The sequence below is a fragment of the Shouchella shacheensis genome, from assembly GCF_001484965.1.
In the GTDB taxonomy this organism is placed as follows: Bacteria; Bacillota; Bacilli; order Bacillales; family Bacillaceae_D; genus Shouchella; species Shouchella shacheensis.
In genome coordinates, this window is record NZ_KQ947393.1 from 55977 (window position 1) to 171319 (window position 115343).

Genomic DNA, 115343 nt, shown 5'->3' on the forward strand with positions numbered 1-115343 from the left:
AAACAACTTTAGCATGTCCTCCCGCTTGCCTGTATATTTGTACCCACGCTCTTTCAACCGAGCGAGCGCTCCTGAAACATCCATCGAGCTCCCTCCTCATTCATATGCTTTTATTTTACATCATTCTTGCCCTGATGACTATCACTTCGCCTGTTTTCTCTGCATCAAGTAGGCACTGACTCGGTTTTTCTTGTTTTTCGCAATCACGAGGGATAGGAGAAGCAGCACAACCGCAATCATCACAATCGTCCCACCTGGAGCGAGATTAAATTGATAAGCACTAATTAGTCCTCCCACCACGGCGATCTCTCCGAACAGGACCGAGTAGTAAAAAAGTTGCTTGAAGCCTTTGGCAAACCGCATGGCCGCCGCTACAGGCAACGTCATAAGCGCAGAGACAAGCAGAATCCCAACAATCCGCATCGAGGCAGCAATCACAAGAGCGACCATCACAATAAAAACGAGGTGAACCAGTCGCTTGTTGATTCCAGAGACAACCGCTTGCTCCTCATCAAAGGATAGAAAGAAAAGCTCTTTATAAAAAAGGATCAGTACAACAGACACAATCACAGTGATCACAGAAATCGTCGTGAAGTCCGTCCGCGTGACAGCAATGACCGAGCCAAACAAATAGTTCATTAAATCATTGTTGAAACCATCGGCAAGTGAGATAAAGATGACGCCGAGCCCGATTCCTGCAGACATAATAATGGGAATCGCGATTTCTTTATAATGCGTATACACCTGCCGCAGCTTCTCCATAAACAGGGCGCCCCCAATGGAAAAGGCCATGCCCATGAACAAAGGATTCACCCCTGTCATGAAGACCGAATACTTGCCGAGCAGTAAACTGAAAGCAATTCCTGAGAGCGTAATATGCGAGAGAGCATCAGCGATGAGCGACATACGGCGCACAACAAGAAAAACACCGAGGACCGGTGCCAGAACGCCAATCATCATACCTGTAAACAGGGCATAACGCAAAAAATCATAGGACAGGAACGCATGAACCATATCAAGCATGCTGACGGGCTCCTTCATGGTCGTGATCATGCTCGTGAGTTAAGAGATGAACATCATGTCCGTAAAAAGCGAGTTTGTCTTTCTTGGCCGCAAATTCCTTAGAGCCTCCGTGAAAGTGAATGTATTTATTTAAACAAGCCACTTCGCTTACATACGTCGTCATTGCCCCTACATCGTGAGTAATCAAAAGCAACGTCTTGCCATGCTCTTCGTTCAACGTCCGAAGCAAGCCGTAAAATTGCTCAACACTTGTTGTATCGACCCCGACTGTCGGTTCATCTAAGATCAGCATTTCTGGATCGCTGACAAGAGCTCTAGCAATAAAAACACGTTGCTGCTGGCCGCCTGAGAGCTCCCCAATGTTTTCGTATAAATAATCCTGCATCCCCACTTGATGGACGGCTTCAATGACTTTTCGCTTATCTTTTTTACGCAAGAAGCGGAACAACCCCAATTTTCCATACAAGCCCATCGAAACGACTTCATAGACGCTTGCCGGAAAGCCACTGCTAAAGCTATTGGCTTTTTGCGACACGTAGCCAATTTTATCCCAGCGCTTAAATTTGCTCACCGGCTCTCCAAATAGCTGAACCTGGCCTGAATCCGGACGCAGGAGACCTAACAGCAATCTGACTAATGTTGATTTGCCCGAACCGTTCGGCCCGACTAAGCCAACGAATGAACCTCGCTCTATTTGTAGAGACACATCTGCTAAAACCACGCGCTTGCCGTATTGAAACTGCACTTGATCGACGTTCGCAAGCACTTGCTTCGTGTGTTCCATTTACGTCTCCCCTCCTCATAAGAATGATTCCGATTTAATCCTTCCCTTATTATAGCGATTTCTGCACAAATGTCTAGGAGGAGCGACCAAAATGGGCAAGGTTTTTTCATGCCTAAGGAGCTGACCTAAAAAGCCGCGCCAAGACAAAAAGCGCAGGCGGGTCGCTGAGAAGTGAGGATTTTGGAAGGCCTGCACCAGAAATCCTAGGTTTGGATTTCGGGGCAGGACTGAAAAATCCCGAGCTACTACCCGCCGCAGCTAGAAACAACGCTAAAAACGCCGACCACGGTCAGCGTTTTTCTCTAATCATTCGGCAAACACAATCGAACTTTCGCTATGCATTTGCGCGTTTTGTTGGATCGTGGTGGCGTAGTCACTTCTTGCATGTCCATGCTCAGACACGTACTCATTGAGCCCGCCCATGCCGCGATGATAAGCCGTTAAAGCGTAATCCCAGTTGCCGTATTCCTCATATAACAGCTCCAAATACTGTACAGACAGCTGAATGGAATACAGAGGATTAAAGAGATGCTCCTTCTTGTACTCCACTCCCGCCAAGTCGGCAATCCACGGAGCCGTATTCGTCATAAATTGGGCAAGCCCATAAGCCCTCCCGTACTCGGTTTCAGGTCCAACCGCTTTGGGGTTAAACTCGTTCCCGCTTTCTACTTTCAGTAGTTCGTAGACAAGATAGGGATCGATCTGCTTTTGCTGGCTTAATTCTCCGAGAAAAAGTCCCCATTCCTTCTTAAAATGACCGTCGCTATGCTCATGCAGTTCCTCCGCAAGATCCATCGATTGGACCCAAGAGTTATAATTGCTTTCCAAGTCTTTTGTTTGTAAGTTGGTCTGCATTAAGTCCCTCTCTAAGTTTTCATACGTCTGCCAACGTTCCTCTTCTTGCTGCGCGATTTGATGTTTAAGCGCACTGTTTTCCACCGATATATAGAGCACGATCACTGCAACTGTTAAAAGGCTCCCGATCAAAAAGCGTTGCTTCATGTAGTCCACTCTCCTTTAGACTCTTATGTCCAAAGGAAAGCATAGGCGAAAAGAAGGTGGCGGACAACTTGGTGCACAACCGAGAGACGCAAATTTCTCGCCATTACCTGCGACTAACATGGGAAAATCGAAGTCAACCTCTCTCGTTCTCCCGTTTTCTCCGTGTTTCGGAGAGGCCCCATCCTGAGAGGCGACATATCAAGCTTTCCAGACTCACTAGTAAATTATAGAAGAACTGGCAATCGGATCGCTACCTTTGTGCCCACTTCGCACTCACTTTCAACATGGAATGAGCCTCCGTGGTCTTCAATGATTTTTTTGCAGAGCGGGATCCCGACGCCTGTTCCTCGCTCCTTTGTCGTAAAAAAAGGTTTCCCCAGGTTACCGAGTACTTCCTCTGGCATTCCCTCGCCATTATCAGAGATTTCAATGACGACTTCGTCCCCCGTGAATTGTGTCTTCACCTTCAAAGTTCTGGAACTGTTTGAGGAGGCGTAGGCTTCAATTGAATTACGAAGCAAGTTCAAGATCACTTGTTTGAACATCGATTCGTTCACATGACAAATGGCCGATGAGTGTTGGATGTCAAATTGAAGCTCCACATTATGCAGCGAGCATTCTGCGCGTATGATTTCAAAAAGAGAGCGAATCAGTAGAACCGGTGACTGCCATTTGCGGTCCATTTTCTTTCTGGAAACAGAAAGAAAGTCTTCGATAATGACATTCATGCGGTTCAATTCAGAGAGAATTGTGCCATAGTACTTTTCAAAGTCATTCGTTAAATGAGAAAGCTGTAAAAATCCTTTGATGACAGAGAGCGGATTGCGCAGCTCATGAGCCACACTTGCAGCAATGTGAGAAACGGCTTCCATTTGATGATGGAAGGTAAGCAAATGCTCGAATTTTTTTTCAAGAGTGAGATCTTCCAGAATGACGTACGTTGAGCGTGATTGATTTTTGACATCTGGGAAGAAATGGAGATGGACGATGATGTCGTCCATCTCAAAAATCCCCTTCTCGACTTTCTTCGTTCGTATCGATTTTGTTAAATACATTTCCATAAAGCTAAACACCGGAATGGATATCGCGAGTTTGCCTACGAATTGGTGCCTAAGGTCATCATCCATTAGTCCAAAAATGGCCAAAAACGGCGTGTTCCAGCCGATCACCTGTTGGTATTCATCCACCTTTATGTAAGGAAGATTGAGCTCTTCGATCAACGCTTGCATCGAGCGCTCTGTATCGATCGTCTCTTTATAATTCGAGAGTTCTTCTACTTTCCCCAATGATAGCTTTGTCTGCTGCCACATATCTTTGTTCCCTTCTGGGGTTGTTTGATTGCACATTGAATGGCTGTTCACTAAAGCTCCTCCTTCTCTATGAAATACGTTCACATAGATATTGTGAGAATTTTTGAAGACTTTCGCGACATATTGTCATTTATTTTCAACTTTTGATCTACAGTTAGGTCTATAGGTAGGTATTCGTTGCTGACTGGTTTTTTCCTTTATTTTGGGCACATTTTAATTAGTTGGCCATATACTGTAGCAATGTTCAACAAAGGGGCGATGACATCTTATGAATTTCATCATGCAGCAGCTCGTGAATCAAAAAATCAATTCTATGACGGAGCCTGAGTTCCTCCAACTTGCGCGTCAGCACGGGTACAGTCTTTCACCGGCACAAGCGAAAAAGGTGCTTTCCATCATTCACTCTGAAAAAGTAGATGTTGGCAACAGGCAGCAGGTCGACGCCATTATTCACCGGTTACAAACAGAGACAGACGCTCACGTGGCAGGCATCGTCCAAGAACTTCTCGGTCAGTTTGAACACCTGCTCAAGTAGGTCGAAAAGCGCAAGCGGGTTGGTCAGGAGCGAGAATTTTGGAAGGCCTGGACCAGAAATCCCGGTTTTGGATTTTGGGCCAGGACTGAAAAATCTCGAGCTTCTACCCGCCGGAGCTGGATCAGGAAAAGCGCAGGCGGGTCGAATAGGAGCGAGGATTTTGGAAGGCCTGACAAACGAAATCCGACTTTAGATTTCGTTGTCAGGGCGAAAATCTCGACGCTTCTCCCCGCCCGAGCTAGCCAAAAAGAAGGCAGGCCCCTTGTGAGCCTGCCTTCTCCTTTATCTTTGAATTGGTTGGCTCTCTTCTCCGCGAAACATGGCAATCTCATGCTTATATGGCGGCTTTTTGTCTTTCTTCTCGACGCCAATGTACGGGGTTTCGAGAATTTTCGGAAGGCCTTCAAAAGCTGAATGGTGCACAATCTGGTTCAACGCTTCAAAGCCGATATGTCCGTGACCGATGTTCTCATGGCGGTCCTTAGCGGCTCCACGTTCGTTTTTGCTGTCATTCACATGAAGGACCTTAAGGCGATCAAGACCAATAATGGAATCAAACTCCTCAAGCACGCCATCCAAATCATTAATAATGTCATAACCAGCATCGTGGGCATGGCATGTATCAAAGCAAACCGACAACCGCTCGTTGTGAGTAACACCGTCCATAATCGTTGCTAACTCTTCAAACGAACGCCCGCATTCTGAGCCTTTGCCAGCCATGGTCTCGAGTGCTACCTGAACGTCACGCTTCTCCGTTAGCACTTCATTCAAACCTTCGATGATTTTTTTGATCCCCGCCTCAGCGCCAGCGCCTACGTGGGCGCCAGGGTGCAACACGATTTGCTTCGCACCAAGGGCCTCGGTCCGTTCAATCTCCGAGCGTAAGAAATCAACACCGAGCGTAAAGGTCGCTGGTTTTTCGGTGTTGGCAATGTTAATAATGTAAGGGGCATGGACAACAATATTTGTAAGCCCGTGCTCCATCATATGGGCGGCGCCTTCTTCAATATTTAAGTCTTCAATCGCTTTACGCCTTGTGTTTTGCGGCGCTCCTGTATAAATCATAAATGTTGATGCCCCGTAAGAAGCCGCTTCCTCACTTGAAGCGAGCAGCATCTTCTTTCCGCTCATTGAGACATGTGAGCCAATTAAAAGTGACATGTTCCACCTCTATTTTTACGTTTTCTATGAACCTACTAATGATTCCATTGGACACTGCGTGAGGCGAGCCCTTCGCGGACTCCCCTCACTCCTCTCTTTTCATTTCCCTTTTCGCGCGGAGGAACGACGGCTTTGTTTGTTACGTTTTTCCTGAGCCGTACGTGCTTTTCTCTTGTACGCTGGCTTGACCTTTTTCGGCTTTGCTTTCGCCTTCCCCCCCGAAGCTTTCGGTGAAGGTGCTTCTGCTTTTTGCTTCGTTTCAGTCGTTTTTTTAGGACGACTTTCTACAATCCCGCCGGCCCCAAGAGGCGCTTTTGCAAGAGGAACCCATTCCCCTTTCTTTAGCTCGACAAAGGAAAAGGTCACGCCGCGTTTCGCGAGTTTCGCACACGCTTCTTGATCACTTTGTTCATACAGGGAGATCGCCAGCCCATCTGCCCCGGCTCTCGCCGTTCGTCCGACGCGGTGAATATAGAAGTCAAGATCAGATGGAAATTCATAATTGATGATATGACTAACCCCTTCAATATCGATACCCCTTGCCGCGAGGTCAGTCGCCACCAAATACTGGACCCCGCCATCATGCACCCGCTTCATCACTTTTTTTCGCTCCCGCGGGGCCAGTCCTCCGTGAAGTCGGTCCACATTGAGACCAGCAGCCGCAAGCGTATCCGCGAGCTCATCCGCTCGCTCCTTCGTGTTCGCAAACACAAGAGCGAGGTAGGGGTTTACATGCTTGGCGATCTCCGTTAACAGGGGCAGCTTTTCACGGTGTCGTACAGGGACGAGCTGATGCGTGATCTTCTCTGCGGCCTGCTTTTCTGGCTGGATATGCACATGGCGGGGGTTGTTCATATACTTTTTCAAAAAAGGCTGTAGTTTCTCTGGAATGGTCGCGGAGAACACAAGCATTTGCAACTTCCCGTTCATAGCACTGGCGATACGGTCAACATCTTCGATAAAGCCCATATCCAACATTTGATCGGCTTCATCAACCACATAGGATGTCGCGGTATGAACAAGCAGCGAAGAATCACCGATGAGGTCTTGAATTCGTCCTGGCGTGCCAATCACAATATGGGGCTGCTTTTTTTTAAGCTTCTCTGAGAACCGCATGCGATCGGTTCCCCCTACAAGCAAGCGCGCGTCCACACCTCCTTCGTAGAAGGCAAGCAGCTTCTTTAACTCTTCAAAAAGCTGCGTCGCAAGCTCTCGGGTTGGCGCAGTGACAATCGCTTGTAACTCCTGGGTCTCAAGCTCAAGATTCTCAACCATTGGAAGAAGAAAAGCGAATGTCTTTCCTGTGCCCGTTTGGGATTGTCCAATCACATCTCGTCGATTTAAAATGGCTGGAATCAATCGTTCCTGGATCTGAGTAGGCTGGCTCAAGCCCTCCTGGCTGAGCGCTTCGATCAATCGATTGTTCAAGCCAAATCGTTTAAAATTTTCTGCCGTCATTGGTTAGTTCCTACTTTCTCACGATTCTGTTTGCAATACTTCATTTTAGCACACGTCGAGGCATGAGTCTATTGCCTTAGGCAACGGTCACTTCCACGAGTGCCTGTGCATATAAATAAAGGAAAGAGGACGGACAAAGGAGGAAATACAGATGCAACATTTTTTAGGTCCCCCAGCAAGTTCGATGCCTGTGCAACAGGCGGCGGTGGGGGCGAGTCGCTTCTTAGGTGGGGGAGGTTTCATGGGGCCCCCAGCTGGAATGGGGATGGGCGCACCTACAGGCATGGGCGCAGTCGGTGCAGGCTTTCCGGCAGCTGGAGCTGCCCCGCAGGCTGCTGGCGGAGCCTTATCCGCGGGAAGGGGCGCTGGTTTGCTTTCACGCCTTCTTGGTGGCGCGACATCTAGATTCGGCTCAGGAGCGCTAGGGTCTGGCGCTGGTCGAGCACTTGGTGGGTTGAACTTTTCGACAATTCTCGATAACACCCAACGAGTGATGGGGCTTACCCAGCAAGTGGCACCAATGGTTCAGCAGTATGGACCATTTATTAAAAACGCCCCTGCCCTTTGGAAAATCATGCGTGGGTCTGGAAATGAGGAGGAAGCTAGTCAAGCGGCCGAACCAAGCCAGGAGACAGAATCATCTAATCAGCTAAAAGAAGCCCCCGAATCGAGCAACTCCAGCCCGCCTACATCCCAGACCGATGAAGCAGGAGAACGTACGAAGGAAGTGAAGCGAACAAAGGTTAAACGACCTTCTAGAACCGGCTCAACGACCAATGGGCAATCAATGCCCAAGCTTTATGTTTAGTCCTTTTTCTTCGAGATTTTTTATTGACAAGTCTCCGCACAAGATAGTATAATTTGAAATTTGCCTTCATTTGTGGTACAATTGACGCTATCACTTGATTGGAGGAATGTCCATGTTTAAAGTTGGTGACCATGTTGTGTACCCCTACCACGGGGCAGGGATCATTCAAGAAATTGAAGAAAAAGATGTACTTGGAGAAACCCACTCCTACTACATTTTGCATTTTCCGCTTGTCGACATTACGTTAATGCTTCCGGAGAATCGAATTGATCAGTCCGGTCTAAGGCAGGTCATTCCATCTTCTGAAATTAACACTGTCGCAAAAGCGCTTCAAAGTGGACCGGACACCCCTCCATCGACGAGTCAATTTTCGCGCGAAACGGAAAACCTGCTTAAAAGCGGCAGTATTATTGATGCGGCTTATCTTGTCTCCTCGCTTCATAAGAAACAAGGCGAGCGCTCGAATGGGCTGCATATTCAGGATAGGCATCACCTGCAAAAAGCGCGTCAAATGCTGGCCAGCGAGCTTGCAATTGTGCAAAATTTTTCAGAAGAGCAAGCGTACGAATTTATTGACACGAATTTGCTCGAAGCAAATTAGGCGATGCACAAAGATTGTCACAGCCTTCAATCTCCTTTACAATAGAATCAGATTGATCAAACGGGCGCCCACTTATGAAAATGAGGTTGAGTCGCCCTGTTTTTTTGCATAGGAGGTCCATAAACATGGATGTTTTAAAAATTTCCCCTAGGGGTTACTGCTACGGCGTCGTGGACGCGATGGTGATGGCGAGACAAGCTGCCCAAAACCTAGACTTGCCGCGTCCGCTGTATATCCTTGGTCAAATTGTACACAACCAGCATGTAACAGATGCTTTTAAAGAAGACGGCATCATTTCACTCGATGGCCCGAACCGTTTAGAGATTCTTCGCGAGGTGACGGAGGGCACCGTGATTTTCACGGCGCACGGCGTTTCACCGGAAGTTCGCAAGCTTGCTAAAGAGAAAGGCCTCACTGTTGTTGATGCCACTTGCCCTGACGTGACACGCACGCACGATCTGATTCGTGAAAAAGCGAACGAAGGCTATCAGTTTATTTACGTTGGCAAGCAAGGACACCCAGAACCAGAGGGAGCGATAGGCGTAGCGCCTGATGCCGTGAACTTAGTAGAAACGCTTGATGACATTGAAACCTTGAAACTCGATGACCGAAAAATCATCATCACCAACCAAACAACGATGAGCCAATGGGACGTCTCGGACATAATGAAGCGCGCGATGGAGCTTTACCCAAAAGCCGAAGTTCATAACGAAATCTGCCTGGCCACACAAGTTCGTCAAGAGGCCGTGGCCGAACAAGCTTCAGAGTGCGACGTGGTGATTGTTGTCGGCGATCCAAAAAGCAACAATTCCAACCGCCTTGCCCAGGTATCCCACCAAATCGGCGGCACTCCTGCTCATCGGATTGGAGATTTGTCGGAACTCGATCTTGACTGGGTCAAAGACGCGAAGAAGGTCGGCGTGACGTCCGGCGCCTCTACCCCGACGCCGATTACAAAAGAAGTCATCACCTTCTTGCAAAACTACGATCCGGCAACAGAGGATACATGGGACACGACGAAAAAAGTTCCGATTGAGAAAATCTTGCCGAAAGTGCGTGTGAAGAAGTAACAGGGGTTAATGTGCTGTCCATGAGGTTATAAAATAACCTTGGGCAGCCTTTTTTTGTGTTGTCATCAGACAGTTAAATGTCACGTTACTATAGATAAACAGAGCTCGAACAGTTACGCAAAACAGCGGGGGTAACCGAATAAAGGTCCCTATCAAGAAATGTTATGCGAATTCTTCAAAATGACATTGTGGCAGTGCATTACAAGTGATATAATCAACCACAAAGAAACAACATTCGTCTCATCCAAAAGTCCAATAATTTCGATCGCCTTTTTGTAAGCGATAACATTTTTTATGCTAGCTGGGTTTAACTAAATAAAGGAGTTGAGGTAAGTGAACCAATTAGGCAAAACTTTTATCCACGAGGACTTTCTCCTGCATCATGAAGCGTCGCGTCGTCTCTATCACGATTACGCAAGAGATATGCCGATTATCGACTATCATTGCCATGTCTCTCCCTATGAAATCGCAAATGATCGCCGTTATAACAACATTTCTGAAGTTTGGCTGCATGGCGATCACTACAAATGGCGCGCGATGCGAGCGTTAGGCATCGATGAAGCTTATATTACGGGAGAGAAAAGCGATCAAGAGAAATTTATAAAATGGGCTGCTGTTGTTCCATATACGATCGGTAACCCTCTTTACGACTGGACGCATCTGGAGTTGAAGCGCTATTTCGATATCGACGAACTGTTGAACGAGCACACGGCTGAGGATATCTGGCATAACGTCAACGAACGCCTACAAAATTCAGCACTCAGCACAAGAGGTATTATCACGCAGTCCAATGTCGAAGCGATCTGTACAACCGATGATCCTGTTGACTCCTTGTCCTCTCACCAAGCACTGGCTAAAGATTCAACCTTCCAGACAGCGGTCTATCCAGCGTTCCGTCCTGATAAAGCGCTTCAACCAACCTCTTCTGACTTTGGCAGCTACATCCAAGAGCTTGCGCTCGTTAGCGACCAGGGAATTGCTACATACGAACAACTGCTGTCTGCCTTAGAGAAACGCGCAACCTTCTTCCATGAAACGGGCTGCCGTTTGTCAGACCACGGACTTGAAACGGTTCCCTTCCAGTCCTGCACGAAGGAGGGAGCATCTGTCATCTTTGAAAAGGCCTTAAAAGGCGAGTTCGTGAGTCCCTTAGAAGAAGAGCAGTATCAAACGTACACCCTTCACTTCTTAGGGGAGATCTACCATCAGCTTGACTGGACGATGCAGTTTCACCTTGGAGCGCTTCGCAATAACAATCGCCGAATGTTTGATTCCGTCGGTTCAGACACAGGGTTTGATTCCATGGGAGATTTACCCATAGCACGTTCTCTCAATGGCTTTTTGAACAGCCTTGAACAAACCAATCAGCTGCCGAAGACGATTATTTATACCGTCAACCCGATCTACAATGAGGTGATCGCTTCAGCCATTGGCAACTTTTCCTCAAATGAAATGCCTGGCAAAGTACAATTTGGCTCTGGTTGGTGGTTCAATGATCAGAAGGATGGGATGATTAAGCAAATGAAGGATCTTGCCAACATTGGCCTGCTTAGCGTATTCGTGGGCATGCTGACGGATTCTAGAAGCTTCATGTCTTATACAAGACACGAGTACTTCCGCCGCATTTTATGTAATCTTGTAGGCAGTTGGGTAGAAGCAGGAGAAGCGCCGGCGGACTATGAATGGCTTGGGAAGATGGTTCAGAACATCAGTTACTATAATGCCGAGCGTTATTTCAATCTCCCCCAATTGTAAACGAACAGGCTAGCAAAAAAGAAGACCCTGGAACTGCTCCATTCCAGGGCCCCTTCAAACTTTCGGAATTCACAGGGAAGGCCGCTCAATCGCTTTATCTGCTTCACGTGCATTCTTTGACGCTTCTTCTCGGTTCTTTTTCATCTCATCAAGCGTCTTCGTCTTTAAGCGCGCTGCTCCCTCGTATGTGTTCGTTGGGATACGTGTTTCTGATGTTTGCCTCTGTTTTGCTTCATGGATACTTTTCGCATATTGTGGCAGCCATCTTTCTTGTGCAATAAGGAGATCATCAACCATCTGCCAAATTTCAGGCGGTGTGCAAACGGCTCCAACAAGAGGATCCATCATAAAGGCCTGACGTAACAATTGTTCATCTCCACTGACAGCCGCTTCCACGGAAAGACGTTGAACGGAGATGCTGGCGTTACAAACCGCCGCACAGCCTAAAGGAAGGTCTCCAACAACTGGGGTGCTAATGCCGTTACGATCCACATAGCCTGGGGCTTCAATAATGGCATCCGTTGGTACATTCGTAATCACATTGCCATTCGGCACATTAAAATGTCCACGGTACACACGACCTGTTTCTAGCGCCTCAATAATGTACGACCCATGTTCCTGTCCTCGCTCGCTTTCTTTGTATGAAAAAGCTGGTTCTTTCATCCAGTTTGGGAAATCTTCTACGAACCAATTGCGCCCCTCAATACAGACCCGAAGATATCCACCTGTTTCTCCGTTAATCCACGTTCCCAAATCAATCCAATCAAGAATTTCTTCTGGGCGTTTTCGGTACCAAGGAACATATTCACTGAGGTGTCCGTTCGATTCCGTACTGTAGTAACCAAAACGACGCAGCATATCGATACGAACTTTCTCTGTTTTGCTGTATTCTGGATGGTTCTCAAAGGCTTCTAGTAACTCACCCGTTAGTTCTTTGCCGTTGTGCTTAATTTGAATGTACCATGTCTGGTGATTAATTCCTGCACAAATAATGTCAACGTCCTTTTGCTCAAGATTGAAGACATCCGCAATTTGGCGATGGCCTCCCTGAACGCCATGGCATAAGCCAATGGTTTTTACGCCGCCATATTTGGTGCAGGCCCATGTCAACATCGCCATCGGGTTGGCGTAATTGAGCAGCAGGCAGTCTGTTTCTGAGACGTCACGGATGTCCTTACAGATTTCAAGCATTTCCTGAATACCCCGCTGGCCGTACATAATGCCGCCAGCGCTTAGCGTATCCCCAACGCATTGATCGACACCGTAGGCGAGCGGAATATTAATATCATGTTCAAATGCCTCCAGTCCGCCAATCCGAACCACTGAGAAAATATAGCGGGCATCGTTTAACGCCTCTCTTCGATCAAGCGTTGACTGAATTTGAATCGACAACCCATTCTCGTTAATATCACGCTGACAGAGTTCCGTCACCATCTCTAAATTCCTTGCATCGATATCTGTAAATGCTACTTCAATGGATGAAAACTCTGAAACAGCTAACAAATCTCTTAATAACCCACGTGTAAACCCAATACTTCCTGCACCGATAAATGCGACTTTAAAGCTCACTTACATCCCTTCCTTCTGCTTTTATCAACTTTCCGAAAAATCGCCCAGGCATCCCCGAGCGATTTCTTTGTATTCTAATGAGCACTTTCGTTCCACGCGAGTTCCTTGCGAATCTGTTCTACACTTGTGTCTCTGCCGATGGCAATGCACTCAATCCCCATCAACGAGGACCAATCATTCAACTGCTCTTTGCTAATCCGGTAAGAAAGCACCGTGTGATGAGCACCACCTGCGTAAATCCAAGACTCAGTAGCTTCAGAAAGTGAGGGAAGTGGTTTCCAGAGGACGCTTGCGACTGGCAAGTTCGGTGTGTCATGCTCACTTTCCACGGCCTCTACTTCATTGACAACAAGCCGAAAACGGTGGCCAAGGTCAATCAACGATGCATTGACAGCAATGCCAGCCTGACCTTTGAACACAAGACGGGCAGGATCTTCTTTCCCGCCCATTGAGAGCGGTTTAACGACGATTCGCGGTTTTGTTGCCGATATCGTTGGGCAGACTTCCAGCATATGCGAGCCGAGAATAAGCTCGTTGTCTGGCTCAAGATGATACGTGTAATCTTCCATGAACGACGTTTCTTTGTTCCCGGCCATGACTTTTAAGACACGGAGGAGGGCTGCCGTTTTCCAGTCCCCTTCCCCAGCAAATCCGTAGCCTTCTGCCATCAATCGTTGGGCAGCGAGCCCCGGAAGCTGACTCATACCGTGCAAGTCTTCAAATGTCGTTGTAAATGCGCGAAAATCGCCTTCTTTGAGAAACGCTTTTAACCCAAGTTCAATTTTGGCCTGCTCTTGAATAGACTCCACCCCGGCATCCGCATCGATATCATAAAGCTCTCGGTATTCTTCCATCAGCTCATTTAACTCGCTACCGGAAATGTCGCGTATGCGCTCAACCAAATCGCCAATTCCAAACCCTGACACCGACCAACCAAACTTCATTTGCGCTTCAACCTTGTCACCTTCCGTTACCGCCACTTCGCGCATATTGTCGCCAAAGCGAGCCACTTTTAGCTGCTTGCTTTCCTGATAAGCACTGACCATCCGCATCCATTTGCCGATTCGCTCCTGGACTGTCGGGTCTTCCCAATAACCAACGATGACTTTTCTGGATATGTTCATTCTTGTAGTCATAAACCCGAATTCCCGATCCCCGTGTGCGGACTGGTTGAGGTTCATAAAATCCATATCGATGTTGCCCCACGGGATGTCGCGATTAAACTGAGTGTGGAGATGAAGCAAAGGTTGGTTTAATTCGAGCAAACCAGAAATCCACATCTTCGCAGGCGAAAACGTGTGCATCCACGTTACAATTCCCGCGCAGTCGGGATCTGCATTCGCCTCTTTGCAAAGTTTGAGGATGCCATCCGGAGATGTCGCCACAGGTTTTTGCACGAGCTCATAATCAAAGTTCCCTTGCTCCTTGAGTCCGCTCACTATTTTAGCGGTGTGCGCCTCCACTTGTTCAATGGTTTCTTCTCCATACAGCGGTTGGCTGCCTGTAATGAACCAGAATTTATACGGTTTTAACGTGAGCATGTTCACTGCCTCCTTGAATAGGTTGTTTTAGGGCACGCAACGTTTTCATGACAATGTTTTCTCCTCGCCCAAAGTAGTCATGAAGACACGAGTATTCCAGATACAGCTGCTCATATTTGATAACGTTTTCAGGAATGGGGATAAACGATTTTTCCTGCACTTTCGCCATATTGTGTGCTGCATCGACAATCGTGGCGTATCCCCCTGCCTCAACGCCAGCGGCAACACTTGCGAACATCGCCGCACCAAGAGCTGGCGTTTGCTTCGACTCTGCCACCTTAATCTCACGGTTTGTGACATCTGCATAGATTTGCATGAGGAGATGGTTCTTTTGCGGAAGGCCGCCACACGCGTAAAGCTCTTCGACGGGCACACCGTTATGATGAAAGGCGTCCACAATTTTCCTTGTGCCAAAAGCAGTGGCTTCGAGCAAGGCACGATAGATTTCCTCAGGCTTTGTTTGCAATGTGTATCCGAGCAAAAGTCCCGACAAATTCGTATCAACAAGCACCGAACGGTTGCCATTCCACCAATCCAGCGCAAGCAGACCGGTCTCTCCTGGACGGTAAGCAGCTGCCTGCTTTTCAAGGAACGCATGGATGGACAACCCTTCGCTTGCCGCTTCTTCATTGACCGAAGCTGGAACGCCATGCTCCATAAACCAAGCAAATATGTCGCCAACTGCTGATTGACCGGCCTCATAGCCGAAGTAACCAGGAATGATGCCATCTTCCACAACGCCGCACATGCCTTCGACGTTCTTTTCTTCTGCTCCAAGAATGGTATGGCAAATCGATGTCCCCATGGCCATCACGAGTTTTCCAGGAGTCACCACGCCCGCTGCAGGGACGGCCGCATGAGCATCCACATTGCCAACCGCTATCGCGGTTCCTGCCTTTAACTCAATTTTGGCTGCCATTTCTGGGGTCAATTCGCCTGCTTTCTCGCCAAGAGATCGGATCTCACCTCGAAGCTTTGTTTCCACGAGCGTCCTCAGCTCTGGATCAAGCGCAGCGAAAAAATCGCCGCTTGGGTACCCCTCCTCTTTATGCCACATCGCCTTATAGCCAGCCGTACAGCTGTTTCGTACAAAAGAGTCCGTCAGCTGGGCAATCACCCAATCGGTCGCTTCCATAAACAAGTCCGTTTGATCATAAATGGCCCGGTCTTCATTAAAAATCTGCCAGATCTTTGAGATCATCCACTCGGAAGAATATTTCCCCCCGTATCGCGATAGGAACGCTTCCCCACGCTCTTGGGCAATACGATTAATCTCTTCCGCTTCATCCTGCGCCGCGTGATGTTTCCAGAGTTTGACCCAGCTGTGCGGCCTTGCGGCAAGGTCTGAATGAAAGCAAAGGGGCGTGCGTGATTCGTCAACCGGCAACATCGTACAAGCAGTAAAATCAATCCCTAGGCCAATGACCTGATCTGCGGTGGTCCCGGATGCTTTGAGGACAGCAGAAATCGAGGTTTCAAGCACCTCCATGTAATCGTGCGGATGCTGCAAGGCCCATTCCGATTCGAGCTTTATGTTCCCAACAGGTAGTTCTTCATCGATCACACCGTGTCGGTAGGGCGTCACATGTTCTGCAATTTCTGCACCATTGTCAAGATCAATGAGGACGGCTCTTCCTGATTCTGTGCCATAGTCCACCCCAATCGTATAACGCTTGGCCATTCTTACCCCTTCCTTTCTTGTCCGTAGTAAGCTTCTGGTCCGTGCTTCCGTAAATAATGACGGTCTAGCAACTCCTGAGAAATCGGTTCTATATGGTTAGACAGTGTAACAGTGTTCGATGCCATCTTAGCGACTTCCTCAAGTACGACGGCATGGTAGACGGCCTCAGACGGAGATTTCCCCCAAGTGAACGGGGCATGCCCGTGAACTAGTACTGCGGGAACAGCCAGCGGATCGATCAAGCGGAACGTCTCCGCAATCACATGACCGGTTTGTTCTTCGTAATCGCCGTTAATTTCCGTTTCCGTTAATGGCCTTGTGCACGGAACTTCCCCGTAAAAATAATCAGCATGCGTCGTCCCCAGAGCTGGAACCCCCCGCCCTGCTTGAGCCCATCCTGTGGCCCAGGTCGAATGCGTATGGACAATGCCTTGAATATGTGGAAAGGTGCGGTAAAGGATGAGATGTGTTTTTAAGTCAGAAGATGGTTTGAGCTCTCCCTCCATCACCTCTCCTTCCATATCGACAACGACCATGTCCTCTGCGTTCATATCGGCGTACTCAACCCCACTTGGTTTGATGACAACCAGTTCTTGGTCCCGATCGATTCCACTGACATTGCCCCATGTAAACGTTACGAGCCCATGCTTCGGCAAAGCGAGATTGGCTTTGTATACTTCCTGTTTCAATGTCTCAAGCATGCTTCTCCCTCCATTGTTTTAATGTTCCATCTTTTATAAAGAATGTTTCATCTTTGCTTCACGATAGCATCGCATGAGCGTAGAACGATCCCTCAAGTGATAGGCGTTCACCAAGCTTTCTTCAATCAGCGCTTGATCGACAGGCACTAATTCCTCGGACCACCCCACTTTTTGCAAAAGCGCCCTAATTTCCCTTGCTTCTGGCAACGACTCCACCAAGGAGCTGAGTTCCTCCGCGTTCTCTTGGTTCACTTGCAGCAATTGCGGCTGAATCGTGCGTTTATAAAAATCAATGATCACTTGCGTTGATAACCCAACTTTCGCGCCGTGAAGCATTTGTTTCTTTTCGTTTTTCAAAGCGTCCATCTCCCAGTAGTGGGAAAGATGATGCTCGGCACCAGAAGCCGGATGGGAGTGGCCGAACAGAGCCATCGCTACACCGGACAAGAGCAAGCTTTCCATCAAAATAGCGATCCCTTCAGCTGACCTCCTTCCAATCGCTTCAGCATTGTCCACTGCCGACCTGAGCGCCTCTTCTGTGAGCTCGGCCACAAGAGGAGAATAGGGTTCTCCTTCTGTGAGATGACCGACTTTCCAATCCATCAACGAAGTGTACTTGCCCAACATATCCCCAAACCCCGCGGCTATGAGCTCGGTAGGAGCTTGCTGCAACACCTCCACATCAGCAAAAAGAGCAACAGGGGCAACCATTTGATAGGTCGTCTTCACCCCTTTGATGACTAAAGGCGCCCCAAGCGAGGTGAAGCCATCGACAGAAGGGGCCGTCGGGATGGAAAGAAACGGACGCTTCACTTTCGCACTGACAAAACGAACCACATCATGAATCGTTCCTGCCCCTACAGCTAGCAGCATTTCGGTCTCACCCTTCACGCTTAGCAAGAGATCAACAAGCGTTGCTTCATCAGCAATAACGTCGCTCTGGGGATTTGGCGTAAGCAAGTGAACCTTCACAATGACGTTGGTTCCCTTACACAAACGTACAACCTCTTCCCCGGCGGCGAGATGAGTATTGACATCTGCCACGAGCAGAACGTCTTTTACACCTCCGCCTTCGATGTAATCAACCGCTTGCTTGAGCGCCCCTTTTTCCACGACGATCGTCTCAAGCGGCAGTGGATAATGTTCGTAATCCGACTGCCCCACTCTTCTTTTTACCTCCTCTAGATTCATAGTTCCCCCCTTAGATCAGCAATACTTTCGAACACGGCATCCGGCTGCCTGCGTTCCGGCACATGAGTAAGTGCTTCCTCCGTCGTATTCCCTGTTAGCACAAGCGCTGTCTTCATCCCTTGCAGACGTCCGAGGGCAATGTCACTTTCCATGCTATCACCGACAATCAGACAGTGCTTTGCTTCCGTTCCCACATAATCAAGCGCTGCCTCTGCCATAAAGCAGGAGGGCTTGCCAACCACAAGCTCCGTTTTTCTTCCAGTCGCTGCTTCAATCGCTCCTATAAACCCAGCGACATCAATGGCTGGCCCTTCCTCATTCGGATACGTTTTATCGCTGTTTGTCGCGATTATGCGCGCATCCGCCGAGGTAGCACGAAAAGCGTTGTTCAGTTCATCATAGGTAATCGCATCGTGCAAAGTCACCACGACAAAGTCTGCCTCTTCTGGCGTCTGGGCGATCGGAATGTCATGGGCACAAATTTCTTCACCCAATCCCTTATTTCCTAGTACCCAGACACTCGCTTTTGGGTAGTGAGCTTTGATAAAGCGAGCCGTCACAGTAGAGGAAAAAATAATCGCCTCCTTTTCTACATAAATGCCGTGGCCTCTTAATCGCTCTAAGCCTTCTGCTCTGGAGAGATTGCCGCGATTGCTCAAGAAGGCCACCTTTTTCCCTGCATTTTGTAATGCCTCGATCGTCTCAACAGCTCCTTTAATCAGTCGATCCCCGTGAAGAACGGTGCCATCGAGATCAATGAGCACGCTTTGAATGTTCTCTAATAAACGCAACTGGCCACCTTCCAATCATTTTTATCTAAATTCCTCACGTCATAATTAAATGAACGGTTCCTTACAATACAGTAAAATCACAATACAAAAGTCTAAAAAGCCGTTCTACAGTTATACTTTAGCACCGCCTCTCCTTAAAACGCTTTCAAAATATTCACCTCTACTCTTTAAAAATGTTTAATATCCTCACTTTCCCTCCTCAGATCTACGTTATGTTGACTTTCCCTCCGATACTGCTTTGGCGTTAACCCGAGATGTTTTTTGAAGGTCGTACTGAAATACTGTTGCGAATTCATGCCAATGTAATGGGGGAGATCCGTGATACTAATGTCCGTTCGTTTGAGGAGCTCTTTCGCTTTTTTCATCCTGTGAGTCACAAGGTACTCATTAATCGATTGTGACATCGATTCTTTAAACACGCGGTGCAAATAGCCTGGATGCAAATGAACGGAATCAGCAATCTCCTTGATACGGACATCACGGTCGTAGTTCTGGTGAATATACTCGATCGCCTTTTTCACATACGCATGATGGTCAGGCTCCTTGTCCCGTTGCTTGGCAAGTTCAGCTACTCGAATCAGCAGCTGGCTCATGAGAAGCTGGACCATAAAATCACTTTCTGTTTCTGCTCGATCAAGTTCCAGAATCAAGGTTTTTAAACAGTGATGAATATCATTAGAATCACGTAGAACCATGTATGGGTTTTGGTCAGCAGTCGTTTGCATGAGCGCCTTATTTTCCTTGCAAATATGAGCAAAAGACGGAAAGGAAGTATTTAATGACTGAAAAATAAATTCAATATTCGCCATGCGACAGCGCTCATCCGTCTGAACAATCAACTTGTGAACCACATAGGAATCAATAAAAATGAACTGGCCTTTTTTTAAACGGTGCACGTCGTCGTCAATTTCAACGGAACAACTTCCAGAAATCACGTACATGATTTCAATCGCTTCGTGTGCGTGAGGAACCATGGAAAACGGACCCCATTCCTTGAAATAGTAAAACCTTACGACCGGCCAGTAGTGGCCATTTTGAAAGTGGTGATCATAGAAACTCATGTCCATTTCCTCCTCTATCTGAGGACATCCTTGTCGTGCCTGTAGTTATCTACTCAACTTTCGGAGTGAAGTCGCTCTCCGCTTGAGCGGTACCTCCCCTCGCTTGAGCGGTATTCTCTTCGCTTGAGCGGTATCTCCCCTCACTTGAGCGGTATTCTCTTCCGCTTGAGCGGTATCTCCCCTCACTTGAGCGGTATTCTCCTCCGCTTGAGCGNTCTCCCCTCACTTGAGCGGTATTCTCCTCCGCTTGAGCGATATCTCCCCTCACTTGAGCGGTATTCTCTTCCGCTTGAGCGGTATCTCCCCTCGCTTGAGCGATATTCTCTCCGCTTGAGCGGTACCTCCCTCACTTGAGCGGTATTCTCTTCCGCTTGAGCAGTAGTACCTCTGCTTTGAAGAATACATACCGACCCTCTTTTTGTCTCCGAAAGTTGAGTTATCTATTAGTGGCTAGCTACGTATAATAACGAGGTTCCCTTCTAAAGCGCTTTGAGAGGATGATGAAAAAATGCTTTTCATAGGCTCTGTTTCCTTAACCTTGAATCAAAATAGAATACGCCTAAAGCCTCTACTTTGTGTAGGCAAAGTAAAAGGGAAGATCCTCTCCTCCCTCACGAATAATACAAACGAAACTCGATATCTTGATTGTAATTGCCAAATTCCCGCCCGAACAGCGTAACACCGCCAACATGTTCTGCATCGTCTTCCACTGCTATACGGAAGATCCATTGCTTCTCTCTGATCAGCACATCCTCAATGGTCACATCTGAAATTTGCTTGCCGTCCATATAGGTGCCCTTCCCATTAATACGCACCATCTTCAATAAACCATACTGATTAACGACTCGTGGCCACCAAGATGGCGTGTATTTCCCTAATCGATCTCCGAAGTCTCCTGGGCTTCGCCACGTTCCAAGCCCCACCTGATTAAGAGAAAAGGAGATATCCGAAGGCCAATTCTCATTTGTAAACGGCGCTTCCGACGATAGCTCCATGGAGATTTCTAATTCGGTCGGGGTTTGACCAGAATGAAGAAAATTCGGCAGTTTGTATTCCACAAACCCCTTATAAAACCATAAAATTTTCGCATTTACTCGTTCGGGGTCAAGAAAATAGCGTGGTTCATCAAATTCACCAATGATCTTTTCCTCTGAGGCGAGACCGCATGTAGGTTCAACAAGAAAATCTGTATAATGCCCAACGGATACAGTCGTTTGGTGGCACTCTCGCTTTACAGTATCCAAAGCAGGAAAGGCAATCTGCACTGCCTCCGCCTGCAACGTACACATCTTCTGAACACCCGCTTTGCCGCGAACGAGTTCTGTTCGAATCAGCCTTGCCTTCTCTAACTTTTGCACATGCTTCGTCATGATGGCGCTGCTCACTTGCTGGGCTTCAGCTAATTCCCGTATATTCATCGGTTTTTCTCCTAGCAACCGCAGCACACTGAGCCGAACTTTGCTTGCTAATGCCTCGTAAACAGGAAGCGATTCTTCCGTTAGGTCTAAATCCATCATCATTGCATCCACCTACTTCATTCTTCTTTCCAATCTAACTCCCTTCAGTATAATGATAAGAGGGATGCACAATCAACATAATTGCTGAATAAACGATCCTACACCCATCTAGTACCCGCTGGATGCGGACAATCCTTCTTGGACAACCTTGCGCGAAACTGCACGAAGCAACCGCAAGACGCGCATGTGTGGCCTGCGATGCAGCGTGAGCAGCTAAAACATTTCGCAATTCTGTCTTGATAGAGAGCATCTGATACTAGCTCGGTCTCGAGCGCTAGTTGATCAGCAACGAGCGCTTCAGTTTCAGTCGAGTCAAACGATTCCTGCGATGGACACTTCTTGCACGTCATGAAACCTCCATCAAAAGTACAGACATAGGAGGCATATTTGCTAATAGCTGGTCCTTCTCAATCCTTCCTTTTTCAAACGATCGCGGTCGTACCTGATCAGGATTGTCGAAGGTATTATGTGCATTCATTTCTTGCGCTGTCAGGATCGTCCCTTTCACGTTTGTCAGAGCTTCCTTGCATCCCCTCAGGTCTATCTGTACATCTTCGCTCTCCGTAGAGGATAGATTGCAGAGCGTGACCTGAATGACATCGTTGCTATTCTTTGAAGCGGAGACATGTACATTCGTTTGCTTTTCCGTGCCTTGAATCTTTAACGCCTCTGCCCCTTGATGAACTTTATACATATCAAACACATGATACGTCGGTGTCTTCATCATTTTGGTGCCTTCTGTCAAAATCACCGATTGCAAAACGTTAACTGTCTGAGCGATGTTAGCCATTTGTACACGATCAGCATGGTGATTGAAAATATTCAATGTCACTCCCGCAACAAGTGCATCACGAATCGTGTTCTGCTGGTAGAGGAAACCAGGGTTCGTTCCCGACTCTACATTATACCATGTCCCCCATTCATCCACAATTAACCCGACTCTCTTTTCCGGGTCGTATTTATCCATAATCGTGCTATGTTTCGTGATCAACTCATCCATTTTTAGTGCCTTTTTCATCGTCGTATCCCATTCTTCTTCTGTGAATTCAAGCGAAGAGCCTTTATTCTCCCAAGTACCCGGTATGGTGTAATAATGCAGGCTCAAGCCGTCCATGTAACGAGCAGCCTCTCGCATCAAGACCTCCGTCCAGTTATAATCATCTACGTTGGGGCCACAGGCAATCTTGTAGATGTTGTTCTCCTCGTAGTTACGCACATAGGTCTGATAGCGTCTATAAAGATCGGCATAGTACTCTGGACGCATATTGCCGCCGCATCCCCAGCTTTCGTTGCCGACTCCGAAGTATGTCAAAGACCAAGGGTCACTTCGACCATTTCTCTTACGCTCCTCTGCCATCGGAGCTTCTCCTGATGCCGTTAGGTACTCAATCCACTCCTGCATCTCGAGCACTTCTCCACTTCCAACGTTTCCATTAATGTATGGTTCAGCGCCAATTAACTCACATAGCTGCATGAATTCATGTGTTCCGAACTCATTCGTATCAACCGTTCCGCCCCAATGAGTGTTGATCATTTTCTTGCGCTCTTCCTTTGGACCAATGCCGTCTTTCCAGTGGTATTCGTCGGCAAAACACCCGCCTGGCCAGCGCAGAACAGGAGTATGCAGCTGCTTGAGTGCCTCCAAAACATCGTTTCGAAGCCCATTTGTATTAGGGATCGGGGAATCTTCCCCTACCCAGATCCCTTCATAGATACAGCGTCCAAGGTGTTCGGCAAAATGACCGTAAATGTTTTTATTGATTGTCTTTTGCTCCTGATTGGTATTAATGACTATTACATTCTTCATAAATTTGCCTCCCTCAGTAAATTACGGTTTATTATGACTCTGCTAAACTTATTATTAATTCGATAGCATTCTCTTTATCCTTGGAACGTGTATGGATGGTCATAATGCCTTCATTGCTTCGTATAATATCGATCTCTTCTAAAATCTCATGTGAGCTAATGTCAATTCCATATAGCTTGTCTTCTAAGTCGTCCTCCAATTTTTTATAAAGAAGACTCTCTGAACTAAATGCATGTTCAAGAGAAGTTTCGGCTGAACTCATGGGTTGAAACACTCCCTGCTCTAACATCACATCAAAATGAAATGGATCAACGATAAACAGGTCAGATTCGTTAGACATTAGAGATAGGACACTTTGGAGATGTTTCCCACTATCATAATTATCTCGCATTTCTATTGGTGAATAAATCAGATCAACCTCAACACGTTCCCACTTTGGAAATAGTGCTAACACTTTATCTTTGAGGGTTTCTGTCTCAATATCTCGAAACTCTCCAAAAATGGTTATACTTAAATCAGTAGGTGGCAAGCTGTCGAAATAAGCTCGTTCATTTCGGGATTCGATAACACTATTTATTAAACCGATTAATAATAAGAAGACGGTTATCCCCGCTGTTATATGAAGCTTATAATAATCCATAACATGATCGAGCTTTTGCTTAAATGAGCTCTTCGGGGAAGATTCTTTTTTTCTAGCTAATTCTTGATTGTCAAGGTAATCTCTTATAACAGAATAAGCTTCTGTTTTTTCATCAATGTCTATCTTACTTTCCTGATCATTGCGGTATCTATGAATCCACTTGAAGTATGCGTTTTCAACTTCCTCTCTTGATGCACTGGTTGATAACTCTAAAATTAAATAAGCTCTTTTTATGTCCAATGAAACCACTCCTCACTCCCTTCTCAGTTTTTCAAAAATTCATTGACATTTAATAAGATCCTCCCTTAAAATTAATTTAATTAATTTTTTAATTATGTTTTAAATAAAAACATTAACTATATAAAAAGTTTACAGGAATTTCTAACCTTACAGCCAAACCGAGAGGGAAGTAATAAACACCCCCTATTCTTTTCTAATCGTCAACCGCAAAATACTTGGGCTTCGGAGGTGATTATTTGGAATCAAATAACTATACTAAACTCATGAGATTCTTAGAATGGGTAGTACGCTTTGCCTACGTGAACGTTTTATGGTTATTCTTTACTTTTCTTGGAGTGATCATATTTGGATTCATGCCCGCTACCTCTGCAATGTTTGCGATTGTAAGAAAATGGTTGCATGGTGAAGATGATTTTCGATTACTCTCCGAGTTTTCGAAGCATTATAAACGTGACTTTATGAAAATCAATGGAATTGGCCTCTTTTTAGGGATTATCGGTTTTATCATTTACGTTGATCTACATTTCTTAAGGTCGATCTCACATTGGACTAGCACCATCTTTCAAGTCGCTTTAGTTGCATTGTCTATTGGTTATTTTGTCATCATCCTTCACATCTTTCCTGTCTTCGTCCATTTCAAGTTATCTTTCTTTCAGTATTTTAAATACTCATTAATGATGGGGGTATTCCAGCCAGTAAGAACATTCCTTTTATCTTTCTGTTGCTTTGGTTTGGCATTATTAACCTTTACCTACCCAGCAGTCATTATTTTTTTCTCCGGTAGTGTTATTACCGCTGTCATAATGGGAACCTTTTTACACGGTTATCAAAAGGTCAATAATAAGCAGAATAAGATTACGAAGAGTCAAAGATACTACTAGTTTCGTTGAAAGATTATCTAGTTAGCGCTATTGGTTGCTCTGTTCCCGTTTTACTCCTTTTCAATAATGAAAATTCTCGGGGCGCTTTGAGGTCGGAGATGTCTACAAACAGCTAATCGATTACTCGTTCTTTTACCATTTGGAGCTTCCCATACCCTCTTTTTAACTGCCCCACTGTTTCTTAAATTTCCTCTGAAACAGTGAAGCTATTACCACATGTCCTTATTCTCCGACCTCCTCATTTGTATTAAGCTGGTTGGGGGATCAATTTCAGGTGCCATTATTCTCAAACTAGTCTACACATTTTAATCAAGCCGATTGTCAGCCTTTTACACCCGTCATCGTAATTCCCTGAATAAATTGCTTTTGAGCAAAGAAAAATGCGATTAGTGTCGGTATAAGCGCTACAACAGAACCCGCCATAATTAGACCCCACTCCGAGGTGTAATACCCTCTAAAAGATGCTAGAACTAATTGTAATGTGAAGTTTTCTGGAGAGTTTAAATAAATTAACGGGCCCATGAAGTCATTGTACCCTGCTAACAACCCTAAAATCACTTGTGTTACGATTGCCGGTTTGGCTAGCGGTACCATGATCTGAACAAAAATACCAAAGTAATTAAGTCCATCAATCTTCGCAGCCTCAATTAGATCATTAGGTATCCCTAAAAAGAATTGTCGTAAAAAGAAGACTACCATGGCTCCGCCAAAAAAGCCGGGAATCATTAATGGTTTAAATGAATCCAACCAACCAAATTCCCTAAATAAAATAAATTGAGGAACCAATGTTACAATACCGGGTAACATCATCGTAGCAATTAACGCAAAAAACAATTTATCACGACCAGGAAATTTCATTTTTGCAAAAGCAAATGCAGCTAATGCACTCGCCGTTATCCCAATGGCCGTTGTCGGTAAAATGATAATCATAGTATTTCTAAACCCAAGCAGCATGTCAGCTTCTGTTAATACCCTTATATAACTATCAAAAGTAATGTCTCTTGGAATAAATTCTGGTGGCATTGTAAATACAGCACCCGGTTCCTTTAAAGAAGTAGATACCATCCATAAAAACGGTACGGACATTATTAAGGCCCCTATAATCAAAAAGGTATAAGAGCCCAGCAGCTTCATAAAATTCTTCCGAGCTTTATTTTTTTTCCACACCATTGATTTTTTAAACAACTCGTCTACCCCCTTTTAATAATGCACCCACCGTTTCCCTAGTTTGAAATTAATGATAGTAATAATTAAAATAATTATCCCCAATACCCAGGCCATCGCTGAAGCATATCCCATCTCCATGTACCTAAAAGCGTTATTGAATAAATAATAAACGACAGTAGTTGTTGAATAATTTGGTCCACCTTCTGTCATAATCATAAAACGCTGAAAATCTTGCAAAGCACCAATTGTTGAAGTTATTAATATAAAAAATGTAGTCGGAGAGATTGACGGAATCGTAATATATCTGAACTTTTTCCAACCATTTGCCCCGTCTATATCCGCAGCTTCATACAATGCTTTATCAACACCCTGAAGCGCAGCAAGGTAAAGAATCATTCCCATACCAAGACCACCCCAGGTTCCTTGTATAATCATTGCTGGCATTGCCCATGTTTCGCTACTTAACCAACCCGGTCCATTTATACCGATATATCCTAGCAAGACATTTAATAGACCAAAATCACCATTAAAAATCCACCTCCAAAGTAACGATAAGGCAACTACTGAACAAACAGTCGGTAAAAAGAATGCCGTTCTGAAAAAAGCTAACCCTTTAACTTTTTGGTTTAAGGCTAACGCAATAACTAAGGAAAGAATCATCCCTAATGGAATGCCTAATGCAGCATAAAAAGTGTTCCATATTGTCTTTCTAAATAATTCATCGCCAAAGAAAAGTTCTTTATAATTTTCTAACCCAGTGAATTCTGGCGGATTATACAAATCAAAATCTGTGAAACTAACATAAATGGAATAAAGCATTGGGGCTAAGGCAAATATTGCAAAACCAATGATTGGTGGCGCAACAAACAAGTAACCCCAGAAATATTCTTTATTCATTTTTCTTTTCTTTATTTTAACCTGTACTGTACGCCCTGCTGTCTTTGGCCTCATGACTTCACCTCTCCTTTACTTGGTATAAGGAAGAAAGTAAATGGGGGATCAATCCCCCACTAATTTGAACATTACTCAAATATTTCTGGGTTACCTTCTTTTAGAAGTTCATCAACTTCTTCTTTTATTTCATTTAAAACTTCCTCAGCTGATCGTTCCCCATTCCAGACATCGCCCAAATTTTGATTCACGTGGTCCAACCATTGATTATTCGGAGTAAGTGTCCAAGGACCAGGTCTTTGATTTTCAGCAGCTTGTAGAAAAGCCTGCGCGTTTGCTGGCCTTTGATCTGGCTGCAGAAATACATCTGTGTCGGACAATGATTTATATGTTGGAATAGCTAACCCAAGCTCAGTTTGGATATCTTGCCCTTCCTCCCCAGCAAGATATTCAATTAATTGAAATGCTTCTTCTGGAAAATTGGAGTCTTTATTAATGGCATACCCTACTGAACCTGACCACCCTGAAGCTTCTCCTGTTTTTCCTGCTGGGAATGGGGCAACATCCCAATCAAAATCAAGCTGACGATAGGTCGGTACCATCCATCTCCCTTGAAAGACCATTGCAACTCTTCCAGTTTCAAACATTTGATCAGCATCCATCGCATCCAATGTTCGAGAATCCGGTGCCACTTGATAATCATTTGTTAAGTCTGACACAAATTGAATCGCTTCCACTGCATCAGGCTCATTCATTATAAATTCAGTATTATCCTCACTTAGCACGTCTCCGCCATTAGACCAAAGGAAAGCTTCCCACCAAAGAGGCCCAATTCCGTATTGATCACCACTGGTGAGTTGTTGTGCTACATCTAACATTTCATCCCATGTCATTGGTATTTCGGGATCTGGATATGGAATTCCCGCTTCATCAAATATCTCTTTATTATAAAACATGACAGAAGGCCCGATATCCTTTGGAAGAGCATATAAATCTCCTTCGCCTAGTACACTTCCATCCCATCTATATCTATCTAAAGCCGAATCCCACATATCCTCTTGGTTAATACTACTGTTATCAACTTTATCTTGTATGTTTAAAAATAAACCAGCTTTCGCCCATGCACCAAAATCTCCATCACTAGCAAAAACTACGTCAGGTGCAGTTCCTCCAGCTAGCATTGTGTTCATTTTCCCTGAATAATCATCTGGGATATGAATGATATTCACTTTAATTCCTTCATTATTCTCTTCGAAATTTTCAACTAACGTTTCGAAAACGGAGAGTTCGTCAGGTAACCCCCACGTCGAAATGCTTATCTCTAAATCCCCATCATCGTTAACCCCACTATCTTCCACTCCTCCACTTTCATTACTACCACAGGCCGCTAGACTACTGCACAAAGTAACTACAAAGAACGACATTAGCGCCTTACTTTTAAGATTGGACATTATTCATGCTCCCCTTCTTGATATGATTTCGATTTGACGTTTTGTTAACCTTAGTACAACAGCAGTACAACAGCTCGTGATCTTTTGTTAAGTAAATGTAATCCATTAGCCCGCTCACTTTTCTTAATTAGGGCTAAATGTGTGGCCTTTGGAAAAGGATCATGTTTCTTTTCGTTTTCCGTTGGTACGTAGGTAGAGTAACCCGTGATAGAGTCAACGATAGGCTAACACTGGCTCATCATTTATTTGAGGACACCAATATAAATTAAGCGCTTTCAATAAATCGATTGATCCCCCTCCTATAGCTTTCTTGTTTCGTAATTTGACTCAAGGAAACAATTAACCAAGCGACACAGCAAATTTCTATTATTAATAAAAAAATTAATAATTCACGTACTAGTTATTTAACCTCATTATATTCATTGTATAGACGAGTGTCAACATTTTTTCTGAATTAAACGAATCGAACTACACGACATATTTTTATAAACATTCTCATTATTTTCTTTTATCCAGCGAAGTACATGCCAGGTAGTGTTCAAAAAATTCTCATCATTATTCCATCGGTCAGTGTCGATTCCGCTCTTCAGTGTGGTTAACCGAGCTGCTTTCCCGGGTGTTCACTGCTTTTAAATCGTCATAAAATGCCAGCCGTTAGGTTTCCTTCAAATTCCTGAACGTCGATATATATATGAATCCGTTCATCGACTTCACCAATCTTAAATTGACGGTCAATCGTTATCGCTGCTTTTCTTGTCTCTTTCACGTACTCCTCTTCCTACCTCTAATCAAATAGTAGCTACTATAGTTAATACTTTAATTTATAATTAACATTTTAATTATACGAAAGGCCATTAGAAGTGTCAAGTCATTTTCACGCTTTTTATAAATAATACGCTTCTGTGTAAATAATAATATTAATACGTTTACATTTATGTTAACCTTGGTTAAAGTAGTTTTTTGGTTGTTGAGTAAGAGTGGTTTCCTTTAATTATAAGCAAACACTTGGATTCTCGAGAGGGGGCTTTATACTTTACACATTCTGAGACTAAATTTGACTACCGGGACAAAAAAAATTTAAGGAGTTTTTTGCACCAAAAAGGTTGCGCTTACATTTAAATTTTGAAAAGAGGGGCTAGTTAAATGAATCCAAAATGCAAGCAATTTTCGTTCTTTATTTTGTTAGCGGTTGCTTTAACCGTGCCAATTGTCGGGTATAGTCAGGGACATGCGAAATCAGGCAATAATGGAAATAAGCCTCATGAAGATGATCAAAGGGAGACACCAAATTTTTCTGAGGCCTCTGTTCACGACCCTTCTATTATCAAGGCCAATGATACGTTTTATGCATTTGGGACTCACATCGAAGCCGCCAAGTCCACAGATTTAATGGAATGGTCGAATTTCACGAATGGTTATACGACCCCTGACAATACGTTATATGGTGATCTATCGGAAAATTTAGCCGAGTCCTTTGAGTGGGCCGGCGAAGATGATGCGGACAGCAGAGGCGGATTTGCCGTATGGGCTCCTGAAGTTATCTGGAACGAGCATTATAAACATAAAGATGGTTCAACTGGTGCTTATATGATGTACTATAGTGCCTCTTCCACGTATATACGTTCCGCGATTGGTTATGCCGTCTCAAAAAACATTGAGGGGCCATACGAATATGTGAATACAATTATGTACTCAGGCTTCTTCGAAGGTGATGCCTATGATGACAATAGTGATGTCAATAAAAATTGGGGAAATACTCACCTTCCAGATCTTATAAAGGAAGGAACGTTAGAGGGAACGAGAGATGACTGGTTTACGGATACCGGTGGGTATAACTATAAGGATTTCACCAATGCCATTGATGCTAACTTGTTTTTTGACGAAGACGGAAAGATGTGGATGACCTACGGTTCTTGGGCAGGAGGAATTTTCATTCTCGAAGTCGCCTCAGCAACAGGAAAGCCGATTTATCCTGGCGAAGACGGGATGACGGATGATGGCAGAGTGATAGATCGTTATTTCGGCACTAAAATTTCAGGCGGATATGGTCGATCAGGGGAAGGTCCTTATGTGCAATATGATGAGGGGTCCGGCTATTATTTCTTGTATGTCACGTATGGGGGCTTGGCATCTGACGGAGGTTATCAAATGAGAACATTCCGTTCAGAGAATCCGGATGGACCATACATTGATGCTGCTGGAGACGAGGCCGTATTGCCGGATTCATTGGATGATGGTTCTGTTAGAAATAGACCAGACGCACGAGAACACGAAAAGCGCGGAAATAAACTGATGGGCAACTTCATATTTGAGCGAAAAGTCGGCGACCCAGGATCAGGCGACGGCTACGGTTATGCAGCCCCAGGTCATAATTCCGTGTACAAAGATCCTGAAACAGGCCAGCAATTTTTAGTTTTCCATACTCGCTTTCCTGGCACTGGAGAGATGCATGAACTCCGTGTCCATCAAATGTTTGAGAACAAACACGGGTGGCACGTCACTGCTCCCTACCGTTATGCCGGAGAAGAACTTGAAAAAGTGAAAAGACAAGACGTCATTGGAGAATACCAATATATTAATCACGGCAATAAAATTACCGATGAGTTGGAGCACGCACAGTACATTTCGTTGAATAAAAACAGTACGATTTCTGGGGATGTCGAGGGAACGTGGAAGCGAACAGGTCACAATCGGGCAGAAATCACGGTCGATGATGAAACCTATGACGGCGTTTTTGTTCGTCAATGGAATCCGGTGTCCGAAAGCTATGTCATGACATTTACTGCCATGTCAAACGATGGAGTGACCGCTTGGGGCAGCAAAATGCTTGATAAAACAGACACAGAAATTGTAGAGGATGTGGGAAATGATTTAAATCTAGGTGATACTGATAATGTCATCTCCAATTTGACGCTTCCTACAGAAGGAACTCGTTACTCAGAAATAACGTGGGAAACTTCAGATGCAGATGTGGTTACCGATAAGGGTGAAATTTCTCGCCCGGACACGGATTCTGAGTCAGCAACTGCCACTGCCACTCTCACTGCCACAGTTACGAAAGGAGATGCCTCGGAGACTCGTCGTTTTGAGATCACTGTTTTACCATTAAGAGAGACTGGGTTAATCGCTCACTACACCTTCAATAATCACTTAGAAGACAGTACAACTAATTTTGCTGCTGGTGTACCTACTGGTGACAGGCTCGATCATTCAGGTGGTGACATCACGTTTGAAGAAGGCCAGCACGGTCATGCAGCGGCATTCCATGGTGATTCAGGTATAAGCTTGCCAGACGGCCTTATCTCAAGTAACTCGTATTCTGTATCTGTATGGTTAAAACCTGAAAAATTAACGCCTTATACGACGTCTTTCTTTGGAGCAAAAGATGAAAACAATTGGGTGAGTCTCCTTCCTTATGGAACTGGGGAAATCGCCAATACGATGGTCTGGTCAGGTAGCTCGACATGGTATGATGCCAATACAGAGATGATGATTCCCCCTGATGAGTGGACCCATCTTGCTTTCACGGTGAATGACGGGAACATTCGTGTCTATGTTGACGGAGAAGAAAAGCATGCCGACTCCGGCTTCCCTGATATTTTTACAACGACCGATGCTAGCTTCGGTTTGGGGGTCAACTATTGGGATGATCCTTATCAAGGATTAATGGATGAATTGCAAGTCTATGAAGGGCTTCTTTCTGCGAAAGAGATTGCGGAAATGGCTGAACGGGAGGAGTAATATAAAGAGATTGCTATAACATAACGATTGAGGAGGGGGTTCTTAAAGGTCTATTTTCACCTATAAGAACCCCCTCCTCTCCTTCCTATTGATTCACCACTTCCCCTTGCAGTACCTGCCCTGCCCGCCGAAAGGCCTTTTGTGAAAAGTGAGTGGTCACCCAAGCACATAGGCTTCCGCCAAAGCAGACGGCAGCTGGTGGGACAAATATGAAAAGAACGAAGGCAACCGTCAAAGCCGCTATCATCAAAAGGGCATATTGCAAGGAGGCGAGTGAGAGAAGCAGTGTGCTTTTTAAGAATTCGGTCAGCCTCGCTTCAAACGAAACCATTGCCGGAAAAAGAAACAAGGCAGTCAATCCGTAGACAAACAGAGCACAGACAATGAGCACTGTCGCAATCATCGCCCACACATGCTCGTAACTTGCGACAACCATCAGGTCAAGTACTAAGATCACCCCAATGACTGTAAACACATAACCGATGAGATTGGCGTTCATGATGGAGTTCTTCCATTCCCGATAAAACGTGCGCACAAGCGGAATGTCCTTCTCTCCGTTATGCCATTCGCGCATAATCGAATACATCGCTTGTGTGGCCGGGAAAAAGCCGACCACGATCCCGCCGAGTAGAGAAAACAAAATCCATAGGCCATTGAGACTCGCAAAGCGTACAATCGAGTCGCATATACGAAGCGCCATTCCTCTTAATCCTTCCGTTTCCACCGGCTCACTTCCTTTCTCCCTTAGCCTTTAATTCCAGAGAAACTGACTCCTTTGACAATTTGCTTTTCAAAAAACAGGAAGGCAATGATCACAGGCAATGAAGCAATCGCATTGACCGTCATCGGCAAAATATACGTTTCCGAATAGTTTGAGTTGAACATTGGAATCCCTACCGGCAGCGTATAAAGCGACTCAGAGATAATCGCGAGAAACGGCCAGAGAAAGTTATTCCACGAAGCAATAAACGTTAAAATTCCGACAGCGGCCAACGCCGATTTAGCCAGAGGCAACACCACATTCCAATAAAGTCGAAAATCATTGCAGCCATCAAGCTTGGCGCTTTCAATCAATTCATCTGGCACGCCGTCGAAAAAGCTTTTTAAGATAATCACGCCCAGCGGTGCGGCAATTCCCGGCAAAATCAGGCCAGCATACGTGTCTAGGAGTCCCATCGACCCGATGATTTCATAAAGAGGAATGATCATCGCCTCTCCAGGGACCATTAAGCCGGCAATAAAGAACAGAAACAACGCTTTCCGGTAGCGGAACCGCATCTTTGAGATCGCAAATGCCGCCATCGAGGTAATGACAAGTGTAAGAAATGTCGTTACCACTCCAATGAAGAAACTGTTCCAGATCCACAAAAAAATGTCGCTGCCGAGAGTAACATCGATATAGTTCGTAAATGTGTAGGGTGGCAAAAACCACTCAATCGGAGATAGAGCCGCTGTCCCCTCCGGTTTCAATGAAACAAAAATCATCCAGACGATCGGAAAGATAAACAGCAACGCCATCACGAAGGAACCGAGCACTTTGACAGGACGAAAGGGGTCACGTTTGTTTTCTAGCAAAGACTGACTCATAGCATTCTTCCTTCCTTTCCGCCTAATCGTAGCTGAATAATGGAGAGGACAAGCAAGACCATGAAGAGCAGATAGGACATCGCAGCCGCGTATCCAAGGTCATAGCGCTGAAATCCCATTTCATAGATATAGAGAATGATCGGTCTTGTAGAGGTGCCTGGCCCTCCGTCCGTAATTAACAAGATTTGCGCAAATACTTTAAAAGATGCCAGCACTTGGAGAAGCAAAATCAAGCGTCCGATTGGCACAAGCTGCGGGAGCGTAATGTTCCAAAACATCTGTCTGCGTGTAGCGCCATCTACCTCGGCGGCCTCGTACAGATCATCAGGAATGTTTTGCAAGGCTGTTAGAAATAAAATCATGTTAAAGCCTACGGTCCACCAGAGGGTAACGCCAATAATACTGACCCAGGCGAGAGAAGGTGTAGCCAACCAAAACGGCTCTGCCTCAAGGCCAAAGGCTTGTATAATGTTGTTCACGACTCCCGTGTAAGGTTGAAGCATAAAAATCGCCACAAATGAAATCACCGACACGGATAAAATGCTCGGGATGAAGAAGGCCCCGCGAAAGAACGTCTGCAGCCGCGTGTTTAAATTGGCCATTAACGCGAGAACTAAAGCGAGCAGCACCATACTCGGGGTCGATAAGAGGACAAATAGCCCTGTGTTTCCAAACGATTCCCAAAAGTTCGGATCGGTTAAGACATTTGCGTAATGGGTCAAACCGACAAAATCCTGCTGTTCAATCAACGTCCAGTTGAAGAAGCTCATTTGCATGCCTTTGATGATCGGGTAAATGGTAAATAAAACATAGACCACAAAGAAAGCGAGAATAAACGGCACAGGGCGCAATTCATTTTTCCAATTTAGCTTTTTTGTGCGTTTCACCTGCACGGGATGAAATTCAACTTCCCTCTGCTTTTTCATACGTTCCCCCTCCTCGTTTATTGTCGGGTCGTCACGGATAGCGCGTTGATCATCTCATCAATGCCTTCTTCCGGTGTCAAGCGATTGCTCATAATTTCATCAAGTGCCCGTACCATATCCGTTTCCGCTGGATTTTGGAAGATCGTCTTATCAGTAAAGACCACATTCTCCGCTGCTTCAGCATAGTCGGATCGGAACGGCTGCTCCTGGAATTCAGGACTATCAACAATGTCGCTTCGCGCAGGAATATGCCCAGCTTTGGCCCACTCTGCTCCCGCATCGCTTACGAATGCCATAAATTCAGCAATCGCCTCCCGACGTTCTTGTGATTGTTCCTCTTTAATCGGCATAATGAGTGAGTGAGAATCGCCCTGCGCTGCGTCAACCTCGAACGACTGCGGAAGAGGAAGTGCAGTGAAATTTAAGCCTTCAGTCTCCTCCCATATTCCTGTTGCCCAAACTCCTGTCATTAGACCAACAGCATTCCCAGCCTGAAACGTTTCGTAGAAATCACCAATATGCATTGGAATGACGTCGCCGTAGAAATCATGAATATACTCTGCTGCCTCAATCGCAATCTCACGATCAAGGGTAATTTCCGGCTCCCTTAAGTCATCGGAGAAGATCGGTGTTCCACCCATTTGAAAATAAACGGTCCACCACCATCTGTAGGCATCCACACCTCCAGTTGAAATCGATAACGGTGTGACATCGGGATTTTCTTCCTTCGCCTTCACAAAAAATTCTTTTAACCCTTCCGGTGTCTCTTCAATCATTGGATGGCCTTCTTCGTCAAGCAATCCTGCTTCCTCAGCCAAATCCGTATTAATATAGAGAATAAAAGGGTGCGTGTCTATTGGAACTGCATAGGAGTCTCCTTCTACTTCTACCGCCTCACGGATATTTTCAGGGAAGTGATTGAAATCGAGTCCTGCCTCTGACGTAATCTCTTCAACCGGCTGCAGAAGTCCCTGATTCACAAGCTCTGGAATAGAGGCGGCATGTGAAATCCCTACATCCGGGCCCCGTTCCGCCGCAACGCTTGTTACAATTTTCGTGTAATATTCATCCCAGTCTTGCAAAACCGTATTCACGTAGACTTCATCTTGGCTATTGTTATAGTCATCAACAATATCTTCCATGTATTCTAAATCCCCACCAGATAGAAAGACCCAGTATTCAAGCTGCATTCGACCATCTGCCGTCGTTTCTTCCGTATTTGTACAGCCCGCGAGCATCATCGCCCCAATTATGAAAACTAGAAAACCTGTTTTTGAATTACGCACCCGATGCATAATTACATCCCCTTTCAAAGGTTTGACGAAAAGGTAACGCTTACAAAGTTGATGAAGAGGGGACTCTCTTCCCCTCTTATTCGCTACTTGCCTTTAGCCGAAGCACATGCCAAGAAGCATTCGAAAGCCTAGCTGTTACTCTTCCATCCTCTAGTTTGGATGTTCCATTTCGATGAGGCTGAACGGACTGCTTTCCTGCGGTATTAACTGCTTTCAGATCGCCATTCTCAAGGACAATGTGCTCAGCAATCCGGTAGCCCTCAAACCCGCGAACGTCGATATGCAAGTCAAGCGCTTCTTCCAGATGACGGTTTAACGCGAAGATGGTCAACTCATCCGCCTCTTCATTGAAAACAACTGCTGAGTCAAGATGTGGCACATCCGTATACTCCTTCGTATCATAGGTCGGTGATTGGATCACAGGCTGAAGGGATGTCCCTCGTCCAAAAACGGATACATGCATGTACGGGAAGAAAATCGTCTGCCGCCAAGCATCTCCGCCATTTTCCGTCATAATCGGAGCGATGACATTGACAAGCTGAGCCATACACGCCATTTTCACCCGATCCGCTCGTCGCAAAAAGCTCATTAACATCGAACCTACGAGGAGAGCATCCTCAAAATTATAGACATCTTCAAGCTGCGGTGGAGCGACACTCCAAGGTTCAAGCTGTCTGTCCGCTTCGTTAGAGTGATACCAGACATTCCACTCGTCAAAGCTTAAATACATTTTCTTTTTGCTGCGCTTTTTCGCCTTGATGTAGTCACATGTGGCAATGACTGTCTCAATAAAGCGATCCATGTCAAGCGTCTTCGCCAGATAACTAGCTGAATCATTAGAACGATTGCCGTAATACTGGTGCAAAGAGATGTAATCCACGTCCTCATACGTGTGATCAAGCGTTGTCGCCTCCCACTGCGGAAACGTCGGCATATTAATATTCGAACTGCCACAAGCGACAAGCTCAATCGTTGGATCCACTAGCCTCATCGCCTTTGCCGTTTCAGAAGCCAAACGTCCGTATTCATCCGCAGTCTTGTGCCCAACCTGCCAAGGACCGTCCATTTCATTGCCAAGACACCACGTCTTGATGGCGTGAGGTGCCGCGTACCCATGCTCTTTTCGCAGATCACTCCAGTAGCTTCCTTCTGGATGGTTGCAGTACTCCAATAAATTGCGTGCTGCATCAATGCCCCTTGTCCCCAAATTCACAGCCATCATGACATCTGTATCTGCCAATTTTGCCCAGTCAACAAATTCGTTCGTACCTACATGATTCGGCTCCAGCACGCGCCAGGCAAGCTCTAACCTCTTCGGGCGATCTTCAAGCGGCCCTACCCCGTCTTCCCAGTTATACGCAGAGACCATGTTTCCACCAGGGTAGCGAACAATGGGCACCTGCAGCTCTTTCACAAGGTCAATGACATCTTGGCGGTATCCTCCCGCTGTCGCCTTAGGGTGACCAGGCTCGTAAATTCCACCATAGACAGCACGGCCCAAATGTTCAATAAACGAGCCATAAATGCGCTCATCCACCTCTGCAATTTTGAATTCTCGGTCAATCGTCATGGTTGCTTTCCTTGCCTCGTTCATGTACTCATCTCCCTGCTACACCTTTTAATAAAGCAATTTCACTTTCATCTAGTTAATAATAACATTAATGATTAATAATATTATTATTTAATTCATTTTATAAAAATAAATAGCAGGTGTCAACCTACTTTTCTCTCTTTTTTGAATAATATAGTTAACCTTTTAGTTAATCCATAGTGTAAAAAATCCATGAGATTACAAAAATCTCATGGACCGTTTGTTTAACAGCACTACACGTTTGCGTCATTAATATCTTTAATTTCCTTCAAATCCAACTTCGGCTTCCGCCTCTCATCCAATAGCCCATTTACCTCTTGTTGAACGTCTGTAATTTGTGTGTAACAGTAGCCAGTGACATAAGGCAACGCTTTAATAGCGTCCGTTATGTTTCTGTATCTCGCAAGGAAATCCTTCTCGTTCTTCACTTGGTTTCCATAGCCCCACCCATCTTTTGTGGTAAAGGCGATTCCGCCATACTCACTAATAAGCACGGGCTGCCCTTTGTATTCATATCCATTCGCAAAAGGGTATTTCTCTTTGTTATGCGGGACCTTGTTGCCAAGGATCGCCTCCTTTTCCTGATAGCGAGCGAGAAACTGCTCAGCAAATTCCTCGTAGTCATGAAGTGTAATAATGTCCGAGATCGTGTGTTCCCAGCCGTCGTTGACAATCACTGGACGGGTATCGTCAAGCGATTTCGTTAAGTGGTAAATGCCTTCTGTAAATGCCTGTTGTTTTTTATCAGTGAGAATGTTGCCAACCCCCCACGACTCGTTGAACGGCACCCACGTCACAATCGACGGATGATTATACAACTGATCGACAACCTTGCCCCATTCTTGTGTAAAATTCTCCACCGCTTCTCTCGAAAACTCGTACGTTGAAGGCATTTCCGCCCACACAAGCAAACCTTTTTTATCGCATAAATGGTAGAAGCGCGCATCCTCAATTTTCTGATGCTTCCGCACCCCGTTAAAACCCATATCCACCATTCGATCGATGTCTTCAACAAGTGCTTCCTCCGAAGGCGGCGTCAGCATTGTGTCCGCCCAGTATCCTTGATCCAAGATCAGCTTTTGATAGATTGGACGGTTGTTGAGCAGCACCTGCCCATCCTTTGTTGAAATCTTCCGTAAGCCGAAGTAAGAATTCACCCGATCGACGAGCGAGTCTTCACGATATAGCTTAAACTCAACATCATAGAGGTTAGGGTGTTCTGGTGACCAATGAGCAACCTTCCATTCGTGAATATTGGCAACAAGATTTACCTCATGCGACATCCGTTCCCTATCAGGGTGAAAGGATACGCGCCGAACCTCTCTGCCTTTGAATGAGATCGTCGTTTCTACACGCCAATTCGAATCAACACCCCCATGAAAAATGTAGTCAAACGAGACCGCATTCCGGTCAAACTGGGGGGTAATCTTTATGTCCTTCAGCCTTTCCTCAGGGACAAACTCAAGCCATACGGTCTGCCAGATGCCTGTCGTCTGCACATACCAACAGCCAAAGTTCTTATCAAGCCAACGCTGCTTTCCTCTTGGTTGGTGACAGCTGTTCGAGTCCTCTACTCGGACAACAAGTTGCTGCGGACCACTTCCTCTCAAATAGAGGCTGATATCAAAAGAGAATGCGACGTTTCCGCCTTGATGTTCACCAACATAGGAACCATTGATCCAAACTTTCGTTACGTAGTCAGATGCCTGGAAATGCAGAAGGACATTTTTACCCGCTTCTTCTTTGGGTACGTCAAACGCCCGCTGGTACCAGACGATGGGGTGAAACTCTTCCACTCCGATGCCACTTGCTTTCGTTTCATACGTAAATGGTACGTTTATTTGCTTTGTCAGCTGCGGGGCCTTTCCCCACTCCTCCTCTTCTCCAAAATCCCCATCATCAAAGTCAAATGCCCACTTTCCGTTTAAATTCATCCAAGACTCACGCACGTACTGAGGGCGCGGGTATTCATTAAGCCTAACCGATGTTGTCATTGTGTTCTCCTTTCCCCTTGTATACTCGAATCCACGAATTGCAAAAATAAAGTTTTAAAACAAAATATTTGTTTGTTATTACTAAGAATACGCTTACATATTCGAACTGTCAATCACTTTTTTTGTTTAATTTCCTATTTTATCATCTAAAAAAGAGCCTGCCAGGCATGGGTACGCCCAGCGAGCTCTTAAAACGGTTTATTTTGAAAATGTGACTTGGAGCTTGATATCCTGTGCATGATCACCGAATTCACGGCCGAATAAGTTAATGCCTCCCTTATGTAACGCATCTTCCTTAATGCCAATTCGTATCGTTACATACTCGTTCACTCCTAAGCCGAGATCACCAACGTTGACACTTGACAAATACACATTGTCCACCATCACCTTCTCCTTCGTCACCTCCCACGTTTTCAGCGTTCCATACTGTGTCATGGTATGCTCCGCCCAATACGTGGAGTTGAGCTTCCCCGGTCGATCGCCAAAATCCCCCGGACTCATCCATGTCCCGATGTCCACACCGTTCATCCAGACTGTTATGTCAGAAGGCCAATTGTGGTCGTAATTCGGCGCTTCCGAACACAATTCCACAGACAAGCGCACCGCCTCCACCCGCTGGCCCTCTGACAAGGAAAGAGGGAACTTATACTCAAAGAACCCTTTCCTCGCCCAAATCAGTTGCGCTTCTGTACGTACCGGCTGATAAAAATGAACCGGTTCATCTTCTGGAATTAAGTGTCCTTTGGCACTAGCCATGCCACAGGTGGGCGAGGCTTGAAAATCAGTAAAATGTCCAATAGGCATCGTCATTTCAAAGACATCTGGCTTTTCTCGCTCCCTTTTCCCACCTGAGAGCGCAATATGGATATCATCGAAGTTCCGTGTACATACCTTCATCGTTCCCCGACTCGCTGGACGTAGTTCTGTAAGAATAAGCCCGGCCTCCTCGAGAATGTTGACATTCGAAGCGGCTGTCGAAACAGGGATTGAAAGAAGGGAGGCCAAATGATGCACGCTATGCTTCTCCTCACTAAGCAATTGAATCATTTCTAAGCGAATCGTCGTCGAGAGCGCGTGCGTAACTTTCCGCAACTTTTCCATCTCTTTGATTGACAAATTGAGCATCTCCACCACTCCATGCTGCTTGATAGCGCAATCATACGTTATTTTCTTATATTAAGCAATTTTTTTGTTTCAATAGAAAGCCCTGCCTCTCAGTGCCCAGCTTACACACAAAAAGGCTTGGCAACGGAAGAGACTAGCCTTGCGCTAGCGAAAACTGGCAAGGCTGTACCATTTTATTCTCTCCGATAACCAAACTATATCATTATAATCTGGGGTCTATTTGTCACCTTTATCCATTAATTCACACTACGATCAATCGGGAATGCCTCACCCGACCATGCTTTAAGCGCTGTCCATTTTCTAAAAGGATGGCTCCAAAATGGGCTTTCCTCCGATAATCCAAGTGGCAAAAAGGCCGTACTACACAAATAGAGACTCCCTGTTGAGATATACCCTTCTCCAATATCTCCCTGAGCTCCAGCAAAACCAATCGTTAACCAACCCTCCTTATCAAACGTGCCTTCTGCTTCTAATGATTTTTGAATGATGGCCGTTAATGCCCCTCTTACTTGGCCAGGTTGGACTGTCTCAGGGAGCTGTTCACGTAACGCCATTTGCGCTAGTACTTGAAAAGCGCCACACCGGTACGCAAGCGAACGCCCCATTGGTGGAAAGGTACCTTCCGGTGAGATCAGGCGTTCTTGGATGCCCGCATAGCGCTTAGCTCTGGTAGTGATTCTATCTTTCATCTGCTCCCATTCTCGATACTTAAATCCAACATGCTCAATCACATCGACAAGCATTGGCTGAATGACAAAGCTATTGTAATAGTCAAAACGATGGTGAGGGCCATCCCCATACACCCCATCCCCAAGGTACCATTGTTCATGCTGTTTTAAGGCATAGTCAATGCGCATTGGATCCCAATCTGTTTCACCCATTTTTAGTAAGGCCGCTTCAATCATCGCTGAAAAAAGCAACCAATTTGAAAAGTAAGGCTTTCGCGTGCGAGTTTGTTTTAATGCCGAAATTACCTGCTGCTTGACTCGGTCTTCCAGCTTCCCCCAAAGTTCGGTTGGCGCCCGCAGGATCGCTTGTGCCAAAAAAGCGGCATCCACAATCGGTTGAAAACCTTCACTGAAATTCATAAAGTCAGAGGACTCAGGATGGGTTCCTGCATCCATCGCCTCCCTTGCTAGCAAGCCGTATTGCCTGCGCAGTTGTTCTTCTTTCTCATCACTTGCCTCTGCCTCAAGCCAAGGGGCCATACCTACGAGCAGTCGTGCCATTGCCTCTAAATGCGTGTATTCCACCCGTCCTGCTCTTGCCTCAATCGGCATCACATGTTTCAATTGTCTCTCACTTAAGGATTGCAACACCGGTTTTGCAAGTTTGTTCAGCAAATGAATCCATGCTGCTCTGTCTTGTTTCCCATTCATACATGTATCCATCGACTCCTCCTCTCGTTCTCAAGCCGATGCTTCCTACATAAAGAAAACATCGGCTACTCCCTACGGCCTGGATCCAGCCGTGTTAGCTTCAGTTGTTTTTGTGTTAGGTGAGGTTGCGAGTCTTTTGATAGGGGTAGCACTATCAGTACAACACGTAACAACTTTTCCCTAACGTCCTTCAATCCATTCCGTACTTTCCTGCTGCGCCTCTTGTAAAGCTTGCTCCGGCGCAACATTTCCTGTTAACGCTCCCTCAATTTTGGACTGTAAAATGTATCGTGGTTGTGATGAAGCCCATGGATAACGAGGAGTAGCAGTACTCATCGCTTCAAGAAGAGGAATCATTAGCTCCGTATCTTGAATACTTTGCCACTGGTTTGCTTCTTCCACCACCGGTGTCACTCCCCACTCTTCCCATAAATATTGTTGGGCAAATTCAGAGGAGCTGAATTTAAGAAACTCCCATGCTAACTCTTTATTATCACTATTTTCTGCAATGGCAATAGGACTTCCGGAGAACATGCCACCTATTCCTTCGTTATCTTTGAAATTTTGCACAACTGGAAATCGGTCTTCTAACCCTTGAGCATAAATAGGCTTTATATTTCCATTCCCTTGATTGAGAGCAATGGCTATATTGTTGCTCGGGGTCATCCACCTTTCATCTCCTTGACCATTGATATAGCTTCTTGGCATATAGGCAGTTAATTCATTCAAAATCTCAAGTGCTTCAATCATTTCCGGGGAATCAAATTCCAACTCCATTTCATCCCAATGGGTTCCCTCCCCCCACTGGCCATCAAGTCCTTCCATCATATTTATTAATGTAAACACGGTGTCATTTGTACCAGTTGCATAAATCCCGTAATTTTCTTCACCCGTGACAGGGTTTTCTCCGGTCATTTGTTTTGCTTTCTCAACCACCTCTTCTATACTCGGATAGTCAGATAACGGTTCAACCCCCCATTGTTCAAAAATTTTCTTATCATATTGAATAAACCGTGCATCTCCAAGTAGAGGAAGCGAATAAATCTCTTGTTGGTCATCTTCAGGTCCGTAAGTCATCCACCCCTCTACCAAATTGTCTGTGTAGACATCTAGGTCGAAGTCATCTTCCTCAATATACTCCTGTAGAGGTTCAACTAGCCCTTGTGCCGCAAAATCAGTTACTCCCGGCATTTGATAAACATCTGCCTCGCTCCCTGCAATCATTGCCTGTGTATTTGCAACATAGTTACTCCATGGCATCACTACGAATTCGACTGTCACACCTGGGTTCTGATTTTCAAACTCCTCCTTCAGTGCATGAAGCCCTTGAGACACTTCACCCGTAATCGGATCCGTTGTATCTTGCATCTGAAAATCTCCAATAAGGGCTACAGTCAAATCACTTTCCTCCGAAGCCTCTTCTGTACTGGCTTCTTCAGGTCCGCAGGCTGCAAGAAGTCCAATGGCTAAAGAAGACATAAGCATCACCGTTAGATTTTTCTTCATCACGATTCTACCTCCTTGGCACTACTCTTTTAATCCGCTTAAGGCAATGCTCTGAATGATGTATCGTTGCAAAAACACGAAAACAATAATAATTGGCAAGACACTCATCGTAGCAAGTGCCATTGTCATCCCTGCAAGCGCCGTTCCATTCTCAAGAGAAAAGCTCGCCAGGAAGAGTGGAATGGTGTGCAGGTGTTCAGAATTTAACACAACAAGCGGCCAGACGAATTCATTCCAATTGCTCATGAACGATAAAATCACAAGCGTCGCTGTAATCGGTCCAGCGAGTGGCAGGTACACTTGGAAGAACGTTCGAAATTCGCTGGCACCATCAATTTGAGCCGCTTCTCTTAAGCTATCTGGAAGCTGATCAAAAAACTGTTTCGAAAGGAATATGCCGAAGCCATAAAGAATGGAAGGCAAGATCACTGGCCATAGTGTATTTAACAACCCGCTTGCATTAAACATTTGATAAAGAGGAATTAAACGTGCTTCAACAGGAATCATCATCGTGGCAAGCACCAGTAGGAAAACAATCTTCTTCCCCTTAAACTGTCCTTTTGAAAATGCATATCCACCTAGAAGAGCCCCAGAGACATGTAAAAATACAGAGGAGACTGTCACGATCGAAGAGTTTAAATACGCTCTGAAAATACGCCCATTTTCAAACGCCAGTTTGTAGTTGAAAATCGATGACTGATCCGGTATTAAGCTGGGCGGAAATGGAACTTGTATATTTGCCAACCGATCAAAGCTGACCGTAACCATCCAGATAAAAGGCGCTACCACAATCAGCCCCGCAAAAGTCAAGAACGCGAATATAAGGACCTGCGTTGCCTTTTGTTTCTTCTTGTGATTGTCAATCATCATCTGTTCACCTCCATTTATATTTTCAAGCGCGTGAGTTTTATATTGAGCATTGTAAACAAAAGAATAATAATGAACAGGAGAACGGTCGCCGTAGAAGCAATTCCAAATTCAAACCCACCAAATCCTCGTTCGTAAATAAAGGCCACCATTGTCTGCAAGGAACGGTTCGGACTTCCGCTAGGACCCCCAAGGACAAACACTTCGTTGAAGCGCTGCAAACCTCCGATCCAGCCCATAATGAACAAGAAAGCAAAGGTCCCGCTCATATTCGGAATCGTAATGTGAAACCATTGCTGCAAGTTGCTCGCTCCGTCAATCTCTGACGCTTCATATAACTCAGGTGAAATAGCCTGCAAATTGGCTAAACAGATAATAATCACAAATCCAATCCAGTGCCAGACCGTAAGCAGGATAACACCCCATTTAGATGTATCCGGATCAGACAGCCAAGGGGAGGTTGGAAGACCTATGGATGTAAGCACATGATTTAATAACCCAACTTCCGGCTGCAATACAAACATAAAAATCATTGCGGCAGCTACAATGGACGTTACGTTCGGCAAGAAAAAAAGTACTTTAAATAAACTCTGACACCGTTTTATGCGATTAATCAGACTAGCCAGGACAAAGCCTAGTGGAATAGCAATGAGAAGTTGGAAAAAGCCAATATAGAAAGTGTTATAAACCGAGTTCCAAAAAGCTCCTGAGCCAATCACTCGCTCATAATTTTGCAACCCTGCCCACGTCTCGATCGTCCCGTTGGAGTTATAGAAACTCAAACGAAACGACTCAAAAACCGGGTAGGCAATAAACAATAGAATCCCTAGTAAGGTCGGAAGCAAAAACAAATACCAGGTGAAGGTCGATTTGATCTGTTTGTTTTTCCGAGTTTGTACTGTCGGTGACGGTTGGACGGGTGTCTCGGTGTTGCCCTTATTTGAGCCTAGCATGGTTTCGCCTCCCATTTTAATGATTGCGCTTACATATTTGCGCACGAACCTCCTTTCTAGGCCAAGTTCCAACATTTAAATGGCATTGTGCTAGTTTAAGTGTAAGCAGCTGAACTTCTATCGTCTTCCATCTCATTGCGCAAACCTAGCTATCATTTATACCTCATTGTGATGATAGCTGCCGACAGGCGATGCTGATGCGTTGCCTACCTCGCTTTGACAATCTAATCGAAAGTCAGCAACCATCCAGCCTGACCATCTTCTATACTTCATTCACTAGCTATGCCTGAATTTGAAATTTCTCTCTCGTCACTTGCCATTTCAAGGGCTCTCCTTCTACATAACGATAAAATTCCTCCAGCATATAAGCTCCCATCCGTCCGCACTCACGTTCTTCACTTCCTGCAAGGTGAGGCGTAAGAATGACATTCGAAAATGAGAATATGTCCGCTCCCTCTTCTGGAGGTTCCGGGTCGGTGACATCCAAAATCGCCGTCACATCCTTGCGCTCTCTAAGGACTTCTAGCATTTCTTCTTCTCTCACAATCCGACCTCTAGACGTATTAATAAAACTCGCATTTCTTTTCATCTTTTGAAAATGCGTTCCTGTAATCATTCCTTCTGTTTCAGCTAGCCAAGGCGCGTGAAGAGAAACGATGTCTGCTCTTTCGAAAATCTCTTCCAATGAAACCAGGGTGACATTTAAGTCTTTCTCGTCTCGTTTCTGAGCAAATGGATCATAAGCAATAACGTTTACGTCAAACATTTTTAATAGTTCACACACGCGCCGGCCAACTGTACTTAGCGAAATGATCCCAACCGTGGTCCCAAAAGCACCGCTAATATCTTGCAGCGGCTTGGAAGGGTAGACCTTTTTCTCCTTGATCTCATGAACGTATTTCCAGCCATTCTTAAGCGAAAATAGGATTTGCGAAAGTGTATACTCGGCTACCGGTATGGCATTCGCTGCGTAGGCACTCGTAAATGTAATCCCCCGTTCCCACGCCGCTTCTGTCGCAATAGTTTTAAGTGAACCCGCTGCATAAAAAACGGCTTTCAAATGAGGCGCTGTTTCTAGGAGGCTCTGATCGATCTTCGGCCCGCCCCACCCTGAAAATATCACTTCTACTTCTTGCAAGATCGATACATTCTCCTGTAATTCCTCATTTGACATCGGCGGCGCGACCAAATTAGAATGTTGATATAGATACTCTCTGACATCGTCGGTGTACACCAATGGAAACGATCCCTGATTCATGACAAATACACTCTTGATCACCTTACTGCCCCTTTCGTCTCTCAAGAAACCGCTTCCACTAAATGGCGCATGTATTCGATGTTTCTTTGCAGCGCTTCATCGGTCAGATAAGTGCCGCTAAAATCTTCAAACCCAAGATAGCCATCATAGCCCACCGCTTGCAAATCAGCAATGAATTGTCGCCAATCGACGATACCGGCATGGACAGGAGACCAACTTGGCTCCCAAAGTTCCGTTCCGTCTTCTATTGTCTTTTCTTTTTGCCAGATGCCGTTCTTTATATGAATATGTGCCAAGTAAGGACCCAATAGTTCCATTCCCATTCGGTAGTTCTCAAACCCTTCATGCACCATATTGCCAGGGTCGAAAATAACTCCGATATGATTCGGGTCGCATGATTCCACCGCGCGATACGTAAGCCCCACACTCGGGATGATCGTCTTATGATGCGTTTCAACCAACCCTTTTACACCGTACGCTCTGGCTAATTCTTGGACCTCCTTTAAATACTCAATCATACCCTCAAATAATACATTGTAAGAGACCGAGCGATCATAAGAGGGAAAGGCAAGACGGATGTGCGAAGCTCCCATTTCCTTTGCAATTTTCATCATTTGTTCTGTGCCTTGAAGGTCTCCAATGGTTAAATACGGATTGATGCTGAGCGTTTCTACCCCGTGTCGTTCCGTCATTTTCTGAAGACCTTCTCGCTGTTCTTTTGAATCGTTTGGATCAATCGTACACAGATTGTTTCCCCAAAAAGAAGGTTGTTCTTTTTGAAGTTCCGAAGAGGTTTCCTTGCATCTCCACTCGACTCCGTCATACCCGTACGCTTTCAATTTGGGAATCAATTCTTCCGGCGTTAAATCCGGAGTCATCACGGTAAATACGGAAAATTTCATTAGAGCATCACCCTTTCCTTTTTTAAAGTACAAACGTCATCTATTGATCCAAGGTTTTAGACAGGATAGTTTTATTATAATGAAAACACCACCAAAAAATCTTACTAATCCTTGCATTCAACTCTCAATTTCGGAAATAAATTCAGAAAAGAAAGCAAAATTCGGACTCGTCTTAACCTCCAAATAAAGAGTTTTCCTGTTTTTACAAATGAATGGAAAATCTCCCAACCCTTAGATTATGATGATACTGAGGTTGGATACGGGTCATTTTTCAAAACAGAATTGGCATGCGAGATTAAGCAATTAATAAACGCCCACATTTTCTAATTCTATAAATAAAGAGGCCAGAAACATATGCCTGACCTCCATGAAAACGATTCCTGTGTACTTATCGACCCTTACCCGACTTTTTCTTTTCCAATTTTCTTTTTAGGCTTCCATATTTCCGCTATTTCTTCAAGTGACTTATTTTTTGTTTCAGGAACGATTGTCATCACAAACGTGAAGCAGATCACGTTGATGACTGCGAACATCCAAAAGGTGAAGGCGCCACCCATGTTGTTGATCAGCATCGGGGTAAACTGACCAATTGCCCAGTTTGCACCCCACAGGAACATGGTGGCGATCCCAACTGCTTTTGCACGCAGGTGGTTTGGGAAAATTTCCGGAATCATGATCCATGGAATTGGTCCCATGGAGACACAGAAGGCAGCGGTGAATCCGGCAACGAAGATGACAAGCAACGGGCCGCTGTTGGCTGGCTCAAAATAGAATACGCTTCCAATCAAGACCATGAAAATGGCCATAAAGCTTGAACCGACCGCCATCAATTTCTTTCTTCCCAACTTATCAATTAACAAGAGCGCTAGAATCGTGAAGACTACTTGCACACTGCCGATGATGCTGGTTGCCAGAAACTCGGTATTGTTTTCAAATCCGACACGCCGAAATATATCCGGCCCATAATAGGTAACCGCGTTCATCCCGATTACCTGGTTGAACAAGGCGAGGAAGATCCCGACCCCCAATGCCATGCGTAAGCCTGGTTTCAGCAAATCCCTTGCAGAAGTGCTTTGTGCTGTTTCCAATGAAACTTTTATCTCCTGTGTTTCCTTTTTAGCAATTTTTTCTCCGTTGATTCGTTTGAGTATTTGGTAAGCCTCTGATTCTCTGCCTTTTTTGATTAGATATCTCGGGCTTTCCGGTATAAAAAATAACAGGATTAAAAAGATAACTCCCGGAATTGTTCCATAACCCAGCATCCAGCGCCAGCCTTCTTCTAGCCCCCATGCATAGCTTCCGCTGTTGGCCACGCCATAGTTGATATAGAAGGTGGCGCATATACCAAAGATGGTGAATAATTGATAAAGGGATCCAAGTCTGCCCCGGATGGCCGGTGGCGCACATTCACTGATGTATGTGACAGACAATGCGGAAGCAAAGCCGATTCCGAATCCGCCGATGATTCTTGCCCAGACAAGCATCGTAATACTCGTGGCAAATGCAGATCCAAGTGCAGAAATAATGAACAGGATCGCTGCGACCACCATGATGTTCTTTCGTCCATACCGATCACTTAGGAACCCAGAAATGGCAACCCCTATGACACCTCCGATCATGACACAAGATATGACCCAGCCTTCCATTGCTGGGCTTAAATCATATAAATCCTGTAAATAACCGATTGCTCCGGATATGACAGCCGTATCAAACCCATATAGTAACCCGGCCATACCTGCAGACACAGCGATTAAAATCACATACCAAGTCGATTGTTTCTCTAACATGTCAATCCTCCCTCTTTTTGATGCAACAAAGAAAGCGCATACTTTCTAATCAGGAATTGCTCGAAAGCACCACCTGCTACTAAATAAACCCCTTTAATTCGGGCTGTACCTAAAATTTATCATGGTAACTCAGGTATGATAGTGCTTTTTCCTTCACTTTCTTGTAAACTTCTGGACTATCTTGGCAAGGAGGTGTTTTCGATATAAAAAACAACGACCCGTGGGATCGCTGTTCGCTTTACTTCTAGTTTTTGCTTCTATAATCGCGCGGGCTGAGCCCGGTCTCTTTTTTGAAAACCCGACTGAAGTAATTCGGATCCTTATAACCAATGTTTAGTGCGATTTCCTTCACCGAAATCATGCCATCCAAGAGAAGTTCCTTCGCCTTTTCAAGCCGGATATTGGTTAAATATTCGATAAAGGTGACCTGAAACTGGTCTTTAAATAACTTGCTTAAATAATAAGAGCTGATTCCGATTCGCCCGGCCACGTCTTCCAAAGTGATGGGTTTGTGATAATGGATTTCCATGTACCCTTTTGCCTGCACAAGCATGCCCTTAATCCCACTTGTCCGCCATTCCCCTATCTTCTCAATAATAACGAGAAGATGTGTTTTGGCTGCCTCCCTGATTTGCATCGAGGTCTCAAACCGGTCAAAGCGCATTTGGGTGTCCTCATCGAGTCCAAGTTCTTTCGTTGTCCTAGTCAGTACAATGAAAAAATCCGCCATCGCCTTTTTGAGCATTTTCGGCTGATAATCGGCAGCTTGCTGAATCGATTGGTAATAGGCATCGAACCGGTTCAGCCCGGTCTGGATATCGCCATTCTTTATCGCTTCAACCAGTTCTTTTTCCGCGTCAAACGGAATCATTTCCTTTCTCTTTCGTTTCAAATCGTTGGAATAGGTCTCGTAGGATGCTCCTGGGTGACTGTGTACCACTTCCAGTGCATAAACAGCCTCCTCGTATGAATCAGAAAAAAGGCTTAGCCCTTCTGCCACTGTTCCTATTCCTGCAATCAGACGGCAGTCATTCAACTGATGCTGGAAACGGTGGATGATGGATCGTGCGAATTCTTTTCTGCTGATGGTAACAGCTTTTTTGGGGTCAAACAGGACAAAGACGGGGACTCGAAAAGCCGTTAGCGGCCCTGTCAGACAGATATGTTCCTCTTCCTGCAAGGTATTTTTCAGGACACGGTACCATGCGCTCTTTTCATGTCGGCTTGGCTGTAGACAATGAGAGTGGAAGGAGAATACGGCGGCAAACCCTTGCTTACCTTCCAAGTCCAATGACTCATTCCATTCCTCCACATTAAATTCATGAATATGATCCATCATTAAGGAAACGACCAATTCCGTTTCCACGAACGAACTGACCCGTTCCAGCCGGTGGTTGATTTCTGTTCTTTCTCTTTCCAGCCTTCTTTCGTTTTCAATTTCTTCAGCCATGCGGTCGAATGCCTCCAACACTTCCGAAACTTTGCTTGGCTTTAACAAATACTCTTTGATACCGAATTTCATTGCTTTCTTTGTGTAATCAAAGGTATCAAAAGCAGATACCATGATACATTTTGTATCGGGAACACTATTCAGTATTCTTTTGATTGCTTCCAATCCGTCGAACTCGGGCATTTTAATATCCATAAAAATCAAGTCTGGCTTGCGCGATATTGCGAGGTCTACTGCCTGTTTTCCGTTTTCCGCTTCCGCTGCAATTTCAAAATTGGACCGGTTCCTGTTCAAGATAAACCGGAGACCCTCCCTTTCGATCGGCTCATCGTCCACGAGCATTACTTTTACCATCCCTTCTCCTCCTCTAAAGCCAGTTTCTCTTGTCTAGGTAACCGGATTTTGATGGTCGTCCCTTTTCCAAGTGCTGAATTGATGTTGATATCGCTTTCTTTATTGAACAGCCGAAGACGGGTAATCACATTTTTCATCCCGATACCGGTGGAATGTCCCGATCCTTTTCCTGATGAAGAAATCTCTTCTTCATCCTCCGCATGCAATAATCTGTCGATGGTCTGTTGGTCGACCCCCTTCCCGTTGTCGGTCACATCAATACAGACCTTTTCGTTCTCCTCGTACACACGCAATTCTATTCTGGCTCCTTCCGCCATTCCTTCCACCCCATGGATAAAAGCATTCTCCACAATCGGCTGGAGCGTCAGACACGGGATTTCGGTCGACAGGCAGGCGGGATCGATATACTGATGAAATCCGATCCGGCCGCCGAAGCGGGTCTCTTGGATAAAAAAGTACTCTTTGACAATATCGACTTCATCCTTCAAGGTCGTTCTTCTTTCAATATCACCGATATTGTAGCGGAGCAGGGCCGAAACAGATGATATCAAATCACTCGACCGCTCCGCACCTTCGATATAAGAAATTTTTGAAATCGCATTCAACGTATTGAAGAGAAAATGGGGGCTGATTTGATTTTGGAGGCTTTTCAGTTCCATTTCCTTCAAAAGCCGTGTAAGCCGTGCTTTTTCTTCGATTTTGTTGACTGATTCGAGCACGTCCCTCCTCATTTGATTGAACATTTCCGACAATAACCAAAGCTCGTCCTTCCTGGAAACGACTACGTCTTCACCGGCATAATGGCCGGCCGAGATTTCCTGCGCGGCCCGGGTCAAGTGGGCAATTGTTCTTGTGATCCCATTCGAAAACCAAATCGCGAACAAGACACTTAGAATAATAATGGAAAGAAAGATAGCTGTTCCCATATTCTTCGTGTGTTGGATTTTTTCATTGGTAAGCGTAAATAAGTCCTGATAGTCTCTCAGCTCTGTGGTGATCAGATTGAGTGTTTCTTCATGTATATAATCCGAAGTTCTCTCTGCCTCGTTCAAATACATGGAATACTGCTGAACGTCTTCGTTGTCCACCCCTTCGACTGTTTGATCCGCATGTTCGAGAAAACTGGTCATCATGTGCTTAAAATTTTCCCTGTAGATAGTCTCTTCTTCGACAGCCGCAAACTGTTGCTGCAGCTTGAGAAGCTTCTGTTTATCTTCCTCATAAAAAGATAAATTACTGGGTAATGGCTCCTGTACATAGATTTGCAGGGACTGGAACGTTTCATTCGTCACTTGTGTGATTTCATTTAACAGTAAAAAGTGATTCATGCTCTCGTTGTGGAGCTCTGTTACTTTATGATCGTTTTGACCGCGCACATAGAACTGAATCAAAATCAACAAAAGCACAACAACAAAATAAATAAGCAGCTTAGTGCGAATTTTAATCAATGGCCTTCACCTGTTAAGGCGTTGCGGTACGGCAGATCCCGTTTACGTATAATAGAAGAATCGGTATGATGGATTTCCTCTACTTGCTTGTTATTCAAGATATCGATCATGAGTTCTACGCTTCGATGCCCCATTTCCCAGGGCTGCTGTTCGACAAGTGCGTCTATCTTTCCTTGTTCCAACAATTGAAGATTTTCTTCTAATGTATCAAAGGTGATCACGTACAAATCATCCTGGCGGTTTAACGACTCAGCAGCTTCGCTTATACCGATGCCGTCTAATGAGCTTGTACCGTACAAAGCCGTAATCTCTTGATGATTGGTTAACATGTTATAGGCTTTTTCTTCTGCCCTGATTCGATCGATGCTGGATTCTTCAATTGCCACGATGTCAATTCCTTCTTTCTGTCCGACGACAGATCTGAATCCCTCTACTCGAAGAGAATGATGGGCATTGTTGAAACGACCGGTGACGATTCCGATGATTGCTTCCCCGCCCGTATCTGCGACCAACGCTTCACCAGCCAATTGTCCGGCCGAGTAATTGTCTGTTCCGATATAAGCGGAACGCGAGCTCTCAGTGGAGTCTGTGTCAATTGTCATCACAGGAATGTCTTGCCCTACAGCCTGATCGATCAACGGCGTAAACTCCTCGTTAAGGGCTTGGATGATGATGCCATCCACTTTTGACTGGATCGCTTTGTCGAGTAGCCTCAATTGTTCCTCCGGGTTAGAACGCTGGGGTCCCCCGTACTCCACAAATACTTCCTGTTCAGTTTCGCTCTGTTTTGCCCCTTTTCCGACCAAACGCCAGTAGTCATGGTCCAGTTCCTCCCCAATCAAAGCAAAGTGGTAATCGGGAGGAGACGTGTCGGAGGAAACAGCTTCTGCAATTTCCTCGTTGTCCTGCTGTATTTGGTAATAATAAAAGAAGGAAAACGCTATCGTTGTTAGGAACGAGAAAAGCAGCGGCACATATATTATCGAGCTACGTTTCATAACAGCCTCCTGCTAATCGAGTAGTTTCATAGAAACAATGATAACATAGTAACTCCAGATTAAGCCCCACGGATAGTGTGGATCTTATTCTGGAGTTTAATGCCTCTATCATCTTCAACTACATGACGCATGTATTCGATGTTTCTTTGCAACGTTTCGTCCAACGCATACATACCGCTAAAATCTTCCAAGGTAGCCATTATAGCCAACTGCTTTCAAATCAGGGTAGAGTCAAGTAGAAAATCCATGCAAAGGTATCTCGCGTTACCTTTGCATGACTGTCAGCTTTGTTTCAATCGGTGACCACTCTCGCTTTTGGGCTGAATAATACTCCTGAAAGCACTCTGTTAACAGCGTGTTCAGTCCATCTACGGAGCGCATCTGCTTCTCTTTGTTTACATGAATTCGTTCAGGTGGAAACGCCTTCACACGATTTCCTTCCGTATGGATCGCTTCAATGGTCTGCAAATGAGGTGTAGCTGTTGAAAAGAGGCAGGGAATGTCCATCTCCTTATCTTTTACAGCCTGCAAGCACCAGTCGAGCTTACAAAGATGCTCCCGCTGATCTCTCTCCAAACTTCCGTACTCCTTCGTTGATCCATCTTCAAAATAAGCCATCACTTTCCCGTTATTTTGTCGACAGGCATACTCAATAAAGCCATTCTCAAACTCATAGATAAAATTAGGTCCAAGCTCCGTCTCGGTCGCGTGGGAAGCATAAAACAATAGCTCTGCCCCCGCTTCAGTCCATACACGCAAGGCACAAGTATCAAACGTTTCAATCTCATTTACTTTGTATAACTCTGCTTCTACGGATTGAACCTCAGCTGATGTCTGTACGTCCTCTCCTAGAATATAGAGCATGTTGTGGAGGAAATGGGCGGCCGCATTGTTTGCAATGCTGTCCCTTATCTTGTCTCCAGCGGGGGAATACTCTCTCCCGGCCCAACTTGACCGTTTGTAATACGCCTCACTTCTCGGCCACAGCACTAGTGTTTTCAACCTTTTGGGCTTGCCGAATACGCCTCGTAGAATGTCTTGCTTTACCTCTTGAATGGTATCGGTAAAAGACCAATTAAAACCAATCGCAGCCCATTTGCCAGATTGCCGAGACGCCTGTTCCCATAACGATATGTCCCCAGCATCACCAGCCAATGGCTTTTCGCATAGGACATGGCTACCGTTTTTCATTGCCTCTGTCGCCTGAACCGTGTGCAGATGTATAGGCGTGGAGATGATCGCTAACTCCGCGGAATGCTTGGCATAGAATTCTTCAACTGTTTGATAGATTGGAATGCTCCTCTGTTTGATGAATGGCAAGTAGGGGCTGAGTTCTAGAGCAATTTCAACTACGCCTGCAATAGTCACTCGTTCGTTATCAAGCAATGCTTTTACATACATTTCCCCGTAACCATTTATACCGACTAATACCACACTCGTTTTGTTTCCCATCACTTGCCTCCCGCTTATTCCTGAGTCTATAAATTCAACCCGCATTAACTAAAAGCCCCCCACCTCAAGGGAAAACTTAGAACATAGGTGAGGGGGTCACAGCACGGGCCTTAGGCTCAAGGCTTATCCAAAACAGAAATGTTAGGTGCATGATTAAGCACTTGAAAATCCCACCGTTTCAGCCGTATGGAGTATCAGACATGGCTCTTATACCGCTCGATCATCTCCCTGATAACATCATCACCAGGGCGATCCCAAAGCGCCTGATTCATGATTTCCACTTCGATCGGTCCCTGATAACCGGCTGCTTCCACTTGCTTTCTCACCTTCCGCAGCTCAATCACACCATCGCCCATCATCGACCGTCCCTTAAACATATCTGTAATCGGCACTTTCCAATCGGACACGTGAAAGCCAAGAATGTTGCCTTTCGCTCGCTCGATTTCACTGTCAAGCTCAGGATCCCACCACACATGAAACGCATCCACGACAACACCGACTTGCTCCTTGCCCACTGTCTCAGCTAGCCTATTAGCCTGGCCAAGCGTATTGATTACCGACCGATCCGCCGCATACATCGGATGAAGCGGTTCAATGCCAAGCTTGATGTTACACTCCTTTGCGTAAGGAATAATCGCTTCAATGCCTTCCTGCACATGCCGTCTGGCTTCTGGCAAGTTGTCATCAGAACTCGGTCCGCATACGAGCACAAGCACGTTTGTTCCAAGCTTCGCTGCTTCATCGATCGCTCTCAAGTTGTCATCGATTCTCCGCTTGCGTTCCTGTTTGGTCGCAGCCGGGAACATTCCACCACGGCACAGGCTTGATACACGAATCCCCGTTTCCTGCAGATGCTTCTTCGTTTCGCTAACTCCGTATTCATGAAGCTTGTGGCGCCAAATCGAGATCCATTCCACCTCTCTTTTGGCACAACCTTCAAGCGCTTCTTGCAACTTCCATTGCTCGGTCGTAATTTGATTCAGGCTCAGTCGGTTCACAGCAGGATGGTTCATGATTTTAGTACCTCCTGTTGAAGGCCTGCTCCCTCAAGGACATGCGCCATGCGGGAGACCGCAAGTTCAGGATTCAGTAAGAGACCTGCTCGATCGGCAAGTTGGAACAGTTTTGCCAAATGAACGGCAGAACGCGCCCCTTCCGCTCCTCCAATCATGCGGAAGTGATTCTGGTAGCCATTTACATACGCCATAAAAACAATCCCCGTTTTATATGCGTAAGTAGGTGCCTCAAAAATGTGGCGTGCAAGCGGGACCGTCGGATTCATGATTTGATCGTACGTATCAAGGTCGCCTTGATCAAACGCTTCGAGAGCATTCGCCGCGGCTGGAGCAATCGCATCAAAAATGCCAAGCAATGCATGGCTATAGCCCTGTTCATCTCCGGCAATCAGCTCAGGATAGTTAAAATCATCACCCGTATACATCCCCACACTTTCAGGGAGCTTGCGTCGCATCTCGATCTCCTTCTCTTTATCAAGGAGCGAGATTTTGATCCCATCAATTTTTGCTGCATTTGTATGAATGACTTCAAGACAAGCATCCATCGCACGGTCGAGTTCCTGTTCGCCCCAGTAACCTGCTAGATTTGGATCAAACATGTCCCCGAGCCAATGCACAATTACAGGATCCTTGACTTGGCTGAGCATATGGCCATAGACGCGTGCATAGTCGCTTGGGTGCTTGGCCGTTTTAGCAAGCGCTCGGCTAGCCATGAAAATCACCTGGCTCCCCTGTCCCTCGACAAACTCAAACTGTTCTTCATACGCGCGGACGATATCATCCAGCGAATGAGAAACAGACAAATCAAGATGGTCTGTGCCTGCCCCAGAGGCAATCGCACCACCGGCGGCTTTCGCTTCTTTTGCCGATCGAGCAATAAGTTCTTTCGCGGTTTCCCAGGTGAGGCCCATCCCCCGTTGTGCGGTGTCCATTGCTTCCGCCACCCCAAAGCCGAGCTTCCAGAGTGAGTGGCGGTAAGACAGTGTCGCCTCCCAGTCCACTTCTCCCCCAAGCACGGGGTGGGAAGCAGAAAGTGGATCGGCGACCACGTGAGCGGCAGAGTACGCACTTCGAGACGAAAAGGAAGCCGTCTTTGCATAGGTTCTTTCGGTTTGCTGTAGCGTGTAGACGCTTGTGGTCCGACCTTCATTTGGCAATGTAATAGATAATGTCATCAGTGTCCCCCCTACACTTGCTTGGCTGGCGCTTCGACTTTAAGTTTTGGTACATCGACCCATTTGCGCTCACGCCACGCTTCAAGTCCAAGATCAGCTAACTGCGTCCCTTTCGCTCCTTCAAGCAAATCCCACGGAAAGGCATCATCACGGTGAACATGCTTTAAGAACAATTCCCACTGAATTTTAAAGCCATTGTCGTACACTTCATTCTCTGGAACATCCTGCCACAGCTCTTGAAATGGAATCGGGTTTGGGATGTCCGGGTTCCATGTCGGGCGCGGTGTCTGAACGCGGTGTTGCGTCTTGCACTCACGTAAGCCCGCAACCGCACTTCCAAGCGTTCCATCGACTTGAATGGTCAGCAGATCATCCCGATCCACACGCGTCGTCCAAGAGGAATTCGCCTGAACGACCGCTCCACTTTCGAGTTCAAAGATCGCGTAAGCAGCGTCATCGGCGGTTGCTGTGTAGGCCTCTCCTTGTTCATCGACACGTGTTGGGATGTGCGTAGCACCGAGGCAGGTAAGTGATTTAATGTCACCAAACAAGTGATCAATGACATAGCGCCAGTGGGCAAACATGTCGACGATAATGCCTCCGCCGTCTTCTTTACGGTAATTCCAGCTTGGACGCTGCCCTTCCTGCCAGTCTCCTTCAAATACCCAGTAGCCAAAATCCAGTTTCATGGATAGAATCTCGCCGAAATAGCCGCTGTCGATCAATCGCTTCAATTTCAACAAGCCCGGTAAGAAAAGCTTATCTTGCACAACACCGTTCTTCACCCCTGCTTCTTTGGCGAGTCTCGCAAGCTCAAGCGATTCCTCCACACTTGTCGCTGTTGGTTTTTCGCAGTAAATATGCTTCCCGGCGGCAATCGCCTGCTTGATGGCTTCAGCACGGCGATTGGTTGTTTGAGAATCGAAGTAAATTATGTTATGCTCATCTGCCAAAGCATTTTTAAGGCTTGTTTCAATTCGATCAATCCCGTGCTTTTCAGCAAGAGCCTCGAGCTTCGCCTCGTTTCTTCCTACTAAAATTGGGTCTGGCATCAACACATTACCGTCTTCCAAAACGACACCGCCTTGTGCGCGAATCGCGACAATGGATCGGATCAAGTGTTGATTCGTCCCCATTCTCCCTGTGACTCCGTTCATGATAATCCCGATATGATGCGTCGTCATTAAATAATCCCCTTTCATGCGTTCAAGATAGGTCTATCATAATGAGAACGCAGTCAAAGAGTCTTACCACTCCTTGCATTCCACTCTCAATTTCAGAACAAAAGTTCAGTCAAGTTTCACATATGTATTGCGGTAAACAAGAGGGGACACCCCGACATGCTGTTTAAAGACACGATAGAAAGTGGAAAGTGATTCAAAACCGACTTCAAAACAAATCGAAACAATATCCAGTTCTGTATCCGTAAGCATTTGCTTCACACGGTTCAATCGCACCTCTGTTACGTAGCGCATCGCCGTGACATCGTACGATTCTTTGAAAATCTGATGCATATAGCGAGAACTGACCCCCATCTTCGCAGCCATTTCTTCGGCATTTGTTAGTTGATAGTAATTGGCGTCAATAAAGTCTTTTAGCGCTTTGGCTCGCAAGTGATTCGTATCCTGATAAACTGACTGCTGCATTCTCGTTAAAAGAAATAAAAACTGCCCTAACAGTAGCTTGATACCTACCATGGCATCATGCCTTTCCCGCGCTTGCTCATACAACATTTTCCGCAGCAGCTGACGCACCTCGCTGCCTTCAAATAAATTGAGCCGCAGTACTTTAGACTGATCAAACACAGGCGCAATTAGGTCTACCTTATAATTAAAAGAAAGCCGGGTTTCATCAAATTCGAGTACGAGTACCGTCATTTTCGACCTTGCCTGAATGGAATGAGGCGTAAGTGGGCGTATGATAATCATGCTGTCTGGCTTTAGCTCACTGACTTCTTCTTCCAGCACACATTCTCCCTCTCCATCTAGGACATAGAGAATCTGGTGAGTGTAATGAAAATGGGCGTTTATCTGATTTCGTTCTTTGTGCTTGCTTTCATAAAGGTGAACGTCTAGCTTCCCTTGGAGCAATGTCATTTCCTCCTTGTAACCCTTAGATATACTGAGTTCTATACGACCTAGGCGTCATATCCGTCATTTTTTTGAAGCTTCGATAAAAATGAGGCATACTTCTAAACCCGCATCTCTCTGCAATCCCCTCAATCGATTCATCACTTTCGACGAGCAAGCCCTTCGCCAAACTAATGCGCTTTGTCAGCAAATAATCGGATAAGTTCAAGCCGATTTCCTTCTTAAATAGGCGGCTAAAATGGGCGGCAGACACAGCCTCTCTCTTGGCTAGTTCCCTAAGGCTCAGTTCTTCATGAAGATGGGCATCAATAAATGAGAGAATGCGGTTTAAAGAAGTGCTCATCATTTGTTCCTCTTTTCCATCCACCGATCGTGCATGCCGCCAAATCTCTAACAAACACAGCTGCACCCATGAGGCAATAGCTTGTGCCTTCCCCTCCAATTCCCTTGTATTTTCCCTTCTAAGAAGACCCAAAAAGCGCTCAAACTGTTGGTCATGCTCTCCTTGCAATTGATAATGATAGCTTTTATGCCCCCTTGCTTGCCGTATAATGTTTAACTCTGGTTCTAGACTGTGCGCAAACACCCGTGGATGAAAAAAGATGACTGTGGAGGTAATGAGATTGTTCTCCTTGGGCATCGCCCTGTGGACCGTGTTTCCTGGAATTACGAAGAGGTCGCCTGGAGCAACGGTGTATAGTTGCTGATCAATGAGAAGCGTTCCTGTACCTTGGTGAATATAGATGATCTCGTTCCAATCATGAAGATGGTTCGGCAGTTCTTCTTCCGGCTTTTTCGTTTGATGATGGGACACATGAATGAATCCTTCCTTTGTATCATCAAACTTCTTTTTTAATGCCTGCCTTGAAAGCTGTGTGTCCACAAATCAACCTCCAATCAAAATAAGGTATAAAATCATCAATGTAAGCAATTTCTATATGATATTTCTAATGATACACTACAGCTACAATGAAAAAAAGCAGGAGGAGCCAATGAAATCCATCGTCTGTGAACAACCTTTTGAGCTGGCTTTAAAAACCCAAAAGAAAGCGCACTCATCAAGTGATTTGGATGTGCTGATTTCCATCAAACGAATTGGGGTATGCGGAACAGACCTTCATGCCTTTCAAGGCAATCAGCCGTATTTCTCTTATCCACGCATTCTTGGCCATGAGCTGTCTGGTACGATCGTCTCTTTACCTGAGTCAGTTAATGACCTTCGTGAAGGAGACCGCGTGACGATCATTCCTTATCTTCACTGCAATGAATGCCAAGCATGCCGTAATGGCAAAACAAACTGCTGCGAAGCTCTGCAAGTTCTTGGCGTACACAAGGACGGAGGGATGCAAGAACGACTTCCCGTCCCAGCCTCCAATGTGATCGCTGTTAATAACCTTTCGTTTGAGCAAGCAGCACTGATTGAACCCTTTGCCATCGGCGCCCACGCTATTCGCCGTTCCGACATCCAAAGAGGCCATCGTGTTCTCGTTATTGGCGCAGGTCCCATTGGCCTTGGCGTTATGCGTTTTGCGAAAGCGAAGGGAGCGCATGTCACCGTTGTTGACACAAAAGAAGACCGACTCGACTTTTGTAGGAGATGGGCTGGGGTTGATGAGGCCTTTCCTTCTTCAAATCATGTGGAAGAAGAGCTTCGCGCCCGCCTGAATGGCGATTTGCCGGATATTGTGCTCGATGCGACAGGGAGCGCTGACTCCATGATGAATGCTTTCCATTATGTCGCTCACGGAGGAACGCTTACCTACGTCGGTCTTGTAAAACAAACGATTTCCTTTCATGACCCTGATTTTCACCAAAAAGAAATCACCTTAAAAGCGAGCCGTAACGCAACGAAAGAGGATTTCCACTCTGTCATCAATTGGATGCGTACCGCTGACGTGGATGTCAATGCTTATATCACGCATACTAGTACGTTTGATGATGCCATTAATGGCTTTTCCGATTGGCTTGCCACTGACAATCATGTCATTAAAGCGATAATTTCCATCCCTTAACTTTAAGGAGGTTTTATTCATGACTTCACCCATCCAGTTGGTCCACGAACATGACTCCATTGTCGTCTCTCTTAAGCCACTAAAAAAAGGCGAAACCTTTCGCGTAAAAGAAACGGAGATCACCCTTTTAACTGACGTCCCACAAGGAAACAAAATCGCGATTCAACCGATTCAACCGGGCGAAGACATTATAAAATACGGGTTTCCTATTGGCCATGCAACAGAAAAGATCGAAACAGGCACTTGGGTTCATTCCCAGAACGTGAAGACCAACCTGTCCGGCAACTTATCCTATGAGTTTTCTAACGCTATCCCTATGAAAATAAAGCTAGCCAACTCCAGTCAGACATTCAGCGGGTACGTCCGGAAAAACGGTGATGTCGGCATTCGTAATGAGATCTGGATCTTAAATACGGTCGGTTGCATCAATAAAGTCGCAGAACACCTGGCGAAGTTAGGCAACACAACCTTCCAAGGTGAAGATATTGACGGCGTCTTTCATTTCCCACACCCATTTGGCTGCTCCCAGCTTGGAGATGACCTCACCTATACACAGAAAATCCTTGCTCGCCTTGCAAGTCACCAAAACGCAGCCGGTGTTCTTGTCTTAGGGCTTGGTTGTGAGAACAATTACATTGACTCCTTCAAGAAAGTCATTCCTAACCTCGACACGGAGCGTATTCGTTTTCTCTCCGTCCAAGAGGTGGAAGATGAAATGGATGAAGGTCTTGCGTTGATGGAAGAGCTTGTAGAATACGCACGCCAGTTCCAACGGGAATCTGTGCCCATTGCCAAGCTGAAAGTAGGATTGAAATGTGGGGGCTCCGACGGCTTCTCAGGCATTACGGCCAACCCACTTGTCGGCGCTTTTTCCGATCTTTTAGTTGAACAAGGTGGAACAACGATTATGACGGAAGTCCCTGAAATGTTTGGGGCAGAGACGATTCTAATGGACCGAGCTTCGGATGAAGGGGTTTTCAATGAGATCGTTACCTTGATTAATGATTTCAAAGACTACTTTGTCCGGTACGATCAACCTGTCTACGAGAACCCGTCCCCTGGCAATAAGGACGGAGGCATCACAACGCTTGAAGAAAAATCTCTTGGCTGTGTGCAAAAAGGTGGATTTTCCCCTGTCGTCGACGTTGTGCCTTACGGGCATCCCGTGGAGAAAAACGGCTTTAATTTGGTGCAAGGTCCGGGCAACGACCTCGTCTCCGTTACAGCGCTAGCCGCTGCCGGGGCACATATCGTCCTCTTTACAACCGGACGGGGCACACCTTTTGGAGGACCTGTACCAACCATGAAAATCGCGACCAACTCGCAGCTGTTTAGGAAAAAGGGACACTGGATGGATTTCAATGCAGGACAACTCGTCGAAGGCAGGTCCATGGAGCAGGTCAAACACGAACTGTTTAACGCCGTAATAGCGGTGGCTTCTGGAGAGACAGAAGCCAAGAACGAAACCTATGACTTTAAAGAAATGGCCATTTTCAAAGATGGGGTGATTTTGTAATGAAGACATTAAATAACGCGACTGCCCCTCGCTTAAGCGATGGATACTTGAAAACCCGTAAGAGAAGACCAGAAAAAATCATTCAAATTGGGGAAGGGAACTTCATTCGCGGGTACATGGATTGGATGATTCATAAACTGAATGAGAGTGGCGCGTTCAACGGGTCCATAGTATCGGTTCAACCAACGCCCAGAGGCAAAGTTGTACCAGTTTTAAACGAACAAGATGGTCTTTACACCGTTATCGAACAAGGGATTTCAGACGGAGAGCTCGTGAACCAGCAGACGATAGTCGATGTCATCAGCCGCGGCATCAATCCTTATGAAAAATGGCAAGACGTACTACGTGTGGCTGAATCAGAAGAAATCAAGTGGATGATCTCCAACACAACGGAAGCAGGATTAACCTATGAAAAAGAAGACTATGTAGAAAGCCAATCACCGCTAACCTTCCCAGGGAAAGTGACGGCTCTCTTACACCACCGCTTCCGCCATTTTAAAGGAGATCCTGGGTCAGGGATGACCATTTTACCGCTTGAGCTCCTAAGCAATAACGGAGACCTGCTTCACCAATACGTTCTACAAATCTCACAGGATTGGAATCTGCCAGACGCTTTCCGGTCGTGGGTCAGCGAACACAATGTCTTTTGCAACACACTTGTTGACCGAATTGTACCTGGATATCCGAAAGAACACGCTGCAGACCTCGGACTGCCCTATGAAGACCGGCTTCTCACCGTTTGTGAACCCTATCATTTTTTTGCTATTGACGGGGGTCCATCTGTTGCCACAACGTTGCCGTTTCATGCTGCAAACTTGAACGTGCATTACGGAGATGTGGCTCCTTTTCGAGAATTGAAAGTTCGGATCCTAAATGGCACCCATACCATGATGATGGCAACGGCCTTTCTAGCCGGCCTTCGTACTGTGAAGGAAGCAATGGACGATGCGGAGATTCGGTCCTTTGTTGAATCAGGGATGTATGAAGAAATTCTTTCTATTCTCCCGCAAGATAAAGAGACAAAAAACGCGTTCGCCGCGTCTACATTGGAGCGGTTCGATAATCCGTTTACCAGGCACGAACTTTTGTCAATTTCTCTTCATTCGATTTCCAAATGGAGACAAAGAATTCTGCCAACAGTGATCGATCACGTGGAGACAAACGGCACCATTCCAAAGCGACTCGCCTTCTCACTCGCTTCCCTTCTTCTTTTCTATCAATCAATGAAGCTAACAGAGGATGGTGGGGCAGCCATTGCACTAGACGGGGAAACGTATACGGTTCGCGAAGAGGAAGCGGCAATGCAGCTTCTTATCCATTATTGGCAAAGCGGGCGTGAAACAATCGATAACATCAGGTCGTTACTTTCGGAAGAGACCCTCTGGGGAATGGATCTGCGGAAACTTCCACAATTGGAAGAATTGGTTGCAGACTATGCCGATATTATTGCGCGAAGAGGCGTGCGGCAGGGGATTGCTTCTTTGATTGACGGAATTTGAGGGAAAAGGAAAAAACCTCGGTGTCTTTTTTAAGATACCGGGGTTTTGGTTTGTCTAACTATTAGTCGTCGAATGCGATCTTTTACACTCTATGAATATCTTTTCTCTGCTGCTCCTCGCCACTCAACAACTCTTCTACCATCATCGACCTGTTTTCTTTTACGGAGCGCCACATGGCCTCCCCCGTTGCTACTGCGTACGCTCCGTCTCTGCTTCCAGATAAGATAGCATAAGACCTTAGGGGATCAGCCCCCCAAAACAGATCTTCTTGAAGGACAGGATCTCCTCCCCCGTGCCCTCCTTCTCGCTTGACAACGTGAATGGTCTCCTTTGATCCAAAAAGAGGGATGTAGTCAATCGTCTGCTCTGGCGTTGGAAAAGGAACGCGCGACGGAGCGTGGTATTCCATCGATTCAATTCGGCCCTTGGTCCCATTAATCGCTAACCGGTACCCTTCATACGGAAGAGAGAAATTGATCGAGTAGCTAAGAAGTGACCCTTTGTCATAGCGAACGGTCCCTGTATACGTATCTTCTATGTCTATGTCTGAATCAAAAATACACTGATCCGGTCGATAGTCCGTATATCCTTTTTCTCTGCCTGTATCCGATTTAATGTGATCATCCCTTACCTTGACGCCCTTTCCCCTCGCATTCCATCTTGAGTAGTACGCGCAGTGTTGGCTCACATCACAGGTCCCGCAATGCCGCCCATCTTTTTTCTCCGGGTTGTAGTCGCTTTGTGAACCATAATAATTCAACCCGCCAAACGCAAAGACTTCCACAGGAGACTGATCGAGCCACCAGTTGATTAGATCAAAATGATGAGAGCTCTTGTGAATGGAGAGTCCTCCAGAATACTCTCGCTTACGATTCCACCTTTGAAAGTAGCTTGAGCCATGATACGTGTCGATGTACCAGTTCAAGTCTACAGACGTCACTTTCCCTATCTTTCCTTCCATGATCATTTCCTTTATTTTCATATGATAGGGATTGTACCTATAGTTGAACGTAACTGTGACATTGCCCAGACTCTCCTCTTCCGCTTTCATAATTCGCTTACAGTCGAAAGCCGTGGTCGCCATTGGTTTTTCAGTAATCACATCCAGATTATGCTTTAATGCTTTTAGAATGTACGTGACATGGGTATCATCACGGCTCGCGACAATGACCACATCGGGCTTCGTTTCAGCTACCATTTCCTCAAACTGACTCTCCTTGAACTCACACACTGAAGATACTTGCGGAATGTCTGCCTTACACTCAGAGAACCTCTTCTCATCCTGATCAAGCAAGCCCACTAATTCGCAGGTCTCCGAAAAGTTCTCCACCATTGGGCGAATGAACATCCCCATGGCTCTTTGGCTTACTCCACACATAGCAAAACGTTTCATGGTTTGCGCACTCTCCTATTTTGGTGTGTCCTTGTTAACCTCTAAGCAAGATTTGCATAAACCGCCCTTCTCGTGGAAACCTTGCTTCAAATATAAATGCATGAAGATCCATGTTTACGCTATTTGATACCAGTGGTGGCAATCCCTTGGACAAGATATTTTTGAAAGAACATGAAAATAATAAACTGAGGCAATAACGATAGTGTCGCCATCGCTAGCAACGGTCCCCAAGAAGTCGCTCCAGTTGAATCAAGAAAACTCGCTAGGCCTAATGCGACAGTGTAGAGCCCCGGATCATTCAGATAAATGAGGGCTCCGAAGAAGTCATCCCAGCTCCACATGAATGCAAAGATCGTCACGGTGACCAAAACTGGTTTACAGAGTGGTAGAATAATCCGCCAGAAGATGCCAAAGGTTGAACATCCATCCATAACCGCAGCTTCATCTAGCTCACGCGGCACGCCACGAATAAATTGAATCATTAAAAAGACAAAGAAAGGAACTCCTCCAACAAAGGCAGGGACAATCAATGGCAGAAATGTGTTGACCCAACCAAAATAATTAAACAAAATATACTGAGGAATAAGCGTGATTTGCATTGGAAGCATTAATGTCCCGATCAAGCATGCAAACAAGGTTTTTTTGAAACGAAAATTTAACCTCGCGAAACCAAACGCAACAAAGGAGGATGAAAACAGTGCTCCCACGATATTCATCCCTGAGACAAACATAGAGTTTGCAAAGATTTGGTCAAAACCCGTTCTTCCAAACCCTTCCCACCCTTGAGCGTAGTTTTCCCAATTTAATGTGGAAGGAATGAGTGAGGCTGCCTGCTGAAATATTTCCGCATTCGGCTTTAGTGAGCTAGCAATCATCCACAGAACCGGATACAGCATGACAAAGCCGAAGGCGATCACAAACGTATGATACAGAACTACTTTAAGCTTTTGATTCTTTTTCATGTGTATCACCCCTTATCCGATTCGTAGTAGACCCACTTTTTAGAACTATAAAACAACAGCGCGGTGATAATGGCTATAACGATGAGCAGCACCCAAGCCATCGCAGATGCATAGCCCATTTGATAATTTTGAAAAGCTCTTTCATATAAGTAGAGGGCATAAAATAATGTTCGATCAAGTGGTCCGCCCTCGGTGGTTACAAAAGCCTGTGTAAAGACAAGGAAGCCCCCGATCATTTGCATAATCAAGTTGAAAAAGATAACAGGCGTCAGCATCGGAAAAGTAATCGAGAAAAATTTACGAATGGGCCCAGCTCCATCGACCGAAACGGCTTCATACAAGTCTTTCGGAATTTGCCTAAGTCCTGCAAGGAAAATAATCATCGGTGACCCAAATTGCCATATGACCAACAATACTAGAACCCCTAAGGCGTGATCAGGGCTGGCAATCCAGTTACGCCCCTCGATCCCAAGGAAAAGCAAGATGTCGTTAATCGCGCCTTGTCCGCCAAACAATTGGCGCCACATCACGGCTACAGCTACGCTTCCCCCAATAATCGAAGGAATATAAAAGATGGTCGTATAGAAGCCTGACCCTTTTTGCTGATTGTTGAAAAGCATCGCAATGAACAAAGCAAAAATAAGCTTTAGTGGGGTCGACACCAACACAAATACTAAGGTGACATAAATCGACGTTCTAAACCGCGGATCATTGGTAAACATCTCTGTATAATTGGCTAGCCCTACCCAATTCGGACTTGAGAGCATGTCGTAGTCCGTAAATGAGAAATATAAGGAAGCGATCATTGGTCCAATAATAAACCCGAAAAAACCAATTAACCAAGGTGAAATAAACGCATAGCCCACGAGTTCTTGGTTTCGTTTTCTTCTTTTGGCTTGCTTTGATAACTCCTCTGTTGACTGTATGGATTGTCCCGACTTCGATCTTTCAACGTTAGCCATGCGACGCACCCCTTTTATAGGAGGAGGGAGCAAACGCTCCTCCTCGACTGGCTCAGTTAATTTGCAAGAATACTTTCTGCTTCTTCCCTGAAGCGTTCAGCGAACTCTTCTTCCGTAATCATGTCATATGAAAGTTCTTCCACTAATCGATCGAACACATCAAGAATTTGACCTGTACCAGCAGGCTCTGGTGGATGAATCGGTGCTGAGTATTCTTCGACTAGTTCCATATAGTCAAACTGCATTTGCTCATTTTCGTCTAAATCCTCGTAAAGATGGTCCCTGACTGCTTCTGAAATCGGAACGCCTCTTTCCGCATTCAAAATTTCATTAGCTTCGAGATCATTTGTGATGAAATTGATAAAACGGGCAGCTTCTTCTGCGTTATCCCCCTGCGATGAAGCAGATAAAAATTGAGCCGGCTTTAAGATATGCCCTTCGGAACCTCCTGTCACGCTTGGCAATGTCGTCATCTTTAGTGGTCGATCTGCAGCTCGAAGGAACTCAATAATTTGATTACTGTTTGTCGGTAATGTCGATGCTGATTCATGGACAATTAACTCGTCTTCCAATCCTTGAACCTCGGCTGTGACTTCCGGTCCTGGGACCACTCCTTCATCAAGTAAATCTTTGTACATGGTGAGAAAGTCGATTAAATATTGGTCATCAAACGCAAGTTCTGTATTATCCTCGTTATAGAGCCATAAGTCGTTCTGACGCAAATAATGTATAAAGAAAGGTAAACCAGCAAACCCACTTGAATAGATACCAAGTTCTTGGTTAATATCCCTAGCTGTCTCCTCATAGTCTTCCCACGTATACCCCGGCTCAAGCTCTGCTACCCCTGCCTCTTCAAATAAAGCCGGATCATAAACAAGCGCGAGGGAATTCGATCCAAGGTTTACAGCATATAATTCCTCATCCACAATGCCTCCTTCAATGAACACATCGTCCACATCATCAAAGTTAAGCGTTCCGGAATCAACAAATTCATTGAGGCCGACTAATAAATCACGAGTGACATACTCATTTAAATACTGCAAATCCATTTGAATGACATCTGGTAAGTTTTGTCCGGCTGCTTGTGTGGACATACGCTCCCAATAGCCATCCCAGCCAGTGAATTCCGAAGTCACAGCAATATCAGGGTTCTTCTCTTCAAATAAATCAATCGCCTCAAGGGTTCGATCATGCCTTTCCTGCCCTCCCCACCACGCCACTCTTAGTTCTGTTTGTCCAGGCTCTACTTCCGCTTCTTCCGCTTCTTCCACTCCCTCCTCCGTTCCACCAACATCATCAGATCCAGATGAACAAGCAGAAAGAATGACAATTGACGATATGGACAAATAGCCCAGCTTCTTTGGATTGATTAAACGATTCATAAATCGTGTCCTCCCTCGTATAGTAGTAAAATCGCTTTTACCCATTGTAAGCGCTTCATTAATTCATGAATAGAACACACATGTTAAATAATTTGCAGAAAAAAAGAAAAACACAACTTATTGATTGTGTTTTATCTCTTGGTCTTTCTTTAGAAGTTCTGTAGGGCTGCATCCGAAATAATGTTTAAACTGCTTGGTAAAATACGGGACTTGTTTGTAGCCAACCGCCTCCGCCACCTCATACACAAGAAGCTCCCCTTCGACTAGAATTTGCTTTGCTTTTTCCATCCGGACTCTCGTTAAATACGACTTGAATGTTTCACCGACAACTTTCATAAATAGTTGTCCTAAATAGTTTCTTGACAATTTCACCTCTTCCGCAATTTTATGAATGGAGATCTCTTCGTGATAATGATTGTGCACAAATTCAATCGTTTTCTTAATTGCGTGCCTATGTCGAGTATTCTCGTTCCATTTCCAATGACTACAAATTCGATATATTTTATTTAGTAACCATTCTTTCAGCTCCTCTCTAAATAGAACCTGATTCAATTCTTTCACTAAATCCATGTCCGAAAATAGATCCTCGACCAACACCCCCGTATGATGCAATAAATACGTAATCGCTGTCCAAATCTCAGTCCCCACTATGCGCAGTTGATCCGGAGAATTGAATTTGCCGTTTGACTCTAATTGGCGAAGGCACAGGTCAAGTAACTGTTCCGCCTCTTCCCTTCGGCCAAACCGAATGGCTTCAGCTATTTGTTGATAATACCTTGATACATCCTTGCTTCCCTGTTTTTCTCTATTAATAGACTCTGTCCGTTTTCCCGAGATCGCTATTTGGTTGTGCAATTCAGAGAATAAGGCTGGTTCCTTCAGGGCTTGCATGGCTTCCGTCGTCGACTGCTTAATCATCCACCAAACATTCCGTGGCTTTCCGACCCCAATCGCCACTCTTAATTTCAAGTAAGAAGAGATAGATTCAATGATGTCGGCCGCCATTTTTTGCACAGGGAGAATGAACGCATCCCATGATTCATCTTGATGAATGTGAATGACTAATGCCGCATAGTCGCTATGAAGTTCAACCCATTCAACATCAAGATGATGTTCCTTTGCAATTTCACCGACAATATTGCGCGCGGCAACACGTAATAAATCCCAGTCAGTTACATTCGCTTCCGTACTCTGCCGGTGGTGTACAGCAAGAACACACACAACATGTTGTTTTCCCCTCCACTTACGCTCAAAGGATTCTGAAGGGAAAGATGATCGTCTTTCAATCGACCTACCAACGACAACATTTCTTAACCACTCTCGTTCCACTAACGACTCATAAGCCTTTAGCTGATCCTCGATTTCTTCCTGTCTCAACATTGTTGAGTGTTGGTGCTCTAACTGCTCTGTAACTCGTTGAATCACTTCCCTAATCGTGCTAGGAGAAGTCGGCTTTGATAAATATTCATCAATCCGCAAACGCAGGGCCCTTCTGGCATATTCAAAATCAGAGTACCCACTCAAGATAATACATTTTCCTGTGAATTCATTTTGATTTGTTAAGGTCTGGATCATTTCGAGTCCGTCCATGACAGGCATGTAAATGTCCGTGATGACAAGATCCGGTTCCACTTCACGAATCAGCTCCATTCCCTCCGCACCATCTCTTGCTTCTCCTAAAAGAGATAAATTCAACTCTTCCCAGGGAATGATTGCCTTTAAACCAGCTAATACTTGTGAATCATCATCAATAATCACTGTTTTCCACATAGAAATTCCCACCTCTGATTTGATTATCTTTTTGCTTAGCCAATCTAATCTCGACCGTCGTTCCTATCCCTTGCCTGCTCTTAATAGTTAAGCCGTATGCATCTCCAAAGAAAGCCTTTATTCGCTTCTCCACGTTATTGATGCCAAAACCTCCCCCTCCCTTCTCAATGGTCTGGGGGTCAAACCCATTTCCATTATCTATCACTCTAATGAGGAGGCTCTCTTCCTTATCTTCAATCGTGACACGGATTTCCCCTTCCTCACATCGATGAAATCCATGAATAATCGCGTTTTCAATGAGAGGCTGTAAAGTGAATTTTGGAATATAATAGACTTTGACTTTCTCGTCCACTTCAAACTCATGAGTGATTCCTCCACTTAAGCGATACTGCTGAATTTCCATATAATATTGAATATGAGCCAACTCATCGGCAATCAAAATCAAACTTCTTCCATTGGAAAGTCCGATCCGTAACATTTTTCCAGTCAACTCTAAAACCTTGCTCATGTCTTCTTGATTTCTGGCAACCGCCATCCAATTCAGCTGGTCGAGCGTATTGTACAAAAAATGCGGATTAATATTGGCTTGCAGTGCGCTAATTTCCGCTTTTCGCTGAAGTTGATTTTGCTTTTCAAGGGATTGGTGTAGATTCTCAATTCTCCCCGTCATGTTCTGAAATCCTTTAAAAAGCTGACCGAACTCATTCTTGTAATCCTCCGGTACGTCGACCTTTTTCTTTGAGCCGTATCGTTGCATTGCACTCATTAATAGCAGAATAGGTTTTGTAAATTTGCCAGAGAGGAAATATGTAGTAAACAAAGCGCAAATAACAGCGAAGAAGCTAATTCCAAATAACACCTTCGCCATTCGTTCCCCTCCTCCAGTCAACTCTCCCCACGGGGTCAGCTCTACTAATAGCCAATCAGAATCACTCAATCCAGACCAGACTATTAACCCTCTTTCACCTTCCAGCTCCCCTTCTCCCAAAGAATTCTGTTCAGTCTCAGACACTGCCTGTTTCATCTCATGCTCGGATGTAAGCTCGGGACTTCCAACGGACGCGATGATTTGCTGATCGGAATCAAGCAACATGCGATTCCCTGAATGACTACTGTCATTTTCAATCAAAGCCGTAAATTGATTGACCGGAATGTTCATCACCAATACGCCACGAATATCCCCATTCGCAGAATAAATGTTTCGCGCATAGGAAACCACATCTTGGTTGCCCTCGTCCAAATGCTTAGGATGGTGACCAAGCCACCCCTCGTCCACTTGATTTAACCTCTCATTCTCCGGATGATTATTTAAATCTAGTATCGATAAAAAACGGATGGGCATTTGGCTGTCATAGGCAGGTGGCCGATGCATATAAACATCAATCGATTCGACTAGAGACATACTTAAAATCACTTGATACAGATAAGAATGAAGATTAGACCGTTGGCGATTATAATCGAACGTGTCAGGTTCCCCTTGAAGAAACGCGAGTAGATCTTTATCCCTAGATGATACTAACGACATTTCTTCAACAGCGCGAAGCTGATTGTTAATTTCTTTGCTATATAAACCCAATGTTTGCTGCTGGTATCCCGTCGTATGAGCAACCATTTCATTGACTATCATTCTATAACTTATGAGAATGACAATTGCAAAGAGAATGACAATAAACAAAGCAAAGCTACTAAACAGCACTGTTTTCACTTTGAATTTTTTGAACATCGTTTAACCACCTTAATGATGAAAAGGAGTGAGTGTTTGATATTACGGGATTGTAAGGGCTTTCCTTTCAACCGTAAGCTTAGTATAGCAAAAACCGTCTGATATTGACGGTTTTTTTAGCCCGAGCGTTAAATTGAACCGTGACACAAATCGGGATCCAAAAATGTCCTCGACTTTTCTTCCTGCCTCTCATGTACCATTTCCAGCAAAAATACGAATTCATTCTTATGAAAACAACGGATGCGTGTAATATAGAAATTTAATGAAACTACTAACATTCTCTTATGACTGTGTCCTTTTTCTTATGGTCTTGCAATGTAGCACTGAGAAGAGAGGGCAGCCTGATTACCCGGAGAAGCAAAACCGCGGTGCAAGAATAAAGAGATGAAAGTAAGCGTCATTTCTACAACTTTAGACGTGGCAAGGGTTTCGAGTCCCTTTCATGCGAACGAAAGGGTCGGTTTTTCTTTCATAAAACTGCCTAACGAGCCGGTTTTCCTTCTATAAAAAAACATTTGTTGGAGGTATATAGTTCTTGGCATTGCTGTGCTTTCGGTACATGAGGTCTGGGTGAATAAGTTGGAGAGTAATGAATCGCATTCGCTAATACTTGGAGGGGCATCGGTTGGATTTTTGTTACGTCCGTCTCATTGAGATTCGAAACAATGGCATTGGTGTGGTAATGTATATAAGAAAGTTCGAAACGTGAACAGAACAGTCAGACCCAGAACTCTCGCTACAGAAAGGAAGGAATAAGTTGAAACTAGCAGAAATCCACCACGTCAGCCTCGTTGTGCATGACCTTGAGAAAACCAAGGCATTCTACAGCGGCAAACTCCAACTTCCTGAACTCAAGCGCCCGCCTTTCAACTTTCCAGGAGCCTGGTACGCAATTGGAGAGCAGCAGCTACACTTAATCGAGGCAGATACCGTGACGCAGCAGCGCAAACCCAATGACCGTATTAATTCGCGGCAAGAACATGTGGCGTTTCGCGTGGAGAGCTATGAAGATACTTTGGTCTTTTTACAACAGCAAGATGTGCCTTTCATTGAAAAAAAGAATAGTAAAAGCGGCTTCAGGCAAATCTTCTGCAATGACCCCGACGGTAATACACTTGAATTTATGACCCTATAACAAGGCGCCTCTCCTGCCCCCGCAACCAGGAAGTATGTCCAAAGGTAGATGCTCTTCTCAATCTACCTTTTTCCTTGTTAGTCAATCGTTCGCTTACCGTGTTCTATTCACCGAAAGTAGCCCACCCTTTATTTCAATACTTGCCAAACTCCGGGATTATACCCTAGTACAGCTCCTTGTTTGATGTCATGACTTCACTCTCTTCTATTATGAACGGTGGTAAAGCCCCCTTTTTCGCCTCTATGCCCTTTCTCCAAGTCAGTACATGCCTTCCTTCGTCCGACCATTTCCCAAGTTGATACGTTCATTTTCACCTTCAGTGCTCCTCCCTGCGTGCGACAGCGCTCCTTTATTCCACACCAAAAAAACGGCGGAGGCGTGCCGCCGCTGAAACTATTCCCATTATCCTTTGACTGCTCCTTCTGCCACACCAGCCATAAATTGCTTGCTGAATATGATAAACAAAACAATTAGAGGGATGGTCGCCATCAGTGTCCCTGCCATGATAAGGGCATAATCGGTATCGTACACACTGTTCAACTGGGCAAGCATGACCTGCAAAGTATAGCGGTTTGGGCTGTTAATCGTGACGAGGGGCCATAGGTAATCATTCCAGATAGTGATGAACGTGAAAATTCCCAGGAAGGTCAAAGCTGGCTTCAGCGTGGGAAGAGCCACATTCCAGTACAAGCGAAACGTGTTGCAGCCGTCTAATCGGCCGGCATCCATCAATTCATCAGGAACCGATTGCTGACAAAATTGCCTGATCCAAAAAATCCCAAAAGCACTAGCAAGGCTGGGGATAATTAGAGCTTGATAGGAATCGATCCAACCAAACGCGGCAATGATTAAGAAGGAAGGGACAAAGCTCATTTGGGCAGGGATCATCATCGTGAGCAGCAAGGACACGAATAAGAAGTTTTTTCCTGGGAATTCGAACTTGGCAAAGGTGAAGCCAGCCAACGAACAAAAGAAAAGAACGCCAAGAACCGTCGTCGTAGACACGAACAGGGTGTTAAAAAACGCTTGATAAAAATCGATCGAGCTCAAGACGTTTTGCACATTCGTCAAAAGTTCTCCGCCAAATACTAACGTCGGGGGAAAACGCAAGATGTCGCTCGTGGTATTGGATGCCATCACAACCAGCCAGTAAAACGGAAAGACGGAGATGAACACACCTATTAAAAGAATGAAATGAGTGAGCAGCTTTGCATACCATTTATCTGCAGCCATTTCCTTTCCTCCTTACGCTTTTTGTACAAGCTTCCAGTTAATGAGTGAAAACAAGCCAATAATGACAAACATCATCCAGGAAACCGCTGAGGCATAGCCAAACTGATGTTCAATAAACCCTTCATTATACATGTAAAGCGTCATCGTCATACCGGCTCCGCCTACGCCGCCTGAGTTTCCTAGAAGAACCTGGGGCTCGGTGAAAATCTGCATCGACCCGATCGTAGTCATGATCACTGTAAATAGGATGATCGGCCTCAGCAGCGGGATCGTAATCTTAAAGAAGATTTGCCTCTTATTTGCTCCATCAATAACGGCCGCTTCATACAGCGTCTTTGGAATGCTTTGCAGGCCTGCCAGGTAAATGATAGCGTTATAGCCAACAAAGCGCCACACGACCATAGAGGCAATGACAACTTTAATGAGAAAGCTCGAGTTCAACCATTCCAGCCCCTCGATTCCAACGAGAGAAAGTAAATAGTTTAGCAAGCCATATTGATTGCTGAAAATCGTTTCAAAAATAATCGCTACCGCCACAATGGACGTGACATTTGTGATAAAAAACATCGTTCGGTACGCACCTCGAAATTTTAGCATGGGGAGGTTCAGCATGAACGCAATTACCAGCGCAAAAAATAACATCGGTATACTAGAAAGAAACCAGATGGCAAAGGTGTTTCCGACCGCCTGCCAAAAGCTTGGTTCCGTTAATAAAAATTGAAACTGAGAAAACCCGACAAATTCCATCTCGCCAAGGCCGGACCAGCTATGAAAAGCAAGATAAAAAGAAAACAATATCGGGAATAAACCAAAAATTAAAAACAAAATAAAGAAGGGGGAAATAAATAGGTACAGCACCCGGTTCCTCCAAATTTGTGACCAAAGCGAAGGTTCCACTGCTCTTGGCTTTCGATCTTTCTCTAAAAGAGGCGCTGGTTTACTCATCTTCTTCCCCTCCATTTGTGGTCCGTCTTGACAGCTCTCGTTCCGCTTGCTTTTGGACATCCTCCCACGCTTGCTCCGTATCCTTTCCGCCTCTTTCCATCACGGCAAGCTCCTCATGATACATGGTACGAAAGGCGTGATAATGCTCTCCATAATAAGTAATGGGAACATTTTGTGCTGCTTCTGAAAATATCTCCGTTACAATTTGATTGCCGTAGAACGGATCCTGTTCAGCCAGCTCATCCGCTTCAAGTGTGTCAATGGCTGATGGAAACAAATCTACGCCTAAGTAATGGTTCAGCTGATTTTCCGAAGATACGAGCCATTTTATAACCTCTACGGCATCTTCCTTATGATCGGAGGAATTCAACACACCAATAAAGGAACCACCATTATTGCCATCTCCCCCAGGAGCTCTTGCTACGCGCCACTCCCCAGCTGTGTCCGGAGCCGAATCCTTCAGGATATTGGACTCCCATACGGCTCCGACAAAGGAGGCCACATCTCCATTATTAAGGGCTGCGTTTCGTTCCTGCCCCTCTACTACTCTTGCAGTAAGATCCAGCTGATTGATTTGTGAAGCAATCTCCCACGCTTCTCTTACCGTTCCTTCATTTCCAATGTATTCCTCGTCTTCCGTAAAAAACTTATCCGGCTGTTGCTCCACGTATTGATTAAACACACGTTCAAGGTTGTCGAACATCTTGACGCCTGTGGTTTCTTTCATTTGCTTGGCGGCGTCTATATACTCATCCCACGTTTGAAGCTGAGCACTTACTTCCGCTGGATCACTTGGAAGCCCAGCTTCCTCAAATAAATCTGTTCGATAATAAAGCGCAGTAGGTCCCGTATCAATCGGCAGAGCGATAAGGGCACCAGTATCTGGGTCTAAGACTGTATTCCATTTCCAATCCAAGTACTCTTTTCTAATTTCCTCTGCTCCATAATCCATGAGATTCACAAACCTATCCTGATACGAAAGATATTGAGATGCCCAGTCATTTAAAGCGACAATGTCCGGACCTCTGTCCGCAATAAGAGAAGTATGAACCTTTGTTTTATATTCATCTCCGCCGATTTTCTGCGCATCAATAGTAATATGGGGAAATTCCTCTTTAATTTGTTGAATAACATTATCGTCCAGGCTGCGGGTCCAGTACCATAATGTTAAAGTGGTCTTCTCTTCCTCATTTGTAGTGACTGCTTCCTGGCATCCTGAAATCAGCGAACTAGCTATAATGATTAGAAGACTGAAAGAAAAAATGCATTTTTTCATCAAATCGCCTCCCTATAGAATGAATCATCTTTTTAAGATAACGCTTACATTTTTCAATTTACATTACCTCTACCCCCTCTTGTGTTTCATTCATCTGTTGTTCGAGGACTCAGGTGCTGCCAGACCAGAGTAAGCCTTCTGCAATTTCTTATTGCTCACATGGATTCCTCCCTGTACGATGAGTATATTATATAGTGTTTTTTCTATGAATGTATATAATAATCAGGCATTTAACATAAAAAAATCGCACTGAGGGGGATCCTTATGACGCATGAACGGTATGTGCTCAGTCCGGTCAATGAACAGCACCTTCCCGTCTATGTAGAGACTGCTTCCTTTCGACAGAAGTGAGCAGGATTGGAAAAGCACCCTGGAACGTGCCGCAGCCGTGTAATGTTTCAAATAATGCTTATGGTCCTCGTCAGGTCGGTATAACGCTCAGACTTATTTTTTGCATTATCGTTATGGCCCATCTGGATTAGCAGATAATCTCCTGGCCAAGCTTACCTGCGTTCGTTTTCAACCGTCCTTCGGCGATAAACGTTTTCTCGAGCTCCTTCTGCCAATGCCACGGTTGAGCATCGAGGCAAGACCCTCGAACAGCAAGTCGGCTTTTTAGTCAAAGGCGGGTCGGGTATCAATGATTAGAATTAGTACACTACCTTAAACTTTACCTGCTTACATGCATGCAGCTTTAGCTAGTGGATGACAACCACTTGAACTGGCCATCCCCGCAGCTTCTCGGCTTCTTCTCATGGATTTGGAATAGTCGGCAAAAAAGTGGAGATGCAGCAACCATTTATTTGTGGAGCCGTATCATTAAGCGTCTTCAGATCGTAGACATTAAGCGAACGAGCTAAACTGGCTTTTTAAACTCATTCTAAGCTGAAAATCATAGATAAATTCTTATAAGATCAGGGTTTGAAGCCAGTTTTTTATCTATACCTCACATGTTCCCTTTGACTTTATTGATATCATAATTTTATAAAAATGTTAAAAACTTGTGTGGCCCACTTTTTCAACCAGGCCAAAACACGGTGTACATTCGCATCAGCTCAATATTCATAAAGAAAAAGGCACTCTGATGCTCCACCAAAAGAATGAATTATTTTAAATTTACCCTGGATTGTAGTTCCACCTTGAGTGTCTAATGAATAATTCCATTTACCCGTAAATAACTAAGAACCTTTTGAACAGATTCCTCGATAGTTTTTTGTTCAGTATCAATGACTAGCTCCGGTCTTTCTGGTTCTTCATAAGGGGAACTAATGCCAGTGAAGCTAGGGATGGTACCACTACGTGCCTTCTTATAGAACCCTTTTACATCTCTGCGTTCACATTCATCCAAGCCACACTTTACAAATACTTCAATGAACTCTCCTACTTCAAGAATTTCTCGCACAGAATTCCGATCCTCTTGAAAAGGTGAAATAAAAGCGGTCGACACAATGGTTCCTGCTCCAACAAACAGTTTTGCCACTTCTCCAATTCTCCGGATGTTTTCTTTTCTATCTTCATTAGAGAAGCAAAGGTCTTTATTTAGCCCATGGCGAATATTGTCACCGTCCAATACATATGTCTTCATCCCAAAATCGAATAGCGTCAGATCCAGCGCATTTGCAAGCGTTGATTTCCCCGCACCTGATAATCCTGTGAACCAAATTACACAACTTTTATGTGCATTGCTTTTTTGACGTTGTTCCTTCTGAACAGTCGCTTCGTGCCATAAGATGTTAGATTTTTTTTCGACCATACTTTTTTCCTTTCTTCTACTTTATTGGCGGTCATTCAGCGTTTTTCTATGTTCTCCTTGGATAGATCGATAGAGACTGTAAGATCCAACCGTTGCCACAAAAACACTAATAAGAACAAATAACGTATAAAAATCCCCTGAGTGGAACAGAAGAATAAGGCCATACGAAATGGCTAGCGCAACCAATGGGGAAGAAATCCAGACCTTTACAATTCGTCTAATCACTGATTTCTGCCAAAGAGCAAAGCCGTTTTCCGCAGTGCCTACTCCCACAATCGCTGATGTCGTAATTTGTGTAAGAGGGACAGGCATTCCAAACATCGAAGCTATAACAACGAGAGAACCACCAGTAAACGAAACCATGCCGCCCTGTATCAATGACAAGTTGGTAATTCGTTTTCCGTTCGTCTCTAGTACTCTACCGCCTAGGGAAAATGCTCCTACCGCCACGAAGAATCCCCCTATCACAACAGCGGTACTTACATCCAAGACGCCTGCCCCAACCAGGGGGCCAACTGCGTTAGCCACATTATTCATACCGGCAGCAAACGCCTCAAAACAGCCACACATTACAACTAAGATAGCGAGTGGCTTACGCCATTTTCCTTTTCCAGATAGGAATGGGAAATTCTTTTCAAGTAACTGAATCACTTTCCCAAAAACAAATGCAAGAATGAAAGAGGCGACCGGCAGTGTGATCCAAAAGCTAACGATGAAGAGTAGATGCTGCCAATAAAGCGACTGAAAGGCAATACCCGTTCCGACAATAGACCCAACTACAACTTCACTTGTGGATAAGGGTATGCCAATTATATTTGCAATAAATAATGTTAAGCATGAAGCCGAGAGAACAATAAGAACTACATCGATTTGCATCACATTCGTTGGGACAATCCCCTCTCCGATGGTTCGAACTACCTCTCCCCCAGCAAGTGCTCCACTCCATGCACACACGCCCACGAGAAGCATGGCTACACGCCTTCTTTTAATCGCACCACTTCCATATGCCGGACCCATAGCCGCAGCCGTCCCACTCGCGCCTATATTCATCGCAAAGAAAAATGCAATTACTACAGCTGCTAGCTCTAGCATGCTCACCAACCTCCTCCTTTCATCACTCAATCATGTGACCGGTCCATGGAAAGTGTGTTCTAGTCGCTTACTCCTTTTATTAATACTTCAACTACTTCTTTCCTGCTAAATTCTGGGGGAGGAAAAATACCGTCTTTTAACATTTCACGCACCTTTGTACCCGAAAGAACAACACGTTGGCTTGAATCATGGGGACATGTCTTTTGGGAAGCCATATTGTCACATGATTTACAAAAGAAGCTATGCTCAAAGAAAAGCGGCTTAATACCAAGCTCTTCCTCATCGAATTCAGAAAAGACATGTTGGGCATCGTAGGTACCATAATAATCTCCTACTCCGGCGTGGTCTCTACCAACAATAAAATGAGTGCACCCATAATTTTTTCGCACTAGTGCATGAAAGATCGCTTCTCGAGGTCCTGCGTAGCGCATTGCTGCTGGAAAGACGGACATGAACACAGATTGTTTTGGGTAATAGAGATTAAGCAGTACCTCGTAACTCTCCATCCGAGCCTCCGCTGGTACATCGCCCGCTTTTGTTTCCCCGACGAGAGGATTTAAAAACAAGCCATCCACTGTCTCGAGTGCTGCTTTTTGGATGTACTCGTGAGCTCTATGCACGGGGTTTCTCGTTTGAAAACCCACAACAGTCTTCCACCCTCTTTTTGCAAACGCCTCCCTCGTTTCGACTGGGTCTAAATAGTAACGTGCAAAACGTGTATGCTCAACGCGGCGAGTCAATACGATCTCTCCTCCTACATAGAAGGGGGATCGGAAGTACATATTAGAAACTCCTGGATGGGAGACATCCTCAGTCCGGTACACTTGTCTTGCCTCAATAGACTTATCCGGCAGGTACACATCTTCAACCTTGATTACCCCAAATACGCGACCCTCATAGACTAGCTTTGCCTTTGCTCCAGCTAGAAGCGATGCTGCTTTCTCTTCAGGAACAGGAAGAGTAATCGGAATGCTCCAAGGAGCCCCATTAGCCAACCTCATCGTATGAACAACAGATTGATAGTCTGACTTGTTCATAAAACCTGTTAAAGGGCTATAGGATCCTATCCCAATTAATTCGAGATCAGACAACGCACATGTATCTAACTCAATTTCTTCCTTGATGCTTGAGGTATCATACGACAATTCTACTGAATTAATTAAGGGTTCTGATAAAACCTCCATGCTCTTCCTCCTTGTTCTTGTAAAGCTTGATATGTTTTGGCTGGCCCACTTAAATCAGAAAAGGGACACGCCATTATATAGATTCAATCCCTTCATCTACTCTTAACCATTAGATCGTGTAAATAATCAAAGCGTTCTCGACTGGGATTTTCTTTCCATTCCTCCCAAGTCAAACCAACCTCTGAAAGGATACGTTCGATTCTTTTACGGAAGGGCAAGCCTTGTTGCTCAAGCACATATTCCATTGGATCTTGATTGCCTTGTAGTTTCTGTTCAATCCATTGATCCAGCTCCCGTTCAAACCCTTCAGCAACAGTTGGTGCCGATACAATAAGATTATTTTTTTCTGCTGGATCAAGCTGAAGATCATACAGCTCGCGCTCTGGACGTTTGAATACCCCTGCATCCATGGTGCGTATGAATTTATACTGACTTGTACGTACTGCCCGACTAGCTTGCCAAGCACACTCGCTCAGAAAAAGCTGTGGATGTGTTTCTTGTTTTTCTCCATTGATGACAGACCACAAGCTTCTCCCATCCATGCTTTCCGGCAATGGTATGCTTAACGCCTCTAATATTGTCGGCATCATATCAACCTGCTGCACCTGCCCTTTAACTCTTTTTTTCTTGTTAATCCTCCCAGGCCATCGCATAATCATCGGAACTCTCACCGTGGGCTCATAGAGACCGCAATGGTCCCAGTAAATCTGATGTTCTGTCAGACTTTCCCCATGATCACCAAACAGAATGAGAAAAGTTTCTTCATAAATGCCTAATTCCTTCAAGTACTCATCGAGCTCTTTTAGCAAATCATCCAAATAACGAATTTCCGAATCGTATAAGGCATTGATATAATCGGCATCCTTTACTGGACCAATATGTTGAAAATGATGCTGTTTAAAAAAAGGATAGGCCAAGTGGTTATAGGCTGGTTCGACACTTTGATATGCCGTACCATCATATGGGTTTCGATCTGGCGGATAAAATTCCGGTATATATTTTTCTGGAGGTAAATAAGGCGTATGTGGGTCCCAGTAATGAAGAAATAGAAAGAAGTCTTCTTCCTGGTGCTCTTTAATCCAGAGTTTTGCCAAATCATTAACTCTTCGACCATCAATCCAACGTGTACGGCCAATTGAATTAACATAATACTGATACCCTCTGGCAAACCATTCCTGCAAATGATAAAGGTTGTCAACAGCGGCAGTCGTATATCCATAATTCCTTAGTAGGGTGGGTAGCCAATCAATTGATTTAGGTAGAAAACTAAGGGAGGATCCATGGGAAACTACCCCAGTTGTTAATCCTACCTTTCCAGTAAATATGCCAGTATGTGCCACTTCCGTTGGAATATCAGCAGCAAAAGCTTGCTCAAATAGGACACCTTCTGATGCAACCTGATCAAGATAAGGGCTTGTGTTACGATGGTATCCGTAGCACCCTAAACGATCAGCCCTTAATGTATCAATGGAAACAAAAATTATTTTCATCTTATCCCCCCGTTGAGTATATATAAGCTTTCATAACAAATGTGCATTAGGGTTTAAAGTTCACCCATCAAACCACAGTCTAGGTCGCATGCTCCTTGCTAAAAACCTTGCAACCAATGACGATATCTCCATCGCATTATGATCCTCATACGCATGTTAATCATGTGCATAATCCTAAATCTCCCTTCATTTCAAGGCGATAAGTTAGTTAACCCCGCCACTATATCTGTTTTTGTTCCTTTTCTTTCGCTTTCAAGATGGTCGCTCTCTGTCTTTTTTGAATATGTGTGAAAGCTATCTCGGCAGACCACATTAGAAAAAAAGCAATCAAGCTTGCGGCTGTTATTGGAACGAGACCAGGGAGCTGAAACAAAACAACAAAGATAATAAGGAGACCTGAAATCATCATGATGGTTGGTAATGGAGACACAACCATTGTCAAAAAAGCAGTTTTTATTGTGGCCAAGATATTGTTTGCGTAATAAGTGAACACTGGAAAGATATAAAGAGCAGTAAGGATGTAAATAAAGGTAGTCATAAACCATACATTCATTAATAGAAAGAATGTCATTCCACCCAGCTGCTGTATTAATTCATAATAAACAAATAGTGCGAGCCCAGTAATGAAGACAATGTAGCCAAGCTTATTGCTTTTAAAAAAATCACATTTGAATTGGTACCAAAACCTTTTAAAAACAGGGATGTCTGTTTCTCCCTCCAGCCATTTCCTTATGATAAAAAACATCGCTGCAAGAGCGGGGAAAAATCCGAATAACACAAGGGAGGCAACAGAAAAAACAACGAATAAAGTGTTTACATAAACGAATTTCAAAATCCATTCTGGGATCTTTAAAATGCCGAAGCCAATACCTTGCAAAGCACTTTCCTCCCTTTCATAAAGGCTATCCTAATGCGATAGCAAACTCTGCTTTCATTTTATAAAAAATAAAAAAGATTTTCCGTGTTGATCAGGACAATGGAACGGCTGTTAAAGCCACAGAAAAAGAGCCGGAAAGGCTCTCAGATTGATGAAAAATCTCCTATTTTGCAAGTTGAACTTTGAAATTAGAAGGTTTTTCAGTTTCACTTCTCATCCGACACTATATACAGCTGGTTTAAATGTTTTTGTCACTTGACCCAGATTACATGAAGCTTGATGTCAAAGACTGTCCCAAAAGCCCTCCGTTCTGAGTTGTTATTTCTCCGCTCTACTATTGACTTTTTCCATTCAATCTTTTGCTTGCAGTGATCTTGCTTTGGTAATGGAACCTAAATAGAGACTATCATAAGCCTCCTGCGAGGTTTGGAACGGTCCTCTGTCTAATCCATGATAGCCAGTGTTTGTGTACATGGGATTGCTTCGACCAGTCTCTTTCTCTCTTTTCTTTATATGATCTTCCATTCGCTGCTGCAGAAGTGCAACGACTTCTGGCTCTTCTGCGGCTACATTGTTATTTTCTTTCGGGTCCTGAACCAAATTATACAACTCCGTCATTGGTTTAAAATGAAAATCAGGCTCTAATGCTTGAATGAGCTTCCAATCCTCGGTACGCCAGCCGTGCTTTCTCATCCAAGTGCATTCTGTAATATAAAATTCTGATACTCTTTCTGTCTCTTCTTCACTTATCATCGGAAGCAGACTTTTCCCTGTTCCGCCGTTAGGATCATCAATGTGAAGTAAGTCTAATACAGTTGGCATGATATCTTCAATGAGACTAACTTCAGCAATTCGTTTGCCAGCAGGAACTTTCCTCGGAAACTTTATGATTAACGGTACGGACAGGCAATTATCATACATCCCGTGGTGGTCAAAGTAGCAGTCATGTTCATAAAGGGTCTCTCCGTGATCTGAGGTCACAATGATGAGTGTTTCTTCTTCGATGCCAAGGTCTTTTACGGTTTGAAACATATTTTTAATACAGACATCCATATAAGCAATAGCCCCTTCATATTGAGCAGAAACGTATTGCTCATCGGTTACTCCCTCTGGAATCCATGATTTGAAAAAATCTGCATGCGGTTTAAAATTGTAAACTGGCTCCAACGTTTTATTTTCAGGATCCCTTTCGTTACGGTCATAAAACATTCGATCAAATGGCTTTGGCGGAAGATAAGGCGAGTGCGGATCCATATGACGAAGAAATAAAAAAAATGGACTCTCCTGCTGAGCTAGCCGCTTTAACTCTGGAATCGCCACGTCATTTAAATGCTCTGCTTTCGAACAGCGCCCAGTTTCATCTGGCATCCAGGCTTCATAATCTAGGTAATGATGAAATCCTCTTGAGGATGGATTATCCGTAAAGCCTACGCACGTTGTTTCATAGCCATGTGTTCCTAATATTTCTGCTAACGTTTTTGTGTTTTCTCCGCCAACCGGTCCCTTATGTCGAAGAGCAACGACATTAGTATCGAAGCAGTCCCCTCCGGTCAGCATATTTGCATATGCAGGCGTCGTAGGGATACTAGGGCTGAAATGCTGTTCAAATAACACCCCTGCTTCGGCAAATTTGTCAATATGTGGTGTGGTTTGATGATGAAATCCATAGCTACTCATATAGTCTCCTCGTAAACTATCTATTCCAAAAATAATAACATTCGGCTGTTTCATTGACGCTCTTCCTCCCTATACATTTTCAAGTGCTTTAAGCTTGCTTTCTATTAACCCTTGTCTAGTTCTTTCTCTATATTTCCCTGGAGAACATCCCACTTGGCGAGAGAATAGACGCGTGAAAAATGCTGGATCTTCATACCCCACCTCTAACGCAATATAAATGATTTTCTCGCTCGTCTCTGCCAGCAATACTTTTGCTCGTTTAATCCTAATTTGATGTATTGCTTCAATGATGGTCTGACCGCTTTCCGCTTTAAACACTCGATTTAAGTGCCTTGAGCTAATGTTAAATAAATCAGATAGCACGTCTAACGTTAGCTTTTGGTCATAATGTCTTTCTAAATAACCCCAAATTCGCTGCACGAGCTGCCTTCTCTCCATGTGCTTCACTTCGAGGTGCCTTGTCGACGTACCAACTTCTCCATATATTCTTGATAATTCAATCAATACTTGCACAAGCTGCAGGCGGATTACAGTCGCATATCCTGTTTTCTTCTGTTCGTATTCTCTTAACATTGTTTCAAACTGTATGTGGATGTCAGCCGCACATTTCCCTCGTAAGTTCAGACAATGGTGAAACCTTTCTTTTTTATGCAAAAAAGGGTGAATATAAAAATAGTCCATCGATTCGGAGACGCCTAATTCTCTTAACCAAATATCATCAATCAAAGGTGATAAAAACAGACAATTTATGATGCCGAGTTCTTTTCCTTGATGCAATTTATACGTATGCACTTCGCCAGGGTTAATAATAAAGGCATCCCCTGCATACAAGCCATATTCCTCTCCTTCAAATACATGGGTTGCTGTTCCATGTGTTACAAATACGAGCTCAATAAAATCATGGCCATGAACAGGAGGAAGATTGTTTTCTATGTGAATTTTATGATCAATCCAAAAAGGAAACTTTTTTTCACGCATAAATTGACTACTTCTCATTTTCATCCCTATTCCGCCCTTCTATAAAATTATAGTCTAAGGGTGAAAAGCATTTAGTTCAATGGGAATAAGCCATTGTCGTAAATAATGCTAACGGTTTCTGAGAAGTGTCGAGCCGGGGTGCGCTGAACCACCTACAGGAACCGATCTTTCTACCTTAATCGCTTTGGAAACATTGGGACAGAGCAACCTTGTTTATCTTTTATTTGATCGAGTCGAATGTGTTTGGTTCGCTTTACTCCACATTCTATCCAAAGTCATCCATAGGTTCCTAGTCCCCAAAGAAAAGCGGGTGGTTGATGTTTCATTTTTCACATTCAAAATACATACCACATCATGACTGGCTTGACACCTGTTACTCTTAGATTACAAAAACCCCTCTGGAATAATCCATTCTGTCTTTCCCATCATTGCACCACTGTCTTCACAGGTGGCACCTCAATGGCCAAACCACCTTTCAACTGAGAGCGTATTGCTGCTTCAATTATTTCTTGACCAGCTAATGCATCGGCCCCAGAAGCTTCCATTTTCTCAGGGGCAATGTCTTCTTTAATTTGCTTTATGAAATAATCCAATCTATTTTTGAACGTTTCTTGAAAGCTTCCTACTCCTGTCATGATTGAATTGCGTAAAACGAGCAGCTCATCCCTATCATGCGGGTAAAAGGTGAAGTTCTCGTAGACATTATCAATAACAAATCTACCCTTATTTCCAGCTACCTCACAATATTCAATTGGATGGCGCCCTGCCATATCATAGCTTCCCGTTAAATGTCCGACTGCCCCAGACTCAAATTCCAGATTGATAGATGCCGTCGACCAAATCTGACGTCCTGGAGCTTTTGTCATAAAGGATTGAACCCGTTTAATGTCTCCTCCAAAGTAGCGAAGGACATCTATAGAATGGGGGTGCAGTGCCCTTAAGTGAAACCATTCACTCGTTTCGCTCGGATTTTGAATTGTCAGCTTCATATTGAAAAATAGCAACGTCCCCAGTTTTCCATTTTCAATGAGCTCTTTTCCTTTATAAGCAGGAGGGACAAAGCGATGATTTAAATTGCTAACAAGACGAACCTTTTTTTCAGCAGCGAAGCGTACCATGTCGCGTGCTTCCTCGATATTGTTAGAAATAGGTTTTTCGACAAGTACATCTTTTCCCGCTTCTATTGCCATCATAGCCGGTTCAAAATGGTCCCCACCGTTTTCTTCTCCTGAGGTCGCTATGCTGATCACATCTATTTCTTCGTCAGCAATCATTGCCTTCATATCTGTGTAAGCCTTGCAACCATACAACTCTTCCATTGCCTGAACACGGTCTTCCACTAAGTCACAAGCTGCCACCAGCTCTGCATCTGGATTTTGACTATAATACCGGCAATGAATTTTCCCTATATTATTCACCCCAATAACGGCCACCTTAATCATTTAATAACCTCCTTTTTCCCATATGCTTCTTCAAATAACCTAGTGAGATATCCATGACTCTCTGCTGCTATAGCCGCTACCTTTGGCAAATCATACTCTTTGGCTCCTATAATTTCGAGCACCGTTGCTCCTTGATAGCCTGTATCTACCATTTTCTGAACGACTTCTTTTAATGGAACGGTGCCTCTGCCGGCAATTTGATATTCTGGCGCTGCTATTTTTAACTCTTCAATAAAAGTATCCCTGATGTGCGTATGAATCACATGTTCTTGCAACGCTTCCACCGCTTTAACCGGATCATCCCCAACACGTCCAATGTGAGTAGCATCAAGGTTCAGGCCAAGTGCTGGGTGCTTTACTTCTCTCATCAATCGAAGCGCTGTTTCTGTATTGTAGATGCTTTGGCCGTAATGAAGCTTTAACGCATATTTGATGCCAACATCGTTTGCGGCTATCGCCAACTCCTCTATTGCCCGGAGTGATTGCTCCATTTTTTCTTCATCATTAGATTCTCCAGCGCTTCCCGTAGTGACCATTGGAATACCAAGCTTAGCAGCTCTTTCGAATACTCTTTTTGTCCGCTCTCTGTTCTCTGGCTCTAAAATGTTAGTCGCAGCTTCCACACTATAGAGGTCCAGCTCCGCCTCTTCTACCCAATTTTTGATTTCAGAAAGCTCAGATTCTAGAGCTGCATCCTTTAAATGCTCAGCCATCCCAACAATAGAGGCAAGCTCTATTCCTTGATAACCACTGAATTTGATATATTCAATGGCCGTTTTTAAATCATATCCGCCAAATAATACAGAGTTCACTCCAAGTTTCATTTTTACATCCCCTTTTAAAATTATCCTTTAACAGCACCTGCTGTCATCCCAGCCACAATTCTCTTATTAAAGAAAATAAATAAAATAAGCGGCGGGATAGCAATCAATATGACATTTGCAAATAGCAAGTGATAAGAGGTTCCAAACATACCCATATAGTTATATAACGTCAGCTGTACGGTAGCATTATCTGCACCTGGAAAAAAATACAACATGTTTTCAAAGTCGTTATAAACTTGTATGGAGGACAAAACAATAATGGTAGCGGTCACCGGTTTCAACAATGGAAAGATGATTTGAAAAAATAACCGCAATGGCCCGCACCCATCAATTAACGCTGCCTCATCTAATTCTCTCGGTATCGTAGCGACAAAGGCTCTATAAAGAATACAAGCAAACGAGAAACGTAATGCCGTCTCTATAAAAATGATTCCTGGCATTGTGGCAAAAAGGCCCATTGATTGTAGTACCCAAATCGTCGGCACAATAGCTGGTGGAATCATTAAACCTATTAACACGAGATAATTTAACTTTTTTGCACTTTCCCTACGAGCTAACACAAAAGCTGCCATGGAGCAGATAATAATTAAAATGATAATCGTCACAACGGTAATCACTGTACTATTAAAAAAAGCAAGAAGAAGTCTATAATTGTTAGCGCTTATTACTTCTGAATAATTGGCAACGAATTCAAAAGCGCTCGGCCAAGCTAGCGTTAGCTCTGCTGCTTCTCCGGGAGACTTCATAGAGTTGATAAAAACAAAATAAGAGGGAATACCGAAGAAGATGGCAGCAACGATGAATCCTAATACTTCAACCCATAATGTTTTCCTTCTTTTCGGTTTTGTTGCAGATATTGTTTTATTTGAGCCTAGCACTGAGGTTTTGTTGTCACCAACACTCATAGGTCCACCTCTTTCCGGTTGATAAACTTAAAGACAGGAAAAGCAATCAGTGCTACAAAAAGGAACAAAATAACATTCCCCGCCGTTGCAAGACCATAAAATCCGCCGGCATACTGCTTATAAATAATAGAAGCTAACACATCCGAACTAAATCCTGGGCCGCCGCCTGTCATTGCCCATACAAGATCAAAGTTTCTTAGTCCATCAATGAGGGCCAAAATAATAACTGTATTCATGGCAGGACGTGATAATGGAAGTGTTATATTCCAAAACTCCTGAATTGAGCTCCCTCCATCAATTCTTAGCGCTTCCCTGTACTCATTTGGAATAGCCATAATTCCAGCTATAAAAATAACAACGGCAATTCCGAGACCACGCCAGATATCAGTAAATGCTACAGAGAATATTGCTAGATCTGGGTTACCTAACCAATCAACTCCAGGAATGCCAAATAAGTTTAGCGCATCATTAATCAATCCATTACTCGGATGCATCATTACACTAAAGGCTGACCCAATAGCAACAGCACTGATAAGAACTGGAAAAAACACAAATGAACGCAGAAGATCTCTATTTTTTATTTTGGAGCAAAGAAATACAGCAATTAATAGACCAAGAATGATTTTCCCTGTCACAGCTGTAACAGCAAAAAATAGTGTATTTCTAAAACCTATTCGTAAAGAAGGGGTTTCGAAAAACGTAATAAAATTCTCAAACCCAATAAATTCCCAGTCAGTTAGCGTCCACCATGTCATGCTGTAAAAAAAGGACATGCCCGTAGGAAAAAGAAAAAATACAGTATAAATGATGGCGGCTGGTAAGAGGAAGTAATACGAATACATCTTGTTATTGATTTTATTCATTTACACCACTCCTTTTAATCAGACATCCCAGCCTTCCAAGGACCGAGATGTCTGCACTTCTTACCAATCACGAATACCCAACTGTTCCGCTCGTCGCCTAGCATCTTGGTCATAGTTTGCTGCAGCTTCTTCAGCAGTTGCCTGTCCATTCGCAACTTCAGACAAAATCTGGGGCAATTCCGCTCCCTTAATAGGGCTGGCAAACTCAAGGGCAGGAGCTGTTCTCTCTTCATCAAAGTATGGCTGCATCTCATGAACTGCTTCATAGGCATCGTCTGGGACGTCGGTACCTTCTACAACGTAAGGACCTACACTGTCAAATGCTTCAGCAAAAATTTCCTGACCTTCTTCTGACATATAAAACTCAAACCACTCTTTTGCAGCATCTACATGTTCCGATGCTTCACTGATCAAAAACGCATTTGGCATCCATACTGTAAATCCGGGTTCATGGTCACCGTCCCCTGGCTGCGGAAAAATTCCGATATCTTTTACTTCATCTGGATGATTATCTTCTATTGTTGGTAAAATTTGAGACAAGTTTGCGAAATGAGCAGCCTCTCCAGTTGCCAGCATAGCCATTCCCTGTTCGTGCGTGGTGGCATTAAAATCATCATTATATAAATCTTTGCCTCCTCGGCCAAGTTCATAAGACTTTTCGAACCCGCGTAAGGCAGCTGGAGTATCAGCAAACTTTGATTCGCCCGCTGTATACTCCTCTGCAAAATCCGGTTCCATTTTTTGGACATTATAATAATCTGCCAACAATGGAATTTGAGTTCTTGTTATTTCATCAAATGAGCCAACTGTTCCTATATATCCCGCATCATCTGCAGCCTGAATGTTTTCTATCAGCTCATCCCATGTCTCAGGTATCTCAAGACCTAGCTCTTCATATATTGGTTTGTTATAAAACCATCCTCCTACTGAGCTAGATTGGTCTGGAACCCCATATATGTCACCATCAAATTCAACGTTTTCTATATAATCATCCATCATACGATCAACGTATGGCTCCTCGGTTAATGGGACAAAATGCTGAGATGGATTCAGTGTTTCTAAAAGGGCACCAGAATTGAAAAGCACTATATCTGCAATTTCACCAGTTGCAAGCCTTGTGTTGACTAAATTTTCCCCTTCCGGTCCACCTGGTCGTGTTTCGAACGTTATGGAGATATTTAATTCCTTTTCAGCAGCTTCTGCGACAGCTTCAATTCCTCGTGAATTAGTATCATCACCAATCAGAAACTCCAAGTTCACAGATTCATCTGAAGTTGATCCTTCACTTACGGCCCCCTCTTCTTCTCCACAAGCCGCCAAACTTAATGTCGGCAGAAGTACACTACCGAACAAAAATAAGTTTTTCTTAAACGTTTTCACTTTAATTCTCCCTCCCCTTATCGTAAGCGCCTTCATTAAAAGGACTAAAACTCGATTTCATTTAATATATTTCTTGTCAATTCACCTCCATATTACTTAATACCTCGATTACGATGAAACAAGTGGATGTACTTCAACGAACTCTCCATTGTTCTGATGCGACACTATAGCAGCTTCAATCACTTCCTGTGCAGCTAAACCATCAGTACCAGACGCTTCTATATCCCTTGGTTGCACTTTATTTCTAACTTGTTGAATAAAACGATTTAAGCGATACGTGAATGTGTCGTGAAAGTTTTTGACACCCGTCATAATAGAGTTACGTAGTCCTGTGATTTCATCTTTCTCATGAGGGTAGTAACTAAAATGTTCATAGACGTTGTCGATAATGATTCTTCCCTTGTCTCCTCCCACCTCACAGTACTCTATTGGATGACGGCGAGACATATCATAGCTTCCTGTCAAATGCCCCACTGCACCTGACGCAAATTCCATATTAATCGAAACAGTAGACCATCCTTTTCTGTTTGGTGCTTTTGTCATGAAAGACTGAACTCTTTTTACATCACCAGCCAGGTGTCTCATCACATCGATCGAATGTGGATGTAACGCTTTTAAATGGAACCAGGATGTATGGTCTTTTGGATTTTCGATCGTCAGCTTCATGTTAATAAATAATAGCGAACCAAGCTTCCCATCTCTTATTAACTGTTTGCTTTTAATAGCTGCTGGAACAAAGCTATGATTGAGATTACAGGCAAATCGCACATTATATTCTTGTGCTTCTTTCACCATTTCCCGCGCTTGTTGTATATCATTTGACAGGGGCTTTTCTACCAATACGTCAATTCCTGCTTGAATGGCTGCCATAGTTGGTTCATAATGATGGCTGCCGTTCTCGATTCCAGCGGTGGCAACACTGATCACATCAATCTCTTCCTTTTTTATCATTTCTGAAACATCAGTATAAAAGGAAATTTGAAACGCCTGCCCTGCCTGCTGAGCCCTTTCATTTATAAGGTCACAGACAGCTACCAATTTCGTATCAGGGTGATCATAATAAAAATTACAATGAATGCTTCCAATATTGTTAACACCGACCACAGCCACTTTTAACATATCTCGCCCCTTCCTTGCTATCATCAAATTCTTTTCTTCATATTAAAGTATTTCTCTCAAGAATTCATAGTCAATTCGGACATCTTTTCATTGCCAAGAAGGCCTGAAGTTCCGGGCCTTTGCAAAAACATGACTTATCGCGCCACGTCCAAAAACTTTTGCCTTCAAGCTTGTTGGTTACTAGGCTAAATAAAACACATTCATGAGCTCTTTTGAAACCGGACTCTTATCTAAATTAGTCTCCATAAGCGGTTCCATATAAGCCCACCATCTCTGGCACACATCCGTCTCAGACATTTTCGCCCATGTGTCCTCATCCTCCACTTCCAAATATGCAAACAACTGTCCCGTTTCTTCATGCAAGAAGATGGAGTAGTTGTGAACCCCATGCCTTTTAAGAGCTTCTTTCATTTCCGGCCAAAGTTCATCATGTCGGATTTTGTACTCTTCATAAGCCTCTTTGTATACTTTCATCACGCTTGCTTTCCTGATCATCTTCAAGTCTCCTCCTTTAGAAAGCGTTTCCATTTCATTTGCTAAAGCAGCCTCCTTCTAAACCAACTGTTTCCATAAACAAAGGAGGCTGTTTGATTATCTAGCGCGTAAACGCCGCTGGCACCCCACCATCAACGGTAATCATGCAGCCAGTCGTTTTCTCCGCTTTAGACGAAGATAAAAACAGAATGGCTTCCGCAATATCAGAGGGAAAGATATTGACCCCAAGCGTCGTACGCTTCCGGTAATGCTCATCAAGCTGATCGGGTTCAATGCCGTAAGCAGCCGCCCGCTCCTCACGCCACTTGGATCCCCAGATCGCAGACCCCTGCAAGACTGCATCCGGAAGGACAGTGTTCACACGGATGCTGAATTCTCCTCCTTCCGAGGCAATACAGCGAGCGAGATGCGCTTCCATTGCTTTTACAGCACTGTAGGCAGATGCATTCTTACCTGCATAGATGGAGTTTTTTGAACCGATAAAGACCATACTGCCGCCTGTTTGCTGTGTTTTCATCTGTGAGAATGCTTCACGTGCGACGAGAAAATACCCGGTGCCAAGCACGTTCATATTCAAGTTCCACTCATCAAGCGACGTTTCGTCAAGCGGACTGGATGTGGCAAGGCCTGCGTTGTTGACGATCATATCGACACCGCCGTACGTACGCGCGACTTTAGCAAACGCTTCTTTAATCGCCGTTTCGCTTGTGACGTCCATTTTAATCGCCATCGCCCGGCCTTCGCCGTAAGTTTCATTCATTTCTGTAGCGACGTTCTCCGCCCCTTCAAGGTTCACGTCGGCCAACACGACATGAGCCCCTTGTGCCGCAAACTGACGGCATGTTTCACTGCCAATTCCTCCTGCACCGCCTGTGACAAAGGCCACCTTGCGAGAAAATTCAGCTTCCGCAGGCGCAAGTGTCAATTTATATAGCTCTAGCGGCCAGTATTCAATTTCATAGGATTCGTTTTCACTTAGGGAGACGAACTCACCAAGGGCTGTTGTTCCTCGCATCACGGATATTGCTCTTGTGTAGAGAGCGCCACTTACGTTTGCCATCGCCAGACTCTTTCCCGTGTTCACCATGCCAAGGCCTGGGATGAGGATCACACGTGGAGATGGTTCAAACATCTTGTCGCCTTCGTTCTTGTTGCGTTCAAAGTAAGACACATACTCTACCTTATACGCTTGAATGTTTTCCACGATTTTCTGCTTGAGTCTCTCTACATCGCTCGCTTCTGGTTCCCAGTCAATAAACAGCGGCACTCGTTTCGTATGCACGAGGTGGTCGGGACACGCTGCTCCCACTTGTGAGAGCTCTTTGCCTTGCTTGCTATTCACAAATTCCAGCGTTGCATCCGAATCCTCATAGGAGAGAAGCATACCTTTCCCTTTATGAGCAACTTGACCGCGAATCAACGGCAACACTTCTGCAAAAATCCCTTCACGCTGCTCGCGAGAAAGGCTTGAATACTTCGCATCGCCAAATGCAGGCTCATCCCCTCGCTTTTTCTCGATAAACTGCTCTGCTTCATTGATAACAGCAATCGTTCTGTCATAGCTCTCTTTTGCCGTATCGCCCCAGACTACAAGGCCGTGCTTTTCCATGAGGACGAGCTCCGCCTCCGGGTTTTCCTTGACCCCGTCGGCAATCATTCTCGATAAGGTAAACCCAGGACGGATGTAAGGCACCCAGACAAACCGATCCCCGAAAATGTCCTTTGCAAGTTCCTTGCCATTGTCTGCGCAGCAGAGGCTGATGATCGCATCGGGGTGCGTGTGATCGACGTGTTTAAAAGGAAGAAACGCATGCAGAAGCGTTTCAATGGACGAGCGCGGGTGCGAGTGATCAATCATGCAATGCCCGAGGTAAGCAACCATTTCTTCATCGCTCATTTCCTCACGTTCAAAAAGCGGGGCAATGTCCTCAAGTCGAAGTGCTGAAAAATTTTTCTCTCCCATTGTAGCGAGATCGGATCCGCTTCCCTTCACCCACATGACATCGACTTCTTGACCGCGAAAGTCCACCTCTGTTGTTTTCATGGAAGTATTGCCACCACCCCAGTTGCAAACGGAGCGGTCCGCACCAAGCAAATTGGAGCGATATACGAGCTCCCCAAGGCCAGATTTACCGTCTTTTTCTTTTTCACTCCACAGGTTTTGAACCATGGGACATCCCTCTTTCTCTTATTTGTCATTAACAACGATTTGTTTGCTTAGCTATGAACAGCCTTATCGATACGCTTCAGTTGCACATCCTCTTCGTAACGCTTCACAATGTCGAGCCACTCACGTTCGATTGGCGTGCTTTGCTGTCTGCAGTATTCATCCCACACCTCTCCGAATGGGTAGGTTTTGAACTGCTCTTGAAGCGCAAACCGTTCAGTAAAGCGTCCTTCGTCCTGGAGCTTTTTCAAATGGTCATGCGGGAGGAGTGCTGCATAAAGTAGTGCCTTTACCATATTGCGTGTGCCAATTGCCCAGGCCGCCACACGGTTAATACTCGCATCAAAGAAATCGAGGCCGATCAATACTTGATCCAGTGAATCATTGCGTACAAGCTCTTGGGCAATTTCCCGAAGCTCGTCATCATAAGCAACGACGTGGTCACTGTCCCAGCGGACCGGACGTGATACGTGAAGCGCCAGCTGATCGTGGAACAATAGCATCGCAGACAGCTTATTGGAGACTACTTCGGTTGGGTGAAAGTGGCCAGTATCGAGCAGGCAAAGCTTGTTGTTTTGATTGGCGTAATTCATGTAAAATTCATGGGACCCGACCACATACGCCTCCGAACCAATACCAAACAGCTTGCTTTCCACGGCATCAAGTACATGATTTTCGTCATAAACATCGCTGTAAATTTCATCAAGTGACTCCTTCAACCGTCTTCTTGGCGTCAGGCGATCACTTGGCGTATCTTTAAAGCCATCTGGCACCCAAATGTTCACAAGGGAAGGCGTTCCAAGTTCTTTGCCAAAGTGCTCGCCAATCTTACGGCTCGCTTTGCAGTGGTCGATCCAGAAGCGGCGGATGGCTGGATCCGGATGACTGAGCGTCAGTCCATCATCGGATTTTGGATGACCGAAAACCGTTGGGTTGAAGTCCAGTCCAAGATCATGCTTCTTAGCCCAGTCGACCCACTTTTGGAAATGTTTCGGCTCCAGTTCGTCTCTTTCCACCGCTACCCCATTCGTTTCAGCATACATCGCATGCAAATTGATACGATGCTTTCCCGGGATTAAGCTAAGCGCTTTTTCAAGGTCAGCGCGAAGCTCGTCGCCATTGCGTGCGGCTCCCGGGTGGTTGCCCGTTACGTCTATACCGCCGGAAAGCTCATTTTGGACGACTTCCGTTCCTTTGAGGTCATCTCCTTGCCAGCAGTGTACGGAAATGGGCACCTTCTTCACCGTTTCAAACGCTTCCTTCAGATCAATTCCCCATGCTTCATAATCCTTTTTCGCAAATTCAAACCTCGTAGACATCGTTGATCTTCCTCCTTGTGGGTTGATAGTGTTTGACGTTAAACGATTTTTTGATCAACGTCCGTGCTTTCTCCAGCGTAGCTATCTCACCGCCCGCGATTTGTTGGGCAATCAAGTTGCCGAGGGCAGTGGCTTCTGTCGGTCCTGCAAAAACGTCTTTTCCCGTCCGATCGGCGAGAAGCTGATTGAGTTGCTCATTCTGTGACCCCCCGCCGATAATAAGAACAGCCGGATACTCACGTTCGAGCGTTTCTTCGATTTGTTTAATTGCGCGCTTGTAGCTCGCGATCAAACTGTCATAGATGCATTTCGCCACTTCACCGGGCGTAGCCGGAACCGGCTCGCCTGCCTCCATACACGCAGACTGAATCTCTTCAATCATGTTAACTGGCTTTAAGAACCTTCGTTGATCGACATCGATAACCGCTTTAAAATCAGTCGCTTCCTTGCTCCGTTCGACAAGTTCAGCAAAAGAATACTCATCCTCATACAGTCGCTTTACCTCTTGAATCATCCACAAACCCATGATGTTTTTTAAAAAACGAAAGCGATCATCAATCCCGCCCTCATTCGTAAAATTGTTCTCCCTTGCACTTGTGCTGCAGATCGGAACGTCATTTTCCACGCCAATCAGAGACCACGTTCCCGAACTGATATACAGCGATGAATCACGATCCGGTACAGCCGCAACCGCAGACGCGGTGTCATGCGTTGCTGGAAGTATGACATCCATTCGTATACCGAGCTCTGCTTCAATCTCTGGCTTAAAAGTCCCGAGAACGGTCTTAGGTTCAGCAAGCGGCTGAAAAATACGGGGAGGGAGCCCTAACTCTTCAATTAACTCGATATCCCACTCTTTGTCAAAAGCGTTTACAAGCTGAGTGGTCGTCGCATTGGTGTACTCATTTCTTTTCTCACCTGTCAGTAAAAAGTGAAAGTAATCTGGAAGCATGAGAAACGTCTTCGCCTTTGATAAGACTTCGGGATTTGTCTTTTTTAAAGCGAGCAATTGGTACACCGTATTGAACGGCTGAAACTGAATGCCAGTCCTTGCGTAAAGGTTTTCGGCTCCTTTTTCCCTCAGTACCTCTTCCATGATTCCGTCTGTACGAGAATCTCTGTAGGAGACAGCTTCTGTCAACAACTCGTCCTGTTCATCCAGGAGCACAAAATCAACCGCCCATGTATTAATTCCAATGCTTGCTGGTTTGATTCCCTTTGTTTTCGCAAGTGTGATCCCTGTTTTTACTTCGTCAAACAAGCGCTCAACATTCCAGCAGTAGCACCCATTTTTTATCGTCATTTTATTGTCAAAACGGTGTAGCTCCTGAAGTTCGAGCTGACCATTCTCGTAACGACCAGCCATCACCCTACCACCGGAAGCTCCTATATCAACGGCCAAACGATACACGCTCATTGCACTCCTCCTTTATGGAAAGCGATTTCATCTAATGACAGTTTAAACGGTTACTTGACGTTTTCCTATAACGTCTCTTACTAAAAATACTGTCCTTATTTGCAAATCATAAATAAAAACATGCCCTCCTCTACATAGATGACATGCTTCTTTTTCTCCATTGATGGGGAGTCATTCCGTATTTTTCTTTAAATATGCTGTAAAAATAACTGATATTGCCGTAGCCAACTTCCTCAGCAATGATAGATACTGGCAGTTTCGAGCCTTCGAGAAGCTCTTTCGCCACGCCTAACCGTTTTTCCTTAAGCAATACCTTAAACGTCTGCCCAGACAATTTCTTAATCGTCTTGCTAAGTAAATAGTGGGGCTGGTTTAAGCGCCTTGAAAGCTCGTACAAAGAAGCAGTGCGATAGTCGTTATGAATATAGGTCAACGCTTCCTGCATCCACTGGCTTTGTAAAGATGATTCACTCACGCCCTGTATTCTATCGGCATGTTTGGTCAGTTCGACGATCAATAAGCCAACGTATAGTTTTACCGTCGCTTCAGACATAAACGTCGGGTTCATAATCTCATGCACAATTTTAACGATCAGTCTTTGCACCGACTCCTCCTGCTCTACTTTAAAATGAAGGAACTGGCCGGTATCGGAAACATTATGAAGACTGTCAATGAGAAATGTATAGATCGGACCTTCTAAGTTCAAGAAAGCGAAAACGTATTCAAAAAAATGAGGCTGAATAATAAAGTTAATGATAATATCCTCATGGCCACAACGCTCGATCTCATGTTCAATATGCTGATTCAAAAACAAAAGTTCCCCTTGCTGCAAATGAAGCTTCTTTGAACCAATTGTTTGCTTGAGACTGCCGTGAAGCACATAATTGATTTCAACATAATCATGCTTATGCTTTGGGAAAGGAGTGAACCGCGTATGTTTACGGATCATAATGGATTTATCAGGTGCAAGGAACTTATTGCTTTCCACAACAAAGCTTGCTCTCGATGTGTAGCGTGTCTTATTCACCTTGTGATTCTCTAGGATCTCTTCCTCTTCTTCCGTTAAAGCAAGCAACTGAGAAAACAACTCTTCATTCATTCACGACCCTCCCCTGGTCTCATCTACGTTTTACAAAAGACTGATTTCGAAAACGAAATTCATGAGGCGTCATATGAAACTCTTTTTTAAACACTTTATAAAAAAAGGTTACGTTTGTGTACCCTACTTCGATTGAAATTTCGTCCACTGTAAGTTCCGTATTCGTCAGCAATTCCCGTACTTTTCTCATTCGCTCCATTTTTACAAGTTCGCTAAAAGTCGATGATGTCCGTTTTTTGATGAGTGTACTTAAATACGAAGGGCTAAATGAAAAATGCGCTGCCGCTTCTTTCAATGAACAATGTCGATAGTGTTCTTCAATATAGGAAAGAACATCAATAATGATCGGGTATTTTGTTAGGGATTGTTCTTTACGCTTCCAATCGTACTCATAAACCCTCAACAGCTCTGTAAAGATGAGGAACATATACCCTTCCAAGATGGAATCGGAATAGGCCCCTTTGTCAAAATACTCACTCAAAAGATTCGTCATCAAAACAGGGAGATGTTGATTCTCTAAAGCGCGAAACACAAGAAACGAATCTCGATCGTGCTGTTCATACATGATGCTGACAAGAAACTGGGAAATCACTCCCTGTTTATTTAAGCGATTCATGAAGGCATAGGTAAAGTAACTTTCGCGTAACAAAACGTTGATGATTAAATCCTCTTCCGTTGTTTGCAGTACTTTATGTGGAACTCTCGTATCGAGAATACAAAAGTCCCCTTCGTGAAGCGTAATGAGTTCGTCCTTGATGATCTGCTGACATTGCCCACGGTAGACATAGATGAGTTCAATATATGAATGCACATGCTTAGGAACTATAGAATAACGAATATGTTTGCGTATACTTAGTTTTTCATTCTTGTAAAAGAGACCCTCATCAAACAGACAGATTTGTTCGTTTCTCACAGAAATCGTCTCGTGTTCACTCTCTTCATTCCGAGCGCTACGATCTTGCTCTTTCCACCCCCTCTCTTCTTCAGAAAGTGCAAATAAACGGTTCTCCAGCTCTGCCTTTGAAAGCACCCCACTCCCCTCCTCTAGAATCGTATCATTTGTTAGTAAACAACGAATGATATGTCATTTTGTAAGCGTTATCTCCCTCTTATAATGAGTACACACCATTCCTACTACCTTATTGTACTCGAAACCTTCGAAATTCAAAAGCAGGGAGAGATGAAGCATGGAACACCGAGAGTTAAGCCAGAGTTCAATGACTTTAGATGGAATGACGTGGCGAGAGAAGGTTTTCTACGGTTCCGGAGGTATGGGGAAGGACTTCGCTTCTGCGATGTTCAATACGTACTTATTAATCTTCTACACAGACGTGCTTGGGCTTGCAGGTGGGGTTGCCGGAGCGGTCATCATGGTTTCAAAATCGATTGATGCCATCTCCAATCCTATTGTCGGTGTGATGGTGGATCGCACGAACTCGAGATGGGGGAAATTCCGGCCATACCTTTTTGTCATCCCCATCCCCTTGGCCGTATTTTCGGTACTGACATTTACTGCACCGGATCTAGGAACAGCCGCATTGGTCGCTTACGCACTCATCACATACAACCTGGCCGGTCTTTGTTTCACCATCTATGATGTCGCGATTATGGGCATGGTCCCTAGCCTGTCAGGCAGCCTAAAAGACCGAGGACATCTCATTTCCTCTGTTCGGACATTTGGTCAGGCAGCGGTTCTGCTTGTTTCAACGATTGCTTTGCCTATGGTTGCTTTCCTTGGACAGGGGGACGACACTAGAGGATACGTTCTTTTAATGTGCATTCTAGGTATTGGCATCATTGGTTCCGGCTGGCTCACTTTTTTCAATACGAAAGAGCGGAGAACAACCAGTGTTACCCCCCCTGCACTGAGAGATTATAAGCGTGTTGTTTTCAAAAACAAAGAAGTGCTTTCTTTGTTCGTAATGATTATCATTTTCGGACTAACTATGGGCCTACCAGGGGCCTCGGGCGTCTATCACGTCGAGTATTTTCTAGGTCGTCCGGACTTGGTGCCACTGTACATGTTCATCGCGAATGGAGCACTTGTCATCGGTGTTGTCCTTTCCGGCTTCTTCCTGCCGAAATTAGGAAACAAAAAAGCAAGTCTCTCTTATATTGTCGGGACAATGATCTTTAGTTCAATCATGTTTTTTCTTGCAGGGTGGTCTATTCCGCTGTTTCTCGCAGCACTCGCTTTTGCCCAGTTTCTCGTAGGTGTTGGTTTTGTATCGTTCACAGGAATGGTCGCTGAAATGACGGACTACACCGAATGGAAAACAACCAAAAGATCTGATGGTGTCCTCTTCTCCTTGCTTGCCTTTGGCCTGCAGCTTGGACCAGCTATTGCTTCCGGACTTTTTGGGGTCGTCCTCGACTGGGTAGGCTATGTCGCAAACCAACCGGTGCAAACAGAGACAACGATGTTTTGGATCAACGCGATGCGGACTCTTGCCCCTGTAGCGGTTTGTGTGCCAATGCTTCTTCTTATTCGCCAATATCCTATTAATAACCCAAAGGAGTATCAACAGTTAATGCAAAAGCTTGAGAAAAATAAATCCACCATTTCAAACTAAACGAAGGAGTGTTTAACAATGCTAAAATTAACCAACGTATTATGTGAGTACATGGAAAATCCAATCGGGCTAGACGTCGATAATCCAAGGATTAGCTGGCAGCTTCGCTCAGACAAGCGTGGTACCAATCAAACTGCCTATCAAGTTCAAGTGGCGACAGATAAAAACTACGAGGAGATTGTGGCAGACTCCGGCAAGATCCTCTCTGACCACTCGGTGCACGTCCAGCTCCCTCCATTTAAAGTGGAGGCGAAAACTCTTTACCATTACCGTGTAAAGGTTTGGACAGGGTCCGGAGCCTGCGACTGGTCGGAAGGGCATTATTTTGAAACAGGATTATTGCGCTCAGATGCATGGAGCGCGAGCTGGGTAAGCGCAACGGAAAATCTAGTAGAAGATGCACAGTCACCGAGGTTCAGGAGAACTTTTGATTACCAAAGCCCAAAATTAACGCGTGCCAGGCTATATATCACAGCTACAGGTTTGTACGAAGCAAGACTGAACGGGGCACGAGTCGGCGATGCGTACTTTACCCCAGGATGGACGAATTATCACAAAAGGCTTCAATATCAAACCTACGATGTAACCGAGCTTATACGCGAAGGGGAAAATGTTCTAGGGGTGACACTTGGTAAGGGTTGGTATAGTGGAAACCTCGCCTGGGAAGGAAAGGTGAACATATACGGGAACGAACAGTCCTTTATCGCCGAACTCCATGTCGAGAGTGAGGACGGTGAACACCTAGTAGTCTTCTCTGATGACAACTGGAAAACCGGTAAGAGCCCGATTCTAGAATCGGAACTCTATCACGGAGAGACCTATGATGCGAGACTTGAGGAACCAGGATGGGATGAAGCCAACTTTCAGGAAGACGGCTGGGTGGTTGCTAAGGCAAATAAAAAACCGACCTCCCATATCGTAGCCCAAGAAAATGAACCCGTTCGCAAGCAGGGACGCATCACTCCTATTAAGCTTATTCATACACCGAATGGCGAAGTTGTGCTTGATTTCGGTCAAAACATGGTCGGTTGGGTTCATTTCAAGATCAAAGGCGATAAAAGCAAGACCGTCTCTCTTAAACACTTTGAAGTTCTAGATGCCAACGGCAATGTCTACCTTGACAACTTGCGCCAAGCCAAACAAACCATTACCTATACGTTGCGAGGAGGAGAAGAGGAAACTTACGAGCCGTTCTTCTCATTCCAAGGCTTTCGCTATGTGCAGCTCATTGGTTTTGACGAATCTGTAAAGCTCGGTGATTTCACAGGTATTGTGCTTCATTCTGATATGCGGCGCATTGGTAATTTCGAATGCTCCAATCCGTCGATCAATCAATTGCAGCACAATATTGTCTGGGGACAGAAAGGCAATTTCCTCGACGTGCCGACTGACTGTCCACAGCGAGACGAACGCCTTGGCTGGACAGGGGATGCGCAGATGTTCATAAGCACGGCCTCTTATCTCTACAATGTCGCTCCGTTTTTCAAAAAGTGGCTAAGAGACTTAACGAGCGAGCAAGGGCTAGACGGGAGTGTTCCTTTTGTCATTCCAGACACGCTTGATCCTGATTCTCATTCCTCGGCGGCTTGGGGGGACGCAGCGGTTATCTGTCCGTGGACACTCTATGAAAATTACGGCGACGAGCGGCTCCTTGAGGAACAATTCCCGAGCATGAAGGCTTGGGTCAACTACATTCGCAAACAAGGAAGCGACGAATACCTTTGGAACACCGGTTTTCACTTTGGCGATTGGCTAGCGTTAGATTCTCAGCCAGACACTTACATCGGCGCAACCGAACGAGATTTTATCGCAACGGCGTTCTACGCATATTCAGCAAGGCTCGTAAGCAGAGCCGCAGACGTTTTAGGAAAAGAAAGCGAGTATGTTCATTACAACGAACTCTATCAATCCGTCAAAGCAGCCTTTGCTCGTGAATTCATTACTGGGTCTGGACGCCTTTCCGTACCAACGCAAACAGCGCATATCCTCGCTTTGATGTTCGATCTCGTTGATGGTGACATTCAGAAACGAACCGAAAGAAAGCTTAAGCAACTGTTAAAAGACGCCCACTACCATTTAAAAACAGGCTTTGTCGGCACACCTTATTTAAATTTCGCACTAAGCAAAGCCGGGTATGACCAGGTCGCTTACACCCTTCTTTTCCAAAAAGACTACCCGTCCTGGCTCTATCAGGTGGAAAAAGGCGCTACAACTGTTTGGGAGCATTGGGATGGGATCAAGGAGGACGGGAGCTTCTGGAGTGAGGATATGAACTCCTTCAATCACTATGCGTATGGGTCCATTGGGGATTGGCTCTATCGAAGAGTGGCAGGCATCGACCTGGACAAAGAGGCAGTAGGCTTTAAAAGAATCCACTTTGCCCCCCGCTTCACGAAAGAATTGAGCTGGGTCAAAGGCACCCTACACACAATGTATGGAAACGTGGAATCATCATGGAGTTTTACCACTGGAAGCGAGGTTGTCTGGGATGTAACAGTTCCAGCGAACGCCACAGGAATCGTTCATATACCTTCCGATTCCACTTCATCTGTAAAAGAAGGGAATCAGGCGTTAGAACAAGCCGAAGGGATTCGAAATGTTATTAGGACAGAAGAAGGTCTCCTCGCCGAAGTAGGGTCTGGGGACTATCGTTTTCAGTTCCCTTACTCCGCTGTGAGGGAGAAGCATGTGATTGTGAATGGGGAGTGAGACTGATGAAACCTGTGCCTTCTAAGCACAGCACAGGTTTTATTTTATTCTTTTAGGCTTAAATCTCTCAATACAAAGTGCACGCCAAGTGTTTTTTAATCCCACTTTATTGTGACTTTTAGCTTGTTTGTAAAGGCTGTTCAAGCTTTTGAGCTACAATCTAGCAACACTGAGGTCGATATTGGGAGCTCACATCGTCTCCATGTTATCTGGTATAACATTATGGTCAGCGCAAAGTTTACATTTCTAATTACTCTTTGTGTTTTCAAGTGGTAAGGTTCCCTTTCATATTGTCGATATAAACTGGGTAAGCCGACAAAGAAAGCGGCGGATATTAGGACAAACCTCAGCACCTATGACCACAACGAGGTATAAATTTATGCTAACTTCCCACAAGGACAGCAAAGCCAGCTCTGCCCTACATCGATACACTCATTGTAAGCGCAAACACAAAGGAGCTGCTAACATGGACCAAGTACGAATTGGAGTCATTGGTGTTGGGAATATGGGAACATCTCATGCTGCCTATTTACATGCAGCTGAGATTAAAGGGGCTCGCTTGACGGCGTTGCTCGAGGAACGCCCTGAGCGGGTGGAAACGCTGCAGGAGTTGTACGGCAGCGACGTTGAGATCTATTCTGATGAGGAAGCGTTCTTTACATCGGGGAGACTTGATGCTGTGTTGGTTGCAACCCCGCACTTCAGCCATCCACGACTTGCCATTCGCGCTTTTCAAGAAGGATTGCATGTGCTGTGCGAAAAACCAGCAGGTGTCTATACGAAGCAGGTGCGAGAGATGAACGAAGCCGCAGCCAAAAGCAACCTTGTCTTCTCCATGATGTATAATCAACGCACGAATCCGTTGTACAAGAGACTTCGAGAGCTTATACGTGGTGGTAAACTTGGTGCCATTCGCCGAATTAACTGGATTATCACTGATTGGTACCGTTCGCAAAGCTATTATGACTCAAGCAACTGGCGGGCGACCTGGTCCGGGGAAGGTGGAGGTGTGCTCATTAACCAATGCCCGCATCAACTGGACTTGTGGGGCTGGCTCACGGGGATGACCCCTTCCCGCCTTCGCGCGTTTTGTTCCTTTGGCAAGTACCGGAACATTGAAGTTGAAGATGATGTCACAGCGTTTGCCGAATACGAGAACGGCGCATCAGCCGTGTTCATTACGACGACTGGCGAAACCCCTGGCACGAATCGTCTTGAAATTACCGGCACACAAGGAAAAGCCGTTGTTGAAGACGGCGAACTCTCATTTTGGCAACTCCAGCAGTCCGAACCTGAATTCAACCAGCAATTCCAAGGGGGATTCGGCGAACCAGAGAGCTGGAAATGTGAGATTCCGATCCGAGGAAAGGAAACCGGACATCCGGGGATTACCCAAAACTTTGTCAATGCCATCTTGCAGAAGGAGCCTCTCATCGCCCCAGGGGAAGAAGGCATTCACGGGCTGACGCTCTCGAACGCTATGCAGCTTTCGACATGGACCGATGGGTGGGTCAATTTTCCGCTCGATGAAGACCTTTACTATGACCAACTACAGGTGAAAATTAAGCAATCGACGGTTAAAAAAGATCAGACTGTTAGGACACTCGACGTCAAAGGCAGTCATTAGGAGGAGTTTTCATGAGTCATCAGGACGGGATGAATTACGCACCGAAAGGAAAGCCTAACAAGGTTGTAAAGGAAGGAGAATTCACATTCGCCGCCGTTGCCCTCGATCACGGTCACATTTACGGAATGTGTAACGGCCTACTGGAAGCGGGAGCTGTATTAAAAAGCGTCTATGATCCTGACACGGCGAAAATGGAGGCGTTCAAACAAACGTTTCCGGATGTCACATTTGCCGCCTCCGAAGAAGAGGTGTTGGCGGATCCAGACATTCAGTTAGTGGCGGGTGCAGCGATTCCTTCCGAACGCGCAAGCCTTGGAATTCGCGTCATGCAAAGCGGGAAGGATTACTTTACGGATAAGACTCCTTTCACAACCCTATGGCAGCTGGAAGAAGCCCGCGCCGCTTGCCAGGAAACGGGACAAAAGTATATGGTCTACTATAGCGAAAGGCTTCATGTTGAGTCAGCCGTGTTTGCTGGACAGCTGATTGAGGAGGGAGCAATCGGCGATGTCCTGCAAGTGACCGGCTTTGGCCCACACCGCTTAAATGCCAGCAGTCGACCGGACTGGTTCTTTAAGAAAAAACAATATGGGGGCATACTCTGTGACATCGGCAGCCATCAGATTGAACAGTTTCTCTTCTTTGCAGGATGCAAAGATGCGCAGGTACTTCATAGCAAAGTGGCGAATTATAACTCAGAGGCGTACCCGGAGCTTGAGGACTACGGAGATGCTACGCTTGTCGGTGACAACGGAGCGACCCAGTTTTTTAAAGTTGACTGGCACACGCCAGATGGGTTAAGCACGTGGGGAGACGGTCGGACGTTTATCACAGGCACGAAAGGAACGATTGAGATCCGTAAGTATGTCGATGTTGCAAGGGAAACGCATGGCGATCAACTATACCTCGTGAACGAAAAAGGAGAGCAGCATTTTTCCTTAAAAGGCGAGGTAGGCTATCCGTTTTTCGGCGAACTCATTCTTGATTGCTTGCATCGCACAGAAAACGCCATGACCCAGGAACACGCCTTTAAGGCCGCGGAGCTCTGCTTGCTTGCTCAGGAAAAAGCACTACAAATTACAAACCGAAAAGCGCAGGCGGGTCGAACAGAAGCGTGAATTTTGGAAGGCCTGACAACGAAATCCGATCTTAGATTTCGTTGTCAGGGCTGAAAAATCTCGACGCTTCTACCTGCCGGAGCTAGACAAACACTCAGGAGGTATAATGACTCACTCACCGCTGCAACTTCCACAGTTGAATTTCCACTATATGCAGGACTGGAAGAACGAAGAAGCGTTCGATTTTCATTCCCATGAGCAAGCAGAAATTTACTATTTTCACGGTGGGAAATGTACCTACCTAATCGGTGATGAGATTCTAAGCCTACATCCAGGTGATTTAATTCTCATGCATGGCTTAACGCTTCATCGCCCCAAATTGTTTGACGGTGAACCCTACATTCGCTCGACCCTGCACTTTGAACAGCAGTATTTTCATACGATTCTACAACCAATGGGGAGAGTGGATCTTCTCTCTCCCTTTTCGTCACTGAAAACCCTTCGTCTCACGTTTAAGGGCGAGGGGAAAGCTCAGCTAGAGGGGATTCTCCAATCTATTCATGAATGCCAAAAGCGAAACGATGCTCAGGCCTCGTTTCGCTTCCAGCTGCTGTTTATGGACTTGTTAAGTTTCCTCGCTCCTTACTGCATCAAACCCTTACGCGAGCGGCGTGTTCCAACTTCTGAAAAAGAGAAAAACGTTCAGAATGTGGTCTCGTTTATCGAAAACCACTATATGGAAGACGTGAGACTAGAAAACCTGCAGGAAAGTCTCCACCTGAGCAAATATCACCTCTCTAAAATCTTTAAAGAGGTGACAGGGGTTACGATTTCCAAATACTTGTACCAGCGCCGTATCAATCAGGCAAAAGTTGAATTTATGCTTGGCGACGTGAGCGTGACAGATGTTAGTTACAAAATTGGCTTTAAGTATCCATCTCATTTTACGAAAGTCTTCAAGCAGCTGACAGGAATGACACCAGAACACTATCGCAAAGAGGTTTTGTCGTCTTAATTAGATAGAGGAGCTATCTGCCGAAGAGAAGCTTCTCTCTATTTTTATCCCGCATTAAGGATTAGTTCTCCTCAAACGCCCAGATGAATGAGGTTTCTCCCTCATCCGCTTACCTGCCGCCTCTTGGCCATCTCTTGAAGATTCGTTAGACTTATTCTCAAACTATCCATCGGTTTCCCTTTGCATATATCTTGCTCGACCACATACCACTCAACACCGTTTTCTTCCCCCCACTGAAGGATAGGTGGAAAATCAATCGAACCCGTCCCCACCTCAGCGAAAGTTTCTTCTGTGTCCACAGTCATATCCTTTAGATGAAGCACCGGCATACGATTTTTGTAGCTCTGGATAAACGCAAGCGGATCTTGCCCGCCTTTTTTTACCCAGTACACATCGATCTCTGCAAGAATCTGATTGTCGCTAGTTGGTTCGAGCAAGTACTCGAGCGCGGACGTCCCTTCTATCGTTGTATCAAATTCAAACGCATGGTTATGGTAACTGATGCGAAAGTCTGGGGACTCTTTTGCGATTTCGTTCAGTTCGAATTTGACCTGCTGATAGCCTTCAGCGTTTTGATACTCCTTGGGCAAAAAGGGACAGATAATATCAACCGTGTTGTACAGACGCGCTTCTTCGAGTACCCCACCTAAATCCGTTCGCAATCGATCAAGAGACACATGCATTCCCGCTGCTTTAAATCCATTTTCTTTGATACTCGCTGCCACTTCCTCTGGATCGTACCCTGGGGGTAAGCTGGATATTTGTACTCCGGCCCAGCCCATTTGCGCTAATTCCTTGAAAACCGAGGGGATGCCTTGCTCCTTTAGCTCATTTCTGAGTGTGTATAAAGTCGCCGCGAATTTCTTTTGCATCATCAAACACCTCTTTTTTTCTTTTCTTTAGTTTAACGTTTGAAAACGCTTTATACTTTTTCCCTATTGCTGCAATTTAACTTATGCTTATCCGACATTGCGCTATCTTTTTCAGCCCTCAAGTTCTGGATCACTTGGTTTGAAGGGAAACTGTTACTATGATTAACTCATAGCCATAGCAACAGCCAAATGAATAATTTCTCTATAAAAATCTAACTCCCTTCCTGCACTGTCTCGCAGGAATGATTGGCAATCATTCTGCCTTTGTATAGAACTTTTTCCTGATCCCCGTTCATTAATACCCGTAGGCTTCCAATTCATAAATCCGCACGGCTTGATCCCCACCTTGGGTCGGCTGCTGAACCGATAATCGGATATATCTCGCAGTCGTAAGCGGGATGGTATGCTCAGAGACTCCTTCCGTATTGTTATCCACAGACACTAAAGGGTCCCACTGTTCCCCATCCAAGCTCGTCTCAATGGTAAACGCTCTTGTATTAAACGCTGACGGCTCGCCTCCAGCCTCAGCATGTTTGACAACAAGGCTAGACAGGTCATACTCCTCCAACAAATCAACTTGTAGCCAGTGATCAGTTCCTATTGCACACCATTTGCTGTTGTCCGTCACTTTTCCGTCGATCGCATTCATCGGTCCTTCGCTTGCTGCACATTGCCCGCTTGCCGTCGCCTCTTTCTTTAAGGCAACATTCACGATATCCTGGGCCTCCTCCGTTATAGTGATATACCCCTCTCTTGCTAACACATCTTCCCCTTCTGTATTTTTCGCCGTCAACGTCACGGAATAGGTCCCTTCTTGCTCATAACGAATGATTGGATTTTCTTCGTCACTAAATGATGGTTCTCCACCTTCAAAGTGCCACTCAACTTCTTCTGTTACTTCTGAGGAGCGGTTGTAAAACTCAATTTCCTCTCCAGGCTGTGCCACCGTTTTGCTGACATTAAAATCCGCATTTGGAACTGGATACTCCGGCCAATCAAAGCTGACCTCCAAATGATTTCGACTTCTTACAAAGTGTTCATTTACGGCTACGATTTCAAGTGTGGTCTCCATCTCTTGGTTTTCTCGTCTTAAATCAGAGATCGCATACACTTGATTCGGCGTCGCCCCCAGAAATTCTCGCTCGCCATTTGATAATTGGCGATAGATTTCATAGTGGCGGATCTCTTCATCATGCTCCCACGTCAATTCGACATCCGCATACAATCCATCCTCAAATACCGTATCGATTACTTCCGGACGAGTCGGTGCTTTTGGTGCCTGTTTTCGATCGTGTTTGTTATAGACCGCCAATTCGCCGATATTCATCTGGTAGTCTTCGATTTCAGCTTTAGAATCAAAGAATAAGGAAATCGCTACGATTTCTTTTCCTTCAAACTTGTGGAGCTTTATCCAATCCGTTCTCCAATCGCCATGACTTTTTTTCTTCACATCAAAAAACGTAAATTCTTCCGGTGCATCGGCAAAGCTCACGCCGACTTTCATATGTGTATCTTTTTCCGTTGTTTTGTAGGTGAGCGCTATTTCCGTATGCTTTTCCACAGTCAGCTTCGTTTTGTACAACTTCACATGAGTGGCATTCTCTTCTGATAACGCTCCAGAAACCTGTAAAGAACTCCCGCCATAATACGCCTCGTCCCAATCAAAATCAACGTCCAGCGGCTCCCCTTCGCTTTCTGCAATCCATCTCCATGTTGGTAAAATATCCTGTAGGCTGCGATTATTCCAAGACTGGTTCGATGTTTCAGCCCCGTCTACGGCAAAGAATGTACCGCTGCCTGTATTAAAATGGGTAGTGAAAGGCAACTCATTAACCACCGTTTTTTCTGTAAAGTAATGAGCCATTCCTTTCCATCTTTCATTTTCGTTTGTAAACCTCGGGTCTCCCTTTTCCCCAACCCAAAACTCTTCTTCTTTTTGATAGAATTCATCCATAGTAGAGGACGAGTTAAACGCCCAGTCCGGTCGGTAAATGCCGAGTGATGCAAATGGGGCGTGATCATCGGGGAATACATTTCCCCAATTCACATCTGTGCTTGTCCCACTTGCTTCCACATCAATTCCGGCATACAAATCATACGGATTCCGTTCAATCTCTACCGCTTTGTCATGAGACCTCTCCTGGCTTTCATTCGACCACCAGAAATTAAGGAACATACTGTCCGCCACTCTCGTGTCCTGATCCTGCAAAAACATTTTATTATTGTCGGTTAAGTAATTTTGCCAACGAATTTCTCCCGTCGAGATCATCGAATCATACCACATAATATGCATACCCTCTGGTTTATGATCTTGAAGGTAGGTTAAAAAACCTTGCATTTTCTCGGCAGTTTCTACATCTCCGCCTTCTGTTTCCTGGTTGATAAACCAGCCATCAAATCCATAATACTCTGCCACTTCTAAAAGCTTATCCGCCGCAGGAAAAGAGCCGTCCTCTCGCTGGGTTAACATTTGCTCCACCCACTCTTCCTGCCCCCCATAGACCTGAGGAGGGAAAAACACATTTCCTAACATTTGCACTCCATTTCGATGTGCTGCATCCGTGACGTCTGCGCTAGGTGGTGTAATAATCCCTTCACCCGCTGATCCAGCCCAATAGACCATGAGATCAACGTATTGCCAAAAACTAAACGTATTTGCAAAAAAATCCTTCCCACCCTGGGAGGGAACGCCGCTCGTATTCTGATTTAATGCCGATAGCGCCACTAATTTGGCATCCTCTTGCTGTGTATCATTACTTGGATAAATACTATCTCTTTCGACCAATGGAACGGTACTTCTATTAAATTCTGCATCCGGGTCCTGTTCTGGATTCCATTCTAGTAGCTCTTCCGGGTACCAGTAAGAAGATTCTGGTGTTGAAGCCATGCCTTTGTTAGGAAAAAGACTAGCTAATACAACCAAAACGAAACAGGCCACGAACAAAACTCTTTTTTTACCCATGATTCACACCCTCACTTTCAATTTTTAGGTAAAAACTAACACCACCGATGACGACTCTATTTTTTCACCTCCTTAACCAGCGTAAAATCATAGATTTAAACGCTTTCATAACTGATTTGCTCTAAAAAACTAGCAGAAATGAGCACCCCTATTCACCTTATTTAAGAACACTTAGCCAGTCAATTAGCAACGCGGAAGTTATAAGAAAATTACACAAAAAATAAGGTTATTCCATCGAAGGAAATGTATGGAGTCTGAGTTAAGGGGTTATTTCCAGGAGATTTATTTGTGAATCCAAATACAAAGGTGGATGTATAGGCCCGCTGATCACTTTCGCAATTAATTTAATTGGATAAAATTTTATCACAGAGTATCCTTTTTGTTTACTAAAAACAACAATAGTAAAAACAAAAATAAGCGTGACCTTCACCAAATTATTGGCGAAGGCCACGCTTTTATCCCACCGGGGTTGTGTCCCAGCCTCATCCTGAAATTCTGAAAAAGTACTTTGAGAAATTTCCTTCCTCTCCCTATTATTCCTTGACTTCCTCCACCCACTCGTCATACTGCCTCTGCGCTTCATCGATGACCGTTTGCAGCCCGGCTGCTTCAAAGCGTTCCGTGGCTAGGGGCAGGTATTCTTCAGGGTCAACACTGCCAGTGTAAATCGCTGGCATAAATTCGCTTGAGACGTTGGAGATATTAGCAATTTCTGTCCGTACAGGTGTCGGATCAAAGTGGAAGCCTAGAATTGGGCCAGGTTCAGCGCTCTCATTAAATTCTTCAAAAGCTTCCCATTTGTCGGCGGGCTCATTTTCAAAGAGATCAAGAATGAAATGATTGCCCAGGGCGTATGTCGGCATGCTGTATCGTTCAACGCGTGCCGGCTGATCTTCAATTGTTCCATCATCCAGACGCTCGAAGTGCTCCCCTTCAATCCCGTAGTTGACAAGGTTGCGAACATATTCATCCGTGTTCAATAGATTCAAGAATTCCATCGCCTTCTCCGGGTGCTCAGAGGTGCTCGAAATTACTTGAAGAGAGCCTGTTACCGAATCATTGTTGATCACTGGATCATGCAACGGCTGCACTTCGACTGGATATCCTGCCTCGCGTTCCCAGTTCAGTTCCGCATAGGGGTTGTATTGCTCAAGTCTCACAAACCAATTCTCCACATTTAACGGATAGGGATCGTTGGAACTAGCAGCATCTGAAGGGATGTACCCTGCTTGATAGTACTCCCTCATCGTTTTGTATGTTTCCATTGCTTCATCCGTTTCTAAAAAATTAACGACCGTATCGGTATCTCCCGTAAATGGAAATGCTACCGGAGTTTCATCGCCAATCACGTAGTCAAACGGCAAAATTGGTTTGATCGGTGTCAGCGGTGTGACGTTCGGCTCGTTTTCATGAACCGTTTCTAGCAATGGCTCCAGGTCCTCAAGCGATTCAACATTTTCGGTATCAAGGTCGTACTTCTCTACTAGGTTGCCGTTAAAGACGAAGACCCATTGCTGGCCAACTTCCTTGTTCGCGGGGACCCCGTATAAACGCCCATCGATGCTTGCCCCTTCAACCAGGGCTGGATCAAGCACTTCTTTTAACTCGCTACCCTCTTCGTCAAGCATATCCGTGATGTCTGCGTACGCTCCTCTTTGGGCATTTAGCGTATACGTATCACCAGCGGCAAAGGCAATGTCGTAATTTTCGCCTGAGGAAGTGATAATCTGCATCCGTTCTTCATAATCCCCCCAGTCTACTTGTGTCATGTTAATGTTAACCCCGATTTCCTCTTCGGTGTATTCATTTAGTTCCGCCATCACTTTGTCAAGATCTGGCTGAGGGGTACCAATCATGTACCACTGGAGATTGACCACTTCATCGCTGCCTTCTTGCTGGCTCGTATCCTCACTGCCTCCGCAGGCCACAAGCGTCGCTAAACTGACAGATGCTAATCCACATCCAACTAATTTTTTATACACTTTCCCATCCCCCTTTTAAATGTTCATACCCTTGCTAGCGATTACTCTTTGACGCCCCCTATAGTTAAACCGCTAATGAAATACTTCTGAAAGAACGGATACGTCACGGCGATTGGCAACGTAGCAATCACGACCATCGCCATCTTTGCGGCATCTTGTGGAATCGTTGAATAAATTTCCTGTGCCGCGGCCCCTAGCTGCGTGTTTTGTCGCATGAATTCTATATTGTTCTCAATCCTCATTAACAGGGACTGAAGCGGAACAAGATTGGGATCATCGATAAAGAGCAGCGCATTGAACCAGTCATTCCAGTACCCAAGTGTTGTAAAAAGCGCAATCGTGGCAATCCCAGGAACAGCAAGCGGGCAAACGATTTGCAAGAAGATCCGCCACTCACTCGCTCCGTCTATACGTGCTGATTCTAGAATCGATTCAGGCACAGAGCGCATGAAGAATGTGCGCATGATAATGATGTAGAATGCATTCATCGCCAGTGGCAATATCAGTGCCCAAATCGTGTTGCGCAACCCAAGGACTTGAGACATCACGATGTACAGAGGAACCATACCAGCGCCAAAGAGCATCGTGAAAAAAGCAAAAAAGTTGAAGAACTTCCGGTAACGAAACTGCGGACGAGAGATCGCGTACGAATATAGGGCGATCATGCTGACACTGATGACGGTGCCAAGTACCGTTACAAGAATGGTAATACCGTACGATTGCAAAAGCTGATCGCGCATGTTCCACAAATAAGAATACGCATCTAAGGACCATTGATCTGGAATGATTTGAAACCCGTCACGCACGAGCGCTTCTTCCGATGTGAAAGAAATAATAATCACATAGAGAAACGGAAACACACAGACAAAGGCGGAGAAACCCAGTAGAAAGCTCATCCCCACGTTTGTCTTTTTTCCAAACGTGTGGGGATTGACACTTTTCCGTCTTTTACGTTTTCTCTTATCGGTTGCAGGCGTCTGGTTTTCTTCTAGTTGCACATCTATCCCCTCCTCCCATTTGCCATCTTTCTATCCTAGAAAAGCGCATAATCAGGATCAATTTTCCCCGCGATATAATTCGTTATCAATACGAGAATCAGACCGACGAACGATTGGTACAGACCGGC

Annotated in this window: 95 protein-coding genes (2 of these 95 cut by a window edge); 17 read left to right on the forward strand and 78 right to left on the reverse strand. The window is 45.0% G+C overall.

Features of this window, described 5'->3' with window-relative positions; translation table 11 throughout:
* The 5 genes from AVZ68_RS00345 to AVZ68_RS00365 form a co-directional block, all read right to left on the reverse strand.
* A protein-coding gene (locus AVZ68_RS00345; RefSeq protein ID WP_059102559.1) for a Fur family transcriptional regulator crosses the window boundary here: on the reverse strand, positions 1-84 show its beginning. It extends 342 nt beyond the left edge of the window; the window shows 84 of its 426 coding nt (coding positions 1-84); its start codon is at positions 82-84; its stop codon lies beyond the left edge, outside the window.
* A gap of 57 nt (positions 85-141) precedes the next feature.
* A complete protein-coding gene (locus AVZ68_RS00350; RefSeq protein ID WP_059102895.1) occupies positions 142-1014 on the reverse strand; it encodes a metal ABC transporter permease in 873 nt (290 codons plus the stop codon).
* A gap of 1 nt (position 1015) precedes the next feature.
* Positions 1016-1807 carry a metal ABC transporter ATP-binding protein gene (locus AVZ68_RS00355; protein ID WP_059102560.1) on the reverse strand — a complete coding sequence of 264 codons (792 nt, stop codon included), beginning with the start codon at positions 1805-1807 and terminating at the stop codon, positions 1016-1018.
* Between the two features lie 306 nt (positions 1808-2113).
* Entirely contained in the window at positions 2114-2809 is a 696-nt protein-coding gene (locus tag AVZ68_RS00360) for a lytic transglycosylase domain-containing protein (protein WP_059102561.1), read from the reverse strand.
* Between the two features lie 224 nt (positions 2810-3033).
* On the reverse strand, positions 3034-4170 hold the full coding sequence (locus tag AVZ68_RS00365; protein ID WP_157404540.1) for a two-component system sensor histidine kinase NtrB: 1137 nt from the start codon (positions 4168-4170) through the stop codon (positions 3034-3036).
* Between the two features lie 217 nt (positions 4171-4387).
* Here AVZ68_RS00365 and AVZ68_RS00370 point away from each other — a divergent pair, with 217 nt between their 5' ends.
* Positions 4388-4654 (forward strand): DUF2624 domain-containing protein, encoded by a 267-nt coding sequence (locus AVZ68_RS00370; protein WP_059102562.1) that lies wholly within the window; start codon positions 4388-4390, stop codon positions 4652-4654.
* A 282-nt stretch (positions 4655-4936) separates the two neighbouring features.
* On the opposite strand, the gene AVZ68_RS00375 is transcribed toward AVZ68_RS00370, so the two are convergent.
* Both AVZ68_RS00375 and AVZ68_RS00380 read right to left on the reverse strand, forming a co-directional pair.
* Positions 4937-5815 carry a deoxyribonuclease IV gene (locus AVZ68_RS00375; protein WP_059102563.1) on the reverse strand — a complete coding sequence of 293 codons (879 nt, stop codon included), beginning with the start codon at positions 5813-5815 and terminating at the stop codon, positions 4937-4939.
* Positions 5816-5914: 99 nt separating this feature from the next.
* Positions 5915-7273 carry a DEAD/DEAH box helicase gene (locus tag AVZ68_RS00380; protein ID WP_059102564.1) on the reverse strand — a complete coding sequence of 453 codons (1359 nt, stop codon included), beginning with the start codon at positions 7271-7273 and terminating at the stop codon, positions 5915-5917.
* A 151-nt stretch (positions 7274-7424) separates the two neighbouring features.
* On the opposite strand from AVZ68_RS00380, the gene vrrA reads away from it, so the two are divergent.
* From vrrA to uxaC, 4 genes are all read left to right on the forward strand, one after another.
* A complete protein-coding gene (gene vrrA, locus AVZ68_RS00385) occupies positions 7425-8081 on the forward strand; it encodes a VrrA/YqfQ family protein (RefSeq protein WP_059102565.1) in 657 nt (218 codons plus the stop codon).
* A gap of 112 nt (positions 8082-8193) precedes the next feature.
* Complete coding sequence (locus AVZ68_RS00390) at positions 8194-8682, forward strand: CarD family transcriptional regulator (RefSeq protein ID WP_059102566.1); 489 nt, start codon at positions 8194-8196, stop codon at positions 8680-8682.
* 125 nt (positions 8683-8807) lie between these two features.
* On the forward strand, positions 8808-9752 hold the full coding sequence (locus tag AVZ68_RS00395; protein WP_059102567.1) for a 4-hydroxy-3-methylbut-2-enyl diphosphate reductase: 945 nt from the start codon (positions 8808-8810) through the stop codon (positions 9750-9752).
* 333 nt (positions 9753-10085) lie between these two features.
* The gene (uxaC, locus tag AVZ68_RS00400) at positions 10086-11507 is read left to right on the forward strand and encodes a glucuronate isomerase (protein ID WP_059102568.1); all 1422 of its coding nucleotides are present in this window, start codon (positions 10086-10088) and stop codon (positions 11505-11507) included.
* A 69-nt stretch (positions 11508-11576) separates the two neighbouring features.
* Here the strand turns inward: uxaC and AVZ68_RS00405 are convergent, their stop codons facing one another.
* From AVZ68_RS00405 to AVZ68_RS00450, 11 genes are all read right to left on the reverse strand, one after another.
* Positions 11577-13076 carry an alpha-glucosidase/alpha-galactosidase gene (locus tag AVZ68_RS00405; protein WP_059102569.1) on the reverse strand — a complete coding sequence of 500 codons (1500 nt, stop codon included), beginning with the start codon at positions 13074-13076 and terminating at the stop codon, positions 11577-11579.
* Between the two features lie 74 nt (positions 13077-13150).
* A complete protein-coding gene (araA, locus tag AVZ68_RS00410) occupies positions 13151-14617 on the reverse strand; it encodes an L-arabinose isomerase (protein WP_059102570.1) in 1467 nt (488 codons plus the stop codon).
* On the reverse strand, positions 14595-16298 hold the full coding sequence (locus AVZ68_RS00415) for a ribulokinase (protein WP_059102571.1): 1704 nt from the start codon (positions 16296-16298) through the stop codon (positions 14595-14597). Before AVZ68_RS00415 ends, araA begins: the two co-directional genes overlap by 23 nt.
* Positions 16299-16300: 2 nt before the next feature.
* On the reverse strand, positions 16301-16999 hold the full coding sequence (gene araD, locus AVZ68_RS00420; protein WP_059102572.1) for an L-ribulose-5-phosphate 4-epimerase: 699 nt from the start codon (positions 16997-16999) through the stop codon (positions 16301-16303).
* Positions 17000-17032: 33 nt separating this feature from the next.
* A complete protein-coding gene (locus AVZ68_RS00425) occupies positions 17033-18190 on the reverse strand; it encodes a sn-glycerol-1-phosphate dehydrogenase (protein ID WP_059102573.1) in 1158 nt (385 codons plus the stop codon).
* Entirely contained in the window at positions 18187-18981 is a 795-nt protein-coding gene (locus tag AVZ68_RS00430; protein ID WP_059102574.1) for an HAD-IIA family hydrolase, read from the reverse strand. Before AVZ68_RS00430 ends, AVZ68_RS00425 begins: the two co-directional genes overlap by 4 nt.
* Positions 18982-19148: 167 nt before the next feature.
* The gene (locus AVZ68_RS00435; RefSeq protein WP_059102575.1) at positions 19149-20042 is read right to left on the reverse strand and encodes an AraC family transcriptional regulator; all 894 of its coding nucleotides are present in this window, start codon (positions 20040-20042) and stop codon (positions 19149-19151) included.
* A gap of 611 nt (positions 20043-20653) precedes the next feature.
* A complete protein-coding gene (locus AVZ68_RS00440) occupies positions 20654-21556 on the reverse strand; it encodes an ArsR/SmtB family transcription factor (protein ID WP_059102897.1) in 903 nt (300 codons plus the stop codon).
* 101 nt (positions 21557-21657) lie between these two features.
* Positions 21658-21909 carry a DUF6171 family protein gene (locus tag AVZ68_RS20995; protein WP_367576318.1) on the reverse strand — a complete coding sequence of 84 codons (252 nt, stop codon included), beginning with the start codon at positions 21907-21909 and terminating at the stop codon, positions 21658-21660.
* On the reverse strand, positions 21906-23366 hold the full coding sequence (locus tag AVZ68_RS00445) for an alpha-N-arabinofuranosidase (protein WP_059102576.1): 1461 nt from the start codon (positions 23364-23366) through the stop codon (positions 21906-21908). The genes AVZ68_RS20995 and AVZ68_RS00445 overlap by 4 nt, the downstream gene beginning before the upstream one ends.
* Before the next feature lie 31 nt (positions 23367-23397).
* Complete coding sequence (locus AVZ68_RS00450) at positions 23398-24246, reverse strand: hypothetical protein (RefSeq protein ID WP_059102577.1); 849 nt, start codon at positions 24244-24246, stop codon at positions 23398-23400.
* 236 nt (positions 24247-24482) lie between these two features.
* Between AVZ68_RS00450 and AVZ68_RS00455 the strand changes: the two genes are divergently transcribed.
* Positions 24483-25127, forward strand: coding sequence for a YesL family protein (locus AVZ68_RS00455; protein WP_059102578.1), 645 nt, complete (start codon positions 24483-24485; stop codon positions 25125-25127).
* Positions 25128-25448: 321 nt separating this feature from the next.
* Here AVZ68_RS00455 and AVZ68_RS00460 read toward each other — a convergent pair whose 3' ends face one another.
* From AVZ68_RS00460 to AVZ68_RS20810, 4 genes are all read right to left on the reverse strand, one after another.
* Positions 25449-26312, reverse strand: a complete 864-nt coding sequence (locus AVZ68_RS00460; RefSeq protein ID WP_245628028.1) for a carbohydrate ABC transporter permease — start codon at positions 26310-26312, stop codon at positions 25449-25451.
* Between the two features lie 15 nt (positions 26313-26327).
* Positions 26328-27245: a carbohydrate ABC transporter permease gene (locus AVZ68_RS00465; RefSeq protein WP_082676219.1), complete on the reverse strand. Its 918-nt coding sequence runs from the start codon at positions 27243-27245 to the stop codon at positions 26328-26330.
* Positions 27246-27316: 71 nt separating this feature from the next.
* A complete protein-coding gene (locus tag AVZ68_RS00470) occupies positions 27317-28636 on the reverse strand; it encodes an ABC transporter substrate-binding protein (protein WP_059102579.1) in 1320 nt (439 codons plus the stop codon).
* Between the two features lie 637 nt (positions 28637-29273).
* Positions 29274-29402, reverse strand: a complete 129-nt coding sequence (locus AVZ68_RS20810; protein ID WP_281176565.1) for a hypothetical protein — start codon at positions 29400-29402, stop codon at positions 29274-29276.
* Positions 29403-29779: 377 nt separating this feature from the next.
* Between AVZ68_RS20810 and AVZ68_RS00475 the strand changes: the two genes are divergently transcribed.
* A complete protein-coding gene (locus tag AVZ68_RS00475) occupies positions 29780-32377 on the forward strand; it encodes a LamG-like jellyroll fold domain-containing protein (protein WP_059102580.1) in 2598 nt (865 codons plus the stop codon).
* An 85-nt stretch (positions 32378-32462) separates the two neighbouring features.
* Here the strand turns inward: AVZ68_RS00475 and AVZ68_RS00480 are convergent, their stop codons facing one another.
* From AVZ68_RS00480 to AVZ68_RS00590, 23 genes are all read right to left on the reverse strand, one after another.
* A complete protein-coding gene (locus AVZ68_RS00480; protein ID WP_059102581.1) occupies positions 32463-33101 on the reverse strand; it encodes a YesL family protein in 639 nt (212 codons plus the stop codon).
* 20 nt (positions 33102-33121) lie between these two features.
* The gene (locus AVZ68_RS00485; protein ID WP_059102582.1) at positions 33122-33964 is read right to left on the reverse strand and encodes a carbohydrate ABC transporter permease; all 843 of its coding nucleotides are present in this window, start codon (positions 33962-33964) and stop codon (positions 33122-33124) included.
* On the reverse strand, positions 33961-34890 hold the full coding sequence (locus AVZ68_RS00490; protein ID WP_082676220.1) for a carbohydrate ABC transporter permease: 930 nt from the start codon (positions 34888-34890) through the stop codon (positions 33961-33963). Before AVZ68_RS00490 ends, AVZ68_RS00485 begins: the two co-directional genes overlap by 4 nt.
* A 17-nt stretch (positions 34891-34907) precedes the next feature.
* On the reverse strand, positions 34908-36185 hold the full coding sequence (locus tag AVZ68_RS00495; RefSeq protein ID WP_059102583.1) for an extracellular solute-binding protein: 1278 nt from the start codon (positions 36183-36185) through the stop codon (positions 34908-34910).
* Positions 36186-36261: 76 nt separating this feature from the next.
* Positions 36262-37779, reverse strand: coding sequence for an arabinosylfuranosidase ArfA (gene arfA / locus AVZ68_RS00500; RefSeq protein ID WP_059102584.1), 1518 nt, complete (start codon positions 37777-37779; stop codon positions 36262-36264).
* Between the two features lie 230 nt (positions 37780-38009).
* A complete protein-coding gene (locus AVZ68_RS00505; RefSeq protein WP_059102585.1) occupies positions 38010-39770 on the reverse strand; it encodes a glycoside hydrolase family 2 protein in 1761 nt (586 codons plus the stop codon).
* A 198-nt stretch (positions 39771-39968) separates the two neighbouring features.
* Positions 39969-40895 carry an ArsR/SmtB family transcription factor gene (locus AVZ68_RS00510; protein WP_059102586.1) on the reverse strand — a complete coding sequence of 309 codons (927 nt, stop codon included), beginning with the start codon at positions 40893-40895 and terminating at the stop codon, positions 39969-39971.
* Positions 40896-41131: 236 nt separating this feature from the next.
* Positions 41132-42286 carry a DUF2264 domain-containing protein gene (locus AVZ68_RS00515; RefSeq protein WP_059102587.1) on the reverse strand — a complete coding sequence of 385 codons (1155 nt, stop codon included), beginning with the start codon at positions 42284-42286 and terminating at the stop codon, positions 41132-41134.
* A 168-nt stretch (positions 42287-42454) separates the two neighbouring features.
* Positions 42455-43780, reverse strand: a complete 1326-nt coding sequence (locus tag AVZ68_RS00520) for an ABC transporter substrate-binding protein (RefSeq protein ID WP_059102588.1) — start codon at positions 43778-43780, stop codon at positions 42455-42457.
* Positions 43781-43801: 21 nt separating this feature from the next.
* A complete protein-coding gene (locus tag AVZ68_RS00525) occupies positions 43802-44650 on the reverse strand; it encodes a carbohydrate ABC transporter permease (protein ID WP_245628029.1) in 849 nt (282 codons plus the stop codon).
* A gap of 14 nt (positions 44651-44664) precedes the next feature.
* Positions 44665-45600, reverse strand: a complete 936-nt coding sequence (locus AVZ68_RS00530; RefSeq protein ID WP_059102902.1) for a carbohydrate ABC transporter permease — start codon at positions 45598-45600, stop codon at positions 44665-44667.
* A 280-nt stretch (positions 45601-45880) separates the two neighbouring features.
* A complete protein-coding gene (locus AVZ68_RS00535; RefSeq protein WP_059102589.1) occupies positions 45881-46879 on the reverse strand; it encodes a hydroxyacid dehydrogenase in 999 nt (332 codons plus the stop codon).
* Between the two features lie 20 nt (positions 46880-46899).
* The gene (locus AVZ68_RS00540; RefSeq protein ID WP_059102590.1) at positions 46900-47760 is read right to left on the reverse strand and encodes a sugar phosphate isomerase/epimerase family protein; all 861 of its coding nucleotides are present in this window, start codon (positions 47758-47760) and stop codon (positions 46900-46902) included.
* A gap of 398 nt (positions 47761-48158) precedes the next feature.
* Entirely contained in the window at positions 48159-49553 is a 1395-nt protein-coding gene (locus AVZ68_RS00545; protein WP_496196936.1) for a sugar porter family MFS transporter, read from the reverse strand.
* A 238-nt stretch (positions 49554-49791) separates the two neighbouring features.
* Positions 49792-51351, reverse strand: coding sequence for a response regulator (locus tag AVZ68_RS00550; protein WP_059102592.1), 1560 nt, complete (start codon positions 51349-51351; stop codon positions 49792-49794).
* Positions 51345-52799: a sensor histidine kinase gene (locus tag AVZ68_RS00555; protein ID WP_059102593.1), complete on the reverse strand. Its 1455-nt coding sequence runs from the start codon at positions 52797-52799 to the stop codon at positions 51345-51347. The genes AVZ68_RS00550 and AVZ68_RS00555 overlap by 7 nt, the downstream gene beginning before the upstream one ends.
* Entirely contained in the window at positions 52796-53797 is a 1002-nt protein-coding gene (locus tag AVZ68_RS00560; RefSeq protein WP_059102594.1) for a sugar-binding protein, read from the reverse strand. Before AVZ68_RS00560 ends, AVZ68_RS00555 begins: the two co-directional genes overlap by 4 nt.
* 264 nt (positions 53798-54061) lie before the next feature.
* The gene (locus AVZ68_RS00565) at positions 54062-55249 is read right to left on the reverse strand and encodes a Gfo/Idh/MocA family protein (RefSeq protein WP_059102595.1); all 1188 of its coding nucleotides are present in this window, start codon (positions 55247-55249) and stop codon (positions 54062-54064) included.
* Positions 55250-55443: 194 nt separating this feature from the next.
* Entirely contained in the window at positions 55444-56262 is an 819-nt protein-coding gene (locus tag AVZ68_RS00570) for a sugar phosphate isomerase/epimerase family protein (RefSeq protein WP_059102596.1), read from the reverse strand.
* A complete protein-coding gene (locus tag AVZ68_RS00575) occupies positions 56259-57440 on the reverse strand; it encodes a dihydrodipicolinate synthase family protein (protein ID WP_059102597.1) in 1182 nt (393 codons plus the stop codon). Before AVZ68_RS00575 ends, AVZ68_RS00570 begins: the two co-directional genes overlap by 4 nt.
* 11 nt (positions 57441-57451) lie before the next feature.
* Positions 57452-58624, reverse strand: a complete 1173-nt coding sequence (locus AVZ68_RS00580) for a Gfo/Idh/MocA family protein (protein ID WP_059102598.1) — start codon at positions 58622-58624, stop codon at positions 57452-57454.
* Between the two features lie 105 nt (positions 58625-58729).
* Positions 58730-59536 (reverse strand): AraC family transcriptional regulator, encoded by an 807-nt coding sequence (locus tag AVZ68_RS00585; RefSeq protein ID WP_059102599.1) that lies wholly within the window; start codon positions 59534-59536, stop codon positions 58730-58732.
* A 16-nt stretch (positions 59537-59552) separates the two neighbouring features.
* On the reverse strand, positions 59553-60413 hold the full coding sequence (locus AVZ68_RS00590) for an AraC family transcriptional regulator (RefSeq protein ID WP_059102600.1): 861 nt from the start codon (positions 60411-60413) through the stop codon (positions 59553-59555).
* A gap of 109 nt (positions 60414-60522) precedes the next feature.
* On the opposite strand from AVZ68_RS00590, the gene AVZ68_RS00595 reads away from it, so the two are divergent.
* From AVZ68_RS00595 to AVZ68_RS00605, 3 genes are read left to right on the forward strand one after another with little or no spacing between them, the layout of a single operon-like run.
* On the forward strand, positions 60523-61542 hold the full coding sequence (locus tag AVZ68_RS00595; protein ID WP_059102601.1) for a zinc-binding alcohol dehydrogenase family protein: 1020 nt from the start codon (positions 60523-60525) through the stop codon (positions 61540-61542).
* Positions 61543-61561: 19 nt separating this feature from the next.
* Entirely contained in the window at positions 61562-63058 is a 1497-nt protein-coding gene (locus AVZ68_RS00600; RefSeq protein ID WP_059102602.1) for a UxaA family hydrolase, read from the forward strand.
* Positions 63058-64557 (forward strand): tagaturonate reductase, encoded by a 1500-nt coding sequence (locus AVZ68_RS00605; RefSeq protein WP_082676222.1) that lies wholly within the window; start codon positions 63058-63060, stop codon positions 64555-64557. Before AVZ68_RS00600 ends, AVZ68_RS00605 begins: the two co-directional genes overlap by 1 nt.
* 82 nt (positions 64558-64639) lie before the next feature.
* Here the strand turns inward: AVZ68_RS00605 and AVZ68_RS00610 are convergent, their stop codons facing one another.
* The 6 genes from AVZ68_RS00610 to AVZ68_RS00635 all read right to left on the reverse strand — a co-directional run bounded on the left by AVZ68_RS00610 (position 64640) and on the right by AVZ68_RS00635 (position 72749).
* The gene (locus AVZ68_RS00610) at positions 64640-65950 is read right to left on the reverse strand and encodes a Gfo/Idh/MocA family protein (protein WP_059102603.1); all 1311 of its coding nucleotides are present in this window, start codon (positions 65948-65950) and stop codon (positions 64640-64642) included.
* A 119-nt stretch (positions 65951-66069) separates the two neighbouring features.
* Positions 66070-66912 (reverse strand): carbohydrate ABC transporter permease, encoded by an 843-nt coding sequence (locus AVZ68_RS00615; protein ID WP_059102604.1) that lies wholly within the window; start codon positions 66910-66912, stop codon positions 66070-66072.
* Positions 66913-66917: 5 nt separating this feature from the next.
* Positions 66918-67874, reverse strand: coding sequence for a carbohydrate ABC transporter permease (locus AVZ68_RS00620; protein ID WP_059102605.1), 957 nt, complete (start codon positions 67872-67874; stop codon positions 66918-66920).
* 56 nt (positions 67875-67930) lie between these two features.
* Entirely contained in the window at positions 67931-69256 is a 1326-nt protein-coding gene (locus AVZ68_RS00625; protein WP_059102606.1) for an ABC transporter substrate-binding protein, read from the reverse strand.
* A gap of 117 nt (positions 69257-69373) precedes the next feature.
* On the reverse strand, positions 69374-71026 hold the full coding sequence (locus tag AVZ68_RS00630; RefSeq protein WP_059102607.1) for a response regulator transcription factor: 1653 nt from the start codon (positions 71024-71026) through the stop codon (positions 69374-69376).
* Positions 71004-72749 (reverse strand): cache domain-containing sensor histidine kinase, encoded by a 1746-nt coding sequence (locus tag AVZ68_RS00635; protein ID WP_059102608.1) that lies wholly within the window; start codon positions 72747-72749, stop codon positions 71004-71006. Before AVZ68_RS00635 ends, AVZ68_RS00630 begins: the two co-directional genes overlap by 23 nt.
* A 757-nt stretch (positions 72750-73506) precedes the next feature.
* Between AVZ68_RS00635 and AVZ68_RS00640 the strand changes: the two genes are divergently transcribed.
* Positions 73507-73884, forward strand: a complete 378-nt coding sequence (locus AVZ68_RS00640) for a VOC family protein (RefSeq protein WP_059102609.1) — start codon at positions 73507-73509, stop codon at positions 73882-73884.
* Positions 73885-74286: 402 nt separating this feature from the next.
* Here AVZ68_RS00640 and AVZ68_RS00645 read toward each other — a convergent pair whose 3' ends face one another.
* The 3 genes from AVZ68_RS00645 to AVZ68_RS00655 are packed head-to-tail and all read right to left on the reverse strand — an operon-like array spanning position 74287 to position 77338.
* Entirely contained in the window at positions 74287-75117 is an 831-nt protein-coding gene (locus tag AVZ68_RS00645) for a carbohydrate ABC transporter permease (RefSeq protein WP_059102610.1), read from the reverse strand.
* A gap of 12 nt (positions 75118-75129) precedes the next feature.
* Entirely contained in the window at positions 75130-76062 is a 933-nt protein-coding gene (locus AVZ68_RS00650) for a carbohydrate ABC transporter permease (protein WP_245628030.1), read from the reverse strand.
* The gene (locus AVZ68_RS00655) at positions 76055-77338 is read right to left on the reverse strand and encodes an ABC transporter substrate-binding protein (RefSeq protein ID WP_059102611.1); all 1284 of its coding nucleotides are present in this window, start codon (positions 77336-77338) and stop codon (positions 76055-76057) included. The genes AVZ68_RS00650 and AVZ68_RS00655 overlap by 8 nt, the downstream gene beginning before the upstream one ends.
* A 716-nt stretch (positions 77339-78054) precedes the next feature.
* Here AVZ68_RS00655 and AVZ68_RS20080 point away from each other — a divergent pair.
* Positions 78055-78198, forward strand: coding sequence for a hypothetical protein (locus tag AVZ68_RS20080; RefSeq protein WP_157404542.1), 144 nt, complete (start codon positions 78055-78057; stop codon positions 78196-78198).
* 287 nt (positions 78199-78485) lie between these two features.
* Here AVZ68_RS20080 and cysC read toward each other — a convergent pair whose 3' ends face one another.
* The 19 genes from cysC to AVZ68_RS00750 form a co-directional block, all read right to left on the reverse strand.
* On the reverse strand, positions 78486-79091 hold the full coding sequence (cysC, locus tag AVZ68_RS00660; RefSeq protein ID WP_059102612.1) for an adenylyl-sulfate kinase: 606 nt from the start codon (positions 79089-79091) through the stop codon (positions 78486-78488).
* 21 nt (positions 79092-79112) lie between these two features.
* Positions 79113-80183 carry a sulfate permease gene (gene cysP, locus AVZ68_RS00665; protein WP_059102613.1) on the reverse strand — a complete coding sequence of 357 codons (1071 nt, stop codon included), beginning with the start codon at positions 80181-80183 and terminating at the stop codon, positions 79113-79115.
* 59 nt (positions 80184-80242) lie between these two features.
* Entirely contained in the window at positions 80243-81367 is a 1125-nt protein-coding gene (gene sat / locus AVZ68_RS00670; protein ID WP_059102614.1) for a sulfate adenylyltransferase, read from the reverse strand.
* A 92-nt stretch (positions 81368-81459) separates the two neighbouring features.
* Positions 81460-82857, reverse strand: a complete 1398-nt coding sequence (locus AVZ68_RS00675; protein WP_059102615.1) for a sulfatase family protein — start codon at positions 82855-82857, stop codon at positions 81460-81462.
* A 220-nt stretch (positions 82858-83077) separates the two neighbouring features.
* Complete coding sequence (locus tag AVZ68_RS00680) at positions 83078-83734, reverse strand: YesL family protein (protein ID WP_059102616.1); 657 nt, start codon at positions 83732-83734, stop codon at positions 83078-83080.
* 351 nt (positions 83735-84085) lie between these two features.
* Complete coding sequence (locus tag AVZ68_RS00685; RefSeq protein ID WP_059102617.1) at positions 84086-85465, reverse strand: sulfatase family protein; 1380 nt, start codon at positions 85463-85465, stop codon at positions 84086-84088.
* Between the two features lie 15 nt (positions 85466-85480).
* Complete coding sequence (locus tag AVZ68_RS00690) at positions 85481-86413, reverse strand: AraC family transcriptional regulator (protein WP_059102618.1); 933 nt, start codon at positions 86411-86413, stop codon at positions 85481-85483.
* Positions 86414-86814: 401 nt separating this feature from the next.
* A complete protein-coding gene (locus AVZ68_RS00695) occupies positions 86815-87831 on the reverse strand; it encodes a Gfo/Idh/MocA family protein (RefSeq protein ID WP_059102619.1) in 1017 nt (338 codons plus the stop codon).
* On the reverse strand, positions 87828-88655 hold the full coding sequence (locus AVZ68_RS00700; RefSeq protein ID WP_059102620.1) for a sugar phosphate isomerase/epimerase family protein: 828 nt from the start codon (positions 88653-88655) through the stop codon (positions 87828-87830). Before AVZ68_RS00700 ends, AVZ68_RS00695 begins: the two co-directional genes overlap by 4 nt.
* 20 nt (positions 88656-88675) lie before the next feature.
* The gene (locus tag AVZ68_RS00705; protein ID WP_082676225.1) at positions 88676-89560 is read right to left on the reverse strand and encodes a carbohydrate ABC transporter permease; all 885 of its coding nucleotides are present in this window, start codon (positions 89558-89560) and stop codon (positions 88676-88678) included.
* Positions 89557-90423, reverse strand: coding sequence for a carbohydrate ABC transporter permease (locus AVZ68_RS00710; RefSeq protein WP_059102621.1), 867 nt, complete (start codon positions 90421-90423; stop codon positions 89557-89559). The genes AVZ68_RS00705 and AVZ68_RS00710 overlap by 4 nt, the downstream gene beginning before the upstream one ends.
* 60 nt (positions 90424-90483) lie before the next feature.
* Positions 90484-91803 carry an ABC transporter substrate-binding protein gene (locus AVZ68_RS00715; RefSeq protein ID WP_059102622.1) on the reverse strand — a complete coding sequence of 440 codons (1320 nt, stop codon included), beginning with the start codon at positions 91801-91803 and terminating at the stop codon, positions 90484-90486.
* A gap of 108 nt (positions 91804-91911) precedes the next feature.
* Positions 91912-92922 (reverse strand): Gfo/Idh/MocA family protein, encoded by a 1011-nt coding sequence (locus AVZ68_RS00720; RefSeq protein ID WP_059102623.1) that lies wholly within the window; start codon positions 92920-92922, stop codon positions 91912-91914.
* 180 nt (positions 92923-93102) lie between these two features.
* On the reverse strand, positions 93103-93417 hold the full coding sequence (gene rhaM / locus AVZ68_RS00725; RefSeq protein WP_059102906.1) for an L-rhamnose mutarotase: 315 nt from the start codon (positions 93415-93417) through the stop codon (positions 93103-93105).
* A 100-nt stretch (positions 93418-93517) separates the two neighbouring features.
* A complete protein-coding gene (locus AVZ68_RS00730; RefSeq protein ID WP_059102624.1) occupies positions 93518-95587 on the reverse strand; it encodes a bifunctional rhamnulose-1-phosphate aldolase/short-chain dehydrogenase in 2070 nt (689 codons plus the stop codon).
* A 47-nt stretch (positions 95588-95634) separates the two neighbouring features.
* Positions 95635-96903 (reverse strand): L-rhamnose isomerase, encoded by a 1269-nt coding sequence (gene rhaA / locus AVZ68_RS00735; protein ID WP_059102625.1) that lies wholly within the window; start codon positions 96901-96903, stop codon positions 95635-95637.
* Positions 96887-98320 carry a rhamnulokinase gene (rhaB, locus tag AVZ68_RS00740; protein WP_059102626.1) on the reverse strand — a complete coding sequence of 478 codons (1434 nt, stop codon included), beginning with the start codon at positions 98318-98320 and terminating at the stop codon, positions 96887-96889. The genes rhaA and rhaB overlap by 17 nt, the downstream gene beginning before the upstream one ends.
* A gap of 130 nt (positions 98321-98450) precedes the next feature.
* Positions 98451-99419 carry an AraC family transcriptional regulator gene (locus tag AVZ68_RS00745; protein ID WP_059102627.1) on the reverse strand — a complete coding sequence of 323 codons (969 nt, stop codon included), beginning with the start codon at positions 99417-99419 and terminating at the stop codon, positions 98451-98453.
* Positions 99420-99438: 19 nt separating this feature from the next.
* Positions 99439-100449, reverse strand: coding sequence for an AraC family transcriptional regulator (locus tag AVZ68_RS00750; RefSeq protein ID WP_059102628.1), 1011 nt, complete (start codon positions 100447-100449; stop codon positions 99439-99441).
* Positions 100450-100606: 157 nt separating this feature from the next.
* On the opposite strand from AVZ68_RS00750, the gene AVZ68_RS00755 reads away from it, so the two are divergent.
* The 5 genes from AVZ68_RS00755 to AVZ68_RS00775 all read left to right on the forward strand — a co-directional run bounded on the left by AVZ68_RS00755 (position 100607) and on the right by AVZ68_RS00775 (position 108401).
* Entirely contained in the window at positions 100607-101992 is a 1386-nt protein-coding gene (locus AVZ68_RS00755; protein ID WP_059102629.1) for an MFS transporter, read from the forward strand.
* Between the two features lie 18 nt (positions 101993-102010).
* On the forward strand, positions 102011-104701 hold the full coding sequence (locus AVZ68_RS00760; protein ID WP_059102630.1) for an alpha-L-rhamnosidase: 2691 nt from the start codon (positions 102011-102013) through the stop codon (positions 104699-104701).
* 466 nt (positions 104702-105167) lie between these two features.
* The gene (locus AVZ68_RS00765; protein WP_059102631.1) at positions 105168-106328 is read left to right on the forward strand and encodes a Gfo/Idh/MocA family protein; all 1161 of its coding nucleotides are present in this window, start codon (positions 105168-105170) and stop codon (positions 106326-106328) included.
* Between the two features lie 11 nt (positions 106329-106339).
* Positions 106340-107446 carry a Gfo/Idh/MocA family protein gene (locus tag AVZ68_RS00770; RefSeq protein WP_059102632.1) on the forward strand — a complete coding sequence of 369 codons (1107 nt, stop codon included), beginning with the start codon at positions 106340-106342 and terminating at the stop codon, positions 107444-107446.
* Between the two features lie 106 nt (positions 107447-107552).
* A complete protein-coding gene (locus AVZ68_RS00775) occupies positions 107553-108401 on the forward strand; it encodes an AraC family transcriptional regulator (protein WP_059102633.1) in 849 nt (282 codons plus the stop codon).
* Between the two features lie 101 nt (positions 108402-108502).
* Here AVZ68_RS00775 and AVZ68_RS00780 read toward each other — a convergent pair whose 3' ends face one another.
* From AVZ68_RS00780 to AVZ68_RS00805, 5 genes are all read right to left on the reverse strand, one after another.
* Positions 108503-109273 (reverse strand): sugar phosphate isomerase/epimerase family protein, encoded by a 771-nt coding sequence (locus AVZ68_RS00780; protein ID WP_059102907.1) that lies wholly within the window; start codon positions 109271-109273, stop codon positions 108503-108505.
* 295 nt (positions 109274-109568) lie between these two features.
* Positions 109569-112235 carry an endo-beta-N-acetylglucosaminidase gene (locus AVZ68_RS00785; RefSeq protein WP_059102634.1) on the reverse strand — a complete coding sequence of 889 codons (2667 nt, stop codon included), beginning with the start codon at positions 112233-112235 and terminating at the stop codon, positions 109569-109571.
* Between the two features lie 533 nt (positions 112236-112768).
* Complete coding sequence (locus tag AVZ68_RS00795; RefSeq protein WP_059102636.1) at positions 112769-114217, reverse strand: ABC transporter substrate-binding protein; 1449 nt, start codon at positions 114215-114217, stop codon at positions 112769-112771.
* 41 nt (positions 114218-114258) lie between these two features.
* A complete protein-coding gene (locus AVZ68_RS00800) occupies positions 114259-115113 on the reverse strand; it encodes a carbohydrate ABC transporter permease (protein WP_082676250.1) in 855 nt (284 codons plus the stop codon).
* Positions 115114-115250: 137 nt separating this feature from the next.
* Positions 115251-115343, reverse strand: partial view of an ABC transporter permease gene (locus AVZ68_RS00805; RefSeq protein ID WP_059102638.1) — the 3' end only. It continues 837 nt past the right edge of the window; 93 of the gene's 930 nt are visible here — the last part of the coding sequence; its start codon lies off the right edge, out of view — the gene reads right to left on this strand; the stop codon is at positions 115251-115253.

Coding starts and splice junctions, on each gene's coding strand:
- AVZ68_RS00350 (WP_059102895.1), bottom strand. CDS start 1,014: ATGGTTCATGCGTTCCTGTCCTATGATTTTTTGCGTTATGCCCTGTTT.
- AVZ68_RS00355 (WP_059102560.1), bottom strand. CDS start 1,807: ATGGAACACACGAAGCAAGTGCTTGCGAACGTCGATCAAGTGCAGTTT.
- AVZ68_RS00360 (WP_059102561.1), bottom strand. CDS start 2,809: ATGAAGCAACGCTTTTTGATCGGGAGCCTTTTAACAGTTGCAGTGATC.
- AVZ68_RS00370 (WP_059102562.1), top strand. CDS start 4,388: ATGAATTTCATCATGCAGCAGCTCGTGAATCAAAAAATCAATTCTATG.
- AVZ68_RS00375 (WP_059102563.1), bottom strand. CDS start 5,815: ATGTCACTTTTAATTGGCTCACATGTCTCAATGAGCGGAAAGAAGATG.
- AVZ68_RS00380 (WP_059102564.1), bottom strand. CDS start 7,273: ATGACGGCAGAAAATTTTAAACGATTTGGCTTGAACAATCGATTGATC.
- vrrA (WP_059102565.1), top strand. CDS start 7,425: ATGCAACATTTTTTAGGTCCCCCAGCAAGTTCGATGCCTGTGCAACAG.
- AVZ68_RS00390 (WP_059102566.1), top strand. CDS start 8,194: ATGTTTAAAGTTGGTGACCATGTTGTGTACCCCTACCACGGGGCAGGG.
- AVZ68_RS00395 (WP_059102567.1), top strand. CDS start 8,808: ATGGATGTTTTAAAAATTTCCCCTAGGGGTTACTGCTACGGCGTCGTG.
- araA (WP_059102570.1), bottom strand. CDS start 14,617: ATGCTCACGTTAAAACCGTATAAATTCTGGTTCATTACAGGCAGCCAA.
- AVZ68_RS00415 (WP_059102571.1), bottom strand. CDS start 16,298: ATGGCCAAGCGTTATACGATTGGGGTGGACTATGGCACAGAATCAGGA.
- araD (WP_059102572.1), bottom strand. CDS start 16,999: ATGCTTGAGACATTGAAACAGGAAGTATACAAAGCCAATCTCGCTTTG.
- AVZ68_RS00425 (WP_059102573.1), bottom strand. CDS start 18,190: ATGAATCTAGAGGAGGTAAAAAGAAGAGTGGGGCAGTCGGATTACGAA.
- AVZ68_RS00435 (WP_059102575.1), bottom strand. CDS start 20,042: ATGAGTTTCTATGATCACCACTTTCAAAATGGCCACTACTGGCCGGTC.
- AVZ68_RS00440 (WP_059102897.1), bottom strand. CDS start 21,556: ATGGATTTAGACCTAACGGAAGAATCGCTTCCTGTTTACGAGGCATTA.
- AVZ68_RS20995 (WP_367576318.1), bottom strand. CDS start 21,909: ATGACGTGCAAGAAGTGTCCATCGCAGGAATCGTTTGACTCGACTGAA.
- AVZ68_RS00445 (WP_059102576.1), bottom strand. CDS start 23,366: ATGAAGAATGTAATAGTCATTAATACCAATCAGGAGCAAAAGACAATC.
- AVZ68_RS00465 (WP_082676219.1), bottom strand. CDS start 27,245: ATGAGGCCAAAGACAGCAGGGCGTACAGTACAGGTTAAAATAAAGAAA.
- AVZ68_RS00470 (WP_059102579.1), bottom strand. CDS start 28,636: ATGTCCAATCTTAAAAGTAAGGCGCTAATGTCGTTCTTTGTAGTTACT.
- AVZ68_RS00475 (WP_059102580.1), top strand. CDS start 29,780: ATGAATCCAAAATGCAAGCAATTTTCGTTCTTTATTTTGTTAGCGGTT.
- AVZ68_RS00485 (WP_059102582.1), bottom strand. CDS start 33,964: ATGAGTCAGTCTTTGCTAGAAAACAAACGTGACCCCTTTCGTCCTGTC.
- AVZ68_RS00490 (WP_082676220.1), bottom strand. CDS start 34,890: ATGAAAAAGCAGAGGGAAGTTGAATTTCATCCCGTGCAGGTGAAACGC.
- AVZ68_RS00495 (WP_059102583.1), bottom strand. CDS start 36,185: ATGCATCGGGTGCGTAATTCAAAAACAGGTTTTCTAGTTTTCATAATT.
- arfA (WP_059102584.1), bottom strand. CDS start 37,779: ATGAACGAGGCAAGGAAAGCAACCATGACGATTGACCGAGAATTCAAA.
- AVZ68_RS00505 (WP_059102585.1), bottom strand. CDS start 39,770: ATGACAACATCGGTTAGGCTTAATGAATACCCGCGCCCTCAGTACGTG.
- AVZ68_RS00510 (WP_059102586.1), bottom strand. CDS start 40,895: ATGCTCAATTTGTCAATCAAAGAGATGGAAAAGTTGCGGAAAGTTACG.
- AVZ68_RS00515 (WP_059102587.1), bottom strand. CDS start 42,286: ATGGATACATGTATGAATGGGAAACAAGACAGAGCAGCATGGATTCAT.
- AVZ68_RS00520 (WP_059102588.1), bottom strand. CDS start 43,780: ATGAAGAAAAATCTAACGGTGATGCTTATGTCTTCTTTAGCCATTGGA.
- AVZ68_RS00525 (WP_245628029.1), bottom strand. CDS start 44,650: ATGATGATTGACAATCACAAGAAGAAACAAAAGGCAACGCAGGTCCTT.
- AVZ68_RS00530 (WP_059102902.1), bottom strand. CDS start 45,600: ATGCTAGGCTCAAATAAGGGCAACACCGAGACACCCGTCCAACCGTCA.
- AVZ68_RS00540 (WP_059102590.1), bottom strand. CDS start 47,760: ATGAAATTTTCCGTATTTACCGTGATGACTCCGGATTTAACGCCGGAA.
- AVZ68_RS00550 (WP_059102592.1), bottom strand. CDS start 51,351: ATGGTAAAAGTAATGCTCGTGGACGATGAGCCGATCGAAAGGGAGGGT.
- AVZ68_RS00560 (WP_059102594.1), bottom strand. CDS start 53,797: ATGAAACGTAGCTCGATAATATATGTGCCGCTGCTTTTCTCGTTCCTA.
- AVZ68_RS00565 (WP_059102595.1), bottom strand. CDS start 55,249: ATGGGAAACAAAACGAGTGTGGTATTAGTCGGTATAAATGGTTACGGG.
- AVZ68_RS00570 (WP_059102596.1), bottom strand. CDS start 56,262: ATGAACCATCCTGCTGTGAACCGACTGAGCCTGAATCAAATTACGACC.
- AVZ68_RS00575 (WP_059102597.1), bottom strand. CDS start 57,440: ATGACATTATCTATTACATTGCCAAATGAAGGTCGGACCACAAGCGTC.
- AVZ68_RS00580 (WP_059102598.1), bottom strand. CDS start 58,624: ATGACGACGCATCATATCGGGATTATCATGAACGGAGTCACAGGGAGA.
- AVZ68_RS00585 (WP_059102599.1), bottom strand. CDS start 59,536: ATGACATTGCTCCAAGGGAAGCTAGACGTTCACCTTTATGAAAGCAAG.
- AVZ68_RS00595 (WP_059102601.1), top strand. CDS start 60,523: ATGAAATCCATCGTCTGTGAACAACCTTTTGAGCTGGCTTTAAAAACC.
- AVZ68_RS00600 (WP_059102602.1), top strand. CDS start 61,562: ATGACTTCACCCATCCAGTTGGTCCACGAACATGACTCCATTGTCGTC.
- AVZ68_RS00605 (WP_082676222.1), top strand. CDS start 63,058: ATGAAGACATTAAATAACGCGACTGCCCCTCGCTTAAGCGATGGATAC.
- AVZ68_RS00610 (WP_059102603.1), bottom strand. CDS start 65,950: ATGAAACGTTTTGCTATGTGTGGAGTAAGCCAAAGAGCCATGGGGATG.
- AVZ68_RS00615 (WP_059102604.1), bottom strand. CDS start 66,912: ATGAAAAAGAATCAAAAGCTTAAAGTAGTTCTGTATCATACGTTTGTG.
- AVZ68_RS00620 (WP_059102605.1), bottom strand. CDS start 67,874: ATGGCTAACGTTGAAAGATCGAAGTCGGGACAATCCATACAGTCAACA.
- AVZ68_RS00625 (WP_059102606.1), bottom strand. CDS start 69,256: ATGAATCGTTTAATCAATCCAAAGAAGCTGGGCTATTTGTCCATATCG.
- AVZ68_RS00630 (WP_059102607.1), bottom strand. CDS start 71,026: ATGTGGAAAACAGTGATTATTGATGATGATTCACAAGTATTAGCTGGT.
- AVZ68_RS00635 (WP_059102608.1), bottom strand. CDS start 72,749: ATGTTCAAAAAATTCAAAGTGAAAACAGTGCTGTTTAGTAGCTTTGCT.
- AVZ68_RS00645 (WP_059102610.1), bottom strand. CDS start 75,117: ATGGCTGCAGATAAATGGTATGCAAAGCTGCTCACTCATTTCATTCTT.
- AVZ68_RS00650 (WP_245628030.1), bottom strand. CDS start 76,062: ATGAGTAAACCAGCGCCTCTTTTAGAGAAAGATCGAAAGCCAAGAGCA.
- AVZ68_RS00655 (WP_059102611.1), bottom strand. CDS start 77,338: ATGAAAAAATGCATTTTTTCTTTCAGTCTTCTAATCATTATAGCTAGT.
- cysC (WP_059102612.1), bottom strand. CDS start 79,091: ATGGTCGAAAAAAAATCTAACATCTTATGGCACGAAGCGACTGTTCAG.
- cysP (WP_059102613.1), bottom strand. CDS start 80,183: ATGCTAGAGCTAGCAGCTGTAGTAATTGCATTTTTCTTTGCGATGAAT.
- sat (WP_059102614.1), bottom strand. CDS start 81,367: ATGGAGGTTTTATCAGAACCCTTAATTAATTCAGTAGAATTGTCGTAT.
- AVZ68_RS00675 (WP_059102615.1), bottom strand. CDS start 82,857: ATGAAAATAATTTTTGTTTCCATTGATACATTAAGGGCTGATCGTTTA.
- AVZ68_RS00685 (WP_059102617.1), bottom strand. CDS start 85,465: ATGAAACAGCCGAATGTTATTATTTTTGGAATAGATAGTTTACGAGGA.
- AVZ68_RS00690 (WP_059102618.1), bottom strand. CDS start 86,413: ATGAAAATGAGAAGTAGTCAATTTATGCGTGAAAAAAAGTTTCCTTTT.
- AVZ68_RS00695 (WP_059102619.1), bottom strand. CDS start 87,831: ATGATTAAGGTGGCCGTTATTGGGGTGAATAATATAGGGAAAATTCAT.
- AVZ68_RS00700 (WP_059102620.1), bottom strand. CDS start 88,655: ATGAAACTTGGAGTGAACTCTGTATTATTTGGCGGATATGATTTAAAA.
- AVZ68_RS00705 (WP_082676225.1), bottom strand. CDS start 89,560: ATGAGTGTTGGTGACAACAAAACCTCAGTGCTAGGCTCAAATAAAACA.
- AVZ68_RS00710 (WP_059102621.1), bottom strand. CDS start 90,423: ATGAATAAAATCAATAACAAGATGTATTCGTATTACTTCCTCTTACCA.
- AVZ68_RS00720 (WP_059102623.1), bottom strand. CDS start 92,922: ATGTTAAAAGTGGCTGTGGTCGGTGTTAACAATATTGGAAGCATTCAT.
- rhaM (WP_059102906.1), bottom strand. CDS start 93,417: ATGATCAGGAAAGCAAGCGTGATGAAAGTATACAAAGAGGCTTATGAA.
- AVZ68_RS00730 (WP_059102624.1), bottom strand. CDS start 95,587: ATGGTTCAAAACCTGTGGAGTGAAAAAGAAAAAGACGGTAAATCTGGC.
- rhaA (WP_059102625.1), bottom strand. CDS start 96,903: ATGTCTACGAGGTTTGAATTTGCGAAAAAGGATTATGAAGCATGGGGA.
- rhaB (WP_059102626.1), bottom strand. CDS start 98,320: ATGAGCGTGTATCGTTTGGCCGTTGATATAGGAGCTTCCGGTGGTAGG.
- AVZ68_RS00745 (WP_059102627.1), bottom strand. CDS start 99,419: ATGAATGAAGAGTTGTTTTCTCAGTTGCTTGCTTTAACGGAAGAAGAG.
- AVZ68_RS00755 (WP_059102629.1), top strand. CDS start 100,607: ATGGAACACCGAGAGTTAAGCCAGAGTTCAATGACTTTAGATGGAATG.
- AVZ68_RS00760 (WP_059102630.1), top strand. CDS start 102,011: ATGCTAAAATTAACCAACGTATTATGTGAGTACATGGAAAATCCAATC.
- AVZ68_RS00765 (WP_059102631.1), top strand. CDS start 105,168: ATGGACCAAGTACGAATTGGAGTCATTGGTGTTGGGAATATGGGAACA.
- AVZ68_RS00770 (WP_059102632.1), top strand. CDS start 106,340: ATGAGTCATCAGGACGGGATGAATTACGCACCGAAAGGAAAGCCTAAC.
- AVZ68_RS00775 (WP_059102633.1), top strand. CDS start 107,553: ATGACTCACTCACCGCTGCAACTTCCACAGTTGAATTTCCACTATATG.
- AVZ68_RS00780 (WP_059102907.1), bottom strand. CDS start 109,273: ATGCAAAAGAAATTCGCGGCGACTTTATACACACTCAGAAATGAGCTA.
- AVZ68_RS00785 (WP_059102634.1), bottom strand. CDS start 112,235: ATGGGTAAAAAAAGAGTTTTGTTCGTGGCCTGTTTCGTTTTGGTTGTA.
- AVZ68_RS00800 (WP_082676250.1), bottom strand. CDS start 115,113: ATGAGCTTTCTACTGGGTTTCTCCGCCTTTGTCTGTGTGTTTCCGTTT.